A 113,173-nucleotide genomic window follows, 5' to 3' on the forward strand; every position below is an offset into this window, starting at 1 on the left:
CCCCCGGGGGGGGACGGGGGGCGGGGGAGGCTGGTGGCACCGTGGGGAGCCCCCCACCCAAAAGGGGAGGGGGACGCCCCCCGCTTTCGGCGGGCCCCCGCCGCCGTGTGCCGCGTCTACGGGGCGAGGGCGCGCAGCGGGTAGTGGTCCGAGAGGTTCGTATACGTGTACGACGTCCCCCAGCTCGTCACCGTCCAGGGCGCCGACTGCTCCGCGACGACCTCGTTCCGCCACCCGGCCGGCCGGGCGTTGCCGGCGCGGGCGAGGACGTAGTCCAGGTCCTCGCGCGGATCGTCGGGGTAGCGGTCGTGGGCGATGGAGTTCTCCTGCGTGTCGAAGGAGTACGGGTGCCCGGTGCGGGCGTCGACCCCGGCCAGGTCCGCGTCGGCGAGCATGGTCGTGTACTCGGCGCTCCGCGAGTCGACGTTCAGGTCGCCCGCGACCAGCACCTCCTCGTTCGCGGGGATGTTCTTGGCGTCCAGGAAGGCGTCGATGGTCCGGAACTGTCGGGCCCTCATCTGCGCGGCCTCGCACGCGGCGCACCCTGCGTCCGTGGACTGCGTGTGCGTGCCGACGACGTGCACCCTGGCGCCGCCGACGTCCAGCACCACGTACGCGAAGCCCTTGTCGGACCACCAGTCGGCGCCGCAGGCGTCCTGGTAGATGTACTGCTCCTTGCGCAGGATCGGCCACTTGCTCAGCACGGTGACCCCGCCGTCCTCGGGGGTGCTGGCGGAGTACGCCCCGCCGGTGGCGTCCCAGCCGTCCCGGCTCCGCCCCACCACCGGGGTCTGGTACGGGTATGAGGCCGCCGCGGCGCGCTTCAGCGCGTCCGACGCGGAGTTGTCGAACGCCTCCTGGAGGACCACCACGTCGTTGCCCCGGAAGAAGGACGCCTTCGGTATCTCCGCGGCCCGGTGGTCCTGTCCCCAGTTGGGGTACAGGTTCTTGCTCATGAGGAAGACGTTGTACGTCAGGACCCGCAGCGCCGGTGCCGGTTCGGCGGCGGCGGCCGGTGCCGGCCCGGCGATCGCCGCGGCGGGCAGGGCGAGGGCGAGCACGGCCGCGGCGAGGGCGCGGCGCGGTGCGAAGGGCGTCACCGGATCTCCCTGTCGACGAGGGGCTGAGTGGCGCCGCACATCAAACCATCCGGGATTACCCACAGGTAACACCCCGGCGCGCATCGGATGGCGCACGGCCGAGGAACAGGGGAGAGCGGCTGCCCCTGCCCGACGTGAACGTTCGGGCAGGGGAGGCGTCAGGCGGAGGTGGCGGGGTCCTCGTCGTCGCGCAGGTCGGGCTGGCATGCGCGGCACAGCTCGTGGTCTCCGTCGCGGGTGACGACGGTTCCCCAGCCCAGGCACTGCTCGCAGTCGCGGGCGAGGCTCAGGTCGGGAGGGGGAGGCAGAAGGGGCATGTGAGGGGCTCCGTGTGCCATACGGTGAGCGGCTCCTTGAAGTCGCGGGGGTGTCGCGAGGGCAGGGATGACAACGCTGTCCGAATGGCTTCCATTATGTCCTACTTTTCCCTTATGTCTGTGATGTGGGTCACAGTTGCGATGGCTATCCCAGCTGGCCCAGCCGGGCGTCCCGCCACAGGTCGACGCCGCCGTCGGTGGTGTACGTGTCGATCTCGGCCAGCTCCGAACGGGCGGTCGTCGCCGAAGTTGTGCCAGTAGCCCAGGGACAGGAGCGGGAGGTCCAGTCCGGAGCGGCCGGTGCGCCGGTAGCGCATGGTGCCGTCGTAGCGAGCGGGGTCCGCGACGTGCGTCATCGGGTTCTTCTCCGGGTGGTGCCGTAGGGGTGCCCCTGCGTGTGCGCACGGGCCCGTCCACCCTGCTTCCTTGTGCCGCGCAAGTCCAACCGCCGTCCCGGATGGGATTGCGTGGTTCCGTTTCTTGATCGGACACAGGGGCAGGCGGTGATCGACGAAGCGAGAGAAGGAGGCGCTCGTGAGCGGTGCGAGGTCCGGTGGGGAACGGCAGGCCGGGAGCAGGGCGCGGGTACCGGGGGCCGTGGCCCGGCTGCCGCATCAGGTCAGGGAGGAACTGGCCCGCAGGTTGCGCCGCAACCGGCGGGCCTTTCGCGCGGACGACGTCCAGGTCGTCGAGCCTCCGTTGCTCCGGCGCGCGGTCGGCGCCTCCGCGCTCGGCAACTGCATGGAGTGGTTCGACTTCGGCGTCTACAGCTACCTCGCCGCCACCATCGGCAAGGTGTTCTTCCCGGGCGCCTCTCCGGCCGCCCAGGTCATCTCCTCGTTCGCGACTTTCGCCGCCGCCTTCGTCGTGCGGCCCCTCGGCGGCCTGGTGTTCGGGCCGCTCGGCGACCGGATCGGCCGGCAGAAAGTGCTCGCCACCACCATGATCATGATGGCGGCGGGCACCTTCGCCATCGGCGTCATCCCGGGATACGCGACGATCGGCATCGCCGCGCCCGTGTTGCTCCTGCTGGCCCGCATGGTGCAGGGCTTCTCCACCGGCGGCGAGTACGGCGGGGCCACCACCTTCGTCGCCGAGTACTCCCCGGACCGCCGGCGCGGGTTCCTCTCCAGCTGGCTCGACTTCGGCACCTTCGTCGGCTACGCGCTCGGCTCGGCCCTGGTCACCGCGCTCAACCTGGCCCTGACGGACGACCAGATGCTCTCCTGGGGCTGGCGGGTCCCGTTCCTGATCGCCGGACCGCTCGGCGTGATCGGCCTCTACATGCGGCTGAAACTGGAGGAGTCCCCGGCGTTCCAGCAGCAACTGGACGACCACGAGAAGGCCCTGGCGCGGGAGTCGGCGGGCAGCGAGTTCAAGGACATCGTCCGCAACCACTGGCGGGCCCTGCTCGTCTGCACGGGCCTGGTGCTGCTCTACAACGTCACCAACTACATGGTCACCGGCTATCTGCCGACCTATCAGACCGAGACCCTTCACCGCTCCAGCGGCTCCGCGGACCTCCTCGTCCTCGTCGGCATGGTGTGGATCGTCGTCCTGATCACCTTCCTCGGCCGGCTCAGCGACCACGTGGGCCGGCGGCCGCTCTACGCCGTCGGCGCCGCGGCGCTGATCGTGCTCGCCGTACCCGCCTTCCTGCTGATCAAGGCGCACGGCACCTGGCCGCCGATCCTCGGCGTGCTGCTCCTGGCCACCCTGCTGGCCTGCTTCGCCGCGCCCAGCGCGGCCACCCTGCCCGCCCTGTTCCCGACCGCCGTCCGCTACGCGGCCATGGGGATCGGCTTCAACTTCGCCGTCGCCGCGTTCGGCGGCACCACTCCGCTGGTCACCGCCGCGCTGGTCGACCTGACCGGCGACGACCTCATGCCGGCCTACTACCTGATGCTGGCCGGCGTCATCGGGCTGCTCACCGTCAGGTTCCTGCCGGAGAGCGCCCAGGTGCCACTGAAAGGGTCGCAGCCGATGGTCGGTTCGCGTGAGGAGGCGCGCGAACTCATCGACACCTCGCAGGAGTTGTACGCCTTCACGCAGGAGCGCGAGAGGGCGCGACGCGGCTGAACCGGCCGTGGCCGGGGCGGGGCCGCAGGGTACTGTTCGATCCTACGAACTTCACGCGCGCCGGGTTACCGGCCCTCCGTTCCTTTGATAGGAAACTTTCCTACCAGTACCGGTGCGGGCCAACTCCCCACCCCCCACCAGCCTTTGGAGCCCCCTGTGGTGCACGCAGACCGTGACACAGCAGCCCTCTCCCGCCTCTCCCGCCGGACCGTCGTGGCAGCGCTGGGCGCCGTCGCCTCCGGTGCCCTCCTCGGCGCCTCCCGGGCCGGCGCAACCCAGGCCGCCGCGCCGGGCCTGGACGACCCCGCGAAGAAGGAGATCGCCATGAAGCTGGTGTCGAGCGCGGAGAACTCCTCGCTCGACTGGAAGGCGCAGTACAAGTACATCGAGGACATCGGCGACGGGCGCGGCTACACCGCGGGCCTCATCGGCTTCTGCTCCGGCACCGGCGACATGCTCGACCTCGTCCGGCTCTACACCGACCGCAAGCCCGGCAACGTCCTCGCCCCATACCTGCCCGCCCTGCGCAAGGTCAACGGCACCGACTCCCACAGCGGTCTGGACCCCGACTACCCCGAGGACTGGCGCAAGGCCGCCCAGGACACCGCCTTCCAGCAGGCCCAGAACGACGAACGCGACCGCGTCTACTTCGACCCCGCCGTCGCCCAGGGCAAGGCCGACGGACTGCGCGCCCTCGGCCAGTTCGTCTACTACGACGCCATCGTCATGCACGGCGACGGCGACGACCCGACCAGCTTCCGCAACATCCGCAAGCGGGCCCTGCGCTCCGCCGAGCCGCCGGCCCGGGGCGGGAACGAGGCGACGTACCTCAACGCCTTCCTGGACGCCCGGGTGTGGGCCATGAAGCAGGAGGAGGCGCACAGCGACACCAGCCGCGTCGACACCGAGCAGCGGGTCTTCCTGCGCAAGGGCAACCTCGACCTGAACACCCCGCTGGACTGGAAGGTGTACGGGGACAGCTACCACATCGGCTGAATCGCGGCCGTGTGGTGCGTCCCGGCCGGTGGGACGGTGGGGCGCACTCGCACGGCACGCCGCTGACGAGGAAAGATGGGCGGTGAGCGAACGACCCCACCGATGCGGAGGAACGCACTCATGCCGCACGAACGAGCCGGCCGGCCGGCCGGTCCCGAGGACCTTGTCGACGTGGCCCGGCTGGTCACGGCGTACTACACGCTGCATCCCGACCCCGCCGACCCGGGGCAGCGGGTGGCGTTCGGCACCTCGGGGCACCGCGGTTCGTCCCTGGCGAGCGCCTTCAACGAGGACCACATCGCCGCCACCAGCCAGGCCATCTGCGAGTACCGCGCCGCCCAGGGCACCGACGGGCCCCTCTTCCTCGGCGCCGACACGCACGCCCTGTCGGAGCCCGCGAAGGCCACCGCGCTGGAGGTGTTCGCCGCCAACGGCGTGACCGTGCTCATCGACAGCGCCGACGGCTACACACCCACGCCCGCCGTCTCGCACGCGATCCTCACCCACAACCGGGGCCGCACCGCCGGCCTCGCCGACGGCGTGGTCGTCACCCCGTCGCACAACCCGCCCGCCGACGGGGGCTTCAAGTACAACCCGCCGAGCGGGGGCCCGGCCGCCTCCGACGCCACCTCCTGGATCCAGGACCGCGCCAACCAGATCATCACGGGCGGCCTGAAGGACGTACGCCGGCTGCCGTACGAGCGCGCGCTCGCCGTCGACACCACCCAGCGCTACGACTTCCTCGGCACGTACGTCTCCGACCTACCCGGAGTCCTGGACCTGGACGCCGTCCGCGCGGCCGGCGTGCGCATCGGCGCCGACCCGCTCGGCGGCGCCTCCGTCGCCTACTGGGGGCGGATCGCCGAACAGCACGGCATCGACCTGACGGTGGTCAACCCGCACACCGACCCCGCCTGGCGGTTCATGACGCTGGACTGGGACGGCCGGATCCGCATGGACTGCTCCTCGCCGTACGCGATGGCCTCCCTCATCGAGCAGCGCGACCGCTTCGACATCGCCACCGGCAACGACGCCGACGCCGACCGGCACGGCATCGTCACGCCGGACGCGGGCCTGATGAACCCCAACCACTATCTCGCCGTCGCCATCTCCTACCTGTACCGGCACCGCGACCAGTGGCCGGCCGCGGCCGGCGTCGGCAAGACCCTCGTCTCCTCCACCATGATCGACCGGGTCGCCGCCGACCTCGGCCGTCAACTGGTCGAGGTGCCCGTCGGGTTCAAGTGGTTCGTGGACGGACTCGTCAGCGGCGCCCTCGGCTTCGGCGGCGAGGAGTCGGCCGGCGCGTCCTTCCTGCGCCGGGACGGCTCGGTGTGGACCACCGACAAGGACGGCATCATCCTCGCCCTGCTCGCCTCCGAGATCACGGCCGTCACCGGCAAGACCCCGTCGGAGCACTACGCCGGCCTGACCGCCCGCTTCGGCACCCCTGCCTACGCCCGCATCGACGCCCCCGCGACCCGCGAACAGAAGGCGCTGCTCGCCAAGTTGTCGCCGACGCAGGTCACCGCGGACATGCTGGCCGGGGAGGCGGTCACCGGTGTCCTCACCGAGGCGCCCGGCAACGGCGCCGCGATCGGCGGCATCAAGGTCACCACCGAGAACGCCTGGTTCGCCGCCCGGCCTTCGGGCACCGAGGACGTCTACAAGGTGTACGCCGAGTCCTTCCTCGGCGCCGACCACCTCGCCCGGGTGCAGGAGGAGGCCCAGGCCGTGGTGCTGGGCGCGCTCGGCGGCTGACCGGACCGCGGGGCGGCCTCCGTCACGAGGCCGCCCCGCGGCTCAGCCCCGTCCGCGCCCGTGCTCCAGCCGGGCCAGCACGGCGTGCGCCATGACCTCTTCTCCCTTGGCGTTGGGGTGTGCGGGGGCCGCGGGCGAGGCGGGCTGGAGCGGCTCGATCCAGCGGTCCGCGGGCGCCTTGCACATGTCGTGGCCGACCGTGGGGCCGTAGGTGTCCACGTATTCGGCCCGGTTCACCCCGGCGACCAGCCGCAGCATCAGGTTCAGCCGCTTCTCGGTGTCCCGCAGGTAGGGGAAGTCCTGCCGTGCGAAGGGGACCTGCGGGAAGCAGCCGCTGCCGTCGTCGGGCAGCAGGTCCGGGTAGCCGACGACGATCACCCGGGCGTGCGGTGCCCGGGCGTGCACCTCCCGCAGCACCCGGTCGACCTTCGGTGCGGTCCGCGCGACGGTGAGGGACAGCTGGTCATAGCCGGCGGCCCGGTAGAAGCGCTCGCAGGGGTTGCCCGCCGGGTCCTGGGCGGCGAGGCGGGCGCAGGTGCCGATGATCGAGCCGAAGCCGACGTCGTTGCCGCCGATCTGCAGCGTCACCAGGTCCGTGTGCCGGTCCAGCGCATCGAGCTGGGGCGGGTTGCCGCCCTGCGCCTGCCACATCTCGGCGGTCGTGGCGCCGCCGCAGCTGACGTCCGTGAATGTGGTCACCTGCCGTCGGGCGGCCACGAGCGAGGGGTAGTTGCGGTCCGAACGCGCGCACTCGGTGTCCACCTGGTGCGGGATGCCGGGGCCCGAGGTGTAGGAGTCGCCGAGCGCCACGTAGGCGGTCCGGTGGCCGGGTCCGGCGGGGTGTGCCGCGGCCGGTAGCGTGCCGGCGGCGACGAGCGCGCAGCCGCCCAGCGCCACTCCGAGCACGGCGGTCCGCCGCCGGCCTCCAGCCCTGCCCGCCGGACGCGTGTCGTTGGTCATGAATCCTCCCCCTGAGACCGCTGCATCGCGCGGTGACGGCACCGGAGAGCGGCCCTCGCGCGTTCGACCGGGCCTGTATACCGTCCGGTAGGTCTCGCCGACCAGAAGCGGGGTGCAAGGAGTTCAGGGGGAGGGCCGGGCAACAGCCCTGAGGGGGAGGGTGGTTCAGACGCCGGACGGCTGCTCCGCCGGCACGGCCGCCTGGAGCAGGGAGTCGTCCTCCGGGCGGGCCCCGGACAGGCGGTGCCGGGCGGCGATCAGGGCCATGTCGACGTCCTTGGTACCGGTCGCCACGCACAGCGTGTAGGAGATGTCCGCGAGCCGCTGCCGGGCCTGGGGTGTGCTCTCCTCCGCCCCGAGCAAGGTGAGGGCCTCGTACTGGGCGATGAGGTCCTGCAGTACTGCGGGGTGTGCCATGAGCATGCGCTCCGCCTCCTTGATGGGTCGCCGACGTACGAAGCTGCTGCGCGCCTACCCCCTGATCCGCCGAGCATGCCCGCGCCTCCGACGCCTCCCGTCCGCATGTCCCCGACGCCGCCGGCCCCGACCCGGCAGGGCCCGACACTCGCGGCGCGCCCGGTGGGTCGCCCCTCGGCCGGGTCTGGTCAACGTCTCGTCCGCGCCGATACCGACGCGCGCACCACCCAATTGCTGGTGGCGGGGTCGCTCGCACGGTCGGTCGGTGTGCCACCGACGAGCAGTTCGGCGACGTCGGTGACGGAGCCACGGGGCGTCGTCGGCGACCGGGACCGTCACGAGGATCTGGTAGCCCTCGCCGGGGGCCGACCTGTGTTGCTCCTGTCGCGTGACAGTCCGTCATGGCGCGGTTTGCGGCTGAGCGATGGGTGCGCAGTCCGGACAGCGTGCACGACGGGGTGCGTCGGCGGGCGGCCCCACACGGCTGCGCCAGGCGCATCACTCGATCGCCGCCATGGGCCATCCCTCCCCGCTGGCGGACCTCCTGACGGGTCGTCTGCTGGTGATCACCTCACGGCGCTCCCGCCGGTGGCCTCCCCGCTCCGGCGTCCTGCCGTATGAAAAGCTGCCAGGGACTGATCAGCGCAACGGGAGGCCCATCGGCATGGCGATCATCCACCACACCACCATCAAGCCGACCAAGGTCGAACTGCTCGCCGAGTGGCTGCCCACCCGGCCGTGGTACCGCGGTGGCGCGGCCCCGGTACTGGAGAAGTCCGGCGGCTTCCGGCTGGACGATCCGGAGGGCGAGGTCGGCATCGAGTTCATGGTGGCCACCGACACCGCCGGCCCCGAACGGACGGCCTACTTCGTGCCGCTCACCTACCGTGGGGCGCCGCTGGAAGGTGCCGAGCACGCCCTCGTCGGCACCATGGAGCACGGCGTGCTGGGCAAGCGCTGGGCCTACGACGGCTGTCACGACCCCGTGCTGGTCGCCGAGTTGCTGTCGCTGATCGAGGGCAGGGCGCAGGCGATGGCCCAGAGCGTGTCCGACACCCCCGACCACGAGGTCACCCGCTCGTACACCGGCGCCCCCTTCGACCTGGCCGGCTTCACCCCGGCACCGGCCGACGACCAGGACGGCACCCGCCTGCCCGCGCCCCACGGCACGACCCTGCAGGTGCACCGGGTGCTGGAGCCGGTCGTGGAGAACCCGCCGCAGCCTCCGCGGGGTGCGGTCGGCCATGTCGCGGGCGGCTGGCCGGGACCGGGCGACACGCGTCTGCGCGCCGTGTTCATGGCGCTCCGCGCCGGCTGATCGACCAGGCCCGGGCCGGGGACCGGCCGTAGCGGGGAGGGAAGGCGGGCCCGTGCACTCGGAGCGGGTTCGCCCACTTCCCCTTATCTCCTGGCATGGACTGGTCAAATCTGCCACTCTTTCGGCAGCCTCGCCCCTGACCCCATGCGGGCGTGGCCGCACCGCTCGGCACAACGATCGCGCAAGCCCCGTCCACGCCCGCCCCCGGCGCACCCCGGCCGGCCGGGCGGTCATCGAGCAGGCCGGACCCCGGCCGCCGCAAAGGAGTAGCGTGTGAGACCGACCCCCCACAAGGCCCTCGGCGCGGGTGCCGTCACCGTCGCCGCGCTGGCCGCCCTCTCCCTCCCCGGCGCACCCGCCGCCGCCCAGCCGGCCCCGTCCCCCGTGGCCGCCGCCTGCACCCCGGCCCAGGTGGTCGGCAACGGCGGCTTCGAGAGCGGGACATCACCGTGGACCGCATCCTCCTCCACCGTGGTCACCAGCCGCTCCGGGCAGACCGCCCACGGCGGCAGCTCCTACGCCTGGCTCGACGGCGTCGGCAGCACGCACACCGACACCCTCACCCAGAGCGTGACGATCCCGTCCGGCTGCGACACCGCAACCCTCAGCTTCTGGCTGCACATCGACACCGCCGAGACGACCTCGTCGATCGCCTACGACAAGCTCACGGCCAAGATCGGCAGTACGACGCTGGCCACCTGGTCGAACCTGAACAAGAACACGGGCTACGTCCAGAAGTCCTTCGACGTCTCGGCGTTCGCCGGCCAGACCGTGAACCTGTCCTTCACCGGAACCGAGGACTCGAGCCTCCAGACCAGCTTCGTCCTGGACGACGTCGCTCTCGACACCTCCGGCGGCAGCACCCCGCCCACCACGGACGCCACCCGCACCCCGGCCGCGCCCGCGTACACCGTGAACCTGAGCAGCGACACGAGCGGCACCGTCTGGACCGGGCACGAGAGCGTGACCTTCACCAACGCCTCCGCCACCGCGCTCGGCGAGGTCTATCTGCGGCTGTGGGACAACTACCACGGCAGCTGCGACGCGATGCCGATCAAGGTCGGCAACGTCACCGGCGGCACCGCCGGAGCCCTCTCCGTCGCCTGCACCGCCCTGAAGATCTACCTGCCGGCCCCGCTCGCCCAGGGCCAGAGCGCCACCATCGGCTTCGACCTCGGCATCACCGTGCCCAGCGGCGCCGACCGCTTCGGCCACGACGGCGCGTTCAGCTTCCTCGGCAACGCCCTGCCCGTCCTCGCCGTCCGCGACAGCGCGGGCTGGCACCTGGACCCGTACACCAACAACGGCGAGTCCTTCTACTCCCTGGCCGCCGACTTCAAGGTCACCCTCGACCATCCGAGCACCCTGCTCGTCCCGGCGACCGGCACCTCCACCGACACGCCCGGCTCCAGCGGCCGTACGGTCACCACGGCCACCGCCACCAAGGTCCGCGACTTCGCCTGGGCGGCCGGACCCTTCACCAAGATCTCCGGCACCTCGGCCGCCGGTGTCCCGGTGAACGTGTACTCCGTCTCGGGCATCAGCTCCTCCAGCGCCCAGTCGATGCTCAGCACCGCCAAGACCGCGGTCGACGCCCACGCCTCCCGGCTCGGCGCCTACCCGTACGGCGAACTGGACGCGGTCATCGACAACAACTACTGGTTCGGCGGCATGGAGTACCCCGGGTTCGTCCTGGACCTCGTCAGCACCACCGCGCTCACCCACGAGATCGGCCACCAGTGGTGGTACGGCATCGTCGGCGACGACGAGTACACGAGCCCCTGGCTGGACGAGTCGTTCACCGACTACGCCACCGACCTCGCCCTCGGCAAGACCGGCAGCAACTGCTGGAGCAGCGTCTCCTGGGCCTCCAGCGCCGAGAAGATCACCAACTCCATGGCGTACTGGGACGCGCACTCCTCCCGGTACTCCACCGTCGTCTACGGCTACGGCAAGTGCGCCCTGCACGACCTGCGGCGCGTCATCGGCGACACCGCCATGGCCAAGCTGCTGAAGGACTACGCGACCGCACACTGGTACGGCGTGTCCACCACGGCCGAGTTCAAGGCGGCGGCCCAGGCCGCCACGACCACGGACCTGACCTCCTTCTGGACCCAGCACCGCATCGAGGGCTGACAGGCACCCACATGGGCTAGAAACCGGCCGCGGATGGCTTCATCGGGCGGTACCCGGGGTGCGGGACGATCCGACCCCGGGTCAGATGGAAACCGTGCGACGCTCCATCTACACCTTCCGCGGCCGGTCCCGCCTGTGTCTCAGTGGCGCCCTTGCCGGCCTCCTGCTCCTACTCTCCAGCCCCCAGGCCGTATCCGAGCCGACCGGGGGCGTACCCGAGCGCGGCAGCGCCTACATGGGCATCGGTGTCCTCTCCCATGACGGCACCACCGGCGCCCTGCCCCCGGACGGCCGCACGTCCCAGATCGAGGGCGTGGACGTCTCCAGCCATCAGGGCGACGTCGACTGGCCGACGCTCTGGGACAGCGGCACCAGGTGGGCCTATATGAAGGCCACCGAGGGGACGTACTACACCAACCCCTACTTCACCCAGCAGTACGACGGCTCGTACGCCACCGGCATGATCCGCGGCGCCTACCACTTCGCCACCCCGGACACCGCCGGCGGCGCCGCCCAGGCCGACTACTTCGTGGACCACGGCGGCGGCTGGTCGAAGGACGAGAAGACCCTCCCCGGCGCCCTCGACATCGAGTGGAACCCGTACGGCGACGCCTGCTACGGCAAGTCCAAGAGCGGCATGGTCAGCTGGATCCGCGACTTCCTGAACCGCTACAAATCGCGCACCGGCCGGGACGCGGTCATCTACACGGCCACCAGCTGGTGGTCCGACTGCACCGGGGACTACGCCGGCTTCGGCGCGACCAACCCGCTGTGGATCGCGCGCTACGCCGCCACGGTGGGTCCGCTGCCGGCGGGCTGGTCGGCGTACACGATGTGGCAGTACACCTCCACCGGCAAGACGGTCGGTGACCACGACCGCTTCGACGGTTCCCAGGACCGGCTCGAGGACCTGGCCACCGGCTGACCGCCCGGGCGGTGTGCTCAGTCCACATCCACGTCGGCGAAGAGCGCGTGCATCGCGCCGAGCACCCGCAGGCACGCGTCGACGTCCGTCATGGTCAGCTCGCCGTCCACGCGGCGCAGCAGCTCGTGCTCGCGGGCCCGTACGGCGCCGATGGCCGCCCGGCCCGGGTCGGTGAGCCGGATCAGCGAGGACCGGCGGTGCGCGGGGTTCGGCGTGCTCTCCACCAGGCCCTGGCGCGCCGCGTCGTTCACCATGCGCTGGACGAACTGCCGGCTGAGCGCCAGCGTCCGGCCCATCTGGGGCACCGTCATGGCCCCCCGGGCGCACAGCAGATCGAGCACCGCGCGCACGCCGACCGACAGGCCCTCGATCGGCGCGGCCTCCTCCACCTTGCGCTGCACCCGCCGGTAGAGCGGCCCGACCAGGTCGAAGACCTCGGTGAGGCGTTCGGCCAGCTCGTCCGGTGAGGCTTCGGGGGTGGTGCGATCGTCGTTCATGGGACCAGGATGACACCTTGGTTGCCAACTCCGTCAAAAAATGACACCTTAGGTGTCATGACTCTCGACTTGGCATCCACGCCCGTCCGTTCGCTCCCGACCGACGACGGCTCCCTCGCCTACCGTGAGGCGGGCTCCGGTACGCCCCTCGTCTTCCTGCACGGCGGCTTCGCCGACCACCGCATGTGGGAGGAGCAGATCCGGGCCTTCGCCCCGAGCCACCGGGTCATCGCGTGGGACGCCCGCGGCCATGGCGCCTCCGACAACGCTTCCGGGCCCTTCCGGCAGGCCGACGACCTCGCCGCCCTGCTGCGGGGTCTCGACGCCGCCCCCGCCGTGCTCGTCGGCCTGTCGATGGGCGGGGGCATCGCCGTCGACTGCGCGCTGGAACACCCCGAACTGGTCCGCGCGCTCGTCGTCAGCGGGGTCGGCACCAGCGAACTCGCCTTCGAGGACCCGTGGGTGCTGGGGGTGGTGGCCGATCAGCAGCGGGCCCTGGCCGCCGGGGACCTGGCCGGCTGGGTCGACGCGTTCGTGCGGTTCGCCGCCGGCCCGCACCGCGAGGTGGCCGACCTCGACCCCGGCATCGTGCGCGGACTGCGGGAGATGGCTCTGGGCACCCTGGGCAAGCACACGCCGGACGAGCCGAACCACCTGGTGCCCGTCACACAGACCTGGGAGCGCGTGCCGGGCATCAAGGTCCCCCTGATCGCGATCAACGGCGCCCTGGACTCCGCGGACCACCTCGCCATGGCCGCCCGTCTCGCGGACCTCGTCCCGGGCGGCCGCACCGTCGGCGTCCCGGGCGCGGCCCACTACCCGAACATGGAGAACCCGGCCCGCTTCAACGCCGAACTCGCCTCCTTCCTGGAGCAGTTGCCGTAACCGCCGGCGCCGGCCTCCCTCAACTTCCCGCGGGCGGCCGCGCTGATCTCCTCCGACGTCGACTCCCGGTACGAGGGGAGCGGGAGTGGCGGCAGGAGCGAGGGGGGTGGGGACGGCCGGACCGAGCGGCCACCGTCCCCACCCGCCCGGCCGAGGCCGACCCTTGGACGTCGTTTCTCTCGGCTGAGGTTCGTGCTGTGGACCGGCCAGGTTGGTGTCAGTGCGGGGTGAGAGCCTCCGGGGCTGCCGACGAGACGGAACGAGGAGAGTCCGCGCCCTTCTGTGCATGGTCCGCGCAGCCGGCGCGAAGCTGGGTGGCGTCCTCGGCGGTCAGCTCCCTGGCGACGGCCTTGATGTTCTCCTGCACGATGGTCGGCAGGTCCGCTACCGGCGGATGGGCGGGATAGGCGCGCTCCATCCCGGTGATGATCGTTCTCTGTTCGTCGGGGGTGACCGTGCCGCCCTCGGGGGAGTCCGGGGCGACGGCCGACCGGACGAGGCCGCGGAACCGCTGGAGGTAGCGGCGCTGGTCGTCGATCAGCGCGCGGGCCGGACCCGGGGCCCCGTGCCCCGGGTACATCGTTGTGGCCCCGGGGAAGCGCCGGCGCAACTGAGCCAGGATCCGGAGCCAGCCGCAGCTGTGCCCCTCGATCAGCGCGGGCGTGACCTTCCTGGCCGCCAGGTCGCCGGAGAAGAGGTCGCCGGTGTCGGGGCGGTAGTACACGGTCGCGGTGTCGGACTCTCCCTCGGCGAAGCCGGCGGTCTCGAAGCGTTGACCGCCCACCTGCAACGGTGTGCCGTCCTCGAAGGTCCGGTCGGCGTACCTGAGTTCGGTTGGGAAGCGGGGGTTCGCCGAACGAGCCAGCGGGTAGAAGCCGCGCCTGTCCTCCCGCATGGCCTTGTCGGTCGCCCTGGACGCGTAGACGGACGCCTCGGGAAAGGCCTCGTGGAAGGCGCCCGCCCCACCCACATGGTCGGGATGGGAGTGGGTCAGCAGAATGGCTGCGACGGGTTCGCCGGTCTTCCTGATCTCCGCTATCGCCTTCCGGGCGTCGGCCGGCGTGCGCAAGGTGTCGATGAGGACCAGGCCTTCCGGTGCCTGGATCCAGTAGGTGTTGACGGAACCCGGGTTGGGTGAGGCGAACCGTCCAGGCCGTGCCGCCTTTCCGCCGAGCGCTTCGGAGGTGTCGTCGCTCGAACAGCCCACCACCGACGCGATCACGCATACGGTGGCGGAGGCCGCGGCCAGCAGGTGCCGCAATCGCTGGTTCATCGGGAGCCTTCGTGATGTCGGGGGTGCGAGGGAGCGGTGAAGGCCCCGCGGTGAGCGAGGGCCCAGAGGCGAAAGGGGCGGGGCGGACGACCGGTCACCTCCCCACGGTGGGGTGGACCGGCAGATCGACGGCCCGGCGCACCAGCGTGCGGACCGACTGCCCCGTCCGGGAGCGCCTGGACGACCTCGCCACCGACAAGGCCGGTAGCTCCGGTGGCACGAATCACCGCAGGGTCCTGCCGAAGTGAGCCGCCACCGTGTCCACCGCGAGCGTGACCTGCGGGTCCTGGTCGTAGAAGTCGAACTGGGTGCCTTCCGTCCACAGGATGTCCTTGGGGCCGGCCAGCCCAGCGTGGAAACGGCGGGCGCCGTCCGGGATGGCGGCATCCTCGCTGTGGACGAGCTGGGTGGGCTGGGTGATGCGCGGCGCCAAGGCGATGGAGTCGTAGGTGAGCCAGTCTTCCCACGCCATCACGGCGAACCGGTTGGGCCAGGCGGGGATGGAGCCGCGAGCGGGGTTGAGGTAGAAGTCGATGTCGTAAGGCATGGCAGCGTGTTCGTCGGTGGCGCTGACCACCGGGACGTAGTCGATCTCGCCGGTCCGCGCGAACCGGGCACGGGCCTCCCGGGCGATCTCGATCTTCTGGGCGACCGCGTCCGCGCCCCCGTAGGCGGCCTCGCAGATCGCGGCGTCGTGCAGCCAGGGTGCGACCAGGGCAAGGGAGCCGACGCGGTCGTCGCGGGCCGCGTTGTCGGCCATGTACATCGCGGCCGCACAGATCCCCAGGGCGCCCAGCCGGTCGGCGTCGATCGACGGGTGGGCGGCCAGGAACGTCACCGCATGGTGGATGTCGCGGACCTTGCGCGCCGGGTCCTCCACGTCGCGCGGTTCGCCTCCGGACTCGCCGAAGCCGGCGAAGTCGAACGACAGGGCGGCGTAGCCGCGGTCGGCCAGCCGTTCGGCGTACCGGTCGGCCATCAGCTCCTTGACGCTGGTCCAGGTGCCGGCCACCACGATCCCCGGCGCCGGGGCCCCGCTGTCGGGCAGGAACAGGTTGCCGGTCAGCGTGGTCCCACCGCTGGGGAAGGTGACCTTCTGCTGGGTCGTCACGAACAGTCCTCTCTAGGTGATCAGTTGGCGTAGGGGAGGTCGGCGCGGATGGCGTCACGGCCGGAAGGGCGGCCGACGTCGATCACCTCGGCCCGGGGTGAACGCGGCCACCAGGGCGTCGAGGTCCTCGGCGTTCACGGGGCGTACTCGGGCGGCGACGGGCTCCGGCACCTCGCCCTGCATGACCGGGCCGGCGCGGGACGGACTCGGTGCCGCCAGCATGCCGGGTCCGGAGTGATGCGGTTCGCGGGGCCCGGAGTGGTTCTCCGCGCAGGCCTACGCGGGGAGGGAAGCGGCCGGCAGGACGGCGCTGTGCCATCGGCTCATCCGGCCGCCTTCGCCGCCAGCGCCATCAGCTCCCTGTTGCCGTCGGCCCAGGCCACCGTCATCAAGACACCGCTGATCTTCCACTGCCCGTCGGTGCGGACCAGGTCGAATCGGTAGGTGCCGCCGAGCGTCCACAGCGGTGCCCCGAACGGGTCGGCCAGCCGATGGGTGGCCTGGAAAGACGCGGTGCACACGGCCGTGTCGCCCGCCAGCGTCACGAGGTGGTTGGTGATCAGGTGCTGGGTCGCGTCGAACCCGCCCAGCACCTGAGACCAGGCGTCCACGATCTGCCCCGGCGACAACACGGCCGGTTCACCGCCGTTCAGGCTCGTGTAGTCCAGACGCACTTCGTCGGTGAACACGGCCTTGAGCGCCTCCCACTCGCGCTGGTCGGCGTGCCACCCCATGCGCGTGCACACCTCGACCACGGCCTGGCGCTCCATGTGGCGAAGCAAGTCCGCCCCGAGGGCGGGACGGTCGGTCGTGCTCACTGAGCCTCCCCTGTCATAGCGTTGAGCTTGTCTTCGACGGCTTCCGCCTCAGGCCGCGGCGACCGGCGCGCCGCACCGGGTCCTCGCCCGCGCTGCGGCGCATCCGTGTCTGCGGGCGCCGACCGGGCCGCAGTCCAGTTCGCCGGCCCGAATGCCGGAGCTTGCGGAACCGCACGCCCCTGCACAGTCGACGCCCCGGCACCGTCACGCCTCGGTGGCCCGCCGTTCCGGTAGCGCGCCGTTGCGGTCGGCAGGAAGATTCTGAATGCGGCAACGCTCTGGGAGGAAACAGCGAAATCTTGTGCCGGGCACCGTAGATCGTTGTGGCCGCTATGGTGTTCGACGTGAGCGACATCGACCTTCGGCATCTGCGTTCGTTCCTGGTGGTGGCCCAGAAGCGGTCCATCACCGGCGCCGGGTCGGCGCTCCATCTGACACAACAGGCGGTGTCGACGCATGTGCGGCAGCTGGAACGCTCCCTGGGCGTAGACCTCTTGGTGCGCACCTCACGCGGCGTGCTGCTCACTGCCGCCGGAGAGGAGCTCGCCGCCGGCGGTGCGACCGTCATCGACGACGTCGCCCGCTTGGCAGCACGGGTCCGCGCCGTGGCCGGCGCCGAGACCGGCACCCTTCGTCTGGCCTGCTGTCCCGCCGCGACCACCTTGTTCGCCGTCGATGTGGCCGATGCCCTCGAGGCGGCGGTCCCCGGCCTGCAGGTGACATTGAACGGGGTGCGAGACCCCCGACAGGAGCTCGAGCTCCTCGTGGACGGGAGTGCGGACGCGGCCTTCATGTGGCTGCCGCTCGGTGACGTCGGGCTGCACACCGCGGTCGTCCGCACTGATCCCCGAGCCGTGGTGCTGTCCACTCGCCATCCGCTGGCCGACCGTCCCACCCTGACGCTCGCCGACCTTGCTGACGATCCGGTCGTACGTCCCGACGTCCTTGCGTCACCGGAAGCCGATCGGTTCTGGCTCGCGGACCCCCGACCGGACGGCCGACCCGCACCACGCGGCCCGGTGGTGCCCCAGGTAGAGGACTGCCTGCTGGAAGTCGGCCGCGGCCGCGGCATCTGGTTCGCCCCGCAACCGCTGCACGCACTGATGCCCGCCGGCAACGTGCGCTGGATCCAGGTCACGGACGCGAAGCCCTTCGACCTCGCAGTGGTGTGGAACGACGGCGCCCCGCAGTCTCTGATCACGCGCCTGATCGCCGAGGTCCGCACCGTCATGGAACGCGCTGGGCACCTGGAGGTCGCCTGAAGCCGCGACGCGGATCACCCCGGCTGGGGGCGCAGCCACGACCTCGGCTAGTACTGGCAGCGGTCGGCCGGCTTTGGACGCCGGCGCCCGCATCGCGCATCCGCCGGCGATGATGCCGCCGCCGGCCGACGCGGAGCTCCGCTGATGGGGTGTCGGCGAGGCGGCGTCACCGCGACCTCGACAGTAGCTACGTGATCAACCACTGAGGGTGGCTGCGCCGCCCTGCGCCTTCCGGTCTCGTACCGGGTTGCCCTCCGGCGCTCGGTCCGGGGATAGCCCGGTATCTCGCGGGTACTTGCGTGCGACACGGGTTTGGTGATGGGCGGGCGCAAGGATCGCCATGGAGGCAGGGGAGAGGTAATGAGGCTCCGTGAGTCGGCTGGCGTGCTGGCCTCTAGGTTTTCCACGGAGATATTGGCCGGCCGCTACCGCCTGGACGCTCGGATCGGTTCGGGCGGCGCCGCGGACGTCCACCGCGGGTTCGACCTGCGTTTGAGGCGAGCGGTGGCGGTGAAGGTGTTCCGGCCCGGTGTCGGCGTCGCAACGGAGGACGCCTTCCGGAGCGAGGTCGAGATCGTGGCGCGCCTGCACCATCCGGGGCTGGTCACCGCCTACGACGCCGGGTGGCACGACGGACGCGCCTACCTGGTCATGCAACTGATCGACGGCCCCACGCTGAGAGGCCGCATCGCCGAAGGCCCCCTGTCTCCCCAGGACACCGCAGCACTCGGCGCCGCCTTGGCCGAGGCGCTGGCTCACGCGCACGAGTCGGGGATCGTGCACCGTGACGTCAAGCCGTCCAACATCCTCCTCGAAAGCTCGGGTCGGTCGTACCTGACCGACTTCGGTATCTCCCAGCCGGTCGACGCCTCCACCCGCACCGCCACCGGCACACTCGTCGGCACCGCCGCCTACCTGGCCCCTGAGCAGGTGCTCGGCCAGCCCGTGGGCCGGCCCGCCGACATCTACGCCCTGGGTCTCGTCCTTCTCGAATGCCTCACAGGCAGGCTCGAATACGACGGCGGGCCCCTCGAAGCGGCGATCGCGCGGCTCCACCGCCAACCCATGGTGCCCAGCACCCTGCCGACGGAACTCGCCGTCCTGCTGCGGAACATGACGGCGCGCGACGAGCCGGCCCGCCCGACGGCACTCGAATGCGCCCGGACACTGGCCGCGCTCGCCGGCACGGCCCTCTCCGTGCCCACCCCGTCCACGGCCGAAGCCACGGGCATGGTCAGGAATCGGGAACGGACCCAGCAGGACACCCCCACGCACTTGAACCCGCTGGGCGCCCCGCGTCGAGCCGTTGCGAAGACCGCGCCCGCTCGCAGCCGTGTCCTGGTGGCCGGTGGAGCCGTCGCCCTGACCGCCGTCCTGGCCACCACTGCCGCCGTCGTCGACAGCCACCGACCGAACGACGTGAAAGCACCTCGGGCCGCCGGCCGAACCGCTGAAGAAGGCGCCCCGAAGGGCACCCCCGCAGCACGGAACGACACCTCCGCCACGCCCGCGGCTCCGCCGTCCTCCCCGCGCGAGGTCTCCGTCGGGCTGCGTCGCGCCGCCGCCCCCGGACAGAACCCCGCTCCCGCATCCGACGGCCCGACTCGACGACCCGCCGACTCGACCGGCGCCCCTGGCACCCCTGATCAGCCCCTGGCCGACAGGGGAGCGGAGGCCAGGACGAAGCCGCAGGGAGCGGGAGAACAGCGCGGCAAGGCAAAGAAGACCGACAAGACCCCGGAGAAGGGGCGCAGCGACTCCAGGAAGTAGGCGGCCACAACCAGACCAGGATTCGGGTTCGAACGGGGCCTGCGGCTGGGCACGCAGGTTCGCACCGGTACGGCTGAGGCCACCGCGAGCGATGACCCGGCCCGAACTCTACGTCGCCGTCTCGCCTTCGACGGTGATGTCCAGTCGATCGGCCGCGGTGGTGAGGGCTGCTCCGAGGGGGAGCGCGACGCCGGTGACAGCCGGCTGGTCGCCCCGGGTCGGGTTCCGGTCGATGACCAGCACCGGCTTGTCGGCCTGCGCCGCCTGGCGGACGAACCGCAGCCCGGACATCACCGTCGCACCGCCATCGTGCCCGACCGGATTCCGCCGGCCAGGCGCGGCACGGCCTCGGCGCTGGTCGGGCTGGGCCTGCCGGTGGGCGGTCTTCGGCCCCAACCTGGCGGCCGTGGCGACTCATTCGGGCACGGTGGGCGCGGCCGTGACGGCCGTGGAGAACGGCGTCCCGGCGATCGCCGTCAGCACGGGCGGGCTGGAGGTTCCCGTCCCCGACCGCATCCGACGACGGCCGAGGTCCGCGCGGGCCTCGGCATCGTCGGCGACCGGCACTTCAACCATCCCGCCCACCGCAACGCGTCGATCACCCTCATGGCGGCCGAGCGGCTGCCGCAGCCGGGTCCGTACGCCGCCGGCCTGCTGCGGACCCGGCGCAACGTCCTGCTGCGCGGGATCGACATCGACGCCTGCATCGGCACGACGGTCTTCCTCGACTGCGGTGCCGGCCCGGTGGAGCTGGAGGTGCGCAGCGCCGCCCGGCCCTGCGCCTGGATGGACACCACCCTCGGCCCCGGCGCCCAGCGCGCGCTGCGCGGCGGCGGGGGAGTGCGCTGCCGGCCGCTGACCGACGGCGTTCTCACCGTGGGCCCCGCCCTGTTCGGGGTGCGGCAACCTGGGGACACGGCGCACACCGAATGAGTACGACGACTCAGGTGCCGCCGCCGAAGATCGTGAAGGCTGAGGGCATGACAACGCCGACGCCCTCCCCGATGACGTATCCGTCGCCTCCCTACCCCGCCCGGCCGCCACGGCAGGGCCGAGCGCGGTGGCTGGTGGCCGGGCTCGTGGCGCTGCTGGTCCTGGTGGGCGCGGCGGCGGCCGTCTGGTGGACGCGCGGCGGGGACGACGGCCCGCTCGCGGGCCGGCCCCGGGTCACCGACACCCGCGCCGGACTCTCCTACGGCGTCCCGGACGGCTGGAAGCACGACAAGGCCAAGGACAAGCACCTGATCGGCGCGTTCTCCTCGCAGATCAGCAGCGTCCCGTCCGGCGAGTCCGCCGAGACCGGCGAGACCGGCGAGTCCGCCGAGGCCGGCGGCACCGTGCTTGCCGGCCGCGCGGGACAGACCGTGCCCGAGGCCGACCTGGACCGGGCGGCGGAGTCGGCCGCCCGCTCCAACGCCGAGTTCTTCTTCCCCGACCAACCGGCCACCCAGGAGGAGTCGCACGCCACCACCGTGGACGGCCAGCCGGCGCACACCGTCGTCCTGCGGATCAAGGGCGACGACGGCAGCGCGCGGCTTCGGATGACCGTGGTGACGATCCACGGCGAGCGCACCTCCTTCCTCCTCGGCCTCAGCACCGACGCGGCGGACCCGTCGGTCACCGAGGACGTCGACACGGTCGTCGCCGGCGCCACCGTCGACTGACCGCCGGCGCGCTCAGGTGCCGGAGGCGACCAGCTGGTCGGCCAGCCGGTGGGCCTGGGCGAGCAGGGCGCCGTAGGTGGCGACCTTGTCGGGGTCGTCGGTCGTGGAGCGGGCCAGGTCCCGGCGCAGCTCCGCGAGCGTGCCGCGCAGTTCCTCGACGGCCCCGCGCAGCTCGTCCTCACAGTCGTCGCCGAACCGGCTGTGGCTGTAGAGCCGCAGGGCGTGGGCGGTCTGGCACAGGAACTCCGAATACCGCCGGGCGAGTCCGGGGTGCGGCCGGGGCGCCGAGCGGTCCTCGGCGGCCGCCTCCAGCACCGTACGGGTCACTCCCGTGGTGTGCACGGCCGCGTAGTCCAGCACCACGACCGCGTCGTCGTACCCCTTGCCGGAGAGCGGCACGGCGCCGGTGCGGCGACGGCGCAGGTTGGCACGCAGGCTCTCCCGGCCCCACTCGACCGCGGAGCGGGCCTGGTCCACCAGCCGGTGCAGCCGCAGGGCCCGCGCGTGCCAGGCGCCGGCCTCCTCGGCGTCCCAGCGTCCGGCGGCCAGCCCGTCGGCCACGGCCCGCAGAATGTCGTGGGCCTCCTCGGTCGCGTCCCGCAGCACGGCACGGGTGTCGCGCAGATACAGCGGCGGCCGGATCAGCGCGTTGACGGCGATGCCGACCACCGCTCCGAACAGGGCCTCGGCGAGCCGGGCGGCGGAGGTGGCGACGGTGACGGACCCGCCGGTGAGGACGAACAGTGCGCCGGTCGCCGCGCAGATGCCCTGGCTGCCCAGGCGGCGCCACTGGCCGAGCAGCATCGCGAGCGGGAGCACGACCGCCATCGCGGCCACCGTGCTGTGCACACACAGCCCGACCGCCGTGGCCGCGACCGTGCCGGCCGCGATCGCCGCGAGCTGCTGGAGACCGTTCGCGATCGACCGGTACACGGTCGACTCCACCAGCACGACCGCCACCCATGGCGCCACGAACGCCACCGGCGCCCGCAGCCACCAGCCCGCCACCGCCCAGGCCACCCACGCGGCCAGCGCCGCCTTCACCGCCTGCACGGCCAGGTCCCGCTCCCGGCACGGCCCCGCCCAGGCGCGCCGCGCCGCCCGCGCCGCCGCCGACAGGTCACGCCGTACGCCCCACCAGGTCACTCGTATCCCACGCACGGCGCCCCGGGTGCCACCGCCGGCGCCACTCATGCCACCCGCCCGCCTCCCTCACCGCCCCCGCACCACGCACCCGGGCCCTGGAGGCGAGCCGGGAGGACGGAAAGTGCCGGATCGCCCAGGACGCACCGGGGGAGCCGTGGTCGAAATCGGGTTGGGCCGGGGCCGGGCGGGCGGGCAGACTTGCGCGGTGATCGTTGAGCTGTCCCCCGGCTATCTGAACTGGGACGACGTGGACCCCGCCCGGTATCCCTTCGACAGCGCGGCGGCGGCGCGGGTGGTGAGGTCCCTCGGGCCGGCCCGCCGCGTGCCGCGCCGCCCCGACGTTCCGCTGCTCGACCCGGTGATGACCGCCTGGAGCTCCGACGAGGCCACGTCGTGGGCCGACGCCATGTCGCAGGCCCTGGTCGAGCACTACGGCCGCTGGGCCGTGGGCTGGCGGTGGGCGCACGACGAAGGAGACTTCGACGGCGGGCCGGTCGGCAGCTGGTGCTGCCCCCGGGACTCGATCACCACCCCGGAGGAGACGCTCGACCGCGTCGTCGCGGCGCTGTGCGAGTGGCGCGGGTGGCTGGAGAGCCTGGCCGCGAGGTTCGACGCCTACCCGCTGGACCTGGCCGGCATCGAGGACCAGCGGATCCTGTGGGACCGCACCGCCCGCAACCTGATCCTCCAGGTCACCGACCGCACCGGCTGCGGCAGCGGCTGGCACGGGCACTGTCATCAGGTGCTCGCCTGGTTCCTCAGCAGCCGGGGCGTCGCCCCCGACGTCGCCGAGGAACTGGTCCGCCAGGCGATCGGCGGGCGGTTCGAGAGCTGGACCGGCCCGGACCCGGTGCTGGTCGACGACGTCGCGGCGCGGCTCGCACGGGCCGTGCGGCCGGACGGTGCCGCACGGCCCGCCAAGCCCCTGCCGGACCACCTCAGCCGCTGGCTCGCGGTGCGCGAGACCGTGCCCTGGCAGGAGGCCCCGGACGGCGGGGACGGACCGGTGACCCCGTCCCGCGACGGGGCGGCGGAGGACATCCGCGCCTTCGACGGCGCCCTGGACCCCGCCCGCGCCCAGGGCCTGCTCACCGCCCTGGAGCGACTGCGGGCCGACGCGGCGCACGGCGCCCGGCTCGACTTCGAGCTGATCCGGGGCTGGCAACAGCACGTCCTCGGCACACCCGAGCCGCCGCCGTTCCGCAGCCTGCCCGCCTTCGCCAAGGGCGGCCGGGAACGGTACGGCATCGGCCCGGACACCCGCGCCCGCCTCGACGCCTGCCTGGCCGAGAGCGCGCAGGATCCCGCCCGGCCCCTCCCGCTGACCGCCCGGGCCGCCCGTGCCTGTCTCGACATCTGCTTCTTCCATCCCTTCGACGACGGCAACGCCCGCTGCGCCCTCCTCGCCCTCGTCTTCGTCCTCGCCCGCGAGGGCGTCGCGCTCGACGGGGTCGGCCTGCTGCGTCGCGTCACGTTCCAGGCGGACGAGCCCCAGGACGCGCTGAGCCTCGCCCGGTACATCGGCATCCATCTCGACGAGACCCGCCGCAACGCCGCCGCCGACGGCCCCTGAGGCCCCTCTCCGCCCGGGCCCGAACGGCGCCGCCACGCGGCGTCACACCAGGCTCGGCACGTCCGGTCGGCATGCCGCAGCGACCAGACCCCCGCAACGCCGCCCGCCCGACGGTTCCCGAGGCTCCCTCCGTCCGGGTGCCGGGCCGTCACGCCAGGCTCGGCGGCGCCCAGTCGGCATGCCGCAGGATCGCCCGCGTCGTCACCCGGGACGGAGCGAGCCGCAGCCCCGTGTTGCGCAGGGCGACGGCCAGCGGGTGGGACAGCCCCTGGCCCATCCGGCCCGCCTGCCGGGCGGCGCGGGCGACCGCCTGGGCCCGGGGGCGGCGCTCGGCGTCGTACCGGGCCAGCGCCGTGCCGACCGTGGACTCCCCGGCGAGCGCGGCGGCCAGGACGGCGGCGTCCTCCAGGGCCTGGCAGGCGCCCTGGCCGAGATGCGGGGTCATGGCGTGTGCCGCGTCGCCCAGCAGCGCCACCCGTCCCGCCGTGAACGACGGCAGCGGCGTGACCAGTTCGTGGATGTCGTGGTGCAGCACCGCCTCGGGCCGGGTGGCGGCCAGCAGCGCGGAGACCGGCTCGTGCCAGTCGCCGAAGCGGTGGCGCAGCATGCCGAGCGGGTCGCTGTGGCGGGCCCCTGGCGGTGCGGTGAGCACCGCATGCCACTCGGCCCGGCCGTCGGCGAACGCGATGTGCCCGAACTCCGCCCCCTCGCCCCAGGTCAGCGCGAAGTCGGTGCCCGTCTCCAGCGGTCCCTCGGTGATGGCCCGCAGCACCGTCGACCCGGCGTACACCGGGCCGGGACGGTCCGGGAACAGCAGCCCGCGCAGCCGGCTGTGCACCCCGTCCGCCGCGACGACCAGGTCCGCGTCCAGGACGCCGTCCCCGACGGGCACGCGTACCCCGCCCGGAGCCGACAGGTCGAGCGCGTCCACGGTGACGCCGACGAGCAGGCACTCGGCGGGCAGTGCCGCGCGCAGCAGGCGGTGCAGCACCGCGCGCGGGATGCCGACGATGGGGGTGCCCAGCTGCCGTTCCAGCACGGCACCGTCCATCCGGGCCAGCCACCGGCCCGCGGGGGTGCGGGTGCCTCCGGTGTACTGCGGCCGCGCCGCCGCCCGGACCTCCGCGCCGACGCCCACGGCGTCCAGCGCGCGCAGCCCGTTGGCGTGCAGGGAGATGCCCGCGCCCGCGTCGGCCAGGACGGCGGCGCGCTCCACCACCCGCACCTCCCAGCCGATCCGGCGCAGCCCCAGAGCCGCCGCCAGCCCACCGATGCCGCCCCCGACCACCACCGCCGTACCCCGCATGCCGGCTCCCTCCGCCGTCGGTTTTCTACATCTGTAGAAGCAACCTAACAGCCGCCTTCTACGGCTGTAGAAGGCGGGGTGTAGAAAGAGGGGGTGGCCACAGACCGACGTACTCTCCTCGCCGACACGGCGATCGCCGTGCTCGCCGACGCCGGCATGCGGGGGCTGACGCATCGCGCCGTAGACCGGGCGGCGGGGCTGCCGCCCGGCACCACGTCCGCGTACTACCGCACCCGCCAGGCCCTGCTCACCGCGCTGGTCCGGCGTCTGGTGGCGCTCGACCAGGCGGAACTGGAAGAGATCGGTGCGCGGACGCCGGTGCCCCGGACCGCCGGCGAACTGGTGGCGGGCATCGCCGCGCTGGTCGGGCTACGGCTCACCGGGGAGGGCCGGCGGCGATCCCTGGCGCGCTACGCCTGCGCCGTCGAGAGCGCGCACCACCCCGAACTGCGCGAGATCCTCGTGCCGCGCGAGAACGAGGGGCGGCGGATCGTGCGCGAGTTCCTCGCCGCGCAGGGCGTGGCGGACCCGGAGGACCGTACGGTGACCCTGCTGACCTGCGTGGACGGGCTGGTCTTCGACCGCCTGGTGCACGGCGGCGCCGTCCGGCAGGAGGAGATCCACGGGCTCGTCGCCGCCGCGCTGCGCTGATCGGGCCGCCTGTCTGCCGGTCGGGTCGAGCGGTGTCACAGGGGTGCCGTGCGCAGAGCGCGCAGCACCGCCCAGACGACCGAGATCAGCGGGACCGCCACGACGGCGCCGATCACCCCCGCGACGATGCTGCCCGCGATGACCGACACGGCCACGACGAGCGGGTGCAGCCGGACCGCCCAGCTCATCACCAGCGGATGCAGGACATGTCCTTCCAGCTGGCCGATCACCACGATGAGTACGAGCACGGCCACGGCCGTGAGCGGCCCGCGCCCGGCGAGCGCGACCACCGTGGCGACCCCGAGCGCGACCGGCGAGCCGATCAGCGGCACGAACGCCGCGAAGAACTCCAGCAGGGCCAGCGGAAGCGCGAGCGGTACCCGCAGCACCAGCAGGGCGACACCGACCAGCACGGCGTTGGTGGCGGCCACGATGATGATGCCGCGCGTGTACCCGGCGAAGGTCTGCCAGGCCGCCCGCCCCGCCCGGTCCCAGGCCGGACGGGCACCGCTCGGCAGCAACTGGTCGCGTGCCCAGCCCCACAGGTGCTCGCCGGAGTGGATGAAGAACACCGAGGCGAACAGCGCGAGGACACCGCCCGTCACCAGCTCGACCACCCGGCCGAACTCGCTGACCGCACTGCTGAGCAGCGCCGACTGGTGCGCGGAGACATAGCGCGTCAACTGGTCCTGGAGGTCGGAGAGCTTGTCGGGACTGAGCCGGAACGGTGGTCGCCGCAGCCAGTCCTCGATACGGTGCACCCCGCCACGGAAGTCACCCACCAGCCGGGGCCACTCACCCGCCACCGCGCTGCCCACCAGCGCCAGCAGGGCCATCAGGAGCAGCAGGCTGCCCACCAGCGCCACGGCCACGCTCAGCGGCCTCGGCAGGATCCGGGTGAGCAGATCGGCCGGCGGGCGCAGCACGGACGTCACGACCAGCGCGAGGAACAGGGCCACGGCGATCAGCTGGAAGCTGCCGAGGACGCTGAAGACGCCGTAGACGACGACGCCGACGAGAATCAGCCGCCAGGCGTAGGCCGCCGCGACCCGCAGCCACGGCACCGTTCGCTCGGCGGGGTGCACCCGTGGCCCCGGGCGGCGCGGGGGCGGCGGCCGCACGGAGTACGCGGGCCGGCTGCCCAGGACCACCCCCGCGGTCCGGCGCCCACCGCCCCGCCGGACCACCCGCCGGCGCGCATCGCCCACCACCGCTCGCCTCCTTCGCGCCGCCCCGGCTGACGTCCGGTCACCTGCACAGCACCGTAAGCACAAGGCGGGAAAGGGGCGCGCCCGGCGCACCCGTGTGCGGGCCCCCGCAACCGTCCGCGCTCCACACCCGCCACACGCACAGCCCGGAGTTCCTCTGTACGACACCGGTGCGGGGGCCCGGCGGTGCGAGCGACCGCGGCGGACGACGGCCTGGGCGCCGGCCGGAAGGGCGGCGGCCACGGCGGGAAGAAGCCGTCGCGGCCGAGGGTCACGGTCGGGGATAAGCCGTCGTGGCCGGACGGGACCGAACGGGTGAGGACCGTGCCGTTAGACGGCGGGTTCCTCCACGGGACCGTGCTGCACATCCCCCACCCGCGGGTCCCGTCGTCGTCGGCGGCCCGCGCCCGCACCATGCGGTCACAGGACATTCGCGACCGGTGCGGGTCGAGGCGAGGGGGTGGGGCACTCGCGGAGTGTCGTCGGCAGGGAGGGGGAACCTCCAGTGATCACCGTCGCGATTCTGCTGCTCCCGGTCCTCGGCCTGTTGCTCTACGGGCTGGACCAGGCCGAGGACCGGTGGGTGCTGCGGACCTCGGCGACCCGGCGCCGTCGGCATCGCCGGCGGACGCGGACGGGTCGTCGCTGAGCGCCGCGGGTGTCTCGGCGCACCGGCGGTAGCGGATGATCGCCTTCCCGAGTTCGCGCCGCTCGGGCTCGGGGAGCGTGCCGCCCTGCGCGTAGGCCAGGATGTGCTCGGCGACCGTCCGCAGTTTGACGTTCGTGCGCTGGGAGACGTCCCGCAGCGCCCGCCAGGCCTCTTCCGGGGCGATCCGCCCGAGGACGACGACGGCGCCGATGGCCTGGTCGATCACGGCGTGCGAGGTCACGGCGCGCCGCAGCTGCTGGTTCTCGTCATGCAGCCGGTGGTACTCCGACGCCAGAGCGGTCGCCGAGAGCAGGACCAGCGGCTGCTGCCGGGAGAGGGCGAAGAAGGCCATGGAGCACCTTTTCGGGGTGGGGATCACGGCTACGGCTGCCCCGGTGGGCGCGTGCAGACGCATTGAACCAGGATCCCGGATCCCCGTCACGCCGGACGGCCCGCGCCGTGCGGCGCACCTCACCCCGAACGTGTGTCCCCCTTCGTCAGCCGGACGCCTCGGTGCCCTGGACCGCGCGGCCCACCGGCAGCAGCTCACGGATGTCCGCGGGCAGCGCCCCGGCCATCCGCTCCGTCAGCTCCGGGGCGAGGGCGGCGTCCAGCACCTCCAGCACGGCGGCCGCGTCCCGCAGCGCCGTGTCCTCGTCGGTGCCGGCCCGGACGGCGATGCGTCCGGCGAAGGTGGTCAGCCCGAACCGCTCGCTCGCCGTACCGGAGTCGTGCCCGACGGAGGCGTCGAGCGCCTCCCGCATGGCAGCCGCCATGTCCGGCGGCAGCTGGGCGGCCACATGCCGGGCCAGCCCGGACGGCAGCCGCTCCGACAGCGTGCTCACGACCGCGTGCGCGGCCCGCTCGGCCGTGCCCCGGTCGGGCAGCTGGGCCAGCGCCTGCACCTTTCCCATCATCTCGTCGTGCCGCATGAGACCCGTCCCTTCCGCACGAAGTGCCGAGGTACGCCCGTCCCGCGGGCGCTGGGGCACGAACCGGGTACCCCGGGCATGCTCCCGGTCACAGCCGCCGGGGCACCGGAGCCCGGTGGCGCGGTGCAGCGGAAGAGCACCGGGCCGCACACCCACGGTTCGCGGCCGCTCAGTTTTCGGTCGTCTGCTGGGTCCATGTCCAGGCGTACTGGAGCCAGTCCGCCACGGTCAGCGCGCCGAGGCCCCCGCACGTCAGGCGGGTGAGCCGGGGTGCCGCCGCGTAGGAGCACACCAGGGCGCCGGCGGTCCAGGCGCCGGCGCAGAACGGGCAGCACAGCAGATCGCCGACGGCCCGCCGCAGTCCGCTGCCCCGGGGCTCGTCCATGACCTCGCCGGCCTCGCCCACGTCCGCGCGGTGCGTGAACGGCGCCCGGAGAAAGCTGGTGACCTTGTCCCGGGTCAGCAGCCTCGACGTCTTGTACGTCGCCGTGCCCAGCAGCACCACGTCCCAGGGCGGCACCTCCGACGGCAGCCGTACGCCCCGGCGGCGGGCCAGCAACGCGAAGGTGCCGGCGCTCGCCGCGAACACGGAGGCGAGGACGGCGTAGCCGCCCAGCGGGACTTCGCCCTGATCGTCGTAGCGTGCGGCGTCCGTCGTCATGAGACCTCCCGATCTGCCCGGTACCTGTCCGGCACCCTGCCCCGGCCGCTGCCCGGGCGCGCAACGAGTTCCCCGGGCCGGATGGCCGACACGCGACCCTCCGTCCCGCACCGCCGTGCCGGATGCCGGGCGGAAGAGGTAGGGTATTCATCGGTTGATGAATTACTGCTCATGAGAAGGGCAGGACGGCCATGGAGAAGACCACCTGCTGTGTCGTGGGAGGCGGCCCCGCGGGCATGGTGCTCGCACTGCTGCTGGCCCGGGCCGGGATCGCGGTGACGGTCCTGGAGAAACACGCCGATTTCCTGCGCGACTTCCGCGGCGACACCGTCCACCCGTCCACCCTGGCCCTGCTGGACGACCTGGGCCTCGCCGAGCGCTTCGCCCGGCTGCCGCAGCGCCGGGTCCGCACCGTCCGGCTGCCCGTGGGCAAGGGCCGCTCGGCGGTCACGGTCGGGGACCTCTCGGTGCTGCCCGGCCCCTACAACTATGTGGCGATGGTGCCCCAGTGGGACCTGCTGGACCTGCTCGCCGACGAGGCCCGGCGCGAGCCGGCCTTCGAGCTGCGGATGAACACGGAGGCGACCTCCTTCCTGATCGAATCCGGGCGGGTGACCGGGGTGCGCTACCGCACCTCCGACGGCCGCACCGGCGAGCTGCGTGCCGTCCTCACCGTGGCTTGCGACGGCCGCGGCTCACTGGCCCGCTCGCTGCCGGAACTGGGACTGCACCGCTTCGCCTGCCCGATGGACGCCTGGTGGTTCCGGCTGCCGCGGCAGGCGAGCGACCCGTCCGGGCTCGTCGGCGGCGCCGGGGACGGCTTCCTCACCGCGATGATCGACCGCGGCGACTACTGGCAGTGCGCCGCGCTCATCCCCAAGGGCACCGACGCCGAGCGCCGCGCCGCCGGCCTGGACCGCTTCCTGGCCGCCTTCGGCGCCGCCGTCCCCTGGATCGCCGACCGGACGCACGCCCTGCGTTCCTGGGACGAGGTCAAGCTCCTCGACGTACACCTGGACCGCCTGCGCCGCTGGCACCGCCCCGGTCTGCTGTGCATCGGCGACGCCGCGCACGCCATGTCCCCGGTCTTCGGCATCGGGATCAACCTCGCCGTGCAGGACGCCGTGGCCGCCGCCCGCCATCTGGTCCAGCCGCTGCGGCACGGGGCCGTGAGCCTGCGCGACGTACGCGGGGTGCAGCGCCGCCGCCGTCCCACCACGGTCGCCACCCAGGCGCTCCAGCGGGCGGCGCACGCCCGCTTCATCGAACCGGTCCTCGGAGGCCGGCCGCCCCTGGGCAGCGACGAGCGGGCCCGGCGCCTCGCGGGCCTGGTCACCGGCTCGCCCTGGCTGCGCCGCCTGCCCGCGTACTTCATCGCCTACGGCGCCCGCCGGGAACGTCCACCCGCCGCGGCGCTCCGACAGCGGACGCCGGTCGGATGACCGGCCGCACGGCTCCACGTACGCCGAAGCCACCCGGCGTGTTCGAGGCACCGCCCGTGCCTGCCGGAGCTCCGCCGCCCGGGCGGTTGGCGGGCCGTACGCGTGAGGCCCCATGGAGTACCCCGACTCCGTGGGGGAGCACATGTGCGCACCCCTGACTACGCCGAATGGCGGGTGCCCCTGCCCGGCCCGTGGATGGCGGGCGCCCACGCTCGGCCCGTGGAAAAGGACGGCTGCCGGCGCCCTGTGCGAGTGCCCGCCCTAACACACCCTTCGATAGGCCACATCCGCCAGATACATCCGCCATTGCGCACGGGACAGCCCACCGCCGGCGCGCCGGCACACCGCGTCGGAGACGTGTCGCGGGTGAAGGTCGATGTGCTGGACCGGCACGTGGCCGCCCGCCGCGTACAGGCCGTTGCCGTCGGCGGTGAAGGCGAGGGCGAGGATGCCGTCGCCGGCCGTGGGGATGTCGGTGCCCAGTTGCTGGCGGGAGGTGACGTCCCACAACCGTACGGTGCCCTGTGAGCCGGCCGCGGCCAGCGTGCTGCCGTCGGGGGAGAAGGCCAGCGCGGTCGGCTGCTCCTGCGCTCCCGTGGCGCTTCTGAAGAAGCCGCCGGACAGCAGACCCAGCGAGGTGGCGCGCTCCGCGTCCCACAAGGTGATGCCCCCCTCGGTGTCCGCGAAGGCGACCCGGCTTCCGTCGGGGCTCAGGGCGCTGACGCAGGCGCAGTTCATCGTCGCCCGTGGCCGGTCGTGGCCGGCGGTCGGGACCAGCGCGCCGGAGGCGGTCAGCAGGACACTGCCGTCGGCGGAGACGGCGCTGATGTAGTCGACGACACCGTTCTCCGCACCCGAGCCGTGGCGGCGGACGGTTCTGAGCCTGCCGCCGTCGTCGGCGTTCCAGACGGTCACGGAGGCGCCGACGTCGCTGGTGGTCAGCAACTCCCGGCCGTCGGGGCTGAGAGCCAGCCCGGCGAGGAAGTCGTCGCCGCGGTAGGGCCTGATCTCGTTGAGCTTCCGGTTGCGGACGGTGTCCCACACCGTGACGCGCGTCGGTCCCTCCAGCGGGTCGGCCGGGCCCGAGCCGAAGGCGAGGCGACTGCCGTCGGCGCTCAGGGACAGCACCGGGGGGTCGCTCCCCACCGCGATACTGGTGGCCGGGGGCGGCCCGGCGGCGGAGATCCGGTACTTCAGCCGTCCCGTGCGCCCGTCGTAGATCCGCGGGTGGGAGCCCCCACGGGTACGGCTGTCCACGACGGCCAGCACGGAGCCGTCCGCGCTGAGGGCCGCCGCGGCCACGGCATGCTCGCCCCAGCGGGCCTTCAGCGCATTGCCGATGTCGAGGCTGTGGACGATGGTCCGTTCGTCCGGCTCGGCGGTGGTGTAGCGCAGGATGCGAGCGGCGGTGTCGAAGCGCAGGTCGTCCGGCTGGGTGCCGGTCAAGGGATGGCGCAGGACGGGTGCTTGGGGGTGGTCCAGCCGCCACAGCAGGATGTCGTTGCTGCCCAGCGTCGCCAGCAGCTTGCCGTCGGCGCTGAACTCGTAGCTGAGCGGCGAGACTTGTTCGAGCGATGTCAGCTGACGTCCGGTGCCGACCGTGATCCGCCGCACGGCGGTCGCGTCCACCATCGCCAGGGTGCGGCCGTCGGGCGAGAACCGCAGCCCGGACTCCGGCCGGCAGGCGGGCCGCTTTCGCCAGGCCGTGTCGATACGGCGCTTCGCCCGCATGTCCCAGACGTTGACCCCGTCCGGCGTGCACAGCGCCACCAGCCGGTTGTCCGGGCTGGTGTCGCCCCCGTCGGAGGAACCCACCGCGGGGGACGAGTGCGTGAAGAGGCGCTGCCCGCTGCCGGCGCCCCACACCTCCAGCCGGCCGCCGGTGACGAAGATCAAGGCGTGCCCGCTGGAGCTGAAGCCGTACCAGGACGCCGCGTCCGTGAACGGGAACGAGTCCGCCGGCCAGGCGCCGGGCCCCTCTCCGCCGCCCGGCGCAGGTTTCGGCGGGAGGGCGCGGACGGTGTCGGAAGGGCCCACGGCTCGGCCGTGGTACCGGGCGGCGCGGATGTCCCACAGACGCAGGCGCATGCTCTCGTCCTCCGCCGGGACGGCCAGATAGCGCCCGTCGGGGCTCACATCGCCGGAGGCCGTGGGCTCGTCTCCCGCACCGGGCAGGCGGAAACTGTCGATCACCCGGTGGGTGTGCAGGTCCCGGCGGACGATCCTGCCCTTGCCGGCGCTGATGAGGGTGCGCCCGTCCGGGCCGAGCCGGTCGAAATCCGCGCCGGCGGGCTGGGTGAACGTCGGCAGGTCGTGCTGCGCGAGCGCGCCGATGAGGGCCGACCACGTCTCCGGGGTCTGGCTGAGCCGCCAGGCGGCGACACTCAGCCGCAGCGCCGTCCTCGGGTCGGTGGTCCGCAGACCGGCGGCCGCGGTGGCCGCGCGGCGGGCGGTGGCGGCGAGGTGCTGGCGCTCGCTCGTACGGTGCTGCTGCCAGGCCACGACGCCGGCCACCAGGGCCAGCACCAGCAGCACGGACACCGAGCCGACCAGCCCCCGCAGACGTCGCCGTTCCCGGGAGCGCGTGGCGCAGCTGGCGTCCAGGAACTCCCGCTCCGCCGGAGTCAGTTCGCGTTTGCGGTCGGCGGCGGAGAAGGCCTCGGCGGCCTCGGCCAGCCGGGTACCCCGGTACAACGCGCCCGGGTCCCGGCCCAGTTCCCGCCATGTGCCGGCGGCCTCGGTGAGCCGGCGCAGGATCCGCAGCCGGTGCCGGTCGTCCTCGATCCAGCCCCGCAGCCGTGGCCACGCGGTGATGAGGGCCTCGTGGGCGAGATGGACGGTGCCTCCGTCGAGGGTGATCAGCCGGGCGCGGGCCAGGCGTTCGAGGACCGTGTCGACGGCGGCGGCCGAGTGCGGGTCGTCGGTGCCCAGTTCGGCGCGCTCCACGGGCCGACAGGTGTCGGCGGTGCCCTCGCCGGGCGCGATCAGGCGCAGCAGCACCCGCCGTACCAGGGACGCCTGGCTGTCGGAGAGGCCGGCGTACAGGTCCTCCGCCGTCTGGGCGATGGCGCCGCGTACGCCGCCGGCCGCCTCGTAGGCGCGCAGGGTCAGGGTGCGGCCGGAACGCCGCCGCCAGGTCTCCAGCAGCGCGTGCGAGAGCAGGGGCAGGCCGCCCGGCTCACCGGCCACCTCCTCCACCAGCTGGGCGGTCAGCGCCCGTTCGACGGTGAGGCCCTGTGCCATGGCCGGCTTGATCACCGCCTCACGCAGCTCCTCGCGGCCCATGGCCGGCACCGGCACCGCGGCGTCCCGTAACACGCCCGCCAGTTCGGGGTGTTCCAGACAGCGGCCGTAGAAGTCGGCCCGCACGCCCAGCACCACCCGCAGCCGGCTGCCCGGCTCGCGGGCCGCCAGCAGCAGGTCGATGAACCGGGCGCGCTCCTGCGGGTCCGGGCAGAGGGTGAACACCTCCTCGAACTGGTCGACCAGGACCAGCGTGTCACCGGCCTCCCCGGCGGGCCGCAGCTTGTCGGCGTGGGTGCGCACGGGGTGCGCGCCGGGGGTGAGGATCCGGAGGGCGGCGGGGCGTACCCCGGTGCCGGCCGGCCGGCGCAGCCGGGGGATCAACCCGGCCCGCAGCAAGGAGGACTTGCCGCTGCCCGACGGCCCCAGCACCACCGCGCACCGGTGCCGGCGCACCAGCTCCGTCAGATCGTCCACGAGCTGGTCCCGGCCGAAGAAGACCGACGCGTCACCGGGCTCGAACCGGGCCAGCCCCCGGTACGGCGACTCCCGCGCGTCCTCGTCCTCGCGGGGGAGGGCGGCCAACTCGTCGGCCACGGCCTGCCGGCGCTTCTCCCACTCGGCCCGGTCCCCGCCGCACGCCGTGACGTACGCGAGGGTCACCTCACGCGTCGGCAACCGCTCACCCGCGGCCGCCTGGGAGAGCGCCGCCGCCGAAAACGGCGTGCGTTGCGCCATCGCGCGGTACGTCGGCCCGCCGGCCTGCGCGCGCAGGGCCCGTAACTCGACCGCGAACCGCTGGACCGGCCCCGCCTCCGGATCGAGCGGGTTCTCCGGACGCCCCATCCCCTGTCCCCCCTTGACCGCACCGGCGCGCCCACCCGCGCCGCGCCCTCACGTTAGAACCCGGCCCGCGCGCCTGCCAGGCGGCGCGTGGAGTCCGGCTCATTGATTACGTGCACGAACGAGGGCTGTTAACCAACTCCGCGGCCGCTGAACTCGGTGTGCAGCGGCACCGCCACGGCACGCCGCACAGCGCCGGCCGGCCGCATCCGGACCGTCCGGCGATCCATCCCCACATCCGATTCGCAAGCGAAGGAGCGCTCATGACCGAGCCCGTAGAGATGCCGCCCTATCCGGTGGGCGGCGCGGGGATCTTCGACGTCGACCCCGACCAGGCCGGCGTCAGCCAGAACCCCGACGACGCGGTGACCGGAGACATCCAGGCCCTTCCCGAAGACGTGGAGTTCTGACATGGGCAACGCTCAAGGCATGCTCGCCGCCGCCCGCAAGCTGCTCGGCACCACCGAGCACCCGCCCGGGTCCAACCGCAACCTGATCACCAAGTGGTACGGCTTCACCGGCCCGTGGTGCGACATGGCCGTCAGCTACGCGGCCGCCCACTCCGACAACCTGTCCGCGGTCGGCGGCAAGTTCGCCCTCACCACCGCCCACGCCCGCGCCTTCCAGAAGAAGGGCCGCTGGCACTACGGCGTCGGCGGGATCCGCCCCGGCGACATCGTGTTCTTCGACTGGTCCGGCTCCCGGTCCATCGGCGCCATCGATCACGTCGGCATAGTCGAGGCGGTGCACTCCAACCGCACCATCACCACCTTGGAGGGCAACACCTCCGACGCCTTCCGCCGCAGGCGGCGCACCTCCGCCTGCATCGTGGGCTACGGCCGCCCCGCCTACACGGGTGGCAGCGCGCCGATGCCGTCCGGCGACGGCATCCTGCGTCTGGGGTCGAAGGGGCAGGCCGTCAAGACCCTCCAGAAGAATGTGAACACCGTGCAGAAGGCCGGGCTCACCGTGGACGGCGAGTTCGGACCGGCCACCCAGAAGGCGGTCAGGACCTTCCAGGCCGACCACCATCTGCACGTGGACGGCGAGTACGGTCCGCAGTCGGCGGCGATGATGAAGGCCGCCCTGGCCGGCCGGAAGCAGCCGATCCGGCCGAAGGCCGTCGTGGCCGCCGCCGGAGTGCTGGAGGTCGACGGCGTGTTCGGACCGGCGACCTGCGCGGCGCTCCAGCGCACCCTCAACGGCCGTGACCAGGCGGGGCTGGAAGTGGACGGGGCCTTCGGGCCGCTCACCGTCACCGCGCTGCAGCGGTACCTGAAGGTGACCGGGGACGGCATCGTCGGTCCCCAGACGGTCGCCGCCCTGCGCAGCCGCCTGGGCGCGACGGCCGACGGCGAGTGGGACGCGCAGACCACCTGCGCGCTCCAGAAGGCCCTCAACGCGGGCACCTTCTGACCCACCGATACCCGGACCGGAAGACCGTCACGGGGGGCGGGCCTTCCGGTCCGGGACCGGACACCGGCCCGGTCCCTCTTCCCGGACCACCCGGTGCCGCGCCGCGCCCCGCCCCGCCCCACGCCGTGCCGCGCCCCGGCCCGACCCACCTCGGCCGGGCGCGGCACGGGCCCACCGGGTACCCCGCGGGGACCCGGTCCATCCGTCGTCCCACAGCAGACCAGGAGAACGGCACATGGACACACCTCAGCCCGCATCCGGTGCGCCCGCGTCGGGGGCGTACAAGGTGGCGATCACCGAGCAGCGCACCAGACAGATCCTCCTCTTCGACCGGACCGCCCAATGGACCGACGCCAACGTCCGGTGGAGCTTCAGCACGGGCAACGCCCCCGGCTGGGACCACCCCTTCGAGATCCGCTTCCGCGACACCCGGCGCTACGGCATGCTCGCGCTGATGACCTTCGGCAGCCCCGGCGAGGGCCGGGCCGCGATCGTCGACGTGACCGCCAAGGCGCATCTGACCCGGGCGGATCTGCTGTGGTCGGCGCGCATCACCAGCTATCCGCACTGCATAGAGCGGGTGCCCGGGGCCGGCACGGTCGTGGTCGCCGGCTCACGGGACCGGCTGCACGTCTTCGGCCCCTCCAGCAGCGACCCGGCCACCCTGAAGGAGGTGCAGACCCTCGAGTTCACCAAGGCGCACGCCGTCCTGTGGGACGACCAGAACGAGCTGCTGTGGGTGACCGGCGGGACCGTCGTGCGCAGCTACCGCGTCACCGGATCGATGCGCGACTCCCGGCTGGTCAAGCACGGGCCGGACATCATCATCGCCGGCAACGGACACGACCTGCAGCCCGACTACAGCCGTCCCGGCACGTTGCTGGTCGCCGACAGCCACCACGTCTACGCCCTGAACAAGGCGACCCGCACCCTCACCACCGTGGCGTCGCTGCCGTACCCGAAGTCCTACGTACGCCACGCCGACGGCCAGACCATGTGGACCACCGACCCCAACGCGGAGGACTCCGTGTGGGGCGGCCCCACCGTGCACTTCTCCGAGGGCGGCGACCGCACCCGCCCCGGCGCCCAGATCTACAAGGCCCGCCTGTACACCACCCGGTTCCACTGAAACACGGCAGGCCCGCGCCCCGGCTGCCGCTCAGCGGCTGCGCAGGCCGGTGGTGGTGGCGGCACACGGCCGGGCCGTCTTCACACGACACGGAGCACTCCCGAGGAGGCCGGGGCGATGGCCGATCACCATCGCCCCGGCCTGCTCCCACGTCCTCTGTTCCCCCGCACGTGAGCAGACGGTGAAGAAATCGGCACGGTTAATTCTTGATCTTTCCTTGGCGATTCAACCAGCGTGTGGGGCTGCACGTTTGCGGTCGGGTTGCCTCGGATGTGCGGGAATCCTGTGGAGATCGATCATCGGTGAGGTGTCAGGGGCACGTCAGGGGATTGATCTGCTCGCGACAAGTCGGCACGCTCCAGAGCACGCGCAGCGCTGCCGTTCGAACGCAAATCCCCCCACTCCACGAGGAGACCCCTCTTGACGGCGCATCACAAACGCATAGGCAAGGCCAAGACCGTCACCGCGATCGCGGCCACCGCAACCGTCATCGGTACCGCCCTGTACGTGTCCCCCGTCGCCCAGGCGGGACAGCCGGCGGAAGGCACGGTCTACGGTCTGCACGCCGAAGGAGCCGTGGCCGGAAGCTACATCGTCCTCCTGGACGAGAAGGCGTCCTCGGCCGAGAAGAAGGAGCTGGCCACCGAGTACGGCGGCACGCTCAGCCGGACCTTCGGCTCGGCGGTCAACGGCTTCTCCGCCGACAGCCTCACCGAGACGGAGGCCAAGCGCCTCGCCGCGGACCCGGCGGTCGCCACGGTCGTCCAGAACAAGAAGTTCCACATCGACGCCAGCCAGGACAAGCCGCCTTCCTGGGGCCTGGACCGCATCGACCAGAACGACACCGCGGGCGACGGCAAGTACACCTACCCGGACAAGGCCGGGGAAGGGGTGACCGCGTACGTCATCGACACCGGCGTGCGCATCAGCCACAAGGACTTCGAAGGCCGCGCCGCCTACGGGTTCGACGCCGTCGACAAGGACGACAAGGCCGACGACGGCAACGGCCACGGCACCCATGTGGCCGGGACCATCGCGGGTGCCGCCCACGGTGTGGCCAAGAAGGCCAAGATCGTCGCGGTCAGAGTCCTGGACGACAACGGCTCCGGAACCACCGAGCAGGTCGTCGCCGGCATCGACTGGGTGACCAAGAACCACCAGGGTCCCTCGGTGGCCAACATGAGCCTCGGCGGCGGCGCCGACCCCGCTCTCGACGAGGCGGTCAAGAAGGCCATCGCCTCGGGTGTCACGTTCGCGGTCGCCGCCGGCAACGAGTCGGCCGACGCCGGGCAGAGCTCACCGGCCCGCGTCCCGGAGGCCCTCACGGTCGCGTCCAGCACCAAGGACGACGGCCAGTCGGACTTCTCCAACTTCGGCAAGCTCGTGGACATCTACGCGCCGGGTTCGGACATCACCTCCGACTGGAACGACAGCGACCAGGGGACGAAGACGATCTCCGGCACCTCCATGGCCACCCCCCACGTCACCGGAGCAGCCGCCGTCTACCTCGCCGGACACCCGGACGCCACCCCCGCTCAGGTCGCCTCCGCGCTGACCGGCGGTGCCACCAGTGACAAGATCAGCAACCCGAGCAGCGGAACGCCCAACAAGCTGCTGAAGGTCACCGAGTAGGTCCTTCGAGGATCAGCGAAGCCCGGCGGTGCCCCCGTGAGTACGGGGGGCACCGCCGGGCCCGTTCGTCAGCCGCTGTGCACGCCGACCTCGTACAGCGAATACCCCCACTGAGTGCCGCGCTGCGTTCCGGTGACGCGGACGTAGCGCGCCGGTGTGCCGGCGAACCGTGCCGTGTCGAGGCCGCCGTCGCCCGTGGTCGTGGACCAGACCGTCCGCCAGTTCGCGCCGTCCGTCGAGAGCTGGATGCCGTACGACTTCCCGTACGCGCGCTCCCAGTCGAGCGTGACCCGCCCGACCCGGTGGGTCGAGCCCAGGTCGATCCGCAGCCACTGGTCGTCGCTCCAGCCGCTGGCCCAGCGGGTGTCCCGGGTGCCGTCGACGGCGCGGCCGGCCGCGTAGCTGACGAACGGGTTCCACTCCGTCGAACCGGCCGTGGCGGACGCCCCCTCGGCAAGGTTGACTCCCGCCTGGTGCCGCTCGGTCGCTCCCCAGGTGTCGAGGTAGGACTCGGCGCCCCGGAAGAGGTCGTTCACCACGCCCTGGCCTCCGACGAGCCTGATGTCCTCGATCCAGTCCGGGACGAGGCCGTAGTGCGCGGCTCCGTCGGTGTTCAGGTCCCAGGTGCGCTCACCGGTGGTCAGCCGGTCGATGACGGAGCCTCCGTCGACGCTGCGGAAGGGGTAGGTGACTTTGTTCGGCGCGTCGGCGCCCCGGGGTCCCGGCCAGCCGCCGACACCGTTCATGTCCGTGCCGTAGCCGTAGCCGACGTCGTACTTGTCGCGCAGCGCCTTGGTGCGGTTCGCCTCGGCCACGAACCCTTCCGAGCCGTGCATGTACTGGGCGATGAAACCGCCGAGGCCGTAGACCCGGTCGGTCCAGTTCAGGTCCATCCAGCTGTGCGAGGAGAGCACACCGGGGTAGGAGCCGGCCTCGAAGATGTCGAGCGCGCGGCCGGCGGCCTTGACGCTCATGTGGTCGATCTCCAGCATCATCTTGCGCTTCATCATGCCCCGCACGGCGTACTCACCGAGGTCGGTGAGCCCACGGACGTTGCACTGCGCGTCCGAGTCGTACGACGGGACACGCACGCCCGCCGGGAGCTTCGCCTCGGCCCCGGGCGCCGCGGCCGAGCCGATGGGGTTGTCGGCTTGCGGGCCCGTGCACTTCTCCGTCTTCCAGAAGGTGCCGGTCGACAGGAACTGGCCGACGTTGATGGCCGTTCCGAGCCCGCCCGAGTCGAAGCGCACCCCGCACAGCGCGTTGTCGAACTTGTGGCAGAGGAACATGCTGCGCACGCCCAGCGCGTACAGCTCGTCCAGGCCGGCGTCGATGTCCTTCCTGTCGCACTGCGGGATGTCCAGGACCTGCTTGCAGCCGAAGGGTTCGGAGGTCTCCACGCCCAGGACGACCGCCAGCTTGCCCTGCCGGACGACCTCGCGGGCCTGTGCGCTGTCGGTGACGATCCGGAACCAGCCCTTGCCCGTGCCGCCGTACATCCTGTCGATGTAGGCCTGGAGGTCGTACGTCAGCTTCGCCTGCAGCCGGATGGACGTCATCTCGTCGCAGCTGCGGTCCTTGAAGAAGTACACCGAGCAGATCACGCCGTTGGTGACGAGGTCGTTGACGAGCACCCGCTGGCCGCCGCGCCAGGCCCGTTCCACCCAGGCGTAGTAGTTCTGCTGGTGGGTCAGCGAGTCGTGGGCGGGCCAGTCCTTGAACGTCGGCCAGCCGACCGGGTCGTGCCTGCCGTCACCGCCCTTGGTGATGAAGTCGAAGACGGCGAGCGAGCCGTCGGGATAGTGCTCGGGGCAGTCCTTGAGCGCGTCCGCGATACCGGCCTCGGAGAAGACCTTGCCGCAGATGAGGCGCCCGCCGAAGGCCTCGTTCGAGAACAGGTGGTCGTGGGCGTCGACGAACCCGCGCACCTCGCCCTCGGCATCGGTGCCCGTGAACGGCTCGCCGGTGACGTTGATCCGGGAGTCCGGCGCCGGCCGTGAGCTCGGCACCCACCACTCGTCTCCGGCCGCCGCACTCGGGGTGGGACCGAGCGCGACGGCCAGGACGAGGAGGAGCAGCGACACCACGGTGACGTCTTTGCGTCGGCGGTACGGGCGGCTGGTCATGGCCACGGCCCACGTCCCTCGGTCGGCGGGATGCGCGACCACCGACGGGACGGTCAGGGCCCGAAGACACGCGCGCATCCGATTTGTCATGTCTACGTAAAGTGCGCGCCATGAGGATCGCCAGTGCCGCCTCCCGAGTCAAGACTCCGGTGCCCGGGATCACCGCAGATGTGCTGCCGGGCCCGCCCGAGGACTCCGCGCGCGGAGTAATAAGCTGGACGGACGTGAGAACCGTACGTCGAGGACCGTGCCGGACAGCGGCTCGAGGGTGAGGGAGCGACCGATGACATCGGAGAACGAGCGGGCCGTACTGGCGGGCGGTTGTTTCTGGGGCATGCAGGACCTGATCCGCAGGCAGCCGGGCGTGGTGTCCACCCGCGTCGGGTACAGCGGCGGTGACACGCCGAACGCCACCTACCGCAACCACGGCGACCACGCCGAGGCCATCGAGATCCTCTTCGACCCCAGGGCCACCAGCTACCGCGACATCCTGGAGTTCTTCTTCCAGATCCACGACCCGACCACGAAGGACCGCCAGGGCAACGACATCGGGCGCAGCTACCGGTCCGCCATCTTCTACACCGACGAGGAACAGCACCGCGTCGCCCTGGACACCATCGCGGACGTCGAGGCGAGCGGCCTGTGGCCGGGCAAGGTGGTCACCGAGGTCGAGCCCGTGGGCGACTTCTGGGAGGCCGAACCGGAGCACCAGGACTATCTGGAACGCTATCCGGACGGCTACACCTGCCACTTCCCGCGACCGAACTGGAAGCTGCCGCGCCGGGCCTCGTCCCCGACGAGCTGACGCGCCGACCGGGCTGCTCCTCTTCGGTTCCGTCCGCTGTTCACGCCCTGCGCCGCCGCCTGATCGGCTCTCCCACGCGGTGCAGGTGCGTCAGGGCCTCGCGGTAGGACCGGATCAGTCCGGTCTCGTGGTACGGCACCCCGATCTCGGCACAGTACTGCCGCACGATCACCTGGGCCCGGCGCAGATGGACCGTGGGCATGCTCGGGAACAGGTGGTGCTCGATCTGGTAGTTGAGCCCGCCCAGCAGCACGTCGGTGAGCCGCCCGCCGCGCACGTTGCGCGAGGTCAGGACCTGGCGCCGCAGGAAGTCGAGCTGCTGGTCACCGGTGAGCGTCGGCATGCCCTTGTGGTTCGGGGCGAAGGTGCAGCCCAGGTAGACGCCGAACAGGCACTGGTTCACCGCGAGGAACGCCACGGCCTTGCCCGGGGAGAGCACCAGGAACAGGGCGGCGAGCAGAGCGGCGATGTGCAGCAGGACCAGAGCGCCCTCCAGCAGCCGGTTCTTCATGAACGGTGCGCGCAGCGCCCGCAGACCGGCGACGTGCAGGTTGAAGCCCTCCAGCGTCAGCAACGGGAAGAACAGCAGTGCCTGGTGGCCACCGAGGAGGCGAGCCAGGCCCCGGCTGGCGCGGGCCTGTTCGGCGGACCACACCAGGATGTCCGGGGCGACATCGGGGTCGAGTTCCTCGTGGTTGGGGTGGGCGTGGTGGCGGGTGTGCTTGTTCATCCACCACCCGTAGCTCATGCCGATACCGAGATTGCCGAACAGCCGTCCCGCGATCTCACTGTGCCGGCGGCGCCGGAACACCTGCCGGTGCGCCAGATCGTGCGCCACCAGAGCGACCTGCCCGAACACCAGGGCCAGCACGGCGGCCACGGCCAGTTGCCACCAGGTGTCGCCGAGCGCGAAGAAGGCCCCCCACGCGGCAGCGTACGACCCGAGCACGAGACCGAGCCGCACCGTGTAGTAGCCGGGGCGCCGCTTCAGCAGGCCGGCCTCGGCGATCCGCCGGGACAGTCCGGCGAAGTCGCTGCCGGCACCGGGACCCGACGTGCCCGCACCGGCGGCGCAGCGGCGGGTTGCCAGGGGAACATCGGGAGAGAGCGTCATGCCGGAATTCTGCTGACCGCCGTACGCCACGCAGAAGCCTGCCGGCCACCGTAGGCACACGATGCCTGCCCCCACCCCCCGTCGGGGGGCTACCCCCAGGAAGCCCTGGTCCGAGGCCTCCGGTGCGGACCGCGTCACCCCCGGTTCCGTACGCCCGCCGGTGCGCCCCGAGCCCCGAACCTGGCAGCATCGCCCACCGGCGCGGCCCCGACGTCCCCGCCGGCCACCGTCCGGTCCGCGAGATCGTTCAACGGACTCGCCGCTGTCCACGACGGCGTAGGGCCTCTCTCCCGGATGCTGCCGGGCTCCCGGGAGGCACGGTCGATCGGGGCCGGCCTCATCCGGACGAAGGCCCCAGCCCCCGGGCGGGCATGGGGCAGGTCACCCCGTCAGCGGCTTGCTCGCCCGGGGAAGGCGGCCTCAGGGTGTGGTGCATGTGGCGTGGCGGGCCTTCCGTGGCACAGCTGCCGCCTTGGCCCGTCCCGCGAGGGAGTCCCCGTGCCCGCTGCCTATGTCACCGATCTCCTCAAGGCCTTCCACCACCACACCGACCGGCCGGCCATCGGCTCCCGGCGCCGCCTGCTGACCTTCGGGCAGGCGCTGGACGAGGTGTGGCGGCTGGCCGGGGCGCTGCGCGAGCTGGGCGTCGAGCGCGCGACCGGATTGGCGTACGTCGGCGGCAACCGTCCCGAGACACTGCTGGTCCGTCTGGCCGCGCACCTGCTCGGGGCGCGGCTGACCCAGGTGGTGATCGAGCCGGCCACCCACCACCTGGCGCACATCCTGGCCGACTGCCGGCCGGCGCTGGTGGTGGCCGGCGCCCCCGTCCCCGACACGGGAGCCCGCCGTATCGCCCTCGACGACCTGCTGCGGTCGGCCGCCGGCCTGCCGGCTGAACCGGTGCCGGTGGCCGCACGGGAGGAGGACATCGCCCGGGTCACCTACACGAGCGGCACGACCGGCCCGCCGAAGGGCGTGGCGTCCACCTTCGCCGCCCTGCGGGTGCGCGCCGGCTGGACCCGCCGTCACGAGGGCGTCCAGCCGGTGTTCCTCTCGGTGACCTCCCTGGCCCAGCGGGCCGGCGGGCGGTGCCTGGAGCACCTGCTCGCCGGGGGAAGGGTGGAGATCCTCGACCCGTTCGACCCGCCGGAGGTCGCCGCGGTCTGCGCCCGCCTGGCCCCGGTGACCACCTATCTGCTGCCGTCGCTGCTGTACCGGCTGCTCGACCACCCCGCCACCGCCGGAGGGATCCCCGGGCTGGTGTCGGTGTCCTACGGCAGCTCCCGGATCCTGCCCGGGCGGCTCCGCGAAGCCCTGCGCGTGTACGGCGTGGATTTCCGTCAGGGCTACGGGACGAACGAGGCGGCGGTGATCTCCCGGTTGTCGCCCGCCGACCACGCCGCCGCCCTGTGCGGGAAGCCGCACCTGCTGGCCTCCGCCGGGCAGCCGGTGCGCGGCGTCGAGCTGTCCCTCCGCGACGAGGGTGGCCGGGAGCTGCCTGCCGGCCGGTGCGGTGAGGTGTGGGTGCGCTCGCCGGCGATGATGGCCGGCTACTGGCACCGTCCCGACCTGGACGCGGAGACGCTGCGGGACGGCCGGCTGCGCACCGGGGACATCGGACGCTTGGACGAGGACGGGTACCTGTATCTGGTCGACCGGGTCACAGACACGATCTTCGTGGCGGGCGACAACATCTACTGCGGGCCCGTCGAGGCCGCTCTGGCCCGGCATCCGGCCGTAGCCCAGGCGGCGGTGGTCGGCCGCGAGAGTGCCGTCACCGGCGAGGAGATCCACGCCTTCCTCACGCCCGCGGCGGGGCACGAGCCCGGCGACCGGACCGCCGCCGAGGCGTGCCGGCTCGTGGTCGACGCCCTGTCGGAGGCCCACCGGCCCGCCGCGGTGCACTGGGTGGACCACATCCCACTGACCCCCTCCGGCAAGCCGGACAAGCAACGGCTGCGGGACAGGGCAGCGGCCTGGGGTACGAGCCCCGGCAGCTGACCTGCGGCAGGGCGGCCACGACGCAGCCGAGTGGCTGCTCTCGCCGTCCCCCACCTGGTCAGGCGGCAGGCGAGGAGCCCCGTCGGGCGTCCTGCGTGCGTTGCCGCGGCTCGGCTCAGCCGCTCGCGGGCGTGCAGGGGGGCAAGCGCCTCGTACGCGCGGCCCGAAGGCCCCGGAGGCCGGATTCTCGCCGCCTGCCGTACCCGGGCGAGGCACCGCGTCTCGGTCCGGGGACCTGACCGGCGTGGGTCAGGTCACATATGACCTGTTTCGCACCCCCTCCCGGCCGTGCCCGGCGCCGGGCTACCGTTGCGTCGAGCTCCTGTATCCCTTCGCACCTCGGACGGCCCGGCTGTGCTCACTGACCTGTCTCCCCTGATCGCCGCGACGGCTCGCTGGCTGACGGTGGCCTACCCGCCGTGCGGCGGCGCGCTGGCCTCCGCGCTGTGCGAGGCGCAGGCCCGGCAGGCGGTGACGGTCGCCGCCTGGCTGCGGTACCCCACCGAGATCGACGCGGGCCTGGTCACCATGGCCGGTCCCGGGGGCACGGCCCGCCTCGACTGGATCACCGGCGCGGAACAGGCCGGCGACCACCCGGCCGAGGAGTGGGCCTGGCGCACCTGGGTGGACGAGGTCGTGGCCAGCTGGGCCGCCGCCCTGCTGACCGACGCCGAGCTGGCCGCACTGGCCGTCGCGGCACTCGCCGGGAGCGAGCACTCCGCGGACATGCCGGTCGAGTTCCGCCGGCTGCTCACCCCCGACGACGGCGACCGCCGTGCCGCGGCCCTGCTCCGCCACCCCGACCTGCTGGCCCCGGTGGCCGAACTGCACCACGCCCAGCTTCTCGACCGCCTCCCGCCGGGGCGGACCCTCGCGGCCTGAGCCTGTGCGGCCGAGCGGCCCCCCCCGGTGGCCACGGCCCCCGGCGCGCCGGGGGCCGTGGCCACCGGGCAAGCCACCCCTCGGTGTCGTACGCCCCCGCCCGGGTCCCGCCGGCCTGATGCGCGAGCCGTTCGCCGGAACCCCTGGCGGCTCGGGTGACGGGCCGGGGCGGCGCGTCCGACACGGGGAAAGGCTCGGCCATGACCTTCAAGAACCCCGTCCACCGCGGTGGCCCGCGCCGCGGGCGGTTCGAGCAGTTCGCCGAGTACGCCTCGAACTTCACCAGCTCACCGCTGTTCTTCCTGTTCTGCCTGCTGCTCGTCGGCTTCTTCGCCGCCGCCCACGCCGCCCATCTGCGGTCGGAACTGCTGCTGCTCGCCGGTGAGTCCATGACCGCGGTCGCCCTGCTGCTCCTCGCCCTGCTGAAGAACGCCGAGATGCGCGCCGAGCACGCCATCCAGCGCAAGCTCGACGCGATCGCCGCGGCCCTGCTGGAGACGCACGAGGGCGACCGGAGTCAGGCGTTCGAGGATCTGCGGAATGCGATCCGGATGGAGGAAGAGACCTGACCGAGGCCGGCGAAACGCCGCAGCGGTTCTTCACGGCACCCCGGCGAACGACGACCATGCCATGTCATGAACATCCTGCTCGTCGCCAGCGCGTTCAACAGTCTCTCCCAGCGCCTGTACGCCGAACTGTCCGACCACGGACACCAGGTCGACGTCGTGCTCGCCGCGCACGGCCCCGACCCGGTCCGGGCGGCCGTGCACGACCTGCGGCCGGACCTGATCGTCGCGCCGATGCTCAGGACGGCCCTGCCCGAGGACGTGTGGCAGCAGCACACCTGCCTGATCGTGCACCCCGGCCCGCCGGGCGACCGCGGCCCGTCCTCACTGGACTGGGCCATCGCGGGCCGGGCGGCGCACTGGGGCGTGACCGTGCTCCAGGCCGAGGCGGCGATGGACGCGGGCGCGATCTGGGCGGCCGAGCCGTTCCCGGTGCCGCCCGTCGGCAAGAGCGACCTCTACCGCAACGAGGCTTCCGACGCCGCCGTCACCGCCGTCCTCACGGCCGTACGCCGTTACGCCGAAGGCTCCCACAAGCCCCTCGCGCAGACCGACGAGTCGGTCACCGTCGCCTGGCGCGACTTCTTCCGGCAGGAGCGGCGCCGGATCGACTGGGAACGGGACGACACCGAGACGGTCCTGCGCAAGCTCCGTGGCGCGGACTCGCAGCCGGGCGTCCTGGACGAAATCCTCGGCCACGAGGTCTTCCTGCACGGCGGCCACCCCGAGGACCGGCTCCGCGGCCGCCCCGGCGCCCTGCTGGCCCAGCGCGCGGGCGCCGTCTGCCGGGCCACCCGGGACGGCGCCGTGTGGATCCCCGAACTGCGGCCCCGCAAGAACTCCGGCGACCCGGCGCCGTTCCGCCGGCCGGCCGCGTCGGTGGTGGCCGCGTACCAGCCCGGCCTCGTGCTCCCGGACGTTCCCGCCCCGCTGGACCTCCCCGCCGGCCGGCGTACCTGGACCGACATCCGCTACCGGCAGCGCGGCGACGTCGGCTTCCTCGGTTTCTCCTTCCCGGGCGGCGCGATGAGCACCGACCAGTGCCGGAGACTGCTCGCCGCCTACGAGCACGCGCTCACCCGCCCCACCCGCGTCCTCGTCCTCGGCGGGACGCGCGACTTCTTCTCCAACGGCATCCATCTCAACGTCATCGAAGCGGCCCCCGACCCGGCCCAGGAGTCCTGGACCAACCTCAACGCCATGGACGACCTCGTGGAGGCCGTGCTGCGCACCACCGACCGGCTCGTGGTGGCCGCGCTCGCCGGCAACGCCGCGGCCGGCGGCGCCATGCTCGCCCTCGCCGCCGACCAGGTGTGGTGCCGCGCGGGCGTCGTCCTCAACCCGCACTACCGGCGCATGGGCCTGTACGGCTCCGAGTTCTGGACGTACAGCCTGCCGCGCCGCGTCGGCCCGGACCTGGCCCACCGGCTGACGACCGAGGCACTGCCGGTCAGCGCCGCGTCCGCCGAGCGGCTCGGCCTCGTGGACCGGCTCGTGCAGGCGGCGCCGGGGGACTTCCCGGCCGTGGTGGAGCGGCTCGCGGCCGCACTCGCCGCCGACCCGGATCTGGAGGGGAGGCTCGCGGCCAAGGCGGCGGCCCGCGCCGCGGACGAGCGGGACCGGCCCCTCGCCCACCACCGCGAGGCCGAACTGGCCCGCATGCGCGCCATCTTCTTCGACCCCGAGGCCCCCTACCACGCCCTGCGCTCGGCCTTCGTCCGCAAGACCCCCACCGGCTCACCCCGGCCCCTCGCCGCACCCGCCGGAGACCCCCGGTGACGCCCCCGCTGCTGGTGGCGGGCGTCGGCAACATCTTCCTCGGCGACGACGCCTTCGGCCCCGAGGTGATCCGCGCCCTCGAGCACCGCCCGCTGCCGCCCGGGGTACGCGTCCACGACTACGGCATCCGAGGCCTGGACCTCGCCTACGACCTGCTGGCCGGCTACGCCACCGCGGTCCTGGTCGACGCCGCCCCGCGCGGCCATCGCCCCGGCACGCTCTCCCTGCTCGAAGCCGAACCCCCCGACGGCGCCGCCCCGCCCGAGGCCCACGGCATGGACCCGGCGAAGGTGCTCGCGCTGGCCACGCACCTGGGCGACGAGCCGCTGCCCCGGATCCTCGTCCTGGCCTGCGAGCCCGCCGAGCTGCCGGCCGGAGACGAGGACCTGCCGCCGGGGCTCAGCACACCGGTCCGGGAAGCCGTCGACCGGGCCGTGGACGCCTTGCACACGCTCGTCCCCGCCCTGCTGGCCGATCCGGCCGCGGCGGCGCCGCCGTTGGGCCGCCCGGTGGAATCCGGACACCCGCGCGCGGCTGCGCTGCCCGGCCCGGGGAGCGGGGCGGCCCAAGATCGGTGAAACCCCCGGGCCGTGCGGGACGCGGCCCGGGACCGCCGCCGACTCCGAGGAGCTGCGCCCATGTGCCGGTCCGACGTCCAGCAGGCCGTCCTGGCGAAGAACGACGGCCTGGCCGCGAGCCTGCGCGCCGACCTCGCCGGGCAGGGCGTGACCCTGGTCAACCTGCTGTCCAGCCCGGGCAGCGGCAAGACCGAACTCCTCGCCCGGGTGCTGGCCCGCGCGGTGCAGCAGGGCGTGCCGGCGGCCGCGCTCACCGCCGACCTGGCGACCGAGAACGACGCCGTCCGGCTGGCCCGGTCCGGCGCACCGGTCCAGCAACTGCTCACCGACGGGCTGTGCCACCTGGAGGCCCGCCAGGTCCGCGCCAAGCTGACGGACTGGCTGCCGCCGGACACCTCCGTGCTCTTCGTGGAGAACGTCGGCAACCTGGTCTGCCCGGCCGCGTACGACCTCGGGGAGACCCTGCGCATCGTGCTGATGGCCGTCACCGAGGGCGAGGACAAGCCGCTGAAGTACCCGACCGCGTTCGGCTCCGCCCATCTGGTCGTCATCACCAAGACCGACCTGGCCGGACCGGCCGGCTTCGACGAGAGTCTGTTCCACGAGAACGTGCACCGGGTCAACCCGGGCGTGGAGATCGTACGGTCCTGTGCCCGCACCGGCGCCGGCGTCGGCACCCTGCTCGACCGCGCGCTCGCCGCCCGCGACGGTGCACCGCCGCACCGCCCGCCGCTCGCCCCGCACCCGCATCACCACCACCCCGCGTCCGCCCCCGTCGCGTGACCGCGCCCGCCACCGGCCTGGTCCGCCGCCGGATCACCGTGCGCGGCACGGTGCAGGGGGTCGGCTTCCGGCCGTACGTGCACCGGCTGGCCGGCGCCTTCGCGCTCACCGGGTTCGTCGGCAACACGGCGGACGGCGTGGTCATCGAGGTCGAGGGTCCGCCGGTCGACGTCGACCGGTTCGTCGGCCGGCTGACCGAGCAGCCGCCCCCGCTGGCGACGGTGACCGGTGTCGGCTGCGAGGACATCCCCGCGACCGGTGCCGCCGAGCCCTTCGGCATCCGCTCCACCGCGCGGTCCCCGGGCCGCACCCACCTGCCGCCCGACACCGCGACCTGCGCCGACTGCCTGCGCGAACTCGCCGACCCCGGCGACCGCCGGCACCGCCATCCCTTCGTCACCTGCACCCACTGCGGCCCCCGCTTCACCATCGCCACCGGCATGCCGTACGACCGGGCGGCCACCACCATGGCCGGCTTCCCGATGTGCCCCGCCTGCGCGCGCGAGTACGGCGACCCGGCCGACCGGCGCTTCCACGCCCAGCCCGTCGCCTGCCCCGACTGCGGCCCGCGCCTCGCCCTGGTCCCGGCCGCGGGACTGGGCGTCCGCCCGGCCCGGGACGCGGACGCCCTGGCGGCGGCACGGGCACTCCTCGCCGCCGGGCGGATCGTCGCCGTCAAGGGCGTCGGCGGCTACCACCTGGCCTGCGACGCGACCGACGCCCGGGCCGTCGCCGGACTGCGCCGCCGCAAGGAGCGCGGCGGCAAGGCGTTCGCCGTGATGTGCGCCGACCTCGGCACGGCGGAGCGCGTCGCGGTGCTCTCCGCCGCCGAGCGGGCCGCGCTCACCAGCGCCCGGCGGCCCATCGTCCTGCTGCGCCGGCGGGGCCCCGCGGACGGCCTCCGCCTCGCCCCCGAGGTCTGCCCGGGCAGCCCGCACGTCGGCGTGCTGCTGCCCTACACCCCCGTGCACACCCTGCTGTTCGGGCTGCCCGGCGATCCCCCCGGCCCCCGGGTGCTGGTCATGACCAGCGGCAACCGCTCCGGCGAGCCCATCGTCACCGACGACCCCGAGGCGCTGACCAGGCTGGCCGGACTCGCCGACGCCTGGCTCACCCACGACCGGCCCATCGCCTCGCCGTGCGACGACTCCCTCCTGCGCGTCCGCCCCGACGGCACCGAACAGGTCCTGCGGCGCTCCCGCGGCTACGTCCCCCGCCCCCTGCGCCTGCCGCTGCCGGTCCGTCCCACGCTCGCCGCCGGGGGAGACCTGAAGAACACCCTCTGCCTGGGGGAGGGCGACCACGCCTGGTTCGGACCGCACATCGGTGACATGGGCGACCTGGCCACCCTCGAAGCCGCCGAACGGGCCGAACGGCACCTCACCCGCCTCACCGGCGTCACCCCCCGCCGGGTGGCGGCCGACCGCCACCCCGGCTACCACTCGACGCGCCGGGCGCACACCCGGGCCGCCCGACTCGGCCTGCCCGGGCCGGTGCTGGTCCAGCACCACCACGCCCACATCGCCGCCGCGATGGCCGAACACGGCCTCGACGGCAGCACACCCGTGATCGGCGTCGCCTTCGACGGCACCGGATACGGCGACGACGGCACGGTGTGGGGCGGCGAGATCCTGCTCGCCGACTACGCCGGCTACCAGCGCCTCGCCCGCCTCACCCCCGCCCCCCTCCCCGGCGGCGACGCCGGCGTGGCCAACCCCTGCCGGCTGGCACTGGCCCGGCTGTGGGCGGCGGGACTGCCCTGGGAGCCGGGCCTGCCCAGCGTCGAGGCGTGCACGGTGACCGAACTCGCCGTCCTGAGGAAGCAGTTGACGCGCCAGCTGGCCTGCGTGCCGACCTCCAGCATGGGCCGGCTCTTCGACGCGGTGGCGTCCCTGGTGGGCGTGTGCCAGCGCGCCGGGTACGAGGCGCAGGCGGCGCTGGAGCTGGAGGCGGCGGCGACAGCGGCGAGGGACGCGGACGCGGGTGCTTACCCCTTCGGCCTGACCGCACTCCCCGGGAGCCGGGGCGGAGCCGCGCGTCGTCGGCCCCCCGGCCGGCACGGTCGCGTGGGCGGGTGGGAGATGAACCCGGCAGCCACTCTCCGCGCCCTGCTCGACGACCGGGCCCGCCACACCCCCGTACCGGTCATGGCCGCCCGCTTCCACCGGGGCGTGGCCCGCGCGGTGGCGCAGGTCTGCTGCCGGACCCGAGCGGAGACCGGCCTGACCACCGTCGCCCTCACCGGCGGCGTCTTCGCCAACGCCCTGCTGGAGGAGGAGGCCGCCGCGCTGCTCGCCGGGGCCGGCTTCACCGTCCTCCGGCACGGCGAAGTCCCCCCGAACGACGGCGGTTTGGCGCTCGGCCAGCTGATGGTCGCGGGAACAGCAGCCCACCACGAGACGGAGTGACCCATGTGTCTGGCAGTGCCCGGCAAGGTCGTGTCCATCGACCACCGTGCCGACCCGCTCACCGGCCTGATCGACTTCGGCGGCGTCCGTAAACAGGCGTGCCTGGAGTACCTGCCCGACATCCGGGTGGGGGAGTACGTCATCGTCCACGTCGGCTTCGCGCTCCAGCGCCTGGACGAGGAGTCGGCGCGCGCGTCCCTGGAGCTGTTCGGCCAGCTCGGGCTGCTTGAAGAGGAGTTCGGCGACGCCTGGGAGCAGGCGGCGCGGCAGGAGAGCGGGAGTGAGGCCCGGTGAAGTACATCGACGAGTTCAACGACCCGGATCTGGCGCGCCGGCTGCTGGACGAGATCCGGGCCACGGCCACCCGGCCCTGGGCCCTGATGGAGGTCTGCGGCGGCCAGACCCACTCCATCATCCGCCACGGCATCGACCAACTCCTGCCCGAAAACGTGGAGTTGATCCACGGCCCGGGCTGCCCGGTGTGCGTGACACCCCTCGACGTCATCGACAAGGCCCTGGCGATCGCCGCACGCCCCGAGGTGATCTTCTGTTCCTTCGGGGACATGCTGCGCGTGCCCGGCACCGACCGGGACCTGTTCCGGGTCAAGGGCGAGGGCGGTGACGTCCGGGTCGTCTACTCGCCGCTGGACGCGCTGGACCTCGCCCGCAGGAACCCCGACCGGCAGGTCGTGTTCTTCGCCATCGGCTTCGAGACGACCGCCCCCGCCAATGCCATGGCCGTCCACCAGGCCCGCCGCCTGGGCCTGGCCAACTTCAGCCTGCTGGTGTCCCACGTCCGCGTCCCCCCGGCGATCGAGGCCATCATGACGGCCCCCGACTGCCGGGTACGCGGCTTCCTCGCCGCCGGGCACGTGTGCAGCGTCATGGGCACCGCCGAGTACCCCGACCTCGCCGAGCGGCACCGCGTCCCGCTCGTCGTCACCGGCTTCGAGCCGCTGGACATCCTCGAAGGCATCCGCCGCGCCGTGCACCAGCTGGAGCGCGGCGAGCACCGGGTGGAGAACGCCTACACCCGCGCCGTGCGCGAGCAGGGCAACCCGGCCGCGGTCCGCATGATCGAGGAGGTCTTCGAGGTCACCGACCGCAACTGGCGGGGCATCGGCCGCATCCCGGACAGCGGCTGGCGGCTGACCGACGCCTTCCGCGCCTACGACGCCGAACACCGCTTCGACGTCACCGGCATCCGCACCGAGGAACCCGCCGAGTGCCGCGCCGGCGAGGTCCTGCAAGGGCTGATCAAACCCACCGAGTGCGCCGCCTTCGGCACGAGCTGCACCCCGCGCACCCCGCTCGGCGCCACCATGGTCTCCAGCGAGGGCGCCTGCGCGGCCTACTACCTGTACCGCCGGATGAACACCCCGGCATCCGAGGGATCGCGCATCCCGCAGGAGGAGATGAACCCCGTTGGCTGACCTCGTCACCACCGATGCGACCCCGGTCGACCCCGCGAACTGGACCTGCCCCGCACCCCTGCGCGACCAGCCGGTCGTCGTCATGGGCCACGGCGGAGGCGGCGCCCTGTCGGCGGAGCTGGTCGAGCAGGTCTTCGCGCCCGCCTACGGCAACCCCATCCTGGCCGCCCTCACCGACTCCGCCGTCCTCGACCTCGGCGGCGCCCGGGTGGCCTTCTCCACCGACTCCCACGTCGTACGCCCGCTGTTCTTCCCCGGCGGGAGCCTCGGCGACCTCGCCGTCAACGGCACCGTCAACGACCTCGCGATGAGCGGCGCCCGGCCCACCCACCTCGCCACGGCTTTCGTCCTGGAGGAGGGCGTGGAACTGGCCGTCGTCGCACGGATCGCCCGCGCCATCGGAGCGGCGGCCGAGGCGGCGGGCGTCACCATCGCCACCGGCGACACCAAGGTCGTCGAGTCCGGGCACGGCGACGGCGTCTACGTCACCACCTCCGGCATCGGCCTCGTCCCCGCCGGTGTCGACATCCGCCCCCAGCGCGCCCGGCCGGGTGATGCCGTCATCGTCAGCGGCCCCATCGGCCTGCACGGGGTGGCCGTCATGAGCGTGCGCGAGGGCCTGGAGTTCGGCGTCGAGATCACCTCCGACACCGCGCCCCTCGCGGACCTGGTGGCGGCCATGCTGGCGGTCACCCCGGACCTCCACGTGCTGCGCGACCCCACCCGGGGCGGCCTCGGCGCGTCCCTGAACGAGATCGCCCGCGCCTCCGGCACCGGCGTCCGGCTGCGCGAGCGGGCCCTGCCCATTCCCGAGGAGGTCGCGAACGCCTGCGGCTTCCTGGGCCTGGACCCGCTGTACGTCGCCAACGAGGGCCGGCTCGTGGCCTTCGTCCCCCCGGAGCACGCCGAGGCCGTCCTGGCGGCCATGCGCGCACACCCGCAGGGCGCGGGCGCCGTCCTCATCGGCGAGTGCGTCGCCGACCACCCGGGGATGGTCGTCGTCGCCACCGGCCTCGGCGGCACCCGGGTGCTGGACCTGCCGCTGGGCGAGCAGTTGCCCCGCATCTGCTGAGCCGCCCCCCCGGCCCCGCCGTCAGGCCGGGGCCGGGGCCGGCTCGACCCCCGTGATCTCCAGCTCCCGTCCGCTGCGCAGCTCCTGCGAGGGCCGGTCGCAGCGCGGGCACCAGAAGAACGGGGGCATGCCGACCGCGAACTCCTCGGCACACCCGCCGCACCAGGCCCGCGCGGTCACCTGCTCCACGACGAGCCGGGCCGCGGCGAGCGCCGTGCCGTCGCGGGCCACCTCGAAGGCGAAGTGCAGCGCGTCCGGGACGACACCGGCCAGCTCACCGACCCGGACGGTCACCGACGACACGCCGTCGGCGCCGTCCGCGCGGGCGATCTCCTCCGCCTGCTCCACGATCGCGGTCGCGATCGACAGCTCGTGCACGGCCGGTTCAGTGCGGCCGCTTGGCGCCGGAGCGCAGGTTGATCATGCGCCAGATGCGCACCTCACGCCGGATGCCCGGGATCTCCCGGACGAGCATCGTGAGCGCCAGGCCACCCACTACGGCGGCCTCGGCGATCAGCACGCGCCGTGCCGTCCTCCCGGCCCGCATCCGGGCCGTTCTGTCGGCTCGTAGCCGCGCCGCCGTGGCCGCGGCCTTCGCTCCTGCTCGGTACAGCTTCATCCCGGTGCCCTTCCGCTTCCTCATCCCGGTCACCCCGGCGAGATGTTCGGCATGGTCTTCATGATGGCGTCGTGCCGCTTCCAGTGGATCCCGGTGGAACGGCGCGCGTCGGACGTGCCGTCCTTGTGGTGTCCGGTCTGGCGCTTGCCCGGGCCCCTGTTGCCCTGGTGCAGGCCGGGCACGTGGGAGGGCGTGTCGGGTTTCACCTGGGGGCGGCCCACTCGGATGGTGCCCATCGTTGTTCTCCTCTCAGGTCCTCAGCAGCGCTCGGTCAGCTCCGCGAAGAACCGCTCGACGGCCGGCCACACCCGGCCACCTCCGGCGAGGCCCCGCCACTCCCGGCGGACCAGCGCGACCATGCGGAAGCAGTCGTCCACCGGCACGATCCAGTGGTGGTCCAGGCCGCGCACGGTGTTCACCAACAGAGCCTCCACCTCGGGTGCCATGGTCGCCAGCGGTGGACACGCGGCGCACATCTCGGCCCAGCGGGCCGCGTCGACCTGCCAGCGCATCGCCCCGGCCGGGCTGGGCCCCTGCGCCGTGACCGTGCCGTCGGCACGCGGCACGAAGAAGACCAGCCCCACCGGCACCCCGAGCGGCCCGGTGTCCACCGGGTTCAGGCGTACCCGCCGGTGCGGCACCGGCAGATACCGCCCGCCGCCCGCGCCGTCCCCGGGGAACAGCACCGTGCACGCGCCGCAGGCGCACAACAGCTCCTCGCGCTCGGTGGCGTACAGATGGCGGTGTTCCTCGGGCACGGGTTCCGCGCACAGGTCGCACCGCTCGCGGCCGTCCCGGTCGGCGGCGGAGCGGATGACCCGGGCCAGCGCCCCGCCCGCGCTCACCGCCCCTCCCGCACCAGCAGGGAATCCAGCGGTACGAAGGCCGGCGGGGTCGGCGTGGGCAGCTGTTCGACCGCGGTCAGCTCCGGTGCGGCGGCCAGCACCGCCTCCCGCACCGCGTCCGCGATCGAGGGCCCGCCGCCGCAGCCGGCCCCGCAACCGCCCGCCTCGCTCACCCGCACCCGGGCCACCTGCCCCTCGACACCGACCAGCTCCACATCGCCTCCCCGGTCGCGCACCGCCGGGCGGAGCCGGTCGACCGCGCGCTCGGCCCGCCGTTGCGCCGGCTCGGGGTGGAGCTGGTGCAGTACCAGCAGATGCCCCAGCAGCTCGTCCTCGGGCAGCCGGGCGGCCAGCGGTTGCCCGGCCAGGTCCAGCATCCGGGCCAGCGCCTCGCCGTAGACCTCGGTGAGCACCCGTACCGCCTCGACGGCCGTGGCGCCCATCGGTCCGGGAGCGGTCTCCAGGCGGGCCAGCAGTTCGTCGAGCCGCGCCAGCCGTCCCTCCACGTCCGGGTCGGTGAGCCGCCCGGTGTCAGCCATGGTTCGCCCCGTACGTGGGCGTGTGCACCGTCGTCAGCGTCTTGCCCTTGCCCATGTACATGTGCACCCCGCACGGCAGACAGGGGTCGAAGCTGCGCACGGTACGCATGATGTCGACGCCCTTGAAGTCGTCGGGCCCGTTCTCCTCGAAGATCGGCTGCCCCTGGACGGCGTCCTCGTACGGGCCCGGGGTGCCGTAGATGTCGCGGGGGCTGGCGTTCCACGGGGTGGGCGGGTACGGGTGGTAGTTGGCGATCTTCTTGTCCCGGATCACCAGGTGGTGCGAGAGGACGCCGCGCACCGCCTCGTGGAAGCCGCAGCCGATCGCCTCGTCCGGCACCTCGAAGTCCTCGAAGACCTTCGTCTCACCGGCCCGCAGCATCCCCATCGCCTCCTCCAGGAACTGGAGGGCCATGGCGGCGGCGTAGGCGACGAAGTACGGCCGGGCACGGTCCCGTTCGAGGGTGTTGCTCCATTTCGGGATGTGCCACTCCAGGGTCGTCTCCGGCAACGACTCGCCCTTGGGCAGGGAGATGCGCACGCTGCCACCGGTGGCTTTGACGTACGGGGTGTCGACCAGGCCGCTCAGCGCGGTCGACCACAGTCGGGCCAGTGGCCCGCCGCCGGTGTCCAGGGCGAGGTGCTGGTCGGTCTCCGGGTGGTACCAGCGCGGGCTCATCACCCAGCTGTAGTTGCCGTCGAAGTCCCGCTTCTGCGGCACCGGGACGGTCGTCTGGTTCCACGGGTGGCGCATGTCGACGGGGTTGCCGAGCGGGTCGTGGGTGACGAACGGCTCCTCGTTCACCCAGTCCTCGTAGTAGGAGCTGCCCAGCATGATGCGCAGACCGAGGTTGATGTCGATCAGGTCGTTGGTGACCAGCTTGCCGTCCACCACGATGCCGGGGGTGACGTACATCGCCCGGCCCCACTCGTTCATCGTCGCGTACCGGTAGTCGACGACGTCCGGGTTCTGGAAGGCGCCCCAGCAGCCCAGCAGGATGCGGCGCTTGCCGACCTCCTCGTAGCCGGGCAGCGCCTCGTAGAAGAAGTCGAAGACGTCGTCGTTCATCGCCACCGCCTTCTTGATGAAGTCGATGACGCGCATCAGGCGGCTGAGGTAGTCGGTGAAGGTGTTCGGCTGCGGCATCGTGCCGACACCGCCCGGGTAGAGCGTGGAGGGGTGCACGTGCCGCCCCTCCATCAGGCAGAACATCTCCCGGGTGACCCGGCTGACCTTCAGCGCCTCCTTGTAGACCTCCCCCTCGAAGGGGTTGAAGGCCTGCATGATGTCGCCGATGGTCCGGTAGCCGTGGATGTGGCCGCGGGGCGCGTCCGTGCGCTGGGCGCGCGCGAGGACCCCGGGGTTGGTGGCCTTGACCATCGCCTCGCAGAAGTCCACGAACACCAGGTTGTCCTGGAAGAGCGTGTGGTCGAACATGTACTCGGCGGCCTCGCCGAGGTTGGTGATGTGCTCGGCCAGCTTCGGCGGCTTGACGCCGTAGGCCATCTGCTGGGCGTAGTTCGAGCACGTGGTGTGGTTGTCGCCGCAGATGCCGCAGATCCGCGACGTGATGAACCCGGCGTCGCGCGGGTCCTTGCCCTTCATGAAGACCGAATAGCCGCGGAAGAGCGAGGAGGTGCTGCGGCACTCCACCACTTCCTGGTTGGCGAAGTCGATCTTCGTGTAGATGCCGAGGTTGCCGATGATCCGGGTGATCGGGTCCCAGGACATGTCCACGATCTGCGCGGGCTTGCGCCCCGAGACCCGGCTCGCGCCCTCGGTGGTCGTCATGTCGTTTCCTGCCCCTCGTTCGTTGTACGCACGGGTCGCCGGGGTGCCGCTCAGGCACGCCAGTACGGGTCGTAACCGGTGGTCAGTTCCGGGCCGTTGTGGTGCCACTTGGGTTCGCGGTTGACCGCGACGCTGGTCAGTCCGCGCAGCCTGCGGATGACGGCGCCGTACGGCTTGATCAGCATCGACGACAGGGTGCCGCCGGTCGGCTCGTCCATGAACGGCATGAACGCGTCCGGGAACCCGGGCATGGTGCAGCCGATGCAGATGCCGCCGACGTTCGGGCAGCCGCCGATTCCGGCCATCCAGCCCCGCTTGGGCACGTTGCAGTTGACCACGGGCCCCCAGCAGCCCGACTTCACCAGGCACTTGGGCGAGTTGTAGTCCTTGGCGAAGTCGGCCTGCTCGTAGTACGCGGCCCGGTCGCAGCCCTCGTGCACGGTCTTGCCGAACAGCCACTGCGGACGCAGCATGTGGTCCAGCGGGGGTGGCGGCGCGGATCCGGCCGCGTGGTAGAGCACCCACACCAGGGTCTCCATGAAGTTCTCCGGCTGGATCGGGCAGCCGGGCACGTTCACCACCGGCAGGGCGCCCTGCGACTTGAAGTCCCAGCCGAGGTAGTCGGCGAGGCCCATGCAGCCGGTCGGGTTGCCGGCCATCGCATGGATGCCGCCGTACGCCGCACACGTCCCGGCGGCCACCACCGCCCAGGCCTTCGGCGCGAGCTGGTCGATCCACCAGTTCAGGGTCTGCGGCTCCCCGGTGACCGGGTCGTTGCCGAACGACGTCCAGTAGCCGTCTCCCTCGATGATGTTCTGGTTCGGGATGGAGCCCTCGATGACGAGGATGAACGGCGACAACTCGCCGCGCGCGGCCGCCCGGTAGGGGGCGAGGAAGTCCTCGCCGCCCAGGCTCGGGGAGAGGACCTTGTTGACCAGGTTCACCTTCGGCAGACCCGGGATGAGGCCGAGCACCAGGTCCTCGATGGAGGGCTGCCCGGCGGCGGTGAGCGAGACGGTGTCCCCGTCGCAGCTCATGCCTTCCGAGATCCAGAGGATGTGGATCTCGTCGAAACCCTTTCCGCGCGCCTCGGACCGGCCGGGCTCACGGCTCACTTCGGTGGTGCTGCTCTGGGTGGTCACGTCGTCGGCCTCCGCTGCAGTCGGTCTCGGAGTCGGTCGTAGGCGGCGGCCAGCGGGGCCGCGAGGGTCAGGGCGGGGGGCTTGGCGGGGGCGTTCGGGTGCGGACGGGTCGGTGCGCCCTGCTTGGACCGGGCGATCGACCGGCCCAGCTCGTCCAGGTCCTGCTGGGAGACTGCCTCGCGCAGCCGGGTCATCATGACGCTCTCCTCCTCGTGGATGTGCTCCTCCACCTCCCGGCGCAGCTGGTCCACCAGCTCGTCGGCGCGCGGGTCGCCCTCACCGAGCCGGTCGAGGTCGCGGAGCGTCTTCTTGACCGCCATGTGGTCGCTCAGATGCTCGTCCACCTCCCGGTCACCGTCCGGGAGCGCCTTCCTGGCCAGCGGATAGAGGAGCATCTCCTCCAGCGCCGCGTGCTTGGACAGCTCGCGGACCAGCAGCTCGGCCACGCCGCGCCGCTGCCGGTCGGAGGCCGCCGCGTCGTAGTCGCGGAACAGCTGCTCGACCATGCGGTGGTCGTGCGCCAGCACCTCAAGGGCATCCATCGAACCGTCCCTCCTCCGGCCGGTCGGCCGGACGCGCGGGCCGCGGGGACTGCGGCCGGGGTGGTTGGGCCGGGCCCGGCGGGTCGGCCGGGCCGATCGGTGCGACCTCGTCGGGCCGGAAGTAGTGGAACCGGCCGTACCAGCCGTGCAGTTCGGCGGCGGGATCGTCGTCGAGGGTGACGGCCAGGTGGACGCTGCCGTCCACGTCGTGGAAGACCGCGGCCACCTGCGCCGTCCGCCCGTCCAGGAACATGTCCTGGGCGTCGGCGCCCCGGCCGTGCGGGCACAGCCGTACCCGGCTGCCGCCGCCGACGGCCACCCCGCCCACGAGCACGGTGTCCGTCGCCGGGGACAGGCCGTCGTCGCCGCCCTCCTGCCACCAGGCGGGCCGCCCGGCGGCCGGAGCCGGCACGGGGCTCAGGGAACGGATGGCGCCGTGCAGCCGGGCGAACACCTCCCGGGGCATGGTCTCCACCCGGTCGAGGATCTGCGCGGCCCGCGGATCGGTGGCCCGGGCCTCGGCCTTCTCCTCGTCGGTCAGCAGCATCGTGCGCAGCGTGAGGATCTCGTCGATCTCCGCCGCGTCGTGCAGATCGCCCGGGCTCTCCGGCGCCACCTGCGGATGATCCGGCAGGATGATCGGCGCGGAGAGCAGCAGGGAGCCGGTCAGCCCGTCCGTGCTCCGGGACTCAGGCGGCGCACCGCCGAGCACGGGAAACGTGAAGGCGTTGCGGCAGGCGCGCGCGTGCTCCGTGAGAGCGGCGGGCGGATCGATGAGCGAGACGAACTCCGCCTCGTCCGCGGTGAGCAGGGTGTGGGTGGCCAGCAGCGCCTGCCCCAGCACGGCACCGCGCGGCGCCCGTGGGTCCGGTGCCTCACCGGCGTTCTCGGTGCGCACCCGCAGCCGGTACAGCTGCGGCGCCAGCGGCTCGGCGACGACCGTCGTCACGGCGCGCACCTCACGGCGCCGCCGCACCGTCCGCCCCGCCCCCGCCGGCAGCGCCTCGTACTCCGCTCCGGCCGGCGCCCCCACGGCAGCGGTCCGGCCGCCCCGCAGCAGCTCCGCGAGCGGCAGTACCAGCTCGGTCTCGCGCGGCACCGCCTCCTCGAAGGAGAGATGGGCGACCCCGTCGGCCGTCCGCAGCGACTCGACCGGGCGATGCGCCCCGTCCTCGTCGGCCGCCTCCACCTGCTTGTGCTGGAGCTGGAGACAGCGCACGCGCACCCGTACGACGGCGTCGGCGTGCCGGACCCGCAGCAGGCACTCGGTCTGCTGGTACCAGGAGTCGGCGGAGCCGGAGATCCCGGGCACGACCGGCCCGTCCCGCTCCGCCCAGTTCCGGGGCAGCAGCACCCCGAACTGCCAGCGCACCCGGTTCTTCGCCGAGGACCGGCGATAAGGATAGAGCAGATACCCCTCGTACAGCACGGCGTCCGCCACGGCGCTCAGCTGCGCACAGCCTGCCCCGACTCCGTCTGCCATGCCGTCTCCTCGTCACCGTGGGTCGTGGTTCACTTCCCCACGGTCACATCCGGCGCGGCCGCCCGCCTCTCCGGCGCACCGTCATTGGCCCGGACAGGGGAGGGGCGGGATCGTCCCAGCCGGTGGCGGGCCGGTTCCCGAGGAGTGGCGGACGAGGTCCTGTGCCGCCGGCGTCGGGTCGTCCCCGTCCCCCCGCCGGCCGGCCGGGCCGGGGTGGCACGGCATCCGTCATGGCGTATCCGGCGGTTCGGGCAGCCGCTCCAGGGCCACCAGTGCGGCGTCGTCGTCGAGGTCGCCGTGCGCATGGCGGACGAGGTCCCGGCGCAGGCAGGCCACCAGCGCCTCCAGCGGCCGGCCGGCGTGGGCCTCGACGTGGTCGGTCAGATCGAGGAACCGGCCGCGCCGGTCGCGGGCCTCGATGAACCCGTCCGTGTACAGCAGCAGACGGTCGCCCGGGGCGAACGGCACGGTCTGGGCGGTCGGCGCCACTTCGAGCAGGTCGCCGAGGCCGAGCGGGGCGCCGGGCCGGTCGGGGAGCAGGCCGTGCACCCGGCCCGCGTGGACGTGGAACGGCTCGGGGTGTCCGCAGTGCACGAGGCGGGCCACCGGCTCGTGGGGCGGGAACTCCACGAGGAGCGCGGTCGCGAACCGCTCCGCGTACAGCGTCCCGGACGTCCGGTCGTCCGGCGGGCCGTCGTCCAGGATGCCGCCCACGGAGGCGATCTGCCGCCGGGCACGCTCGTCCAGCCGCTCGGCGACACGCGTCAACGACGGCTCCTGGTGGGCCAGTTCGCGGAACGCGCCGAGCAGGGCCGCGGAGGCGCCGACGGCCGGCAGCCCCTTGCCCCGGACGTCACCGATGAGGATCCGGATGCCGTACGGGGTCGGGAGCGCCTCGTAGAAGTCGCCGCCGATCCGCGCCTCCGACTCGGCCGGCAGATACACGCCCCGCAGGGCCAGCGAGCCGATCCGGTGCGGGAGCGGATGCATCAGGGCCCGCTGGGCGGTCTCCGCGACGGTGCGGACCTGCCGCAGCTGGCGCTCCCGGCGGCCGCGCAGGGAACAGGCGGCGAGCGAGGTCAGTCCGACCACGAACAGGCTGAACAGCACGACGTCCGAGTCCGGGTGCCCGCCCTGCCCCGCGTCCGCCTGGAGCAGGACGGTCACGACCAGCGCGGCGCAGGCGAGGGACGCCGTGGCCCACAGCGGGAGCAGCACCGAGGCCAGGACGGGCACGGCGGCCATCACCGGGGAGACGTGCAGCCAGTCGGGGGTGAGCAGATCCGTGAGCGCGACGACCGTCATCAGCAGCACGGGGGCCGCAGCCGGAAGCGCGCGGGAGCCGGCGAGGCGGTCGCGGAGGGTCGGGGCCGGCCGGCGGGCGTCGGCGGCCGTGCGGGTGGGGTGGGCGTCGGCGGTCGTGCCGAGGGTGTGCTCGGCATCGGTGTGGTGGAAGCTCATCGTCGCAGGGAGGGCCGTATCGGGCTGAGTACCCGGTGGGTGCGGACGGGCGGGGCGGGCGCCGGTGCGGACAGGCGCGACAGGGCAGAGTCCAGGTGACGGAGCAGGCGGCCGCCCTCGGGAACGGCGGCCGGGGTGTCCGTGACCGCGGTGCGGGCCGGCGGGCCGTCGGTGGCCGGGCCGCCGGAAGCCGGGGGACGACAGCCGGCGGTGCCGAGCCGGGACAGGGCCTGCCGCGCGGCGGGCAGGGCCGGGTGTGGCCGGCCACCCCGGCAGGAGTAGACGCACAGCGCGGTCGTCCGCAGCAGCCGTGCGTACGGCTGGGCGAAGGCGGCGCCGGGACGGGAGGCGTCGGGGGCCTCGGGGTGCGTGTCGAGGAGCCGGCCCGTGGCGGCCAGGTCGTGCGCGACGTCGGTGAGGGTCCGCAGCACCCGGCGGTCCAGATGCCAGCGGCGGCGCCGGGCCGTCGGCCGCGGGTTCCACCGCACGCTCTCGTGCGCCTCGTCCACGGCTGTGCCGGCACGCTCCAGCGCCGTGTCGAGATCCTGCTTCCAGGTGGGTCCGAGCACGTCCCGGGGCCGGGTGTGCCGGTCGACCGCGTCGGCCAGGCCGTCCAGATCCCGGGCGACCCGCGCGCGCAGCTCCTCCAGCGCCCGTTCGGCGGACCGGACGCGTACGGGGGGAAACAGCAGGGCGCTGCAGGCCAGGCCGAAGGCGATGCCGAGCACGATCTCCGCCAGGTGGGAGGCCAGCTCATCGGGGTGGCGGCCGCGCACCAGGGCGAACGTGACCAGCGCGGTCGTCGGCACATGCACCCCGTGGTGCCCGAGGAATCCGCGCCGGGCCAGCAGCACCGAGGCGAACACGACGAGGACCAGGCCCGCCATGCCGGGCCGGGCGTACAGCGCGCCGGGTACGGCGACGAGGACGCCGAGCAGGCACCCCGCGCCGTACCGCAGGGCGGCGGAGACCGTGCGCACCACCGTCGTCTCGACGATGAGCAGCGCCGCGACAGCGCCCGCGTACGGGTCGGGTGTGTGCAGCAGCAACGCACAGGTCTGCCATGTCAGCCCGGCGGCCACGGTCGCGCGCGCGGCCTCGGCGCCGTTGGTGCGTCCGATCGACGCCAGGACCCCGGACCACCGTGCGCCGCGCATGCCGTCTTTCGCCTCCCGTTCCTCGTCGCGTTCCGCGGGCCGCTCGGTGGGGCCCGGCACGGTCGCCCAGGATAAACGGACAAATGGGGCATGAGGCAAATAAGGATTGTGTAGGTACGGACGGCCGTTCGGGCATCTATCGGGTCCGCGCCCGCGCCCGTACACTGCGGATCCGCAGACATGCGGGCGCAGTTGAACGGGGGGAGCCGCCATGTCCGAAGGTCCGTACGGTCCGAGCCAGGGGTTCGCGGGGCCTGTGCCCCCGCCCATGCCGCCGGGGCCGCCACCCGTGCCGTCCAGCCCGCCCGCGCCGCCGGACGCCTGGCGGGCCGCCGCGGTCGCCCTGCTGAACCTGAGCGGTCTCGGACTCGGCTACGCGCTGCTGCGCCGCTGGGTCCTGATGGCCGCCTGCTGGGTCGCGACCGGCCTGTTCCTGCTCTTCGCGCTGCCCGCGGACGCCGACGGCGTCCCCGGGGCGGCGGTCGCCGGCTACGCCGTACTGCTGCTGGCGGCGGCCGCCCACGGCGGGCTCGCCGGACTGCGCACCCGCCTCACCCGGCCGGGCGGCGCGCCCCTCGCCCTGCTGCTGGGCCTCCTGCTGCTCGCCGTGCCGGCCGGCGGCGTCCTCTGGTACGAGGACGCCCACGACGAGGCCGTGGAACAGGCGCTCCTCGGCCGCCTGCAGCGGGCCGACGACCTGGTCGCACGGAACGGCCGGCAGTCGTTCGCGTCCGCGAAGTCGGACTACCGGACGGCGCTGGAGGTCTACCGCGACATCGCCGTGCACCACGCCGGCTCCCGCGCGGCCGACCGGGTCCCCGCCAGCCTGCGGACCTACTACACGACGGTCGCCGCGGCCTACGGCCACCGGGAGTACTGCGATGCCGTGGAGCCGCTGACGTACCTGCGCACCGTGCCCGACACGCTGCCCGAGGAGCCGCTGGGCTCGCTGGCCCGCTGGCCCGACGACCGGCTCGCGACCGCCCTGTACGAGTGCGGCGCACAGCACCTCGCGACCGGCGACGTGGACTGGGTGACCCGCTTCGGCGATCTGCTGGACACCTTCCCGCGGTCCGGGGCGGCGGCCAAGGTGGTGCCCGCCGTCGACGCGGCGGTGAAGAAGGCGGAGAAGGCCGTCGACGGGGACGAACCCTGCGCGGCCGTCGAGCGGTTGCGCAGCCTCGGCACCCGGATCGGCGACCTGTCCACGTCGTCGGGCGACACGGACGGCGCCCTGGGCAAGGCCGCGAGCCGGGCCGGCCGGAGCGGCGACACGGGCGAGTACGCCTGCGGCGTCGACCAGTACAAGGACGGCGACTTCGACGCGGCGCAGAAGACCATGGAACAGTTCGCCGCCGACCACAAGCACGACCGGAACCGGGCGCGCGCCCAGAAGATCGCCATAGCCGCCGAGGTCGCCCAGACCCTGCCCGCCGCCGGCAGGAAGCTGCCGACCACGGCCTCCGGCGGCAGCATCTCCGTCACCGTCAAGAACGACAGCCCGGACGACATCACCGTCCTCTACACCGGCCCCGTGACCGGCAGCTTCACTCTCAAGGGCTGCGGCGGCTGCAAGGCGTACTCGCTCTCCGACACGCTGTTCTCCGGCTTCAAGCCGTGCAACGACAGCGGCAAGCACTACCCGCAGCGCACCATCAGCCTTCCGGTCGGTACCACGTACTTCGTGCACGAGCCGAACGGCACCAGCACCGCGACCCCGGCCTCGGACACCGCCAAGCTCAGGTCCGGCTACATCTACACGGAGTGCGCCTACTCGACGCGGAGCCTGGGGTCCGGGTACTGACCGGTCCGGGCTCCGGCCGGCGGCCGGGCGGGCCGGTCGGTGTCCCGGTGCCCGCTCAGCGCTGCCGGCCGGACCGGCGCCGTACCACCACGATCGCGCCGGCGCCGACGAGCACGGCTCCGGTCGCGGCGGCCGCGACGGGCAGCACCGCACCCGAGCCGGTGCTCGCCATCTCGCCGTCCGAGGAGCCCGAGGATCCCGACGACGAGGACGACGCGGAACCGCCGGTCGTGCCGGCCGTCGACGTCGAGCCGGACGTGCCGCTCGTCGACGAGCCGCCGGCCGTCGAACCGGAACCGCCGGTGCTTGCCGTGCCGCCGGTGGAGGACGTCGAGCCGCCCCCGTCCGAGTCGCCGCCGCCGGCCGAACCACCGCCCGTCACATCGAGGGTGAGAGCGGCGGTGTCGTTCGCCTTGTCGTGGTCGAACGGGCGGGGCTCGCCGGCGAGCGCCACGGAACCCTCGGCCCCGGACGCCGCCTTGTCGATCCGCACCTTGAACGCGTAGCTCTCGCCGCCGCCTTCGTTCACCCAGCGCTGGGCGGTCCCGCAGTCGTAGCTGCCCGCGCCGGTCTTCTTGCAGAAGCCGTCGGCCTTGGTCACCGACGTGCCGGCCGGGAACGTGATCAGTACGCGGGTCGCCGGCGTGTCCAGCTTCCGGAGCACCCAGGCGGGCCCGGCGTTGGTGAACTTCACCTGCAGGTCGACCGTTTCGCCGACGCGGCCCCGCAACCGGGCGCCGGTCACCTGGAAATCGGCTGTGTTGTCGACCGTGACCGTGGTGTCGGCCGCGTCCCAGCCGTCGTGCCGGGCCGATCCGGGGGCGGCCGGCGTCGCGTCGGGCCGCTCGACCAGCTTCACCGCGGGACCGGTGCCCTGCACCGGCTCCGAAGCACCCTCCGTCGGGGCCGGGTCGTGCGCGTCGACCGACACCCGCAGCTCGTCGTGGAGCGCGTGGTCGAGGGCCTTCAGGGTCACCGGCCGCTCGGGGGCGTACACCACACCGGGCTTGACCGGCTGGTCGAACTCGCAGACCAGGTGGGAGGTGCTCGGCGCCTCGTCGAACGAGGCGACCTCGTAGCGCCGGCAGTTGGACGGCATCTCACCGTGGCTGAGCCCGCGCGTGACCGAGTACGCCATCCAGACCTTGTCGAGCGCCGAGGTGCCCGTGTTGGTGAAGGTGGCCGGCACCGTGAACTCGCCGCCCGGCTCGACCCCGTCGACCGGCGCGATGGTGCCCAGCACCAGGCCGGCCCCGGCTTCGTCGGCAAAGGCGGGGGCGGCACCCAGCGCGATCAGGGCGACGGCGCCGATCGCGCCGGCGGTCTGCCGGAGTGCACGGGAACCTGGGGTGGTGAACGGCATGGAATCCTCTGGATGACGTGGCTGTGACGGACGAACGAACCGCACCGGAACGTGCGTTCCGCACTGAAGACTCCTGCCGGGGCGGAAGGGTTGCACGTGAAAGCCTCCCCGATTCTTCCGGGGAGGCTTTGCTGTCCGACCAGTTGTTCTCCGGCCGCTCGCCCTCCGGCCGCTCGCCCTCCGGCCGCTCGCCCTCCGGCCGCTCGCCCTCCGGCCGCTCGCCCTCCGGCCGCTCGCCCTCCGGCCGCTCGCCCTGCGGGCCACGGCCCCGCTCCGTCTTCGGGCCCCGGCTCCGCGACTCCGGATCCCGCTGAAGGGTCTCGTCGGCGACGGTGTCCGCGTCCCGGTCGGAGGTCCCCGAGCGCTCGGCCTCCTTGCGCAGCCGCGTCCGGCGGGCCTCGTACCTCTTGCCGCCGGGTCCGGGCACGACGATCACCTCCTGCGCCCGGGTCCCCCGCGCCCGCGGCAGGCGGGACGCGGGGGAGAGGCGGCCCGCATCGGGGTACTCGCGCGGCAACCCGAGGCGACACCCGGAGGTGTGATCGTGAGCGACGACGACCGCATCGGCGACCCCTGGGGTGCCCGGACCCCCTACGACCGCGGGACCCCCTGGCCGGCCCGGACCGACCTGCACCTCGCGCCCGGCCTCACCGAGGCGGACGTGGAGCGCTGGGTGCAGTCCGCCTCGCTGCTGCACTCCAACGGCGACGCCATGGACATCGCCGTACGCAACGGACGCATCGTCGGTGTCCGCGGGCGCGCCACCGACCGGGTCAACCACGGCCGGCTCGGACCCAAGGACCTGTACGGCTGGCAGGCGAACAACTCCCCGGACCGGCTGACCAGGCCGCTCGTCAGGGAGAACGGTCGGCTGGTGCCCTGCGACTGGGACACGGCCATGGACCGGATCGTGGCCCGCACCCGGCACCTGCTGGACGAGCGCGGCCCCGGCTCCCTCGGCTTCTACACCACCGGCCAGCTCTTCCTGGAGGAGTACTACACCCTCGCCGTGCTCGCCCGGGCCGGTATCGGCACCAACCACCTCGACGGCAACACCCGGCTGTGCACGTCGACCGCGGCCGAGGCGCTGAAGGAGAGCTTCGGCTGCGACGGGCAGCCCGGCTCGTACGAGGACCTCGACCACTGTGACGCCCTCGCCCTGTTCGGCCACAACATGGCCGAGACCCAGACGGTGCTGTGGGCGCGTGTCCTGGACCGGCTCGCCGGCGGCGACCCGCCCGCGCTGGTGTGCGTCGACCCGCGCACCACACCCGTGGCGCGGAAGGCAACCGTCCACCTCGCCCCGCGCCCCGGCACCAACCTGGCCCTCCTCAACGCCCTCCTCCGCGAGATCATCCGCGCCGGACACGTCGACCGTGCCTACGTCGAGGCACACACGGTCGGCTTCGAGGAACTGGCGGCCATGGTCGAGCCGTGCACACCCCGCTGGGCCTCCCACATCTGCGACGTCCCGGCACCCGGCATCGAGCGGGCGGCGGAGATCCTCGGCGGCGCCGAGCGGCTCACCTCCACCGTCCTCCAGGGCTTCTACCAGTCCCACCAGGCGACCGCGGCCGCCGTCCAGGTCAACAACCTGCACCTGCTCCGGGGCATGCTCGGCCGCCCCGGCTGCGGCCTGCTCCAGATGAACGGCCAGCCCAGTGCGGAGAACACCCGCGAGTGCGGCGCCGACGGCGACCTGCCCGGCTTCCGGAACTGGCAGAACGACCGGCACGTGACCGAGCTGGCCGAGCTGTGGAACGTCCCGCCGGAGCGCATCCCGCACTACGCGCCGCCGACCCACGCGCTGCAGATGTTCCGGTACGCCGAGCAGGGCGCGATCCGGATGCTGTGGATCACCGGTACCAACCCGGCCGTGTCCCTCCCCGAACTCGACCGGATCCGCTCGATCCTCAGCCAGGACCGGCTCTTCGTCGTCGTGCAGGACCTGTTCCCGACGGAGACCGCCCAGCTCGCCGACGTCGTGCTGCCCGCAGCGACCTGGGGCGAGAAGACCGGCACCCTCACCAACGCCGACCGGACCGTACACCTGTCCGACAAGGCCGTCGAACCGCCCGGCGAGGCCCGCGCCGACCTGGACATCTTCCTGGACTTCGCGGCCCGCATGGGCTTCCGCGACCAGTCCGGCGGCCCGCTGATCAGCTGGCACGACCCCGAGTCGGCCTTCGCGGCCTGGCAGCGGTGCAGCGCCGGCCGCCCCTGCGACTACACCGGGCTGAGCTACGACCTGCTGCGCGCCGGCACCGGCATCCAGTGGCCCTGCACCGCCGACGCCCCCGACGGCACCGCCCGGCTGTACACCGACGGCTTCTCCTTCGCCCACCCCGACGACTGCGAGAGCTACGGCAAGGACCTGGTCACGGGAGCGATCAACGAACCCGTCGAGTACCGGTCCCTCAACCCGGACGGCAAGGCGGTCCTCAAGGCGGCCGCGTACCTGCCCCCGCACGAGGACACCTCGTCCGACTTCCCTCTCCAGCTGATCACGGGCCGTACCGTCCACCACTTCCACACCCGCACCAAGACAGGCCGCGCACCCGAACTGAACGCCGCCGCCCCCGAGGTCTGGGCCGAACTCTCCGGCTTCGAGGCCGCCGCCCTGGACCTGCACGCCGGCGACCTGGTCGAGGTCGGCACCCCGCGCGGCGCGGTACGGGCCCGGCTGCGGATCACCCCGATGCGGGACGGGGTGGTGTTCCTGCCCTTCCACTACGGCTACTGGGACACCCCAGCCGGTCACCGCCCGGCCGGCGACGGCCCCGGCCGGGCCGCCAACGAGGGCACGATCACCGACTGGGACCCCGTGTCCAAACAGCCCCTGTTCAAGACCTGCGCGGCTCGCGTCACGCTCGTCGAGCGCGGCACACCGGCCGCGCGGCACCGCACCGGAACGCCAGTGGGGAGCGCCCGATGAACGCCCTCGTCCTCACCCTGCGCACGCTGCACCACGACGAACGGGAGCTGGAGAAGGCCCTCACAGCCACGGCCGAGCGGCACCGCACCGAGCACGAGATCCACCATGTGGCCACCGACCTGGCCCGCTGGTCGCACGAGCACAGCGCCCGTCTCGCAGACGCCGGACACCACTACGGACTCGACCTGTCAGGGCCGCCCGACGACCCGACCCCGGGCCCCCTCGCCACCCTGCGGGCCAAGGCGGCGGAAGCGATCGGCCGCCGTCCGGAACCGGGGATGCTGCTCCTGCACGACCTGCTCGACCTGCACCTGGCCGCCACCCGCAACTCCGTGCACTGGGAGATGCTCGCCCAGGCCGCGCAGGCCGCCCGCGACCCCCGGCTGCTCGCGCTGGCGAGCGACTGCCATCCGCAGACCCTGCGCCAGATCCGCTGGACCAACACCATGATCAAACAGCTCTCGCCGCAGGTGCTGACCGGCGTCTGAGCGCCGGGCCCGAGACTTGTCACCGCCGGCGCCCTTCGTGTCGCCTGTTGCCGTCGGCGCCCCTCGCGCTTCGCGGTCGGAGCGCGTCGCTCAGAGCCCTCGCCGAGGGCGGCGATCGCGCCGGGCCCCTGACCGGCGGCCGTCACGCCGGGCCCGTGAGCCCCGTCCGGAACAGTCGGTCGGGGCACAGGGTCCGGCCGCCGAAGACGTGCTGCTTGACGGTGGCGTCAGGCTCAGCGGGTGTCAGCGCAGCGGCCAGGGCATGTCAGCCGGCAGCGTTGTCGACCCGCATCCGTACCTGTTCCTCCAGCCTCCGCAGGCTACCGTCCAGGGCGTCGCGCACCGCCTGCTCACCCGGGTCGTGACCCTCGTCGAAGAAGGACAGGTGCACGGTCACCTCACTGGCGCCGCTGCCGATGCCCGCCACCTGGAGCCAGCCGGTGTAGCTGCCCTGCTCGCGGGTGCCCCATTCCAGGCGCATCTGGTCCGGCTCGGCTCGCAGCAGGGCGGGCATGTCCTGGCCGGAGCGGTCCTCGTGCACGGTCACGGCGGGCGGGTCCTCGACGTCCACGTGCAGGGCCTCCGGGAGCCAGGCGTCGAGCTGGGCGACGTTGGCCGCCTGGTCGAAGACGTGCTCGGGCTGTGCGGGCATCGTGCGGGAACGTTCGTACTCGGCCATCGTGGTACCGCCCCTCCGGTTGGAAGTCGTACCCCGACCGCGTGCCCCTTCCGCGCCGGCCGAAAAGCCCCGGGCACTCCTTGCCGGCCGGGGATTTCCGGCCGGGCGCCCCTCAACCGCGGAAGGCCGGATATTCCGGCAGCGGGGCGGCCTGCCAGGTGTGGGCCGGCCCCCGCAGGAGCAGTTCCATGGTCCGGGCGAACGCCGGGAACCCGGTCAGCGCGCTCGCCGTCTCCCAGCGGTGCCGCAGCAGCCGGCGCACCGTGGGAACCGGGCGCCGGGTCCGGTGCATCGGCCGGTCCTCGTCGGCGCGGCCCAGCAGGTGCACGGTGGCGTGGACCGTCCAGACCGCGGTCGCCCGGCGCATCCCGGCCTGCCACACCGCCTCCTCGGTCAGCTCCGGGTAGGCGGCCACGACCTCGGTGCGATATGTCCGTTCGGCCTCCTCGGCCAGGTCCGCCGGCAGCCGGAAGACGCACCAGCAGGTGGAGAAGGGCATCCGGCAGTAGGCGGCCGTCAGGAAGACCGACTGGAAGGTCGCCGCCTCGAAGTCGATCAGGCGCAGCCCGTCGGGGGTCAGCAGGTTGTTGTCGGGGCAGGTGTCCCCGGGAGTGAACGCCGGAAACCGGTCACCGCCCGCCGTGCCGATCCGCGCCAGCTCGTCGGTCAGGCCCGACGGGACGGCGATGCCGGCCCGTTCGAGCAGCGGCGGCAGGTCGGACGCGTTCCGCTCGGTCCACGGGTCGTCTGCCCAGGACGGCGCGTCCTGGCCGAAGCGGGCCGTCAGCCGCGCGAAATCGGCACGCCTGTCGACCGACTCGGCAGCCAGGCGGCCGAGCGCCCGAGCCCAGTCCGTCAGCCCCTCCCGCGCCGCCTTCGGATCATCGCCGAGCAGCACGTCGGCCAGCGTCGGCGCTTCGCCCAGGTCCTCCATCACCAGCAGAAGCGCCTTGGGATCCACGCCCAGCAGCGCCGGCCCCGCCATCCGGAGGGAGAGCGCGGCGGCCTCGGAGGCGAAACAACGCAGCGCCACCGGCTCCCGGCCGTACGCCTTCACGATCACACGGCCGCCGGCCGTGGTCCGGCAGCGCAGGACCGTGCTGCGGCTGCTCCCGCCCAGGTCGACCGGGTCGGACAGCTCGGTCCCGAGCAGACCGCCCGCCCCACGCAAGATCAGCTCCATCCGGACATCCTGCCACCGTCGTCTCCGGCCGCTTCGGCCTTCGGGCCGGCGGCGGCGCGGCACGGACGGACGCCGCCGGGTCCGCCGGGGCCACGGGACCGCGTGGCCCGCGGCGGACGGCCGGCGGCGTCCTGCCGACGGGTGGCCTTCGGTGTCACAGGCCCAGCGCGATCGCCATGCGGGTCATTTCCGCCGTGTTGGTGATGTTGAGCTTGGCCCGGATGCGGCGCAGGTAGGCGTCCACCGTGTGCGTCGACAGCCCCATGTGGCGGGCCGTCTGGAGGTAGGTCCGGCCGGCGGCGATGTGCCGGAGCGTCTCCCGCTCGCGCGGAGCCAGCGCGGGGGCGGGGGCTTCGGTGGGCGACGGGGCGAGAGTGGCGCTCATGGTGATTCCTCCGGCGGAACGGCTGGGGGAGTGTCCGTTTAGGGCGATTTGCCCTTGTTCCACCAGGTTGCTCGCCGGACTTCACGGGCCTGTCCGCCGACTGTCACGGGCGTGTCACAGGGCCCGGAGTCTGTTTGAACCGCCGGGAGGATCCGGCTCGCCGGCCGGCCGGCCCCCGCACGCCATGGCCGTGCGTCCCGTCCACTCCACGGACCCTCTCACGCCGTGGCCGCGCGCGCCGTCCGCTCCACCAGGGACACGCCGTCGCTCATGGACGCGCTGCCGTTCGACAGCACCGCGACGAGATATCGGTGGCCCTTGACGGTGACCTGGCCGATGCTGTTGACGTCCCACAGGTCCGTGGTGGTGCGCTGGAGCCAGCCGTTCTTCAGTGCCCGCCCGGAGCCGGGCCCGCCGATCGCCGAGACGCCCCAGGTCTGCTCGGGTACGACCTGGCGCATCAGGGTGCGGACATAGGCGCGGGACTCCGCGGACAGCCCGCCGTTACCCGTACGCGCCGTGCCGCCGGTGTCGAACACGGCCCGCAGCAGCCGTATCTGATCACTCGCGGTCGTCCGGGTCAGCCCCCACTTGGCGCCGGGTCCGCCCGTCGTCGAGGTGAGCCCCAGGCGCTTGTTGGCCGCCGCCAGTCCCGAGGCCCGGCCGATCTGCCGCCACAGGGCGTTGGCCGCCGCGTTGTCGCTGCGCCGGATCATCGGCTCGGCGCGCTCCCGCTCCCGTGCCGTGAGATGCCGCCCGGCGTCCTGTGCCTGAAGCAACAGCGTCGCGAGGATGTCGACCTTGACGATGCTGGCGGTGTCGTACGCCCTGTCGTCGCCGTGGAGCACGGGCGTGCGGCCGGTGCCGTCCAGGTCGAGCACGGCCGCCGTGGCGTGCGCCCGAGTGTCCCCGGCCGGCGCGGTGGCGGCGGCCGCCGGGGCCGGGTGCAGGAGGCCGGCGCAGAGGAGGGCTGCTGCCGAGGCCACCATGGCCCCGGCCTTGCTTCGTGCGGTACGGGAGGCGTGGGACGACATGAGTCACGAACGTAGACACAAAGTGCGCCCGATGACGTGGCGGCCGTCACCTCCGACGGCGATTCGCCCGGATTGTGAGAAGAGCCACCGGTGGGGCGCATTGTTCCGCCCGGGTCGCCGTCACGGCGGCGTGTACGCGCGGCCGGGCCGCCCGCCTCGCTTATCGTCGGCCAGACACCGACATCCGGAGTGATTATGAAAAAAACGGATGAATTGGTTCGTGTAGTGGAGGGCCTGGCGGTCGTACCCGTCGGTCCACCGCTGCGCCGCATTCGGCCCTGGCCGCTCGGCACCGCCCTCGCACTCGCCGCCGGAGCAGCGGCCCTGCTCCTCCTGACCGGCATCCAGTGGCTGAACCAGCCGGCCGTCCAGGCCTGGCGCACGGTCTGCCTGGCCATCACCGTCCAGGCGCTGCCCTTCCTGCTCCTCGGCACCGCCCTGTCCGGCGCCATCAACGCCTTCGTGCCGGCCGACCTGTTCACCAAGGTGCTGCCCAGGCGGCCGGCTCTCGCCGTACCGGTCGCCGGCGTCGCGGGCGCGGTCCTGCCCGGCTGCGAGTGCGCCTCCGTCCCCGTCGCGAGCAGCCTGATCCGCCGGGGCGTGACCCCGGCCGCCGCCTTCGCCTTCCTGCTCTCCGCCCCGGCGATCAACCCCGTCGTGCTCACGGCCACCGCCGTCGCCTTCCCGGGCAACCCCGCGATGGTCGCCGCCCGGCTGCTCGCCTCCCTCGGTACGGCGGCCGTGATGGGCTGGCTGTGGCTCTGGCTCGGCAAGGAGGAGTGGCTGCGCCCCCTCCTGCGCCACCGGCACACCGGCCACCAGCACGGCCACAGCCGCTGGAGCGAGTTCCGGCTCGGCTTCCAGCACGACTTCCTGCACGCCGGCGGCTTCCTCGTCCTCGGCGCCATGGCCGCCGCCACGTTCAACGTCGCCGTACCGGGCTCCGTGCTCGACACCTTCTCCGGCTCGCCCTGGCTGTCGGTGCTCTTCCTGGCGGCCCTCGCGGTGCTGCTGGCCGTCTGCTCGGAGGCCGACGCGTTCGTGGCGGCCTCGCTCACCGGTTTCCCGCCCACCGCCCGGCTCGCGTTCCTGGTGGTCGGCCCGATGGTCGACCTGAAGCTGATCGCCCTTCAGGCGGGCACCTTCGGGCGCGCCTTCGCCTGGCGGTTCTCCTCGGCGACCACCGTCGTGGCGGTCGCCGCGAGCGTCCTGATCGGAGGCGCGCTGCTGTGAAACGACCGGTCCAGACCCTCCTGCTGACGCTGACCGGCACGGGCCTGCTGCACGCGGCACTCCTCAGCGACACCTATCTGCGCTACGTCAAGGCCGGACTGCGCCCACCGCTGATCGCGTCCGGGGTGGTCCTGCTGCTGCTCGGCCTGGCGGGAGCGGTCACCCGCGACGGGCGACGTCCGGAGGCGCACGACACCGGCCGGCAGCACGAGCAGGGACCCGACCAAGCGCACGACCAGGGCGACGACCAGGAGCACGACCAAAGGCCCGCTCAAGAGCGCGGCGCCCACGATCACGACCACGCTCAAGACCACGGCGCCCACGGCCACGACCACACCGGCACCCCGCGCATCGCCTGGCTGCTGTTCCTCCCGGCGCTCAGCCTGCTCTTCTTCGCCCCGCCGGCGCTCGGCGCGTACACCGCGGCCCGTGCGAACAACAAGCCCGTCGCCGCGCAGAAAGGGTTCGCCCCGCTGCCCGCGACCTCGCCGCTGCCGCTGACCCTCACCGACTTCACCAAACGCGTCCAGCAGGACCACAGCCGGGCCATCAAGGACCGCACCGTCCGGCTGACCGGCTTCGTCACCCCGGCCGGCGACGACGACGGCTGGTACCTGACCCGCATCATCTTCTCCTGCTGCGCGGCGGACTCACAGACGGTCAAGGTGCGCGTCCACGGCACCGAGGCGCCGCCGGCGAACACCTGGCTGGCGGTGACCGGCACCTGGCACCCGCGGGGCACCCTCGGCACACGGACCGCGGAGGCGGGGCTCGACGTCAGGGACGCCAGGCCCATCGCGCAGCCGGTGAACGCCTACACCGACGACCTCCCGCTGACGCCTTCCTGACCCGACCGGACGACCGGCCCGGACAGGTGCAGGATGGAGTCATGACGCTCGCTCGGAGGCCGGGGGCGGCAGACCGCAGGGGGCCCGCCCCGGTTCCGGCCGCGGGTGCGCGTAAGGAGGCGGTGACGATGACACGGACACCTCCCACGACGGTCATCCGGGTGCGACTGTGGCGGTGGCGGCGCAACCCGCTCAGGCGGCACAGCGATGTCGTCGAGGCCTGGATCGTCCTCGCAACCTGGCTCCTCGCCCTGATCGGCGGCGTCCTCGCGGGCCTGCTGGCGGCCCAGACCTCAGCGGCGGCCTTCGAGGCACGGCTGACCCACCTGCACACCGTCTCCGCCGTCCTCACCGACGACTCGGCACGGACCCCGCCCGTCGGCACCGGTTACGACGACGGGCGGGTGTGGGCCGCCGTGCGCTGGACGGACGCCGACGGCTCGGTGCACACCGACCGGGCCAAGGTCTTTCCCGGTGCCCCCGCCGGAACCCGGGTGACGGTGTGGGCGAACCAGGACGACCGGGTCGTCCCCACCCCCGTCAGCGGAGCGTCGGCCGACGTCCAGGCGGCCCTCACCGGCGCGCTCGTCGCCCCGACGGCCGGTGCGGCGGTCTGGGGCGCGGGATGGGTGGTCCGCAAGCGGCTCATCCAGCGGCGCATGGCCGAGTGGGACGAGGAGTGGAAGCAGATCGGACCCCGGTGGGGGAACTTCAGCGGAGGCCGTGGCTGACCGCGGGCCGCGAGCGGAACGAGGTCGTCGGTACCGCGGGTCGTACCCCGCGTCCTACCGCGGCCGGTGGAGCCGCCCCGCCCGGCGCGCAGGGCGCCGCCCCGCCGGTGCCACTGCCGCCGCGCCCGCGCCCGGACTGGCGGCCGAAGCGCGTGGGGGCTTGAGGCCGCCCCGTCGGGATACCCGGCCGATATGGCGAAACTGCACGTACCACGGCGACACCACCGGCAGGCCGCCGATGACACCCCGTCGCCGCAGATTCCGACCCCGGACGAGGCGGGACCGGCCGAGGATGTGGAGCGGCGGGCGCCCGACACCCCCGCGAAGCTGCCCAGGCAGGCCTGGACCGCGGTGCTGAAAGGCTCACTGCGCGAATTCAAGGACGACGAGCTGTCCGACCGGGCCGCGGCACTCACCTACTACGCCGTCCTGTCCCTGTTCCCGGCTCTGCTGGTGCTGGTCTCCCTGCTGGCCGTCGCCGGCCGGTCGGCCACGGACAAGGTGCTGGCCAACCTCCGCAACCTCGCTCCCGGCCCCGCCCGGGACATCGTCACCCGGGCCGTGGAGCAGCTCCAGAACGGTTCCGGCGCCGGCTCGCTCGTGGCCCTGATCGGCATCGTGCTGGCCGTGTGGTCGGCGTCCGGCTATGTGGCCGCCTTCATCCGCGCCGCCAACGCCGTCTACGACATGCCCGAGGGCCGCCCGGTGTGGAAGATCCTCCCGGTGCGCGTCGGCGTCACGGTGGTCCTGATGATCCTCGCCGTGGCCAGCGCGCTCATCGTGGTCTTCACCGGCGGCCTGGCCCGCCGTGCCGGACAGGCGCTCGGCGTCGGCGACACGGCGCTGACCGTATGGTCGATCGCGAAGTGGCCGGTGCTCGTCCTGCTCGTCACCATCATGATCGCGATCCTGTACTGGGCGACCCCCAACGCCAAGGTGAAGGGCTTCACCTGGATCACCCCCGGCAGCCTCCTCGCCCTGCTGATCTGGATGGCCGCCTCCGCGGGATTCGCGTTCTACGTCGCCAACTTCGCCTCCTACAACAAGACCTACGGCACCATGGCCGGCGTCATCGTCTTCCTGATCTGGCTGTGGATCACCAACCTGGCGATCCTGCTGGGCCTGGAGTTCGACGCGGAGACCGCACGGCAGCGCGCCATCGCCGGCGGCCATCCGCCCCAGGCCGAGCCCTACACCCGGCCGCGCGACACCCGGACGTGGGACGAGGAGGACGTGCGCCGTCTCGACGAGCCCTGACGCGCACGCCCCCGGCCCCCGTCAGGCCGCGTATCCGCCGTCGACCGAGAACTCCGCGCCCGTCACATACGCAGTCTCCGGCCCGGCCAGGAACGTCACCGTGGACGCCACCTCCTCGGCCGTCCCGAAGCGCCCGAGGGCGGTCATGGCCGCCTGGCCGGACGCGTACGGGCCGTCCGCCGGATTCATGTCCGTGTCGGTCGGGCCCGGGTGCACGACGTTCGCCGTGACACCGCGCCCGGCCAGCTCCCGGGCCAGCGCCTTCGTCAGTCCGACGACGGCCGACTTGGTCATCGCGTACAGAGTGGCCCCGGGCCCGGGCACGCGTGCGGCGATACAGCTGCCGATGGTGATGATCCGCCCGCCGGGCCCCATGAGCGCGGCGGCGGACTGGGCGGCCAGGAACACACCGCGCACGTTCACGGCGAGGACCCGGTCCACGTCCGCGAGGGACAGGCTCTCCAGCGGCTGCATCAGCCCGACGGCCGCGTTGTTCACCAGCACGTCCAGCCCGCCCAGCGCCTCCGCCGCGCGCCGCACCGCGTCCGCCGCCTCCACCGGTTCCGCGGAGTCGGCACGCAGGGCCACCGCCCGCCGTCCCAGCGCCTCGATGTCCCGTACGACCTCCTCGGCCGCGTCCTTGCCGTGCACATAGGTCACGGCCACATCCGCGCCCGCGTGGGCCAGCCGCCGTGCCGTCGCCGCTCCGATGCCCCGGCTGCCGCCGGTGACCAGTGCCGTCCTGCCGTTCAGGTCTCCTCGTGAAGTCATGACCCCATCCCATCCGACGGCCGTGGGGAACACCGGCGGGGAACGGACATCGACTTCGGCGGCGTGCGGCGGGACGAGGGGGGTCAGCCTTGCCGCGCCCCGCGCGGACTGATCAGGCCGCTCTCGTAGGCGAGGATCGTGGCCTGGACCCGGTCGCGCAGCCCGAGTTTGGACAGCAGGGCGTTGACGTGACTCTTGACCGTGCCCGTGGTGACGCCGAGTTCGGCGCCGATCTCGGCGTTGCTCAGCCCGGAGGCGATCTTCAGCAGCACCTCCCGCTCCCGCAGGGTGAGCTGGTCGAGGACCCCGGTGGCCACGGGCGGGGGCGGGGCACTCCGGGCGAAGGTGTCGATGAGCCGGCGGGTCACGGCGGGCGCCAGGATGCCGTCGCCGCCCGCGACGACCCGGATCGCGGACAGCAGTTCCTCGGGCTGGGCGTCCTTCAGCAGGAACCCGGACGCCCCGGCGCGCAACGCCTCGTACACGTACTCGTCCAGGTCGAACGTAGTGAGCACCAGCACCCGCGGACCGTCGGCCGGCGCGGTGATCAGCCGGGTCGCGGTGAGCCCGTCCATGCCCGGCATCCGGATGTCCATCAGGACGACGTCGGCCGCCCGCGCGGCGGCGAGCGACACCGCGGACGCCCCGTCACCGGCCTCGGCCACCACGGTGAGATCGGGCTCGGCGTCCACGATGGCGGCGAATCCGGCCCGGACCACGGCCTGGTCGTCGACGACGATCACACGAACGGCGACGGGGACACCTCCTGGACGGGGGCCGGAACGGCTCCGGCCGGCAACGACACGCGTAGCGTACCGGCTGGTTCGCACGCGATCCGCCCCTCACCGGCGGTGACCTGCACCCGCAGCCGTTCGGCGACCGGGCCCGCGACAGCGAGCCGTACGCCCGTCACCGTGATCCGCACGGTGCCGCGGCGCCGCCGCAGCGTCACCCGCGCCGGCCCCAGATCGCCCGCGCCGAGCGCCGCTTCGACGATCCGGTACACCGAGACCTGCACGGACGGCGGCAGACCCCGGGCGGCCTGCGGCAGGCCCCGCAGCCGTACGTCGCGGCCCCGGGACCGCAGCGTGTGGCACAGCGCGTCGAGGTCGGCGGCGGTCGGCGACGGAGCGAGCCGGCCTCCGGGCCCCTCATCGCCCTCCTCGGCGTCGCCCAGGCTGTGCAGCATCTCCCGCATCGCGGCCAGCGCCGCCCTGGCCGTGCCGGCCACCTCCGCCAACTCGCCCCGCCGGGCGGCACCGACGAGTGCTTCCGTGTGTGCCAGGACGGCGTCGCGCAATGTCGCCGCCAGCCGCTGCCGTTCGGCCTCCGCGGCCCGGCCCGCCTGCCACACCGAGCTGGCGAACGCGAACTCGTCGTACGCCACGGCACGCAGCCGGCGGCGCCGTACGAGGAGACCGGCGCCCCACACGGCGGCGAACACCGGGGCGAGCAGGACCGACAGGAAGAACGTCAGCAGGACGCCGTCCGCCGCGCCCGACGGCTCCCCCGCCACCGAACCGTCCGCGCACGACGTGGCCGTCGCGACGGCGGCGGCCCCGAGCGTCGCCGCCACCAGCGCGGGCCAGGTGCGCGCGGCTCCCTGGCCGAACGCGGCCACCGCGTACAGGGCCAGCGTCTCCACCAGCGTCCCGCCGACGAGGAGTTCTGCCACCTGCGACGGCAGAGGCACCGCCACGACGGCCACCGGGCCCAGCCAGGCCGTCGCCAGGACGGCGAGGAGGACGGCCCGCGGGGCGCGCCGGCGCCACAGCAGCGGCAGCGCGTGCAGCACCAGCACCCCGCAGACGAGCAGCAGCGCCGGCAGCGCCGCCCGCCGGTCGGGGGCCGGCCAGTCCTCCGCGAGCGCCAGCGCGAAGGCCCCGGGCAGGATCGTCGCGGCCAGTGCCAGGGCGGGGTCGGCGAGCCGCTGCTCGCGCAGGACGTCACGCCGCCAGCCGTCCTCGTACGGCCGCCGCGGCTCGCCGTCCGGCAGCGTCGCACGGACCCGCCAGCCGCCCTCCCGGGTGGGTCCGGCGGTCAGTTCACCACCGGCCGAGGCGGCCCGTTCCCGCATCCCGGTGACTCCGCGCCCCGCGCCGAGATTCCCGGCAGCGGACGGAGCCCCGGTGCGCGGTGGCGCGTTCTCCACGGTCAGTTCGAGCAGGCCGTCCGCCCGCCGGACGTCCACCCGGGTGGCGGCGCCGGGCGCGTACCGCAACGCGTTGGTGAGGGCTTCGCGGACGATGCCGTGGATCGCCTCGGCGGCCGGTCCGGCCAGGTCGTCCGGGATCCGCGCGGTGACCGGACGGCCAAGCCGGCCGAACCCGGCGACCAGTTCCTCGATCCGTCCGCTCATCGGCCGGTGGTCCGGGCGGTCGGCGGTCCGCAGGACTCCCACGAGCCGCTGGAGCGCCGTCAGGGTCTCGGTGCCGGTGCGCTCGGCGAACGCCAGCGCCTCGGCGGCCAGATCGGGCCGGCTGCCTCGGAGCCTGCGCGCGGCGTCGACGGTCACCACGACCGAGGTGAGGTGATGGGCACTCACATCGTGCAGTTCCCGGGCCAGTCGACGGCGCTCGTGGTCGCCCGCGAGCCGGCGGGCCTGCTCCGCCCCGGCCAGCCGCCGCGCCGCGCTCAGCCGGCCGGCCAGCCACTGCCGCCGCGCCTCGCCGAGCCCCGCGCACAGCACGTAGGCGCCCAGGGAGATCGCCATCTCGGACAGCAGCGCGGCTCCCAGTCCCTCGTGCACGGCGGCCTTCACCCACTCGACGCCCACGACGGCGGCCCCGGCCCGCACCGTGACGGGCACGGGGCAGCGGACGGCGACGGAGTACAGGGTGATCAGCAGGCCGAGGCCGAGGTAACCGTCCGGCCAGGCGAGTCCGCCGAGGAGCACGGCGCCCAAGGTGCCGGCCAACGCGCGCAGGGGCGCGGTGCGGCGGCGCCCCAGCGCGACCGTCTCCACGGTCAGCGCGCACAGCACGCAGAGGAGGGCCGGCAACCCGGGGGGGCCGTCCGGGCCCACGCCGGGCCACAGCAGGGCGCCTTGCCCGGCCGCCAGCAGCAGGGGCAGCAGCCAGTTTCGTGTCGTCTCCATGTCGCCGACGAGCGTAGAGGCCGGCCCGTGCGGGAGGCACCGGACCTGAGGCGGAGGCCGGTCTCCAACCAGGGATAGAGACACCGGTTCCCCGACCAGGGATTCGAGGCACCGGTTCCCAACCAGGGATAGAGACACCGGTCATGCCGCAGGCCGATGGCGCGCGCGGGTGCCCTCGGGCAGGCTGACGGCATGACACAGCCACAGCTCGCCGAGCCGCTTCCGTACCACCGCCTGGCCCGCCTCGCACCGCTGTACCGGTGGTGGCGCCCCCTGCTCGGGACCCTCGTCGTGGCCGTGGCGTACATGATCACCCTGATCGTCCTCATGATCTTCTTCACGGCCCTGGCCGCGAGCCTGGGATACCCGGAAGACGCGGACGGCTGGCCGGAGTTCGGCCCCGTCTCGGGCACGGCCATGGAGTTGCTCACCCTCGCGGCCGGGATACCCGTCGTGCTGCTGACCGCGCGCTGGATCGGCGGGCGCCCGGCCGGCTCGCTCTCCTCCGTCACCGGGCGGCTGAGACGGCGCTGGCTGCTGCTGTGTGTGCTGACCGCTCTGCCGATCGTCGCCCTGGCCATGGGAGGCATGCTCCTGCTGCCCGCGGACGGCGAGCCGGAGAGCCAGTGGGTGGGCTGGGCGGCCTTCGGGCGGGCCCTCGCCATGCTGCTCGTGCTGGTGCCGTTGCAGGCGGCCGCCGAGGAGTACGTCTTCCGGGGCTGGCTCACACAGACCGCCGGGGCGTTCCTGCGTTCGCCGTGGGCCGCGCTCCTGCCCCAGGCCGTCCTGTTCGCGGCCGCCCACGGCTGGGGCACGGCCTGGGGATTCGCCGACCTGGTGGTGTTCGGGGCGGCCGCCGGCTGGCTGACCTGGCGCACCGGCGGGCTGGAGGCGTCCATCGCCCTGCACACCGTCAACAACCTCTTCGCCTTCGGCGTCTCCGCCGCCGTCGTCGGCGGGCTCGACAGCGACGAGACGGCGGCGGACGCCGACTGGCAGGTGGTCGCACTCGACGTGCTGAGCATCGTGCTGTACACGGCGGCCGTGGCGTGGTGGCTGCGCCGCCGCCGACTGGACCGCACGGCCCCGGCTCCGGCACCCCGGCCGGCCTTCCCCACGACCTATCCGTACGCCCACGGTGTCCCTGCGCCGGCACAGTGGACAGGCCACCCGGCGGCCCCGGGGGCGCCCGTGCCTCCGCAGTGGTCGGGGCACCCGGCCCCCGGTGCACCCGTGCCTCCGCAGTGGGCGGGCCGCCCCGCACCCGGCGCACCCGTGCCGCCACCGTGGGCGGGTCGGCCGGAGTCGGCCCGGGCCGTGCCTTCCCCGTTGCCCGACCAGCCCGGACCGGCCACAGCCGTATCCCCGCCGTGGGCTGCTCGACTGACGCCGGGCACGGCCCTTCCGCCCGAGTCCCCGGGCGCCGGAGGCGACAGCGCGGACCGCGCGTGAACCGCTGACGCGGTACGGCCACCGGACCCACCGCGCACAGTGTTCCGGGTGCCCCCTGCCCTAGGGTGCACCTTGAGCATGGTTCGTATCGCACCACAGGGACAGGGAAGTCGACGTCATGACCGACAAGCTCACCGTGAGCGTTCTGGGCACCGGCATCATGGGCGCCGCGATGGCCCGCAACCTCCTGCGGGCCGGACACACCGTCCGTGCCTGGAACCGCACCCGCGCCAAGGCCGAACCGCTCGCCGCCGACGGCGCGCAGGTCGCCGGCACGCCCGCCGAGGCCGTCGAGGGCGCCGACGTCGTCCTGACCATGCTCTACGACGGCCCGGCCGCCCTGGACGGCATGCGCGAGGCCGCCCCCGCGCTGCGCTCCGGCGCCGCCTGGGTGCAGTCCACCACCGCCGGCATCGAGGCCGTCGCCGGCCTGGCCGCCTTCGCCCGCGAGCACGGCCTCGTCTTCTTCGACGCGCCGGTGCTGGGCACCCGACAGCCCGCCGAGTCCGGCAGGCTCGTCGTCCTCGCCGCCGGGCCGGTCGAGCACCGCGGCGCCGTGGCCCCGGTGTTCGACGCGATCGGCTCGCGTACCGTGTGGACCGGCGAGGACGGCGCGGCCGGCACCGCGACCCGCCTGAAGCTGGTCGCCAACAGCTGGGTCATCGCGGCCACCGCCGCGACGGGAGAGGTCCTGGCCCTGGCACAGGCGCTCGGCGTGGACCCGCAGAGCTTCTTCGACGTGATCGCGGGCGGCCCGCTGGACATGGGATACCTGCGCGCCAAGTCCGGGCTCATCCTCGACGGCCAGCTGACGCCGGCCCAGTTCGCGGTGGCCACGGCCGTCAAGGACGCCCGGCTCATCGTCCGGGCCGGCGAAGAGCACGGCGTACGCCTGGACGTGGCCGCCGCGAGTGCCCAGCGCCTGGAGCGCGCCGCCGCCCAGGGCCACGCCGACGAGGACATGGCCGCCGCCTACTTCGCCAGCTTCGACCCCACGAGCCGGCCGTCCGCCTGAGGGAGCGGGCGTACGGGTCCCGTCGGTCGAGCGAGCAGGGCGGCGCGCCGGACGCCACCGCCACCGCAACCACCACCGCCACCACGACGGCCACCCCCGGCACTCCGCGGGTCCGGCAGCGCACCCCGGCGTGGGCGATGCCGTACGGGGCGCTCGGCAGCGCGGCCCACAACACCGCGGTCGCGAGCCCCTGGCCGCCGCTGGGGCGCCGGGCCGTGCGGCAGGAGACGAGGCGGGGTGCGTGCCAGGCCCTGTCTGCCCGATCACGAGCGGAGCCAGATGAGGATGGCCGCGGCGGTGACGGTTCCGAGGAAGACGTACGCTCTTTTGTCGTAGCGCGTTGCGACGGCTCTGAACTGCTTGAGCTTGTCCACGGCCCGTTCCACCGTGTTCCGCGCGGCATGGCGTTCGGTGTCGAAGCCCGGTGGCCGCCCGCCGCGTGAGCCTCGCCGCTCACGGGCAGCGATGGTGTCGCGCTTCTCCGGGATGGCATGGCTGGCTGATTCCCCTGCGTCGCAGACAGGCGCGGATCTTGCTGTTGCTGTAGGCACGGTCGGCGCTGACGCTGTCCGGCAACCGCCGTGGCCGGCCCGAACCCACGCGCGGGACCCGGATCTTGTCCATGACGGGGATGAACTGGGTGCAGTCGGCCCGCTGCCCCGGGGTGACGAGCAAGGCCAGCGGACGGCACAGCCCATCCGAGGCCAGCTGCACCTTCGTGGTCAGCCCGCCGCCCGAGCGGCCCAGGGCCTCGCCGGGCGCGCCACCGCCTCCCGGCGGTTGCGGCGCATGTGCGCGCGCACGTGAACTGGTCTTTGCGCAGCCCCCTTCGCCCCAGCCGGCAGGGCCGGTGGCGGCTTCCTCGGAGCACTGGCCGCATGCTGATGGGCGCGGATCGAGGTGGAGTCGACGTTGATGTCCCAGTCGATGTCGCTCACCGCATCGGCGACGGCCTGGAGGTGGCGAAGCAGGCGTTCCCAGGTGCCATCGGCCGACCAACGCAAGTGGCGCTTGTGGACGGTCTTCCACGGGCCAAAAAGTTCCGGGAGCTCTCGCCACTGCACCCCGGTGCCGAGCCGGTGGATGATCCCGTTGATCACTTGGCGGTGGTCCCGCCACCGGCCGCATCGGTTGTTGCCCACCGGCAGCAGTGACTCCAGCACGGCCCACTCAGCGTCGGTCAGATCACCCCGGCTCATCATGAGCGGAACAACGAGCGACCTGACGCCAGCGGCACGGTCAGACCGACGCGTGACCGGTTGTTTCCGGACGTCCACCGTGCTGGAACCACTCCGGCGCCAGGATCGACATCACCGTCGCGTCCACCCGCTCGCCCTCCCAGAGCAGCGCGTCACGCAGTACGCCCTCGGCGACGAACCCCACCTTCTCGTAAGCGCGGCGGGCTCGCGGATTGGACGCATAGACCTCCAGCGAGATGCGGTGCAGCCCCAGCTTCTCGAAGCCGTACCCGACGATCAGACGGGTCGCCTCCGTCCCCAGGCCGGATCCGTAGGTGCCGGGCACCAGGCAGATGCGGAAGCTGCAACTTTCGTTGCCTGGGTCCCACTCGTTGAGGACCGCCTCGCCGACGACGTTCCCCGTCGCCAGCTCGACCACGGCAAGGTCCAGCCGTTCATCTTGCTCCCGACGACTGTCGTACCAGGTACGTATTCGCCCCTCATCGGGCACACCGCCGTCATGACTGCCGGTCAGCCGTGATGCCTCTGGGTCCAGGAACATCGGCATCAACGCAGGCACGTCATCCACCGTGACTGGCCGGAGCAGCACCTGTTCCCCTCGTAGCGACGGCTTGCTGAGGAAATCCGGGCGTGAAGCATCTCGAACGTGATCAACCATGGCCGCATTGTGTCCGGCCGAACCGCCCAACGTCCTCCTGATATTCACCACAGGACCCCGTGACCGGGGAGACAGGGCCTAGTCGGCCGTCCGCAGCAGCAGCTTGCCCGTCGAGGTGCGCCCGCCCATCAGCCGGTGCGCGTCGGCCGCCTCCGACAGCGGGAACTCCGCGGTGACCGGCAGCTTCACGGTGCCGTCGGTGACCGTGCGGAAGGCGCGGTCGGCGAGCGCGCGCACCGCCTCGGGCGCCGACTGCGCGAGGTTGAGGATGGAGAAGGCGGCGACGGAACAGCCCCGCGTGGACAGTTCGGCCTGCCCGACGTGCCACGGCTCGGCACCGCTCGCGTTTCCGAAGGACACCAGGCGTCCGAAGACGGCCAGCTCGTCGAGACCACGGCGCAGGGTGTCGCCGCCGACCGGGTCGAGCAGCAGGTCGACGCCCCGGCCGCCGGTGGCCCGGCGGACGTCGGCGGCGAAGCCGTCCGCGCTGAACACCTCGTCGTAACCGTGCTGGAGGGCGTACCCGGCCTTGTCCAGCGACGAGACCACGCCGTACACGGCACCGGCGCCCGCCGCCCGGGCCAGCTGCCCGACCGCCGTGCCGACACCGCCGGCCGCGCCGTGCACCAGGACGGTCTCTCCCGCGCGCAGCCGCCCGACCTCGTGGAGCAGGGCGTGCGCGGTCGGCAGGACGGTGGGCAGCGCGGCCGCGGTGCGCAGGTCCAGGCCCTCCGGAAGCGGGAAGACGGTGGCGCTGTCCGCGACCACGACCTCCGCGTAGGCGCCGCTGCCGACCAGCGCGACGACGTCCTGCCCCGGTCGCAGCCCCTGGACGCCGTGGCCGACGGCCCGGACCCGTCCGGAGACCTCCAGGCCGGGCCGGAAGGGCAAAGAGGTCACCCGGTACCCCTCGGCGCGCGCCTTGAGGTCGGCGAAGTTCACGCCCGCATAGGCGGCGTCGATGGTCACCTGCCCCGGTCCCGGCTCGGGGACTTCGGCCGCTACGACCTGGAGCACCTCGGGATCGCCGTACTCGTGAAACTCGACCGCACGCATGAGCGGACCTGCCCTTCTGAACAGTGATCACGGGTGTTCAATGAAAAGCGAACACTGAGACTGTAAGATGTCCATCGAACACTCGGCAAGCAGTCGGGAAGCTTCAGGGTTCCCGGCGAGCGTGGGCAGGGGGAGGACAAGGGCATGCCGAAGCAGACCGAGAGCGGCAGTCATCGCGCGGCGCCGGTGCACACGGATCCCGCGGACGTGTCGCTGCTGACCGCGCTGTCCGCGATCGCCGACCCCGTGCGCATCCAGTTGATCCGCGACCTGGCGAGCTCCGCCGACTGGACGCGCAGCTGCGGCAGTTTCGACGTGCCGGTGGGCAAAGCGGCGCTCAGTCATCACTTCGCGGTCCTGCGGGGCGCCGGGCTGGTCGAGCAGCGGGACGAAGGCCCCCGGCGGGTCAACCGGCTGCGCCGCCGGGAGTTCGACGCACGCTTCCCCGGACTGCTCGCGCTGCTCCTCCGTCCCGACGAGGGCATCGGCTGACCACGCCCCTCCGCCCCGCCGGTGGCCCCTGGAGTCAGTGGCCGGCCGCCCGGTCGCCGTGCCGGGTCACGGGCGTGGGTGAGGGGCGGTCAGGCTCAGCCGGCGGTACCGGCATCCGCCGCCGTGGTCTCCGCCGGTTCCCCCGGCACGGTGTAGAAGACGGACGAGCCCTGCTTGGTGCGCTGGGCGCCGTTCCTGGCCACGAGGTTCTCCAGGGTGGTGCGGACGACCTTGGTCTGGATCCCGCGCTCGGGATACGCCCGGCCCAGCGCCTCGGTGACCTCAGCGGCGGACCGCGGCTCGCTCTGCTCGGCCAGGTGCCGGCGGACGAGTTCGACCAGCGTGGGCTGAGCCGGCCGGGAAGCCGCCTGTTTCGCCGCCGACTTCTTCGCCGCCGGCTTCTTCACTGTCTTGCCCCGCGCGCCGCCGCTCTTCTTCCGCGGGGACGGCACGACCGCGCCCGCCGCCGACGCGGAGGCGCCGAGCGCCTGCTGCATGTTCAGCAGGATGGCGTGGTCGTGCTGGAGTGTGGCCAACTGCTCTTGCAGCGCGGCGATTTCGGACGTGATGCGTTCCTGCTCCTTGAGGTTGTGTTCGAGGTCGTGAGTCACCTGGCTGACGTACTGTGAGGTCAACTCGGTGGTGGGTCCGGCGGTTTCCGGCATCTTTCCTCCGCTCCTGACGGGCGACACCTGGATGATACGGGTGAGTCAACCCGTTTTCACCGCTCTGTGGGGTTTCACAGGCAGGCCGTCACGGTGTCCGCCCGCCCTGACCACGGGTGCCGGCGCCACCGGCGCGGTAGCGTGGCGATCACGGGGGGACTGGGAACCGCGGCCGGCGTCGGCGCCGGATGCCGATGCGATGGCCGAGTTGCGGGCCGTGGTGCTGCGGGCGGACCTGGAGCGGCTCGGACGGTACGACGAGCGGTGGGTGCGGCGGCTGCGGGACGGGTTCGACCGGCGCACACCTGGGGTCCTTCGGGCATCCCGGAGTGTCAGGGCTGGGCCAGGGCGCCGACCTCGGCGGGGCTCAGCGTCCGGCCGTAGACCCGGAAGTCGTCCACGGCGCCCTTCAGATACGGGTCCGGGTACTGGGACCTGCCGATGTAGGCGGCCCTGATGTGGTTGCCGAAGGAGCGGGGCTCGACGGTGACGGCCGTGTTCCGGCCCGCCTCGCGGCCGTCCACGTACAGCACGGCGGTGCCGGAGCCATAGGTCACGGCCACGTGGACCCACCGGTCCGCGGGCAGCGGTTCGGCGTCGATGCGCTCTTCCGCGCCCCCGCCGCTCGCGGTGATGGCATAGCGCAGCGTGCCCGCGTCGCTGAGCGGGGTCAGGAACATGTTGGCGCTGACCCCGGTGCCGAAGTCGAAGACGCGGCTCCAAGCGGCCGGTTGCCCGGTCAGCTTCACCCAGGCCGCCACCGAGTAGGCGGACGCGCCCGCCGGCAGATCCTCGGCGAGGACGACATGACCGTCGGCGCCGTCCAGCGCCGCGGCCCCGCCCGTGTGCCCCTGCGCCCAGGAGGCACCGCCGGCGAGCGTGGCCGTCTTCCCGTTGCCGGTGGCATCCGCTGCCGTCGTCCCGCTGCTCTCGTCGAACCGGTGCCAGGCCGCGAACTCCGGGGGCGGGGAAGGGGGTTGCCCGGTCAGCCAGTAGACGTCGTAGTACTGGTGGTGGACGCGGGCGACGGGCAGCAGGGTGACCGGCTTCCCCACGGCACCGGCTAACGACCGCCGGACCGCCTGCCGCACTCCGGCCTGACGTCGTTCTACCCGGCCTGCCGCCCACAGGGGGTGGCCGGATGACGGCCCGCCCGCTCCGGATCCCTCGGTGACCGCTCCCGGCCCGCAATCACCCGAGGACGAGCGGGAGTCGGCGGGCCAGTGGGCCCAGTTCGGCCTTCTCGGCCTCGGTCGGGGCACGTCGCCCCGTGCCCACCCGCAGCGCGTGCTGGTCGGACCACGACGCGGGGAAGGCCGCCTGGGCGATCTCCTCCAGCATCGCGCGCGACCGGGCGAGGCCGTCGGCGGGCGGCAGTTCCCTGTCCGGAAGGTGCGCGATCAGGTCCAGGTGGTGCAGTGTCCACTCCAGGACGTACGCGCCGAGGTAGTCGGCCACGGTGAGGACCTGGTCCTGGGTACGGACCCGCAGGGCCGGGTCGGCCAGCTCCGCCGCGCGCCCGGCGGCGGAACCGACGTCGTCGAGGTGGAACTTCAGCAGCCGCGGCTCCTCGTACGCGGCGGCCAGCCGGACGGTCAGCGCGTCCAGCGGGTCCTCGCCGGTCGGCGGTGTGCGAGCGACGTTCCAGTAGGTCACCGCGTCCCGCGTCGGCTCCGCCTCGGCGGGCGTCACGAGTGTGATCAGCACGTCCTGGGCATCGATGACGAGATGGCACACCAGATCCCGGACGAGCCAGCCGCTGCACCCGGAGGGCCGAGTGAAGTCCTCGTCGGGGAGTTCGGCGACGGCCGTACGCAACGCGGTCCACGAGCGTGAGAAGAGATCCACGGCCGCAAGCTAACAGCGCGCGGCCGGTCGTTCGAGTGAATTCTCCCGCCCGGCGGGGGGGCGTACCCGTCGACACCGGCCTCTCCGGGAGGCGGAACGAGCACAGCCGGTCAGCCACGTCTGGCTCCGGCATGACTCCGGTACCGACGAACGGCGTTCACGATGATGAACACCGCTCACGTGGGTGTACATCGGCGCGACCCGTGTGCAAAGCTCAGCCAACTTCTCTTCTGTGCGGTGGAGTTGGAGGTCGAGCATGAGCGTTTCCCGGCGTACGCTGCTGACCACGGCGGCCGGTGCGGCAGCCGTAGGCGCCTCCGCGGTTCCGGCGGCGGGTGTCCCGGACCGGCAGGAGGCAGCAGCCATCCTGCGGACGCTCCGTGCGGCGGCGGACTACGCCGTGGAGAAGGTCCGTAGCGTCGCGCCGGGTGTGGCGGGCTTCCCGGTCGGGACGAAGTTCGAGAAGTGGACCTACTCGCGCACCGGCGACTGGGTGGGCGGCTTCTGGCCCGGCACCCTGTGGATGGCCTGGCTCCACAGTGAGGACGGCGCCTTCCGTGACTGGGCGGTCGAGTCGGCCCGGAACCTCGCCCCTCGCCAGTACGACACGAGCACCCACGACCTCGGGTTCCTCTTCTACCCCTCCTGGGTCACCGCCTGGCACCTGACCGGCGATGACGTCTGGCGGACGGGTGCGATACGGGCGGCGGACTCCCTGATCCAGCGGTACAACCCGCGCGGCAGGTTCATCCGGGCATGGGGCGCGCTGGGCGACCCTATCCACGCGGGCCGGGTCATCATGGACACGATGATGAACCTCGACCTGCTGGCGTTCGCGAGCCGGCAGACCGGCGACGACACGTACCTGAACATCGCCGTGGAACACGCCAGGACCGCGCAGCGCGTCTTCCCCCGCCCCGACGGATCCACCCCGCACGTCTACGATTTCGACCCGGACACCGGCGCGCCGGTCGGCCCCCACACGGTGCAGGGCTACAGCCCGACCTCGTGCTGGTCACGCGGCCAGGCGTGGGGGATCTACGGCTTCACCACGATGTACCGGCGGACCGGCGACGAGGAATTCCGGGACACCGCGCGGAAACTCGCCGACTACGCCATCGGGGCGCTCAGTCCGGACCACGTCCCGGTCTGGGACTACCGCGCGCCCCAGCAGCCGTACGACATCAAGGACGCCTCCGCCGGAGCCGTCATGGCCTGCGGTCTGCTCGACCTGCACGCGGCGACCGGCAGGCACACCTACCGAGAGGTGGCGCTGCGTGTGCTCACCGCGCTGGCGGACACCTGCCTGACGCGGAACTCGGCCCGCGCCGAGGCCGTGGTGGCCCGGTGCACCCGCAACCGCCCGGCCGAGGACGGGATCGAGATCTCGCTGCCCTACGCCGACTACTACCTGCTCGAAGGCATTCTGCGGGTCCTCCGGCCCCGGGATGTCGACCGGGCGATCGATCTGTCGCAGCGCGGGTGAAGCGTCCTCGGCGCGTGCGTCCGGGCCCGGCCCCGCGGTCACCGCGGCGCCGGGCCTTGCGCATCCACGGAGCAGAGGAGCAGGGGTGGGGGAGCAGGGGGCATCTCGGCCAATCTTCCATCACCTGACGTGATTTCGTCGGTGACGAAGACCTCGCCCCACCGGAACGGGCACATGGTGCCGCGATCTCTGAACTAAGCTGTCGCTTACTGCTCTTTCCGCTCGCCGAGCTGTATTTCTTGGAATGGAGGCGGCGCCGCATGAGCCGATTCGCCCACGTGGCCTTCACCGAAAACGTCCGAAGCGTCCAGGAGGAACGAGGCAGCGCCCTGTACATGCAGCGGCTGCTCGCCGGAAACACCGGGCACGCCGATCGCCTGGGGCCCGACGAGGCCGAATTCATCGGCGCCCGCGACGGGTTCTACCTCGGAACTGTGAGTGAGACCGGCTGGCCGTACATCCAGTTCCGGGGCGGACCGCCGGGATTCGTGCATGTCCTGGACGAGGAGACGCTCGCCTTCCTCGATGTGCGCGGCAATCGCCAGTACATTACGGCCGGAAACATTCGTGGCAATGACCGGGTCTCCATGTTCTTCATGGATTACGCACACCGAACGCGGCTGAAAGTGTTCGGTCGGGCCGAAATCAGGGACCCCGGTGAATTCACGGGCGTGCGGGACCGGTCGGGGGGCGTGCGCACCGAGGGGCACGAGGAGTGGCTGCTGGTCGTGCGGGTCGAGGGCCTGGCCTGGAACTGCCCCCAGCACATCACTCCGCGGTTCACACCGGCCGAAATCGAGGGCGCGCTGGAGAAGGTGTACGCGCACATCGGGCAACTCGAGCAGGAGAACCGCGAGTTGCGGGCGCGGCTCGGGGTACGGGACTGAGCCGCACTCCGAGGTGGCAGCCTCATCGCTCACCCCTGCGCGGGTCGGCCGTCTCCCTCCAGTCGGCCGTCGCCGGCCTGCACCCGGCCGCGGCCCCACCGTCTGCCGGCGCGCGTCGCGGCTTGACAGTGCTCCCGCGGAAGGGCATGTTCGACACGGGTTCATGACACCGGTTCATGTGGTGTCATCGGCCGGGTCGGTCGATTCCGTCGAGCGCCCGCAGCTCAGAGAGCGAGAAGCCATGCGCGCTGTCGTAGTCCGAGAGTTCGGTGGTCCCGAGCGCCTGGAGCTCCAGGACGTGCCGGATCCGACGCCGGGGACGGGAGAAGTGGTCATCGCGCTGGAGGCGGCGTCGATCAACCGCGCCGATGTGCTGGCTCGCTCCGGCATGTACCACCGGGCCGGCCGGCCGCCGCTGCGCCTCGGCCTGGAAGGGGCCGGAAGGGTGGTGACGGTCGCCGACGACGTGACGGACCTCGTCGTGGGACAGCGCGTGGTGGCGACCGGAGCGGTCAACGCGCCCGGCTTCTACGCCGAACAGGCCGCCGTGGCCGCCGACCAGGTCGTGCCCATCCCCGACGGCGTCTCCTTCGCCTCCGCCGCGGCCCTGCCGATCGCCTCGCTGTCGGCCTGGTACACCCTGCGCCGCCTGGCGGAGCTGCGGTCCGGGGAGACCGTGCTCATCCACGCCGCGGCCAGCGGGGTCGGCAGCGCCGCCGTTCAGATCGCGGCGGACCTCGGTGCGACGGTGATCGCCACGGCCGGGTCCCAGGGCAAGCGCGACTGGGTCGCAGAACTCGGAGCCGACCACGTCCTCGACTCACGGACCCTCTCCGGCGAGGAGCGGGTGGCACAGATCCTCCGGCTCACCGACGGCCGCGGCGTCCAAGTCGCTCTGGATCTCATCGGCGGGGACGCCTTCGCAGAGAGCCTGCGCAGCATCGCCCCCGCCGGCCGGGTCGTCTCCATGGCCAATGTGGCGCTTCAGCCCAGCACCATCGACACCCGGGACTTCTACCCGAAGAACGTGCGCATCCACGGCTTCCAGCTCACCGGCCTGATCGAGAGCGGCTACGACCCGCGTCCCGACCTCACCGAGCTGCTCGCCCGGGTCGACCAGGGCCGCCTGAAGGTGCCCATCGACGCGGTCTACGACCTCGGCGAAGCGGGCAAGGCCCACGCCCACCTGGAACAGCGCACCAACCGAGGGAAGATCGTGATGACAGTACAGCGCGACTGACCGACGCCCTCGCTGTCCTGGGGCGGCCCGGCACCTTTGCGGGTGTCAAGGGCTATCGTTGACGGCATGGGCGGCGCACTCGAATCCGTTGCGGCAGAAACCGATCCCCGGATGGCCTTTCCGTTCGTAGGCGGTCGTCTCTGTCTGAACTTCGTGGCCACGCTCGGCCTGCGGTACACGGACCGCCTCGAACGGCTCCCGGACACCGCCGCCCTTGCCGGCTGGCTCGTGGAGGCCGGGCTCACCGGAGCCGTGGACGGGGTCGCCGTCACCGCCGACGAACTGGCGGCGGCTCGCGGCCTGCGCGAGGCGCTCTACCGCCTCATCGACCGTGCGCGGCGAGAGGAACCCGTGCAGCCGTCCGATGTCGCCCGCGTCAACGAGACGGCATCGAGGCCCGCACTGGCTCCAAAGCTCACCGCCGACGGCGCAGCCCTGAAGGTCCGTTGGGCGGCGGACGACCTCGTCTCCGCCGCCTTGTCGTCCGTGGCCCGCGACGGGGTGCTCCTCGTGGGCAGCCCCCTCCTGGAGCGAGTCAAGGAGTGCGAACACGCCACCTGCTCCCTGCTCTTCCTCGACGAATCCCAGTCCCGGCGCCGGCGGTGGTGTTCGATGGAGCGCTGCGGCAACCTGGTGAAAGTCGCCGGATACCGCTCGCGCAGGCACCGCGCGCCCTAGGGAGCTTCGTTTGGATCAGCCCGGGCCCGCGACGCCCGGCACGGCACCTCGCCGCGTTGTCGGACCACCCGAGTACGCCCAGTACGCGGGTGATCCTCCGCCTTGCGATGCACCGCACCATGCGCCGCGGCCTGATCCGACCTGATCCAAACGAAACCCCCTAGGGCAGCGCAGGCTCAGGATCCTGCACCACCCGGCCACCGCGGCACCGCGGCCGCAGCCGCCGAGGTTCAGTACCTGACCGCACCAGCGGGAGGCCGGAATGCCGGACACCCTCCGCTGCGAAATGACCCGGCGCACCTGCGGCGCCGCCGGATTCGTCCCCGACATCCCCGTACGCAGCGGCGACTTCTCCGTGCTGACGTCCCTGGTGGCCGCACGCGCGGGCGCGGCACTGGCTCCCCGAACGGCCGTCCCGGAAGACGCCGCAGGCATGAGGCTGCACCCGCTGGCCGCACCGGCCGGCAGAACCCCCTTCACGGCCGGCCGCTCCGGCACCGCCCGCAGACCCGGCATCCACCTCCTGAACTCCCTCCTGAAGGACGCGGCGGCCCGTTTCCCCGGACGTACCCGAGGGCCGGGTTGCCCACTGCCCCCGCCCGCGCTGGTCAGGCGCGGTTTCCCCCGGGTGGAGGCGGGAGGCGACGGGAAACCCGTCGACTGTGGTGGGTCGCGGCCGGAACGCTGATGGTGTCAACACGACCTGCGACGCCGCGGGAGAACTGCAATACGGCGGTGCGACCGCGAGCCTGTGCACGGGTTACCAGGCGCCGGCTGCGGCACCCCCATCGCCGAGGGCACGGGCGTCTACGCCGACCTGACGCCGATCAACTCCATCACTCTCAACCGGCCGTAAGGCAGCTCCGCCGTCGGCGACAAGTCCACACCCCTCGACCGGCCGTGACCCCACCAAGGCCGGGCGAGGGACCATACGGGGGCAGCTTCCGGAACCGCAACCGCGGTTCCGGAAGCTGGTTTTCGGTCACTCCGTACGCATGGCTGGGCCACCTGTCCCACCCCGGCAGTAACCTGGGCTCCCGCCGTCTCACGGCCTGGGCACACTTGCCATGGGGGACCGCCTTGGGGGAGCCGCGACAGGGTGCCGACACCGGCAACCGGAATGACAACGACGGGGAACGGCCGGTGCCGACCACACCGTCCTTCCCCGCACAGCTACGACGACTGAGGCAGCAACGCGGTCTGTCGCTCGCCGACCTGGCCAGACAGACCCACTACAGCAAGGGATATCTGAGCAAGATCGAGACCGGTGCGAAGCCGGCCACCGTCGACGTGGCCCGCCGCTGCGACCAGATCCTGCGCGCCGACGGCGAGTTGCTGCGCCTGGTGACAGCCCCGCGCCCGGCGGAACCCGGCGAGGGCAACGATGTCACCGGCGCCGCCTGTCCCTACCCGGGCCTGTCGGCCTTCACCGCGCAGGACGCCGACCGCTTCTTCGGCCGGGAACGGGCCACCGCCGGGCTCGTGGAGCGCGTCTTCGGCAGAGTCGGCAACGGGCCGCTGCTGCTCGTCGCCCCCTCCGGCGCGGGCAAGTCCTCTCTGCTCAACGCCGGTCTGATGGCCGCCCTGCGGCGGCCCGGCGGCTTTCCGATGGCCGGCGCCGACCGCTGGCCGATCGTCACCCTCACCCCGACCGCCCGCCCGCTGGACGAGCTGCTGGAACGCGTCGCCAAGACCCTGGGCGGCGATCTGGACCTCACCGCCGCCCAGCTCGTCGAGCGCCCCGAAGCCCTCCTGACGGCCGTCCGGACCCGCGCGGACACGACCCCGGCCGGGCGGCGGCCGCCACCGCCGTCCCGGCTCGTCCTGCTCGTCGACCAGTTCGAGGAGCTGTTCACCCTCTGCTCCGACGAGACCGAACGGCGCCGGTTCGCCCGCGTGCTGTGCGCGCTGGCCGCACCGGCACCGTCGCCCTCCCACGACGCCGCGGTGGTCGTCCTCGGCGTCCGCGCCGACTTCTCCGGCCGATGTCTCGACCTGCCGGAACTCGCCCCCGTGTTCGCCGACGGCCTGTACGTGCTGCCCCCGATGACCACGGCGGAGCTGTCCGAGTCCATCACCCGCCCGGCCGAACTCGCCGGGGCCATCCTCGAACCCGGGCTCGTTCCGCTGCTGTTGCGGGACGCCGGGCTGACCGGCGAGCCCGGCGCGCAGGGCGTGCCCTCCGGCGCGCTGCCCCTCGTCTCCCACGCACTGCTGGCGACCTGGCGCCACCGCGAGGCGGGCACACTGACCGTCGCCGGGTACGAGAGCACCGGCGGCATCCAGGGCGCGGTGGCACGCACCGCCGAGGACGCCTTCGCCCGACTGTATCCCGCCGAGCAGCAGACCATCCGGCGCATCCTGGCCCGGCTCGTCCAGGTCTCCGAGGGCGCCGGCGCCACCCGGCGCCGGGTCGGCCGTACCGACCTCATGACGCAGCTGGCCGACGCCGAGGGCGCCGACACCGCGCTCGACGTCTTCGTCCGCGCCCGGCTCATCACCGTCGACAGCGACGGCGTCGAGATCACGCACGAGGCGCTGCTGCACAGCTGGCCCCGGCTGCGGAACTGGATCAGCGCCGACCGGGCCGGCCTGCTTCTGCGCCAGCAACTCGCCCACGCCGCGGCCGCATGGGAACGCGAGGGCCGCGACCCGTCCGCTCTCTACCGCGGCACACGTCTGGACACCGTACGGTCCTGGGCCGGGGAAACGGACGGCCTCGGCCCGCTCGGCCCCGTCGAGGAGGCGTTCCTGCGGGCCAGCCAGGCGGAGGAGGAGGACCGGCAGCGCCTGGCACGGCGTCAGGTACGGCTGCGGCAGGCGATGGTGGCCACCCTCGTCGTCCTGCTCGGCTGTGCCCTGGCTGCCGGCGGCCTCGCCTACCGGCAGCGCACCGACGCACTCGCCGAGGAACGCCTCGCCCGCTCCCAGGCCCTCGCCGTGCGGTCCACCCTGCTGGCCGGGGGTCACCCCGAGGCGTCCATGCTGCTCGCCGCGGAGGCGTACCGCACGGAACCGACCGCCACGGCCCGCGGGGCCCTGCTGAGCACCCAGGCAGAACCCTTCGCGGCGCGGCTCGGCGGACACCGCGGACCGGTCAACGCGGTCGCCTTCGCCCCCGGCGGCCGCCTGCTGGCGACCGCCGGCTCGGACGGCACGGTCCGGCTGCGGTGGCCGACCGGCCACCGGACGGCCGAGACCCTCACCGTTCCCGGGCGGATCCGCGCCATCGCCTTCAGCCCCGACGGCCGTACCCTCGCCGTCACGTCGACCGCCGGGCCGGTACGGCTGTGGACCCCGGGCGGCTCCGCCCCCGCCACCCTCCTGCCGGCGACGGACACCCGCGCGGCCCGCGCGGTCGCCTTCGCCCCCCGCGGCCACACACTCGCCGTCGCCGCAGCCGACGGAACCGTCCAGCTCTGGAACACGGCCGGCACCCCCCGCCGGGCGGCCCGCCTCACCGGCCACTCCGGCCAGGTCGACGCGCTCGCCTTCGCTCCGGACGGCGCGACGCTCGCCTCGGCCGGCGCGGACCGGACCGTACGGCTGTGGGACCCCGGCCGGGCCGTACAGGTGGCCGTCCTGCGCGGCCACACCGACGAGGTGCTCGCCCTGGCCTTCGCCCCCGACGGCCGCGGCCTGGCCAGCGGGGGAGTGGACCGGACGGTACGGCTGTGGGACGTCGCCAGCCGCCGCACCAGGGCCACGCTCACGGGGCACAGCGACGACGTCAACGCCGTGGCCTACACCCCCGACGGCACCACCGTGGTCAGCGCCAGCGGAGACAGCACGACCAGGCTCTGGGACGTCCGCGGCGGACGGCTCGTCACCACCCTCACCGGACACACCGACTACGTGATGTCCGTGGCGGTCGACCCCACCGGCACGCTGCTCGCCACCGGCGGATTCGACCAGTCCGTCGTCCTGTGGGACCTGAACGCGCGGATACTGGCCGCACGCCCGTTCACGGAGGTCTCCGCCGTCACCTACCGCCCGGACGGCCGGCTGCTGGCCACCGCCGACGCCGACCACACGGTGCGCCTGTGGGACCCGGCCCGGCGCGGCACGCCCACGACCCTGACGGGACAGCGCGGAAGCGTCACCACCGTGGCGTTCGCACCGGACGGCCGGGCCCTCGCCTCCGCCGGCTCCGACGGCACCGTCGTGCTGTGGGACCTGGTGTCCCGCCGCCCGCGCAGCGTGCCGAACGGTCACCGCGGAGCCGTCTTCGCGGTCGCCTTCGCACCGGACGGCCGCACCCTGGCCTCCGCCGGCTCCGACGGCACCCTGCGCCTGTGGGACATCAAGGGCCGCCGCACGCTCGCCGTCCTCACCGGCCACACCGACTACGTCAACGACGTCGCCTTCGACCCCGACGGGAACACGCTCGCCAGCGCCGGTGACGATCTGACGGTGCGTCTGTGGGATGCGCGCACCCACCGTCCGCTGGCCACGCTGACCGGACACACCGGAGCGGTCCGGGGCGTCGCCTTCAGTCCCGACGGGCGCACACTCGCCAGTTGCGGCAACGACGGCACCGTACGCCTGTGGGACGTGGCACGGCACCGGCTGCTCGGCTCGCTGACCGGCCACACCGGCTCGGTGCGCGGTCTGGCGTTCTCGCCGGACGGACGGCTGCTCGCCAGCAGCGGCAACGACCGTACGGTACGGCTGTGGGACGTGCCCGGACGGCGGCTGTGGGCCACCCTCAGCGGGCACACCAACGCGGTGTGGGGCGTCGCCTTCGCGCCCGACGGGCGGACGGTGGCGAGCAGCAGCAACGACGGCACCGTCCGCCTGTGGAACCTGGACGCCCGCACCCGGCTGGCGGAGATCTGCCGCCTGGACCGCGACATGGACCCGGCGACCCGCCGCGCCCTGCTCCCCGGCGAGGCCGTCCCCGGCGCCTCCGCCTGCCCCGAGCCCTGACCAACCGCCCTGCCCGGCAGGGGTTTCCCGGATGTTTCCCCGTTGCCCGTGGAAGGAGGTCCGCGCGGCAACCGGGACCGGCCCGCCCCGGCCGGGCAGGCTGTGGAGCGCACCACCTCCCTCCCCACCGAACGACCAGATCAGGAAACGGGGGTCCCGGTATGCTCCGGCGAACCGGCGCCATCGGCACGCTCATCACCCTGCTGACAGCACTCCTCCTCACGACGCCGGCGATCGCCGCCGACCCGCCCTCCCGGTCGGCCACGGCGGCCGACGGCGGCTGCGCCGTCCTCGCCCCGGGCGCGTCCGAGGCGGCCGAACGGGCCGTCGACGCCGCCTGCGCGCAGGTCGCGGCCGGCGTCTGGTACACCTGGGGTGGCGGCCACGGCGCCCGGCCCGGCCCCACCTACGGCAAGGTGGACCCGACCGACCCGGCGAGCGAACACGACCCCGAACGCCGCGGCTTCGACTGCTCCGGCCTGGTCCGCTACGCCTACGCGCAGGCCGCCGGCGCCGACATCCTCAACGGGGACGCGAGCGCCCAGTACTACACCCACCGCGCCGCCGACCGATTCACCGCGGCAGACGGCCTCACCCCACTGCGCCCCGGCGACCTGCTCGCCTACGGAACCTCGGCGGACCTGCACCACATCGCCCTCTACCTCGGCGCGGGCAAGATGGTGGAGGCCCGGCAGTCCGGCACCAGGCTGATGGTCAGCGACGTCCGCCTCGGCGGCGACTACTTCGGAGCCGTGCGCGTCAACACCGGAACCGTCGAAGGTCCCCTCTTCCGCACCTGGGGCACCGGCGTCTGGACCAAGGCGCAGCCCTCCACCCGGGCCGCCCGCGTCTACGCCTTCCCGGGCCCGACGACCATCCGCGTCGCATGCCAGAAGCACGCCGAGGTCGTCACGGCCGAGGGCTACACCAACGACGCATGGTCCTACCTTCCCGACTACCACGCCTGGGTCACCAACATCTACATCCAGGGCCCGGCCTGGCTGGACGGCGTACCGGCCTGCGGGCCCTGAACGATCCGCCTCTCCGGAGCGGCAGTCGCTCCACGACGACCTCACGCACCTTGCGGAGCCGTGGGTGAACTCGTCAGGATCACCAGCTGCCGGGTCGCCCGGGTCATCGCGACATAGCGGTCCACCGCTCCTTCGACGCCCTCGCCGAACTCCTCCGGGTCGACCAGGACGACCAGGTCGAACTCGAGCCCCTTCGACAGCTCCGGGCTCAACGACCGGACACGGGGCCTCTCCTGGAACGCGGGACCACCGATGACGCAGGCCGTCCCCTCGTCGTGCGCGGCGAGCCAGCCGTCGAGAACCGACTCCAGACCGGCAGCGGATCCGTGGACGACGGGGACGCCGTTGCTGCGGATGGAGGTCGGCACGTTGGCGTCCGGGAGCACGGCCCGGATGACCGGCTCGGCCTCCGTCATGATCTCTTCCGGGGTACGGTAGTTGACGGTCAGCGAGGCCGGCTCGATCCGGTCGAACCCGACCCGCTCGAGCCGGTCCCGCCACGACTCCGTGAACCCGTGCCGGGCCTGGGCGCGATCCCCGACGATGGTGAAACTCCGGGACGGGCACCGCAGCAGCAGCATCTGCCACTCCGCGTCGGTCAGTTCCTGAGCCTCGTCCACGATGACGTGCGCGAACGGGCCGGCGAGCAGGTCCGGATCGACGGTGGGCACCTCCGTCTCGTCCACCAGACTGACCTGGGCGTCCGCGCCGCGGAGCATCCTCACCAGGCCCTCGCCGTCGTCACCGTCGGCACCCGAGTCGGCCACGGCATCGATCAGGTTGTCGACCACGCGTGCCATGCGCTCGCGCTGGGCGGCGATGGCGGCCGCGTGCCGCCGCTTGCGCCGTGCCTCCTCCGGGTCGCCGAGCCGCTGCCGTGCCGCGTCCAGGATCGGCAGGTCGGACACCGTCCACGCCTGGACATCCGCGCGCTGGAGCAGCCGAACCTCGTCCCGGCTGAGCCAGGGGGCGCACAACCGCAGATAGGCGGGCACCGACCACAGGTCCCCGACGAGGTCGGCCGCCTCCAGCAGCGGCCACGCCCGGTCGAAGGCCGTGCGCAGCTCCCTGTTGCGCGTCAGCGATCTGCGCAGCAGCTCGGGCGGGGCGTCGCCGTCGTACTTGTCCTCCAGGATCGTGAGCAGTTCCTCCCAGACCTGTTCCCGCGCCTCGTTGTGCGCAGTACCGGGCTCCGCCGCTTCGAACGCCACCGCCCAGTCGTCGGCGCTCAGCCGGAGGTCGGACCAGTGGGTCGTGACCGTCATCCCCTCGGTGGGCGGCTCCTCGTAGAACCTGACGGCCTTCTCGATCGCCTTCACCATGTCCGCGGACGACTTCAGGCGGGCCACGTCCGGGTCGGCCTCGGCCGGCGCTCCGGCTCCCTCGGCGACGAGGTCCCGCAGGATGCAGGTCTGCACGCCCTCCTCCCCGAGGCTGGGCAGCACATCGGCGACGTAGTCCAGGTACGGCCGGTGCGGACCGACGAACAGCACGCCGCCCCGGCGGTGCCCGAGCCGGGGGTCGGAGTGGAGGAGGTAGGCGGCGCGGTGCAGGGCGACCACGGTCTTCCCCGTGCCCGGACCGCCGTCCACGACGAGAGCGCCGCGGGATCCCGCCCGGATGATGGCGTCCTGGTCGGCCTGGATGGTGCCGAGGACGTCACGCATCCGCGGCGACCGGTTGCCGCCCAGGCTGGCGATGAAGGCGGACTGGTCGTCGAGCGCCGCGTGCCCGGCCAGCCCGTCCGGGGTGAACACCTCGTCCCAGTAGTCGCCGATCCGGCCGCCGGTCCAGCGATACCTGCGCCGGCTCGCCAGACCCATCGGGTTGGCGTGGGTGGCGCCGAAGAACGGTTCGGCGGCGGGGGAGCGCCAGTCGACCAGCAGCCGGCGACCCGTGCTGTCCGTGAGGCCGAGCCGTCCGATGTACACGGGCTCGGAGCCGTCCGCGCCGACCATGCGGCCGAGGCACACGTCCAGGCCGTAACGCCGCAGCTGGCGCAGGCGGGCGGTCAGCCGGTGGATCTCCGCGTCCCGGTCCATCGCCTGCCTCCCCAGCCCACCGGGCGCCCTGCGCTCGGCATCGAGGCGGTCGGAGACCTCGGCGATCGACTGCTCGAGGCACTCGGCGATCGCCGCGAAGTGCTGCTCGTCGTCGGCGATCAGGGCCGGGTCGGCCTTGGGGGACAGGCGGTCGGGAAGGCCGAAGACGCTGGTGGTGAGGGGGTTCAGGATGATCAGCTCCGATGTGAGGTCGCTTGTGACCAGTGTGCGTGAGAAGGCGTCCGGACGGCGTGCGGGGTCTGGCGGCCAGGGCGGGTGACGCGCCGCCGGACGTGGGCCGCACGGCCGCTGCCGGCTCGGGGCGCCGGTTCCGTGCGGGGTGTCGTGTTCCGTGGATCGGCTCGGCACTCCCGGCTGGTTCAGGCGGACACCACCGGCCTGTCCCGGCCGATCGTGTCGATCAGCCGCTGCGCGGCCACCGACGCCCCGTCGGCGCGCATCATGCCGGCAACGGATTGTGCCCGTCGGCGGGTCTCGGGGGTCAGGGCCGTGTCGAGCGCGGCCGACAGGGATGCGAAGGTCGGAGTCGGGCCGTCGTGTGCCGCGCCGATGCCGAGGTCGGCCACCCGGCCGGCCCAGTACGGCTGGTCCACGATCTGGGGGACCACCACCTGAGGCGCGCCGGCGCGGGCGGCCGTCGTCGTGGTGCCCGCGCCGCCGTGGTGTACGACGGCGGCGACCCGGCCGAACAGCGCCTGCTGGTTGACCTCGCCGACGGCGAAACAGTCGTCCCGATCGTCGATCAGACCCAGGTCCGCCCAGCCGCGCCCGACGAGCACGCGGCGGCCCCGCGCACGGACCGCCTCGATCGCCTCCCGGGCGACGTCACCCGAGCCGCGCAGGGACATGCTGCCGAAGCCCACGTACACCGGTGGTTCGCCGGCGTCCAGGAACGCCTCCACCTCGGTCGGCAGCGGGCGTCCGTCCGGCAGGATCCAGGCGCCCGTCTGCACGACGTCGCGACCCGTCAGCTCCTTCCCCGGCGCCAGGACCGGGTCCGCCGCCAGCCACGGGGCGTCGGTGAGGACGTGGTCGCGGACGTTGTCCACCGGCGGCAGGCCGATCGACGCCCGGTGGGTGTTGAGCGCCTCGCCGTACAGCGCGTTCACCTTCTCGGCGTCCAGGTCCCACAGCACCCGGTTGTCGGTCACACCCGGCGGGAACGGCGGGCCCGGCCGCGGCCCCGGAGGATAGTTCGGCGACGGCAGCACCCACGGCTGGAAGAACGCGCACACGTAGTGGATGCCCAGCTTCTCGGCCACCGAGCGCACGCCGGCCGGCATCAACCCGCTCGCCACCACCGCGTCACACCCCTCGGCCGCCGCGGCGACCGTGCCGAAGTGCTCGGCCACCAACTCGGCCGCGACCGCGGGCGCGCTCTTCGCCGGCGGCGCGGCCCCGGTCACCAGCGCACGCACCGACCGGCCGAACGGCACATGCGGCACACCGGCACCGGTCAGCAGCTCCGCGAACTCCTCGTCCGGCGGCGCGCACACTCGAACCTCCGCACCGCGTTCCCGCAACGCCACCGCGAGTCCCGCCATCGGTTCGACGTCCCCGCGCGACCCATACCCCATCAACAGCACACGCACTTCGTGAATCACCTGTTTCCGCAGCTTCTGGCCTGAGGTCGACGATTCTGCGGGACGAAGGGGGCCTTGCCGCAAGCCCCCCAGTGCGCTATAAGTTAAGAGTGGCAAGGAGTGGCTGACCTCCTTGCCTTTGTCTTTTCAGGTCTCCCGCAGCGGCGCATACACCGAGGAATCCAGTCCGAACGTCCAGGCGACCCCCTCCCGCGCCGTACGCGTCGTCGGCGGCACCCGCAGCCAGTAGGTGCGGTACGAACCGTCCGGCTCCGGTGTGGAGTTGAGCACCTCCACCATCACCACCGGCTCGTCCCCGTCGAGGTCGATCCGCCACAGCGTGCCGGTCTCGTCCGTGTGCACCGGGCGTGCCCCCGAGTCGGCGAGATAGCGGTCGTAGCCGTAGAACTCCAGCATCACCCGGCGCAGTTCGGCGTTCCCCTCGGAGCGGATGCGCTCCGGTGTGAGCGTGCGCAGCTCCTCGACGAAGGACGCCTGTACCGGCATGCCCCGCCAGGCGTGGAGGGCGAACCCGTCGGGGAAGGCGAGGGCCGGGCCGTCGCCGCGGTCGAGCCGGCCCGCCTCGTCCCGGTGCAGCGCGGACGGCCGCTCGCAGACGACGGCCACCTTCTCGAAGGGCCACCACCAGCCCGCACTCCGGCACACCTCGGCGAGCCCGTCGAGGAGACCCTCCTCGTGCCCGGGGAACGCGGCGAGCCAGGGCGCGTCGTGCTGTCCCAGGACCGCGTCGAGCAGCACCAGCCGGACCTCCGCGTCTCCGGCCAGCTCGTCCAGCACGCCCGCGCGGATCCGGTCGACCAGCGCCTGGGTGAGATTCCACAGCCGCCCTCCGGTGGCCGCCCACCGCGCCGCCCACCCCTCGGCCCCCAACTCCGCGTGCAGCCGTCGCCGTGCCTCCGCCCACGGAGCACTGCGCACCGCCTCGCGCACGCTCGGCCCCTTGTCCTCCAGGGCCCGCACCAGCATGACCCCCTCGCGCGGCGAACCCGCCCACACCACGCGCTCCGGCTCGGGCAGCCCCGCCCGGCGGTAGGCCAGCCGGACGCCGGCCTCCGCCCTGACCCGGTCGGCCGGCGCCGTCGAGGCGGCCCACGCGCGCCACTCCTGGACCACGTCCCGCTCCATCTCCCCGCGCGCCACCGCCGGCGCCTCCAGCCGCGTCATCGTCCGCTCCCTCACTCTCAGTCCGCCACGATCCGCACGGAGCCGGGCACGTACTCCCGCTGTCGGATCACCCGGTACCACCCCGCGGGCAGCGCGATCGCCGCGTGCTCCTCGTGCACGACCCGCCCGCCCTTGGGCAGATGCAGCAGCATCGGCCCGAACGGACCGGGTTCGCGCACCAGATCGCCGGGTCCCACGACGGCGTGGGCGTGCCCGGTGACCTCGCCCAGGGCCAGCACCAGCCGGCCCCGTCCGTCGCGCGGCTCCCGTGGCGCGCCCGCCACATGAGCCGGAACCGCTTCGTCGGCCACGGGCACGAGCAGGACGTCTCCCTGCCGGTACATGCTTGCTCCCCTCGCAGCGGTGCACGCCGCACCGCTCTCCTCGCAACCGACAGTAGGGGCCGCCACTGACAACGCCTCGAACCCAGCCCCGCCGCCAGGCGTTGTCAGTGCCTGTTGGTAGAACTGCGGACATCACAGCCCGCACTCGTCCCAGCTCCGGGAGCAGCCCATGACCATCGGTGAGCACCAGAACGCCTTCCACGGGCTGCCCGTGTACACGTTCCCCGGTCCGGACGCGAAGAAGGACCTGCCCGAGCCGGACGCCGTCGCCTGGCGCGTCACCACCGACGTCTACGACGCAGCCGAGGAGTGGGAGGCCGCGTTCGCCCGCTTCCTGGACGCGGTCGACACCACGCGCGTGCGCGCGCTGGTCGTCGGTGCCTGGCGCGAGGCGTACGACACCGATCCGTCCGCCGTCATCGAGGCCCTGCTGGCCGCCCGGGACCGTCTCCCGGCCCTGCGCGCGGTGTTCCTGGGCGACATGGACTCGGAGGAGTGCGAGATCTCCTGGATCAACCAGACGGACGTCACTCCGCTCCTGGCCGGCTTCCCCGAGCTGGCCGAGTTCGGCGTGCGCGGCGGAACGGGCCTGCGGTTCCCCGCCCTGCGCCACACCGGGCTCCGCACGCTGACCATGGAGGCCGGCGGGCTGCCCGCCGAGGTCGTGCGCGGCGTCGGCGCGAGCGACCTGCCCGCACTGGAGCACCTCGACCTGTGGCTGGGCACGCCCGACTACGGCGGCGACAGCGAGGCCGCCGACCTGGAGCCCATACTCTCCGGAGCCAGGCTGCCCAGCCTGCGTCATCTCGCGCTGCGCAACAGCGAGATCCAGGACGCCGTCGCCGCGGCCGTCGCGTCCGCCCCGGTGGTGGCCCGCCTGGAGGTGCTGGACCTCTCCATGGGCGTCCTCACCGACGAGGGCGCGGCGGCCCTCCTCGGCGGCCAGCCCCTCACGCACCTGAAGAAGCTCGACCTGCACTACCACTACGTCAGCGAGCCCCTCCTGGACCGCATCCGGCAGACCCTGGAGCCCGCGGACGTCGAGCTGGACCTCGACCGCGACGACGCCGACGAGGACCAGGACGACGACGGCACGGTGTGGCGTTACGTGTCCGTGGGTGAGTGAGTGACCCCGCAGCCCCCGCAGCCCCCGCACCACGCAGACTCCCGCGCACGGCCGACCGGCACCGTGCGGTTCGCCGTGGTCGGCAACCCGGAGAACCGCCGCGTGGCGCTCTTCGACCAGGCGGTGCGCGCCGCCGGCCTGCCGGCGCCGCGCGTCCTCGCCTGGGCGGACGTGCTGCGCGAGGGGGCCGACTTCGGCGCCGGCGAACTCGTCCGGCTCGACTCCCCGGGCGAGAACGCGGACGTCGACCGGCTGCTGCGCGGCGCCGGGGACCCGACCCGGGTGGAGGGCTCGGCCCGCTGGTACGCCACGTTGATGTCCGCGCTGCACGGCCTGCGCGGCGGCATCCGGCTGGACGACCCGGACGACCTCGCCGTCCTGTTCGACAAGCGCCGCTGCCACGCCGTGCTGGCCGCCGCGGGCGTGCCCGTCCCGGCCTCGCCCACCTCCGGCGCCGACGCGCCGCCGGTGCGCGGCTGGGACGACGTACGCGCCGGGATGCGGGAGCACCGGATGCCGCGGCTGTTCGTGAAGCTCGCGCACGGCTCGTCCGCGTCCGGCGTGCTCGCCGTCGAGTCGGCGGGCGGGGGCCGGATCCGCGCCACCACCTCCGTCGAACTCGCCCCGGACGGGAGCCTGTTCAACTCCCTCCGGATCCACCGCTACGACGACGAACGGCAGATCGCGGCCATCGTCGACACCTTGGCCCCCGACGGCCTGCACCTGGAACGCTGGCTGCCCAAGGCGTCCCAGCGGGGCCGTGCCGCCGACCTGCGGGTCGTCGTGGTGGCCGGCAGGGCCACCCACGCCGTCGTACGCACCAGCGCCTCCCCGCTGACCAACCTCCACCTCGGGGGCCGGCGCGGCGACCTCGACGCCGTCCGCGCCGCCGTGGAGACGGCGGGCGCCCGCTGGGCGGACGTCCTCGGCGTGTGCGAACAGGCAGCGGCCTGTTTCCCGCGCACCCTCTGCGTCGGCGTGGATCTGCTGCCGGCCGTCGGCTGGCACCGGGTGGCCGTCGGCGAGGTCAACGCCTTCGGGGACCTGCTGCCCCGGCTCACCGGCCTGCCCGGCAGCGGTGCCGAGGGCCTCGACACCTACGCGGCACAGGTCGCCGCGGCCGTCGCCCGGCACGCGCCCCCGCACCACCCGCACGAGAACAGAACGGGAACCGCTCATGCGATCGCCTGACCCGACGCCTCCGCACCTGCCCCCGGGCCCGACCGGGCAACCGGACATGAACCGGATCGTCGGGAGCCACGACATCCTGCTCGTCACCCTCGACACCCTGCGCCACGACGTGGCGGCCGAGCTGGCGGCGGCGGGTCGCATCCCGCACCTGGCGCGCCACCTGCCCGGCGGCCGCTGGGAGGAGCGGCACGCCCCGGGCAGCTTCACCTACGCCTCCCACCAGGCCATCTTCGCCGGCTTCCTGCCGACACCGGCGGTCCCCGGCCCGCACCCGCGGCTGTTCGCCGCGCGCTTCGCGGGCAGTGAGACCACCGCCGACGGCACCTACGTGTACGACACCCCCGACCTGGTCTCCGGCCTCGCCGAGGCCGGCTATCACACGGTGTGCATCGGGGGAGTGGGCTTCTTCAACAAGCAGGGTCCGCTCGGCTCGGTCCTGCCCGGGCTGTTCCACGAGTCCCACTGGGAGCCGGAGTTCGGCGTCACCTCCCCCACGTCCTTCGAGGCGCAGGTGACGCGCGCCGAGCAGGTCGTCCGTCGGCTCCCCGCCGACCAGCGCCTCTTCCTCTTCGTCAACGTGTCGGCCCTGCACCAGCCGAACTGGTTCCACCTGCCCGGCGCGACCCGCGAGGCCGGCGACACCCGCGCCACGCACGCCGCCGCACTGGAATACGTGGACCGGCACATCGGCCGCCTGTTCGCCGCCGCGAGCAGCCGGCGCCGCTGCTTCGCCATCGTCTGCTCCGACCACGGCACCGCCTACGGCGACGGCGGGTACACCGGACACCGCCTCGGCCATGCATCCGTGTGGACCGTGCCCTACGCGCACTTCTTCCTCGACCAGGACCAGGACCAGGACCAGGACCCGGACCAGGACCCGGACCCGGACCAGGACCAGGACCGGCAGATCACGCCCGCCGAGGTCGCCCGATGACCCTCGCACCCCAGCCCACCGACGCCGGCCCCTACCAGAGCTACGTCTACGCCTACCCACACAAGACGGCCTACCGCCGCCTGCCCGACCGGCCCCTGATCCGGACCCTGTGGGCGCGGGAGCCCAAGGACGCGCTCTCCCTCTACCTGCACGTGCCTTTCTGCGAGGTCCGCTGCGGCTTCTGCAACCTGTTCACCCGGATCGGTGCCCCCGACGGCCTGACCACCGCCTACCTCGACGCCCTGGAACGCCAGGCGACGACGGTCCGCGAGGCCCTCGGCGACACGGCCGGCGTCCGGTTCTCGACGGCCGCGTTCGGCGGCGGCACCCCCACCTTCCTCACCGCCGCCGAACTCCACCGCCTGTGCGACATAGCCGAGCACCGGATGGGAGCCGACCTGCGCGCCGTCCCGCTCTCCGTCGAGGCGTCGCCCGCCACGGCCACCGCCGACCGCCTCGCGGTCCTGGCCGAACGGGGCGCCACCCGGCTCAGCCTCGGCGTCCAGAGCTTCGTCGACTCCGAGGCCCGCGCCGCCGTACGCCCCCAGCGCCGCGCGGACGTGGAGGCGGCCCTCGCCCGCGTGCGGGACGCGGCCCTGCCGGTGCTGAACATCGACCTGATCTACGGCATCGACGGCCAGACGGACGCCAGCTGGCTCCACTCGCTGGACGCCGCCCTGGCCTGGCACCCCGAGGAGCTCTACCTCTACCCCCTCTACGTCCGCCCCCTCACCGGCCTCGACCGCCGCCGCACCGGCGCCGATCCCGCCTGGGACGAGCAACGGCTGCGCCTGTACCGCCTGGGCCGCGACCACCTCCTCGCGCACGGCTACGTGCAGACCTCGATGCGCATGTTCCGCCGCGCCGACGCCCCGCCACAGGGCGCGGACGACTACGCCTGCCAGACCGACGGCATGATCGGCCTCGGCTGCGGCGCCCGCTCCTATACGTCTGATCTGCACTACTCGTTCGACTACGCAGTCGACATGCACCAGATCCGCGCCATCATCGACGACTACGTGTCCCGCCCCGCCGCCGACTTCGCCCACGCCGAGTACGGCCGCCGCATGACACCGGACGAGGCACGCCGCCGCCATCTCCTCCAGTCCCTCCTCCAGGCGGAGGGCCTGGCCGTCGCCGACTACCGGACCCGTTTCGGCAGCGACCCCGCCGACGACTTCGGACCCGAGCTGAGCCGCTTCGCCGACCGCGGCTGGCTCGAGCGGGACGGCGGTGCTCAGCGGCTGCGCCTGACGGCGGAGGGCCTGGCACACTCCGACGCGATAGGGCCGGAGCTGTTCTCCCCGGCCGTACGGGCCGCGATGGCCGCGTACGAACGCAAGTAGGGCCGCCCGCATGGACCTGACGCTCCTCTACCGCGGCCCGCTCGCCTCCTGCGACTACGACTGCCCGTACTGCCCCTTCGCCAAGCGGCGCGACAGCACGGCCCGACTGCGCGCCGACCGCGCGGCCCTGGAACGCTTCACCGGGTGGGCCACCGCCCAGACCGGCGACCGCCTCTCGGTCCTGTTCACCCCGTGGGGCGAGGGCCTGGTCCGCTCCTGGTACCGGCGGGCCCTGGTGGACCTGTCCCACCTGCCGCACGTGCGCCGCGTCGCCATCCAGACCAACCTCAGCTGCCGCACGGACTGGCTGGCCGACGCCGACCCCGACACCGTCGCCCTGTGGTGTACCTACCATCCGGGCCAGACCCCGTACGACCGCTTCCTCGCCAAGTGCCGCGATCTCGCCGAGCGAGGCATCCGGCACAGCGTCGGCGTCGTCGGCCTGCCCGCCCACCTCGACCACGCCCGCCGGCTGCGCGCCGACCTGCCCGACCACGTCTACCTCTGGATCAACGCCGCCGAGGGCCACACCTACGACGACGCGGACGCCGCCGCCTGGACGCAGCTGGACCCGCTGTTCCCGTACAGCCGCCATCCGCATGCCAGCGCCGGACTGCCCTGCCGCACCGGCGAGTCGGTCGTCTCGGTCGACGGCGAGGGCACCGTCCGCCGCTGCCACTTCGTACGCACCGAGCTGGGCAACCTCTACGACGGCTCGTACCGGGCCGCGCTCCGCCCGCGCCCCTGCCCCCTGGCCGTGTGCGACTGCCACATCGGCTATGTCCACCTCGAGACGCTGCCGTTGTACGACGTCTTCGCGGGCGGGGTCCTGGAACGCATCCCGGCGGGGCACGGGGGAGCGACACGTTTGTCCGGACGGTGACGGGCAACGCGAACCCCATGACCGAACCGAACAGCGACACGAGTCGGAAGACCGCAACGGAGCAGGAAACCGCCTCCAAGGCCCGGCGTGCGGCGGACAAGGCGACGGCACCGGCCGGCCGCGCGGCGAAAAAGGCCGTGGCGGCCTCCGACGACGCGGTGTCGGCCGCGAAGACGGGGACCGAGCGGGCGGCCGCGGCGGCGAACACGGCCGCCCACACGGCGGCACGGGGCGTCGAGTCGGGCCGCCGGGCACTGATCACGGCCTCGGGCCAGGTCGCCGCCACGGCCAAGACGGCCTGGGTGGCGCTCGCCCACCGCAAGCTGGTCGCCGCCGGCATGGGCGCCGGCCTCACGGCCCTGACGGCGGCGTCGTACGCACTGGGCCGCCGCGCCGAGCGCCGGACGAGGGGACCTCTGACCCGCCTCACCCGCGGGCGTCTATGACGCGCACCCCGAGCCGGAGTTGAGCCGCGGTCTCACATGTCCGGTGGCTTGCGCGTACCGGAGTCCGAGTGGAGCGATCGGGCCCAAGTCGGGCTGCCGGTCAGACCGCACGGCCGGCCTCCAGCACGGTGCCGGTGTCGACGGCGCGCCCGGCCTGGTGACGGACGCCTTCCAAGGCCACATCGCCGGGCGCGCCGTCGCCGGCCTCGTGAAGTGGGCGGGGTCGGGGCAGCCGAGCGGCACGATGATGCCGCCCCGGTGTCAGAGGGTGGTGCCCAGCGCCATGAGGGTTGATTCCTTGCCTGCGCGGGCGGATTCGGAGTCGGTGAACGCCGGGCAGATTTTGCTCGCGAGCCGGTGACGAGCTCGATTTCGGCCGGCTCTCGCCCGACGAGGCTCTCACCGCGGACGTGGACATCGTGGCCCCGCCGCCCTCGGCTCCGTCCCGATCCGGCAGAATGCGGGGGGAGTTGCGCTGCCGCGCCGTGGCGAGCGAGTCGGCTCGCCGCCGTCTGCGCGCCGCCCGCGAACCCGCCTCGCTCACCTACGGACGTGGCAACCGTGGGTGCGCGGACGACAACTGGAGGATCATGAGCCCCGACACGGGTAGTGCCATCGACCACTACGACCGGATGCTGGCCGACCACTACACCTGGATGCTGGGCGGCGACATCCAGCAAGTCGCGGACAAGCAGGCGGCGTTGCTCAGCGGCCTCGGCCTGACCGGAGCGGAGAGCGGCGGCACGGCCATCGACCTGGGCTGCGGCTCCGGTGCGCAGACGCTGGCGCTGATCCGCCTGGGCTTCTCCCCGGTGATCGCGGTGGACACCAGCCGCCCCCTGCTGGACGAACTCCTCACGCACGTCCCGGACGGCGGGACGGTCCGGCCGGTGGAGGGTGACCTGCGCACCGTACTGCCCGAGGCGGCCGAGCCGGGCACGGCGACGGCCGTCGTCTGCATGGGCGACACACTGTGCCACCTGCCGTCCAAGGCGGACGTGCCGGTGCTGCTCGGTCACATCAGCCGGGTCCTCGTCCCGGGCGGCCATCTCGTCCTCGGCTACCGGGACCTGACGACACAACTGCACGGTACGGACCGATTCCTTCCGGTGCGCAGCAGCGACGACCGGCTGCTCACCTGCTTCCTCGAATACCGCGACGAGGACACGGTGATCGTCCACGACCTGCTCCACACCCGGGCCGGCGGCGCCTGGCACCAGCAGGTCGGCAGCTACCCCAAGCTACGGATCGCGTCCTCCTGGCTGGCCGCACAGTGCCGGGCGGCGGGCCTGGACATCCGCCGCGACACCGCCGACGCCAGAGGCATGCGCATCCTGCACGCCGTCAAGGCCTGACGCGGGACAGGGCTGCTGGAGAAGAA

Annotated in this window: 99 protein-coding genes and 5 pseudogenes; 55 read left to right on the top strand and 49 right to left on the bottom strand. The window is 73.2% G+C overall.

Features of this window, described 5'->3' with window-relative positions; translation table 11 throughout:
- Nucleotides 1-116 precede the first annotated feature (116 nt).
- From sph to ACZ7DL_RS18645, 3 genes and pseudogenes are all read right to left on the bottom strand, one after another.
- A complete protein-coding gene (gene sph, locus ACZ7DL_RS18635) occupies nucleotides 117-1,100 on the bottom strand; it encodes a sphingomyelin phosphodiesterase (RefSeq protein WP_470775243.1) in 984 nt (327 codons plus the stop codon).
- Nucleotides 1,101-1,258: 158 nt separating this feature from the next.
- Complete coding sequence (locus tag ACZ7DL_RS18640; protein ID WP_470775244.1) at nucleotides 1,259-1,417, bottom strand: hypothetical protein; 159 nt, start codon at nucleotides 1,415-1,417, stop codon at nucleotides 1,259-1,261.
- Between the two features lie 212 nt (nucleotides 1,418-1,629).
- A pseudogene (locus ACZ7DL_RS18645) lies at nucleotides 1,630-1,773 on the bottom strand (aldo/keto reductase); the annotation flags it as partial.
- Between the two features lie 241 nt (nucleotides 1,774-2,014).
- Between ACZ7DL_RS18645 and proP the strand changes: the two are divergent.
- The 3 genes from proP (at nucleotide 2,015) to pgm (ending at nucleotide 6,253) form a co-directional block, all read left to right on the top strand.
- Complete coding sequence (gene proP, locus ACZ7DL_RS18650) at nucleotides 2,015-3,496, top strand: glycine betaine/L-proline transporter ProP (protein ID WP_470775394.1); 1,482 nt, start codon at nucleotides 2,015-2,017, stop codon at nucleotides 3,494-3,496.
- A gap of 156 nt (nucleotides 3,497-3,652) precedes the next feature.
- Complete coding sequence (locus ACZ7DL_RS18655; RefSeq protein ID WP_470775245.1) at nucleotides 3,653-4,492, top strand: chitosanase; 840 nt, start codon at nucleotides 3,653-3,655, stop codon at nucleotides 4,490-4,492.
- Between the two features lie 120 nt (nucleotides 4,493-4,612).
- Nucleotides 4,613-6,253 (top strand): phosphoglucomutase (alpha-D-glucose-1,6-bisphosphate-dependent), encoded by a 1,641-nt coding sequence (gene pgm / locus ACZ7DL_RS18660; protein ID WP_470775246.1) that lies wholly within the window; start codon nucleotides 4,613-4,615, stop codon nucleotides 6,251-6,253.
- A 42-nt stretch (nucleotides 6,254-6,295) separates the two neighbouring features.
- Here pgm and ACZ7DL_RS18665 read toward each other — a convergent pair whose 3' ends face one another.
- Nucleotides 6,296-7,213 (bottom strand): SGNH/GDSL hydrolase family protein, encoded by a 918-nt coding sequence (locus tag ACZ7DL_RS18665; protein WP_470775247.1) that lies wholly within the window; start codon nucleotides 7,211-7,213, stop codon nucleotides 6,296-6,298.
- A 165-nt stretch (nucleotides 7,214-7,378) separates the two neighbouring features.
- The gene (locus tag ACZ7DL_RS18670; protein ID WP_470775248.1) at nucleotides 7,379-7,636 is read right to left on the bottom strand and encodes a DUF5133 domain-containing protein; all 258 of its coding nucleotides are present in this window, start codon (nucleotides 7,634-7,636) and stop codon (nucleotides 7,379-7,381) included.
- Between the two features lie 658 nt (nucleotides 7,637-8,294).
- On the opposite strand from ACZ7DL_RS18670, the gene ACZ7DL_RS18675 reads away from it, so the two are divergent.
- The 3 genes from ACZ7DL_RS18675 to ACZ7DL_RS18685 all read left to right on the top strand — a co-directional run bounded on the left by ACZ7DL_RS18675 (nucleotide 8,295) and on the right by ACZ7DL_RS18685 (nucleotide 12,009).
- Nucleotides 8,295-8,948, top strand: a complete 654-nt coding sequence (locus ACZ7DL_RS18675; protein ID WP_470775249.1) for a maltokinase N-terminal cap-like domain-containing protein — start codon at nucleotides 8,295-8,297, stop codon at nucleotides 8,946-8,948.
- A 273-nt stretch (nucleotides 8,949-9,221) separates the two neighbouring features.
- Nucleotides 9,222-11,084, top strand: a complete 1,863-nt coding sequence (locus ACZ7DL_RS18680; protein WP_470775250.1) for a M1 family metallopeptidase — start codon at nucleotides 9,222-9,224, stop codon at nucleotides 11,082-11,084.
- An 85-nt stretch (nucleotides 11,085-11,169) separates the two neighbouring features.
- A complete protein-coding gene (locus ACZ7DL_RS18685; RefSeq protein WP_470775251.1) occupies nucleotides 11,170-12,009 on the top strand; it encodes a lysozyme in 840 nt (279 codons plus the stop codon).
- A gap of 17 nt (nucleotides 12,010-12,026) precedes the next feature.
- Here the strand turns inward: ACZ7DL_RS18685 and ACZ7DL_RS18690 are convergent, their stop codons facing one another.
- Nucleotides 12,027-12,506, bottom strand: a complete 480-nt coding sequence (locus tag ACZ7DL_RS18690) for a MarR family winged helix-turn-helix transcriptional regulator (RefSeq protein ID WP_470775252.1) — start codon at nucleotides 12,504-12,506, stop codon at nucleotides 12,027-12,029.
- Between the two features lie 57 nt (nucleotides 12,507-12,563).
- On the opposite strand from ACZ7DL_RS18690, the gene ACZ7DL_RS18695 reads away from it, so the two are divergent.
- Nucleotides 12,564-13,391, top strand: a complete 828-nt coding sequence (locus tag ACZ7DL_RS18695) for an alpha/beta fold hydrolase (RefSeq protein ID WP_470775253.1) — start codon at nucleotides 12,564-12,566, stop codon at nucleotides 13,389-13,391.
- Nucleotides 13,392-13,608: 217 nt separating this feature from the next.
- On the opposite strand, the gene ACZ7DL_RS18700 is transcribed toward ACZ7DL_RS18695, so the two are convergent.
- From ACZ7DL_RS18700 to ACZ7DL_RS18710, 3 genes are all read right to left on the bottom strand, one after another.
- A complete protein-coding gene (locus ACZ7DL_RS18700; RefSeq protein ID WP_470775254.1) occupies nucleotides 13,609-14,664 on the bottom strand; it encodes an MBL fold metallo-hydrolase in 1,056 nt (351 codons plus the stop codon).
- A 223-nt stretch (nucleotides 14,665-14,887) separates the two neighbouring features.
- Nucleotides 14,888-15,775 (bottom strand): alpha/beta hydrolase, encoded by an 888-nt coding sequence (locus ACZ7DL_RS18705; RefSeq protein WP_470775255.1) that lies wholly within the window; start codon nucleotides 15,773-15,775, stop codon nucleotides 14,888-14,890.
- Nucleotides 15,776-16,098: 323 nt separating this feature from the next.
- Nucleotides 16,099-16,593 (bottom strand): nuclear transport factor 2 family protein, encoded by a 495-nt coding sequence (locus tag ACZ7DL_RS18710; RefSeq protein ID WP_470775256.1) that lies wholly within the window; start codon nucleotides 16,591-16,593, stop codon nucleotides 16,099-16,101.
- Between the two features lie 332 nt (nucleotides 16,594-16,925).
- Between ACZ7DL_RS18710 and ACZ7DL_RS18715 the strand changes: the two genes are divergently transcribed.
- Both ACZ7DL_RS18715 and ACZ7DL_RS18720 read left to right on the top strand, forming a co-directional pair.
- Nucleotides 16,926-17,855, top strand: a complete 930-nt coding sequence (locus ACZ7DL_RS18715; RefSeq protein ID WP_470775257.1) for a LysR family transcriptional regulator — start codon at nucleotides 16,926-16,928, stop codon at nucleotides 17,853-17,855.
- 414 nt (nucleotides 17,856-18,269) lie between these two features.
- The gene (locus ACZ7DL_RS18720) at nucleotides 18,270-19,625 is read left to right on the top strand and encodes a serine/threonine-protein kinase (protein WP_470775258.1); all 1,356 of its coding nucleotides are present in this window, start codon (nucleotides 18,270-18,272) and stop codon (nucleotides 19,623-19,625) included.
- Between the two features lie 108 nt (nucleotides 19,626-19,733).
- Here the strand turns inward: ACZ7DL_RS18720 and ACZ7DL_RS18725 are convergent.
- Nucleotides 19,734-19,922: pseudogene (locus ACZ7DL_RS18725) on the bottom strand (NAD-dependent protein deacetylase 1); the annotation flags it as partial.
- On the opposite strand from ACZ7DL_RS18725, the pseudogene ACZ7DL_RS18730 reads away from it, so the two are divergent.
- Nucleotides 19,858-20,067 (top strand): annotated as a pseudogene (locus ACZ7DL_RS18730) (hypothetical protein); the annotation flags it as partial. The pseudogenes ACZ7DL_RS18725 and ACZ7DL_RS18730 sit on opposite strands and share 65 nt — an antisense overlap.
- Here the strand turns inward: ACZ7DL_RS18730 and ACZ7DL_RS18735 are convergent.
- Nucleotides 20,040-20,201, bottom strand: coding sequence for a hypothetical protein (locus ACZ7DL_RS18735; protein ID WP_470775259.1), 162 nt, complete (start codon nucleotides 20,199-20,201; stop codon nucleotides 20,040-20,042). The pseudogene ACZ7DL_RS18730 and the gene ACZ7DL_RS18735 sit on opposite strands and share 28 nt — an antisense overlap.
- A 30-nt stretch (nucleotides 20,202-20,231) precedes the next feature.
- Here ACZ7DL_RS18735 and ACZ7DL_RS18740 point away from each other — a divergent pair, with 30 nt between their 5' ends.
- Together ACZ7DL_RS18740 and ACZ7DL_RS18745 are read left to right on the top strand one after the other, a co-directional pair.
- The gene (locus ACZ7DL_RS18740) at nucleotides 20,232-20,558 is read left to right on the top strand and encodes a molybdenum cofactor biosysynthesis protein (protein ID WP_470775260.1); all 327 of its coding nucleotides are present in this window, start codon (nucleotides 20,232-20,234) and stop codon (nucleotides 20,556-20,558) included.
- Nucleotides 20,555-21,289: a DUF8017 domain-containing protein gene (locus ACZ7DL_RS18745; RefSeq protein ID WP_470775261.1), complete on the top strand. Its 735-nt coding sequence runs from the start codon at nucleotides 20,555-20,557 to the stop codon at nucleotides 21,287-21,289. Before ACZ7DL_RS18740 ends, ACZ7DL_RS18745 begins: the two co-directional genes overlap by 4 nt.
- A gap of 12 nt (nucleotides 21,290-21,301) precedes the next feature.
- On the opposite strand, the gene ACZ7DL_RS18750 is transcribed toward ACZ7DL_RS18745, so the two are convergent.
- A complete protein-coding gene (locus ACZ7DL_RS18750; RefSeq protein ID WP_470775262.1) occupies nucleotides 21,302-22,450 on the bottom strand; it encodes an FUSC family protein in 1,149 nt (382 codons plus the stop codon).
- Between the two features lie 190 nt (nucleotides 22,451-22,640).
- Here ACZ7DL_RS18750 and ACZ7DL_RS18755 point away from each other — a divergent pair, with 190 nt between their 5' ends.
- Nucleotides 22,641-24,008, top strand: coding sequence for a Fic family protein (locus tag ACZ7DL_RS18755; protein ID WP_470775263.1), 1,368 nt, complete (start codon nucleotides 22,641-22,643; stop codon nucleotides 24,006-24,008).
- Between the two features lie 148 nt (nucleotides 24,009-24,156).
- Here ACZ7DL_RS18755 and ACZ7DL_RS18760 read toward each other — a convergent pair whose 3' ends face one another.
- The gene (locus ACZ7DL_RS18760) at nucleotides 24,157-25,314 is read right to left on the bottom strand and encodes an FAD-dependent monooxygenase (protein WP_470775264.1); all 1,158 of its coding nucleotides are present in this window, start codon (nucleotides 25,312-25,314) and stop codon (nucleotides 24,157-24,159) included.
- A gap of 93 nt (nucleotides 25,315-25,407) precedes the next feature.
- Between ACZ7DL_RS18760 and ACZ7DL_RS18765 the strand changes: the two genes are divergently transcribed.
- Nucleotides 25,408-25,965 (top strand): TetR/AcrR family transcriptional regulator, encoded by a 558-nt coding sequence (locus ACZ7DL_RS18765; protein WP_470775265.1) that lies wholly within the window; start codon nucleotides 25,408-25,410, stop codon nucleotides 25,963-25,965.
- 35 nt (nucleotides 25,966-26,000) lie between these two features.
- Here the strand turns inward: ACZ7DL_RS18765 and ACZ7DL_RS18770 are convergent, their stop codons facing one another.
- The 4 genes from ACZ7DL_RS18770 to ACZ7DL_RS18785 form a co-directional block, all read right to left on the bottom strand.
- A complete protein-coding gene (locus ACZ7DL_RS18770) occupies nucleotides 26,001-27,176 on the bottom strand; it encodes an AI-2E family transporter (RefSeq protein ID WP_470775266.1) in 1,176 nt (391 codons plus the stop codon).
- Between the two features lie 506 nt (nucleotides 27,177-27,682).
- Nucleotides 27,683-28,174 (bottom strand): ANTAR domain-containing protein, encoded by a 492-nt coding sequence (locus ACZ7DL_RS18775; RefSeq protein ID WP_470775267.1) that lies wholly within the window; start codon nucleotides 28,172-28,174, stop codon nucleotides 27,683-27,685.
- 145 nt (nucleotides 28,175-28,319) lie between these two features.
- Nucleotides 28,320-28,754 (bottom strand): DUF2267 domain-containing protein, encoded by a 435-nt coding sequence (locus ACZ7DL_RS18780; protein ID WP_470775268.1) that lies wholly within the window; start codon nucleotides 28,752-28,754, stop codon nucleotides 28,320-28,322.
- Nucleotides 28,755-28,923: 169 nt separating this feature from the next.
- Nucleotides 28,924-29,415 (bottom strand): DUF1360 domain-containing protein, encoded by a 492-nt coding sequence (locus ACZ7DL_RS18785; protein ID WP_470775269.1) that lies wholly within the window; start codon nucleotides 29,413-29,415, stop codon nucleotides 28,924-28,926.
- Between the two features lie 191 nt (nucleotides 29,416-29,606).
- Between ACZ7DL_RS18785 and ACZ7DL_RS18790 the strand changes: the two genes are divergently transcribed.
- Nucleotides 29,607-30,857, top strand: a complete 1,251-nt coding sequence (locus ACZ7DL_RS18790; protein WP_470775270.1) for an FAD-dependent oxidoreductase — start codon at nucleotides 29,607-29,609, stop codon at nucleotides 30,855-30,857.
- 261 nt (nucleotides 30,858-31,118) lie between these two features.
- Here the strand turns inward: ACZ7DL_RS18790 and ACZ7DL_RS18795 are convergent, their stop codons facing one another.
- Entirely contained in the window at nucleotides 31,119-34,946 is a 3,828-nt protein-coding gene (locus tag ACZ7DL_RS18795; RefSeq protein ID WP_470775271.1) for an nSTAND1 domain-containing NTPase, read from the bottom strand.
- A 260-nt stretch (nucleotides 34,947-35,206) separates the two neighbouring features.
- Here ACZ7DL_RS18795 and ACZ7DL_RS18800 point away from each other — a divergent pair, with 260 nt between their 5' ends.
- From ACZ7DL_RS18800 to ACZ7DL_RS18815, 4 genes are all read left to right on the top strand, one after another.
- Nucleotides 35,207-35,353: a hypothetical protein gene (locus ACZ7DL_RS18800; RefSeq protein WP_470775272.1), complete on the top strand. Its 147-nt coding sequence runs from the start codon at nucleotides 35,207-35,209 to the stop codon at nucleotides 35,351-35,353.
- Nucleotide 35,354: 1 nt separating this feature from the next.
- Nucleotides 35,355-36,359, top strand: coding sequence for a peptidoglycan-binding protein (locus ACZ7DL_RS18805; RefSeq protein WP_470775273.1), 1,005 nt, complete (start codon nucleotides 35,355-35,357; stop codon nucleotides 36,357-36,359).
- Between the two features lie 235 nt (nucleotides 36,360-36,594).
- Nucleotides 36,595-37,488, top strand: a complete 894-nt coding sequence (locus ACZ7DL_RS18810) for a DUF6528 family protein (RefSeq protein ID WP_470775274.1) — start codon at nucleotides 36,595-36,597, stop codon at nucleotides 37,486-37,488.
- 420 nt (nucleotides 37,489-37,908) lie between these two features.
- Complete coding sequence (locus ACZ7DL_RS18815) at nucleotides 37,909-39,120, top strand: S8 family peptidase (protein ID WP_470775275.1); 1,212 nt, start codon at nucleotides 37,909-37,911, stop codon at nucleotides 39,118-39,120.
- A gap of 68 nt (nucleotides 39,121-39,188) precedes the next feature.
- Here the strand turns inward: ACZ7DL_RS18815 and ACZ7DL_RS18820 are convergent, their stop codons facing one another.
- Nucleotides 39,189-41,246, bottom strand: coding sequence for a galactose-binding domain-containing protein (locus ACZ7DL_RS18820; RefSeq protein ID WP_470775395.1), 2,058 nt, complete (start codon nucleotides 41,244-41,246; stop codon nucleotides 39,189-39,191).
- A 283-nt stretch (nucleotides 41,247-41,529) separates the two neighbouring features.
- Here ACZ7DL_RS18820 and msrA point away from each other — a divergent pair, with 283 nt between their 5' ends.
- Entirely contained in the window at nucleotides 41,530-42,051 is a 522-nt protein-coding gene (gene msrA, locus ACZ7DL_RS18825; RefSeq protein WP_470775276.1) for a peptide-methionine (S)-S-oxide reductase MsrA, read from the top strand.
- 40 nt (nucleotides 42,052-42,091) lie between these two features.
- Here the strand turns inward: msrA and ACZ7DL_RS18830 are convergent, their stop codons facing one another.
- Nucleotides 42,092-43,165 carry a fatty acid desaturase family protein gene (locus ACZ7DL_RS18830; protein WP_470775277.1) on the bottom strand — a complete coding sequence of 358 codons (1,074 nt, stop codon included), beginning with the start codon at nucleotides 43,163-43,165 and terminating at the stop codon, nucleotides 42,092-42,094.
- 498 nt (nucleotides 43,166-43,663) lie between these two features.
- On the opposite strand from ACZ7DL_RS18830, the gene ACZ7DL_RS18835 reads away from it, so the two are divergent.
- The 10 genes from ACZ7DL_RS18835 to hypE all read left to right on the top strand — a co-directional run bounded on the left by ACZ7DL_RS18835 (nucleotide 43,664) and on the right by hypE (nucleotide 54,667).
- Entirely contained in the window at nucleotides 43,664-45,166 is a 1,503-nt protein-coding gene (locus ACZ7DL_RS18835) for a class I adenylate-forming enzyme family protein (protein ID WP_470775278.1), read from the top strand.
- 354 nt (nucleotides 45,167-45,520) lie between these two features.
- The gene (locus ACZ7DL_RS18840; RefSeq protein WP_470775279.1) at nucleotides 45,521-46,048 is read left to right on the top strand and encodes a hypothetical protein; all 528 of its coding nucleotides are present in this window, start codon (nucleotides 45,521-45,523) and stop codon (nucleotides 46,046-46,048) included.
- A 200-nt stretch (nucleotides 46,049-46,248) separates the two neighbouring features.
- Nucleotides 46,249-46,617 carry a hypothetical protein gene (locus tag ACZ7DL_RS18845; RefSeq protein WP_470775280.1) on the top strand — a complete coding sequence of 123 codons (369 nt, stop codon included), beginning with the start codon at nucleotides 46,249-46,251 and terminating at the stop codon, nucleotides 46,615-46,617.
- A 66-nt stretch (nucleotides 46,618-46,683) separates the two neighbouring features.
- Nucleotides 46,684-48,393, top strand: coding sequence for a hydrogenase maturation protein (locus tag ACZ7DL_RS18850; protein WP_470775281.1), 1,710 nt, complete (start codon nucleotides 46,684-46,686; stop codon nucleotides 48,391-48,393).
- Nucleotides 48,390-48,971: a hydrogenase maturation protease gene (locus ACZ7DL_RS18855; protein ID WP_470775282.1), complete on the top strand. Its 582-nt coding sequence runs from the start codon at nucleotides 48,390-48,392 to the stop codon at nucleotides 48,969-48,971. Before ACZ7DL_RS18850 ends, ACZ7DL_RS18855 begins: the two co-directional genes overlap by 4 nt.
- Before the next feature lie 60 nt (nucleotides 48,972-49,031).
- Nucleotides 49,032-49,754, top strand: coding sequence for a hydrogenase nickel incorporation protein HypB (gene hypB / locus ACZ7DL_RS18860; protein WP_470775283.1), 723 nt, complete (start codon nucleotides 49,032-49,034; stop codon nucleotides 49,752-49,754).
- Nucleotides 49,751-52,162 (top strand): carbamoyltransferase HypF, encoded by a 2,412-nt coding sequence (gene hypF / locus ACZ7DL_RS18865; RefSeq protein WP_470775284.1) that lies wholly within the window; start codon nucleotides 49,751-49,753, stop codon nucleotides 52,160-52,162. The genes hypB and hypF overlap by 4 nt, the downstream gene beginning before the upstream one ends.
- Before the next feature lie 3 nt (nucleotides 52,163-52,165).
- Nucleotides 52,166-52,456 carry a HypC/HybG/HupF family hydrogenase formation chaperone gene (locus ACZ7DL_RS18870; RefSeq protein WP_358638775.1) on the top strand — a complete coding sequence of 97 codons (291 nt, stop codon included), beginning with the start codon at nucleotides 52,166-52,168 and terminating at the stop codon, nucleotides 52,454-52,456.
- Nucleotides 52,453-53,595 carry a hydrogenase formation protein HypD gene (hypD, locus tag ACZ7DL_RS18875; protein WP_470775285.1) on the top strand — a complete coding sequence of 381 codons (1,143 nt, stop codon included), beginning with the start codon at nucleotides 52,453-52,455 and terminating at the stop codon, nucleotides 53,593-53,595. The genes ACZ7DL_RS18870 and hypD overlap by 4 nt, the downstream gene beginning before the upstream one ends.
- On the top strand, nucleotides 53,588-54,667 hold the full coding sequence (gene hypE / locus ACZ7DL_RS18880) for a hydrogenase expression/formation protein HypE (protein WP_470775286.1): 1,080 nt from the start codon (nucleotides 53,588-53,590) through the stop codon (nucleotides 54,665-54,667). Before hypD ends, hypE begins: the two co-directional genes overlap by 8 nt.
- Before the next feature lie 21 nt (nucleotides 54,668-54,688).
- Here the strand turns inward: hypE and hypA are convergent, their stop codons facing one another.
- The 11 genes from hypA to ACZ7DL_RS18935 form a co-directional block, all read right to left on the bottom strand.
- Entirely contained in the window at nucleotides 54,689-55,045 is a 357-nt protein-coding gene (hypA, locus tag ACZ7DL_RS18885; RefSeq protein WP_470775287.1) for a hydrogenase maturation nickel metallochaperone HypA, read from the bottom strand.
- 7 nt (nucleotides 55,046-55,052) lie between these two features.
- Nucleotides 55,053-55,310 carry a hypothetical protein gene (locus ACZ7DL_RS18890; protein ID WP_470775288.1) on the bottom strand — a complete coding sequence of 86 codons (258 nt, stop codon included), beginning with the start codon at nucleotides 55,308-55,310 and terminating at the stop codon, nucleotides 55,053-55,055.
- A 5-nt stretch (nucleotides 55,311-55,315) separates the two neighbouring features.
- Nucleotides 55,316-55,522, bottom strand: a complete 207-nt coding sequence (locus tag ACZ7DL_RS18895) for a hypothetical protein (protein WP_470775289.1) — start codon at nucleotides 55,520-55,522, stop codon at nucleotides 55,316-55,318.
- A 21-nt stretch (nucleotides 55,523-55,543) separates the two neighbouring features.
- Nucleotides 55,544-56,131: a DUF5947 family protein gene (locus tag ACZ7DL_RS18900; RefSeq protein WP_470775290.1), complete on the bottom strand. Its 588-nt coding sequence runs from the start codon at nucleotides 56,129-56,131 to the stop codon at nucleotides 55,544-55,546.
- On the bottom strand, nucleotides 56,128-56,670 hold the full coding sequence (locus ACZ7DL_RS18905; RefSeq protein ID WP_470775291.1) for a NifU family protein: 543 nt from the start codon (nucleotides 56,668-56,670) through the stop codon (nucleotides 56,128-56,130). The genes ACZ7DL_RS18900 and ACZ7DL_RS18905 overlap by 4 nt, the downstream gene beginning before the upstream one ends.
- On the bottom strand, nucleotides 56,663-58,462 hold the full coding sequence (locus ACZ7DL_RS18910; protein WP_470775292.1) for a nickel-dependent hydrogenase large subunit: 1,800 nt from the start codon (nucleotides 58,460-58,462) through the stop codon (nucleotides 56,663-56,665). The genes ACZ7DL_RS18905 and ACZ7DL_RS18910 overlap by 8 nt, the downstream gene beginning before the upstream one ends.
- A gap of 50 nt (nucleotides 58,463-58,512) precedes the next feature.
- Nucleotides 58,513-59,604, bottom strand: a complete 1,092-nt coding sequence (locus ACZ7DL_RS18915) for an NADH-quinone oxidoreductase subunit B family protein (RefSeq protein ID WP_470775293.1) — start codon at nucleotides 59,602-59,604, stop codon at nucleotides 58,513-58,515.
- Nucleotides 59,601-60,146, bottom strand: a complete 546-nt coding sequence (locus ACZ7DL_RS18920) for a hemerythrin domain-containing protein (RefSeq protein WP_470775294.1) — start codon at nucleotides 60,144-60,146, stop codon at nucleotides 59,601-59,603. Before ACZ7DL_RS18920 ends, ACZ7DL_RS18915 begins: the two co-directional genes overlap by 4 nt.
- The gene (locus tag ACZ7DL_RS18925; protein ID WP_470775295.1) at nucleotides 60,133-61,629 is read right to left on the bottom strand and encodes a hypothetical protein; all 1,497 of its coding nucleotides are present in this window, start codon (nucleotides 61,627-61,629) and stop codon (nucleotides 60,133-60,135) included. The genes ACZ7DL_RS18920 and ACZ7DL_RS18925 overlap by 14 nt, the downstream gene beginning before the upstream one ends.
- 228 nt (nucleotides 61,630-61,857) lie before the next feature.
- Entirely contained in the window at nucleotides 61,858-63,090 is a 1,233-nt protein-coding gene (locus ACZ7DL_RS18930; protein WP_470775296.1) for a PP2C family protein-serine/threonine phosphatase, read from the bottom strand.
- Entirely contained in the window at nucleotides 63,087-64,307 is a 1,221-nt protein-coding gene (locus ACZ7DL_RS18935) for an FUSC family protein (protein ID WP_470775297.1), read from the bottom strand. Before ACZ7DL_RS18935 ends, ACZ7DL_RS18930 begins: the two co-directional genes overlap by 4 nt.
- A gap of 151 nt (nucleotides 64,308-64,458) precedes the next feature.
- Between ACZ7DL_RS18935 and ACZ7DL_RS18940 the strand changes: the two genes are divergently transcribed.
- A complete protein-coding gene (locus tag ACZ7DL_RS18940; protein WP_470775298.1) occupies nucleotides 64,459-66,051 on the top strand; it encodes a hypothetical protein in 1,593 nt (530 codons plus the stop codon).
- Nucleotides 66,052-66,106: 55 nt separating this feature from the next.
- Here the strand turns inward: ACZ7DL_RS18940 and ACZ7DL_RS18945 are convergent, their stop codons facing one another.
- Entirely contained in the window at nucleotides 66,107-67,414 is a 1,308-nt protein-coding gene (locus ACZ7DL_RS18945) for a hypothetical protein (RefSeq protein WP_470775299.1), read from the bottom strand.
- A 541-nt stretch (nucleotides 67,415-67,955) separates the two neighbouring features.
- Here ACZ7DL_RS18945 and ACZ7DL_RS18950 point away from each other — a divergent pair.
- A complete protein-coding gene (locus tag ACZ7DL_RS18950) occupies nucleotides 67,956-70,349 on the top strand; it encodes a molybdopterin oxidoreductase family protein (RefSeq protein ID WP_470775396.1) in 2,394 nt (797 codons plus the stop codon).
- Entirely contained in the window at nucleotides 70,346-70,837 is a 492-nt protein-coding gene (locus ACZ7DL_RS18955) for a hypothetical protein (protein WP_470775300.1), read from the top strand. The genes ACZ7DL_RS18950 and ACZ7DL_RS18955 overlap by 4 nt, the downstream gene beginning before the upstream one ends.
- 265 nt (nucleotides 70,838-71,102) lie before the next feature.
- Here the strand turns inward: ACZ7DL_RS18955 and ACZ7DL_RS18960 are convergent, their stop codons facing one another.
- From ACZ7DL_RS18960 to ACZ7DL_RS18975, 4 genes are all read right to left on the bottom strand, one after another.
- The gene (locus tag ACZ7DL_RS18960) at nucleotides 71,103-71,516 is read right to left on the bottom strand and encodes an SRPBCC family protein (protein ID WP_470775301.1); all 414 of its coding nucleotides are present in this window, start codon (nucleotides 71,514-71,516) and stop codon (nucleotides 71,103-71,105) included.
- A gap of 112 nt (nucleotides 71,517-71,628) precedes the next feature.
- Nucleotides 71,629-72,699, bottom strand: coding sequence for a hypothetical protein (locus tag ACZ7DL_RS18965; protein WP_470775302.1), 1,071 nt, complete (start codon nucleotides 72,697-72,699; stop codon nucleotides 71,629-71,631).
- A 154-nt stretch (nucleotides 72,700-72,853) separates the two neighbouring features.
- Entirely contained in the window at nucleotides 72,854-73,084 is a 231-nt protein-coding gene (locus tag ACZ7DL_RS18970; RefSeq protein WP_470775303.1) for a response regulator transcription factor, read from the bottom strand.
- A gap of 218 nt (nucleotides 73,085-73,302) precedes the next feature.
- Nucleotides 73,303-74,118 (bottom strand): serine hydrolase, encoded by an 816-nt coding sequence (locus ACZ7DL_RS18975; protein ID WP_470775304.1) that lies wholly within the window; start codon nucleotides 74,116-74,118, stop codon nucleotides 73,303-73,305.
- A 195-nt stretch (nucleotides 74,119-74,313) separates the two neighbouring features.
- Here ACZ7DL_RS18975 and ACZ7DL_RS18980 point away from each other — a divergent pair, with 195 nt between their 5' ends.
- From ACZ7DL_RS18980 to ACZ7DL_RS18995, 4 genes are all read left to right on the top strand, one after another.
- Nucleotides 74,314-75,351: a permease gene (locus ACZ7DL_RS18980; protein ID WP_470775305.1), complete on the top strand. Its 1,038-nt coding sequence runs from the start codon at nucleotides 74,314-74,316 to the stop codon at nucleotides 75,349-75,351.
- Nucleotides 75,348-76,199, top strand: coding sequence for a TIGR03943 family putative permease subunit (locus tag ACZ7DL_RS18985; RefSeq protein ID WP_470775306.1), 852 nt, complete (start codon nucleotides 75,348-75,350; stop codon nucleotides 76,197-76,199). Before ACZ7DL_RS18980 ends, ACZ7DL_RS18985 begins: the two co-directional genes overlap by 4 nt.
- A gap of 128 nt (nucleotides 76,200-76,327) precedes the next feature.
- Nucleotides 76,328-76,930 (top strand): Rv1733c family protein, encoded by a 603-nt coding sequence (locus ACZ7DL_RS18990; protein ID WP_470775307.1) that lies wholly within the window; start codon nucleotides 76,328-76,330, stop codon nucleotides 76,928-76,930.
- 192 nt (nucleotides 76,931-77,122) lie between these two features.
- A complete protein-coding gene (locus ACZ7DL_RS18995) occupies nucleotides 77,123-78,187 on the top strand; it encodes a YihY/virulence factor BrkB family protein (RefSeq protein ID WP_470775308.1) in 1,065 nt (354 codons plus the stop codon).
- Between the two features lie 21 nt (nucleotides 78,188-78,208).
- Here the strand turns inward: ACZ7DL_RS18995 and ACZ7DL_RS19000 are convergent, their stop codons facing one another.
- From ACZ7DL_RS19000 to ACZ7DL_RS19010, 3 genes are all read right to left on the bottom strand, one after another.
- Complete coding sequence (locus ACZ7DL_RS19000; RefSeq protein WP_470775309.1) at nucleotides 78,209-78,958, bottom strand: 3-oxoacyl-ACP reductase family protein; 750 nt, start codon at nucleotides 78,956-78,958, stop codon at nucleotides 78,209-78,211.
- An 83-nt stretch (nucleotides 78,959-79,041) separates the two neighbouring features.
- Nucleotides 79,042-79,701 carry a response regulator gene (locus ACZ7DL_RS19005; protein ID WP_470775310.1) on the bottom strand — a complete coding sequence of 220 codons (660 nt, stop codon included), beginning with the start codon at nucleotides 79,699-79,701 and terminating at the stop codon, nucleotides 79,042-79,044.
- Nucleotides 79,698-82,055: a histidine kinase gene (locus tag ACZ7DL_RS19010; protein ID WP_470775311.1), complete on the bottom strand. Its 2,358-nt coding sequence runs from the start codon at nucleotides 82,053-82,055 to the stop codon at nucleotides 79,698-79,700. The genes ACZ7DL_RS19005 and ACZ7DL_RS19010 overlap by 4 nt, the downstream gene beginning before the upstream one ends.
- A 192-nt stretch (nucleotides 82,056-82,247) precedes the next feature.
- Here ACZ7DL_RS19010 and ACZ7DL_RS19015 point away from each other — a divergent pair, with 192 nt between their 5' ends.
- On the top strand, nucleotides 82,248-83,507 hold the full coding sequence (locus ACZ7DL_RS19015) for a lysostaphin resistance A-like protein (RefSeq protein ID WP_470775312.1): 1,260 nt from the start codon (nucleotides 82,248-82,250) through the stop codon (nucleotides 83,505-83,507).
- Nucleotides 83,508-83,625: 118 nt separating this feature from the next.
- Entirely contained in the window at nucleotides 83,626-84,522 is an 897-nt protein-coding gene (locus ACZ7DL_RS19020; protein WP_470775313.1) for an NAD(P)-dependent oxidoreductase, read from the top strand.
- A 263-nt stretch (nucleotides 84,523-84,785) separates the two neighbouring features.
- On the opposite strand, the pseudogene ACZ7DL_RS19025 reads toward ACZ7DL_RS19020, so the two are convergent.
- From ACZ7DL_RS19025 to ACZ7DL_RS19035, 3 genes and pseudogenes are all read right to left on the bottom strand, one after another.
- A pseudogene (locus ACZ7DL_RS19025) lies at nucleotides 84,786-85,724 on the bottom strand (IS5 family transposase).
- A 37-nt stretch (nucleotides 85,725-85,761) separates the two neighbouring features.
- Nucleotides 85,762-86,379 (bottom strand): GNAT family N-acetyltransferase, encoded by a 618-nt coding sequence (locus tag ACZ7DL_RS19030; RefSeq protein ID WP_470775314.1) that lies wholly within the window; start codon nucleotides 86,377-86,379, stop codon nucleotides 85,762-85,764.
- Between the two features lie 78 nt (nucleotides 86,380-86,457).
- Nucleotides 86,458-87,435: a quinone oxidoreductase family protein gene (locus ACZ7DL_RS19035; RefSeq protein ID WP_470775315.1), complete on the bottom strand. Its 978-nt coding sequence runs from the start codon at nucleotides 87,433-87,435 to the stop codon at nucleotides 86,458-86,460.
- Nucleotides 87,436-87,579: 144 nt separating this feature from the next.
- On the opposite strand from ACZ7DL_RS19035, the gene ACZ7DL_RS19040 reads away from it, so the two are divergent.
- Nucleotides 87,580-87,927, top strand: coding sequence for an ArsR/SmtB family transcription factor (locus ACZ7DL_RS19040; protein WP_470775316.1), 348 nt, complete (start codon nucleotides 87,580-87,582; stop codon nucleotides 87,925-87,927).
- A gap of 95 nt (nucleotides 87,928-88,022) precedes the next feature.
- Here the strand turns inward: ACZ7DL_RS19040 and ACZ7DL_RS19045 are convergent, their stop codons facing one another.
- Nucleotides 88,023-88,592 carry a hypothetical protein gene (locus tag ACZ7DL_RS19045; protein WP_470775317.1) on the bottom strand — a complete coding sequence of 190 codons (570 nt, stop codon included), beginning with the start codon at nucleotides 88,590-88,592 and terminating at the stop codon, nucleotides 88,023-88,025.
- 199 nt (nucleotides 88,593-88,791) lie between these two features.
- Here ACZ7DL_RS19045 and ACZ7DL_RS19050 point away from each other — a divergent pair.
- Nucleotides 88,792-88,901, top strand: a pseudogene (locus ACZ7DL_RS19050) (GNAT family N-acetyltransferase); the annotation flags it as partial.
- Nucleotides 88,902-88,924: 23 nt separating this feature from the next.
- Here ACZ7DL_RS19050 and ACZ7DL_RS19055 read toward each other — a convergent pair.
- A complete protein-coding gene (locus ACZ7DL_RS19055; RefSeq protein ID WP_470775318.1) occupies nucleotides 88,925-89,647 on the bottom strand; it encodes a LamG domain-containing protein in 723 nt (240 codons plus the stop codon).
- Nucleotides 89,648-89,783: 136 nt separating this feature from the next.
- Complete coding sequence (locus tag ACZ7DL_RS19060) at nucleotides 89,784-90,440, bottom strand: maleylpyruvate isomerase N-terminal domain-containing protein (RefSeq protein ID WP_470775319.1); 657 nt, start codon at nucleotides 90,438-90,440, stop codon at nucleotides 89,784-89,786.
- A gap of 256 nt (nucleotides 90,441-90,696) precedes the next feature.
- Between ACZ7DL_RS19060 and ACZ7DL_RS19065 the strand changes: the two genes are divergently transcribed.
- The 7 genes from ACZ7DL_RS19065 (at nucleotide 90,697) to ACZ7DL_RS19095 (ending at nucleotide 100,691) form a co-directional block, all read left to right on the top strand.
- Nucleotides 90,697-91,926, top strand: a complete 1,230-nt coding sequence (locus ACZ7DL_RS19065; protein ID WP_470775320.1) for a glycoside hydrolase family 88 protein — start codon at nucleotides 90,697-90,699, stop codon at nucleotides 91,924-91,926.
- Between the two features lie 278 nt (nucleotides 91,927-92,204).
- Nucleotides 92,205-92,813 carry a pyridoxamine 5'-phosphate oxidase family protein gene (locus ACZ7DL_RS19070; protein ID WP_470775321.1) on the top strand — a complete coding sequence of 203 codons (609 nt, stop codon included), beginning with the start codon at nucleotides 92,205-92,207 and terminating at the stop codon, nucleotides 92,811-92,813.
- Between the two features lie 241 nt (nucleotides 92,814-93,054).
- The gene (locus tag ACZ7DL_RS19075; protein ID WP_470775322.1) at nucleotides 93,055-94,053 is read left to right on the top strand and encodes a quinone oxidoreductase family protein; all 999 of its coding nucleotides are present in this window, start codon (nucleotides 93,055-93,057) and stop codon (nucleotides 94,051-94,053) included.
- A gap of 111 nt (nucleotides 94,054-94,164) precedes the next feature.
- A complete protein-coding gene (locus ACZ7DL_RS19080; protein ID WP_470775323.1) occupies nucleotides 94,165-94,731 on the top strand; it encodes a CGNR zinc finger domain-containing protein in 567 nt (188 codons plus the stop codon).
- Between the two features lie 262 nt (nucleotides 94,732-94,993).
- Nucleotides 94,994-95,419 (top strand): LysR substrate-binding domain-containing protein, encoded by a 426-nt coding sequence (locus tag ACZ7DL_RS19085; protein WP_470775324.1) that lies wholly within the window; start codon nucleotides 94,994-94,996, stop codon nucleotides 95,417-95,419.
- A gap of 392 nt (nucleotides 95,420-95,811) precedes the next feature.
- Nucleotides 95,812-99,660, top strand: coding sequence for an nSTAND1 domain-containing NTPase (locus tag ACZ7DL_RS19090; RefSeq protein ID WP_470775325.1), 3,849 nt, complete (start codon nucleotides 95,812-95,814; stop codon nucleotides 99,658-99,660).
- 161 nt (nucleotides 99,661-99,821) lie between these two features.
- Entirely contained in the window at nucleotides 99,822-100,691 is an 870-nt protein-coding gene (locus tag ACZ7DL_RS19095; RefSeq protein ID WP_470775326.1) for a C40 family peptidase, read from the top strand.
- A gap of 41 nt (nucleotides 100,692-100,732) precedes the next feature.
- On the opposite strand, the gene helR is transcribed toward ACZ7DL_RS19095, so the two are convergent.
- The 4 genes from helR to ACZ7DL_RS19115 all read right to left on the bottom strand — a co-directional run bounded on the left by helR (nucleotide 100,733) and on the right by ACZ7DL_RS19115 (nucleotide 105,866).
- The gene (gene helR, locus ACZ7DL_RS19100) at nucleotides 100,733-102,922 is read right to left on the bottom strand and encodes an RNA polymerase recycling motor ATPase HelR (protein ID WP_470775397.1); all 2,190 of its coding nucleotides are present in this window, start codon (nucleotides 102,920-102,922) and stop codon (nucleotides 100,733-100,735) included.
- Between the two features lie 191 nt (nucleotides 102,923-103,113).
- The gene (locus tag ACZ7DL_RS19105; protein ID WP_470775327.1) at nucleotides 103,114-104,346 is read right to left on the bottom strand and encodes a glycosyltransferase; all 1,233 of its coding nucleotides are present in this window, start codon (nucleotides 104,344-104,346) and stop codon (nucleotides 103,114-103,116) included.
- Between the two features lie 138 nt (nucleotides 104,347-104,484).
- Nucleotides 104,485-105,522: a DUF6745 domain-containing protein gene (locus tag ACZ7DL_RS19110; protein WP_470775328.1), complete on the bottom strand. Its 1,038-nt coding sequence runs from the start codon at nucleotides 105,520-105,522 to the stop codon at nucleotides 104,485-104,487.
- Nucleotides 105,523-105,539: 17 nt separating this feature from the next.
- Nucleotides 105,540-105,866 (bottom strand): hypothetical protein, encoded by a 327-nt coding sequence (locus tag ACZ7DL_RS19115; RefSeq protein WP_470775329.1) that lies wholly within the window; start codon nucleotides 105,864-105,866, stop codon nucleotides 105,540-105,542.
- Between the two features lie 169 nt (nucleotides 105,867-106,035).
- Between ACZ7DL_RS19115 and ACZ7DL_RS19120 the strand changes: the two genes are divergently transcribed.
- From ACZ7DL_RS19120 to ACZ7DL_RS19150, 7 genes are all read left to right on the top strand, one after another.
- Entirely contained in the window at nucleotides 106,036-106,992 is a 957-nt protein-coding gene (locus tag ACZ7DL_RS19120; RefSeq protein WP_470775330.1) for an STM4015 family protein, read from the top strand.
- Nucleotides 106,993-108,183, top strand: coding sequence for an STM4014 family protein (locus ACZ7DL_RS19125; RefSeq protein ID WP_470775331.1), 1,191 nt, complete (start codon nucleotides 106,993-106,995; stop codon nucleotides 108,181-108,183).
- Nucleotides 108,184-108,229: 46 nt separating this feature from the next.
- Nucleotides 108,230-109,117 carry an STM4013/SEN3800 family hydrolase gene (locus tag ACZ7DL_RS19130; protein ID WP_470775332.1) on the top strand — a complete coding sequence of 296 codons (888 nt, stop codon included), beginning with the start codon at nucleotides 108,230-108,232 and terminating at the stop codon, nucleotides 109,115-109,117.
- Entirely contained in the window at nucleotides 109,114-110,463 is a 1,350-nt protein-coding gene (locus tag ACZ7DL_RS19135) for an STM4012 family radical SAM protein (protein ID WP_470775333.1), read from the top strand. The genes ACZ7DL_RS19130 and ACZ7DL_RS19135 overlap by 4 nt, the downstream gene beginning before the upstream one ends.
- 10 nt (nucleotides 110,464-110,473) lie before the next feature.
- Nucleotides 110,474-111,346 (top strand): STM4011 family radical SAM protein, encoded by an 873-nt coding sequence (locus ACZ7DL_RS19140; RefSeq protein WP_470775334.1) that lies wholly within the window; start codon nucleotides 110,474-110,476, stop codon nucleotides 111,344-111,346.
- A 17-nt stretch (nucleotides 111,347-111,363) separates the two neighbouring features.
- The gene (locus tag ACZ7DL_RS19145; protein ID WP_470775335.1) at nucleotides 111,364-111,792 is read left to right on the top strand and encodes a hypothetical protein; all 429 of its coding nucleotides are present in this window, start codon (nucleotides 111,364-111,366) and stop codon (nucleotides 111,790-111,792) included.
- Between the two features lie 590 nt (nucleotides 111,793-112,382).
- Nucleotides 112,383-113,147, top strand: a complete 765-nt coding sequence (locus ACZ7DL_RS19150) for a class I SAM-dependent methyltransferase (protein WP_470775336.1) — start codon at nucleotides 112,383-112,385, stop codon at nucleotides 113,145-113,147.
- Nucleotides 113,148-113,173: the final 26 nt, after the last annotated feature.

Source organism: Streptomyces sp. NPDC036984 (genome assembly GCF_055607665.1).

Coding starts and splice junctions, on each gene's coding strand:
- ACZ7DL_RS19135 (WP_470775333.1), top strand. CDS start 109,114: ATGACCCTCGCACCCCAGCCCACCGACGCCGGCCCCTACCAGAGCTAC.
- ACZ7DL_RS18665 (WP_470775247.1), bottom strand. CDS start 7,213: ATGACCAACGACACGCGTCCGGCGGGCAGGGCTGGAGGCCGGCGGCGG.
- ACZ7DL_RS18890 (WP_470775288.1), bottom strand. CDS start 55,310: ATGAGGAAGCGGAAGGGCACCGGGATGAAGCTGTACCGAGCAGGAGCG.
- ACZ7DL_RS18870 (WP_358638775.1), top strand. CDS start 52,166: ATGTGTCTGGCAGTGCCCGGCAAGGTCGTGTCCATCGACCACCGTGCC.
- ACZ7DL_RS18800 (WP_470775272.1), top strand. CDS start 35,207: ATGACCGAGCCCGTAGAGATGCCGCCCTATCCGGTGGGCGGCGCGGGG.
- ACZ7DL_RS18845 (WP_470775280.1), top strand. CDS start 46,249: ATGACCTTCAAGAACCCCGTCCACCGCGGTGGCCCGCGCCGCGGGCGG.
- ACZ7DL_RS18910 (WP_470775292.1), bottom strand. CDS start 58,462: ATGACGACCACCGAGGGCGCGAGCCGGGTCTCGGGGCGCAAGCCCGCG.
- msrA (WP_470775276.1), top strand. CDS start 41,530: ATGACATCGGAGAACGAGCGGGCCGTACTGGCGGGCGGTTGTTTCTGG.
- ACZ7DL_RS18975 (WP_470775304.1), bottom strand. CDS start 74,118: ATGTCGTCCCACGCCTCCCGTACCGCACGAAGCAAGGCCGGGGCCATG.
- ACZ7DL_RS18745 (WP_470775261.1), top strand. CDS start 20,555: ATGAGTACGACGACTCAGGTGCCGCCGCCGAAGATCGTGAAGGCTGAG.
- ACZ7DL_RS19095 (WP_470775326.1), top strand. CDS start 99,822: ATGCTCCGGCGAACCGGCGCCATCGGCACGCTCATCACCCTGCTGACA.
- ACZ7DL_RS18850 (WP_470775281.1), top strand. CDS start 46,684: ATGAACATCCTGCTCGTCGCCAGCGCGTTCAACAGTCTCTCCCAGCGC.
- ACZ7DL_RS18995 (WP_470775308.1), top strand. CDS start 77,123: ATGGCGAAACTGCACGTACCACGGCGACACCACCGGCAGGCCGCCGAT.
- ACZ7DL_RS18795 (WP_470775271.1), bottom strand. CDS start 34,946: ATGGGGCGTCCGGAGAACCCGCTCGATCCGGAGGCGGGGCCGGTCCAG.
- ACZ7DL_RS18965 (WP_470775302.1), bottom strand. CDS start 72,699: ATGGAGCTGATCTTGCGTGGGGCGGGCGGTCTGCTCGGGACCGAGCTG.
- ACZ7DL_RS19035 (WP_470775315.1), bottom strand. CDS start 87,435: ATGCGTGCGGTCGAGTTTCACGAGTACGGCGATCCCGAGGTGCTCCAG.
- ACZ7DL_RS18780 (WP_470775268.1), bottom strand. CDS start 28,754: ATGCGGCACGACGAGATGATGGGAAAGGTGCAGGCGCTGGCCCAGCTG.
- ACZ7DL_RS19045 (WP_470775317.1), bottom strand. CDS start 88,592: ATGCCGGAAACCGCCGGACCCACCACCGAGTTGACCTCACAGTACGTC.
- ACZ7DL_RS18925 (WP_470775295.1), bottom strand. CDS start 61,629: ATGGCAGACGGAGTCGGGGCAGGCTGTGCGCAGCTGAGCGCCGTGGCG.
- ACZ7DL_RS18990 (WP_470775307.1), top strand. CDS start 76,328: ATGACACGGACACCTCCCACGACGGTCATCCGGGTGCGACTGTGGCGG.
- ACZ7DL_RS18930 (WP_470775296.1), bottom strand. CDS start 63,090: ATGAGCTTCCACCACACCGATGCCGAGCACACCCTCGGCACGACCGCC.
- ACZ7DL_RS18685 (WP_470775251.1), top strand. CDS start 11,170: ATGGAAACCGTGCGACGCTCCATCTACACCTTCCGCGGCCGGTCCCGC.
- ACZ7DL_RS18640 (WP_470775244.1), bottom strand. CDS start 1,417: ATGCCCCTTCTGCCTCCCCCTCCCGACCTGAGCCTCGCCCGCGACTGC.
- ACZ7DL_RS19085 (WP_470775324.1), top strand. CDS start 94,994: ATGCCGGACACCCTCCGCTGCGAAATGACCCGGCGCACCTGCGGCGCC.
- ACZ7DL_RS19145 (WP_470775335.1), top strand. CDS start 111,364: ATGACCGAACCGAACAGCGACACGAGTCGGAAGACCGCAACGGAGCAG.
- ACZ7DL_RS18735 (WP_470775259.1), bottom strand. CDS start 20,201: ATGGTTGAAGTGCCGGTCGCCGACGATGCCGAGGCCCGCGCGGACCTC.
- ACZ7DL_RS18905 (WP_470775291.1), bottom strand. CDS start 56,670: ATGGCTGACACCGGGCGGCTCACCGACCCGGACGTGGAGGGACGGCTG.
- ACZ7DL_RS19140 (WP_470775334.1), top strand. CDS start 110,474: ATGGACCTGACGCTCCTCTACCGCGGCCCGCTCGCCTCCTGCGACTAC.
- ACZ7DL_RS18675 (WP_470775249.1), top strand. CDS start 8,295: ATGGCGATCATCCACCACACCACCATCAAGCCGACCAAGGTCGAACTG.
- ACZ7DL_RS18700 (WP_470775254.1), bottom strand. CDS start 14,664: ATGAACCAGCGATTGCGGCACCTGCTGGCCGCGGCCTCCGCCACCGTA.
- ACZ7DL_RS18970 (WP_470775303.1), bottom strand. CDS start 73,084: ATGAGCGCCACTCTCGCCCCGTCGCCCACCGAAGCCCCCGCCCCCGCG.
- ACZ7DL_RS19075 (WP_470775322.1), top strand. CDS start 93,055: ATGCGCGCTGTCGTAGTCCGAGAGTTCGGTGGTCCCGAGCGCCTGGAG.
- ACZ7DL_RS19000 (WP_470775309.1), bottom strand. CDS start 78,958: ATGACTTCACGAGGAGACCTGAACGGCAGGACGGCACTGGTCACCGGC.
- ACZ7DL_RS18830 (WP_470775277.1), bottom strand. CDS start 43,165: ATGACGCTCTCTCCCGATGTTCCCCTGGCAACCCGCCGCTGCGCCGCC.
- ACZ7DL_RS18980 (WP_470775305.1), top strand. CDS start 74,314: ATGAAAAAAACGGATGAATTGGTTCGTGTAGTGGAGGGCCTGGCGGTC.
- pgm (WP_470775246.1), top strand. CDS start 4,613: ATGCCGCACGAACGAGCCGGCCGGCCGGCCGGTCCCGAGGACCTTGTC.
- ACZ7DL_RS18960 (WP_470775301.1), bottom strand. CDS start 71,516: ATGGCCGAGTACGAACGTTCCCGCACGATGCCCGCACAGCCCGAGCAC.
- ACZ7DL_RS18715 (WP_470775257.1), top strand. CDS start 16,926: ATGGTGTTCGACGTGAGCGACATCGACCTTCGGCATCTGCGTTCGTTC.
- ACZ7DL_RS19020 (WP_470775313.1), top strand. CDS start 83,626: ATGACCGACAAGCTCACCGTGAGCGTTCTGGGCACCGGCATCATGGGC.
- ACZ7DL_RS19010 (WP_470775311.1), bottom strand. CDS start 82,055: ATGGAGACGACACGAAACTGGCTGCTGCCCCTGCTGCTGGCGGCCGGG.
- ACZ7DL_RS19030 (WP_470775314.1), bottom strand. CDS start 86,379: ATGGTTGATCACGTTCGAGATGCTTCACGCCCGGATTTCCTCAGCAAG.
- ACZ7DL_RS18760 (WP_470775264.1), bottom strand. CDS start 25,314: ATGCGGGGTACGGCGGTGGTGGTCGGGGGCGGCATCGGTGGGCTGGCG.
- ACZ7DL_RS18820 (WP_470775395.1), bottom strand. CDS start 41,246: ATGACCAGCCGCCCGTACCGCCGACGCAAAGACGTCACCGTGGTGTCG.
- ACZ7DL_RS18805 (WP_470775273.1), top strand. CDS start 35,355: ATGGGCAACGCTCAAGGCATGCTCGCCGCCGCCCGCAAGCTGCTCGGC.
- hypB (WP_470775283.1), top strand. CDS start 49,032: ATGTGCCGGTCCGACGTCCAGCAGGCCGTCCTGGCGAAGAACGACGGC.
- ACZ7DL_RS18810 (WP_470775274.1), top strand. CDS start 36,595: ATGGACACACCTCAGCCCGCATCCGGTGCGCCCGCGTCGGGGGCGTAC.
- ACZ7DL_RS18740 (WP_470775260.1), top strand. CDS start 20,232: ATGGCGGCCGAGCGGCTGCCGCAGCCGGGTCCGTACGCCGCCGGCCTG.
- ACZ7DL_RS19120 (WP_470775330.1), top strand. CDS start 106,036: ATGACCATCGGTGAGCACCAGAACGCCTTCCACGGGCTGCCCGTGTAC.
- ACZ7DL_RS18940 (WP_470775298.1), top strand. CDS start 64,459: ATGTCCGAAGGTCCGTACGGTCCGAGCCAGGGGTTCGCGGGGCCTGTG.
- ACZ7DL_RS19080 (WP_470775323.1), top strand. CDS start 94,165: ATGGCCTTTCCGTTCGTAGGCGGTCGTCTCTGTCTGAACTTCGTGGCC.
- ACZ7DL_RS18920 (WP_470775294.1), bottom strand. CDS start 60,146: ATGGATGCCCTTGAGGTGCTGGCGCACGACCACCGCATGGTCGAGCAG.
- ACZ7DL_RS19115 (WP_470775329.1), bottom strand. CDS start 105,866: ATGTACCGGCAGGGAGACGTCCTGCTCGTGCCCGTGGCCGACGAAGCG.
- ACZ7DL_RS19130 (WP_470775332.1), top strand. CDS start 108,230: ATGAACCGGATCGTCGGGAGCCACGACATCCTGCTCGTCACCCTCGAC.
- ACZ7DL_RS19040 (WP_470775316.1), top strand. CDS start 87,580: ATGCCGAAGCAGACCGAGAGCGGCAGTCATCGCGCGGCGCCGGTGCAC.
- ACZ7DL_RS18695 (WP_470775253.1), top strand. CDS start 12,564: ATGACTCTCGACTTGGCATCCACGCCCGTCCGTTCGCTCCCGACCGAC.
- ACZ7DL_RS19110 (WP_470775328.1), bottom strand. CDS start 105,522: ATGACGCGGCTGGAGGCGCCGGCGGTGGCGCGCGGGGAGATGGAGCGG.
- ACZ7DL_RS18895 (WP_470775289.1), bottom strand. CDS start 55,522: ATGGGCACCATCCGAGTGGGCCGCCCCCAGGTGAAACCCGACACGCCC.
- ACZ7DL_RS19150 (WP_470775336.1), top strand. CDS start 112,383: ATGAGCCCCGACACGGGTAGTGCCATCGACCACTACGACCGGATGCTG.
- ACZ7DL_RS18690 (WP_470775252.1), bottom strand. CDS start 12,506: ATGAACGACGATCGCACCACCCCCGAAGCCTCACCGGACGAGCTGGCC.
- ACZ7DL_RS18670 (WP_470775248.1), bottom strand. CDS start 7,636: ATGCTCATGGCACACCCCGCAGTACTGCAGGACCTCATCGCCCAGTAC.
- ACZ7DL_RS18785 (WP_470775269.1), bottom strand. CDS start 29,415: ATGACGACGGACGCCGCACGCTACGACGATCAGGGCGAAGTCCCGCTG.
- ACZ7DL_RS18790 (WP_470775270.1), top strand. CDS start 29,607: ATGGAGAAGACCACCTGCTGTGTCGTGGGAGGCGGCCCCGCGGGCATG.
- ACZ7DL_RS18955 (WP_470775300.1), top strand. CDS start 70,346: ATGAACGCCCTCGTCCTCACCCTGCGCACGCTGCACCACGACGAACGG.
- ACZ7DL_RS19065 (WP_470775320.1), top strand. CDS start 90,697: ATGAGCGTTTCCCGGCGTACGCTGCTGACCACGGCGGCCGGTGCGGCA.
- ACZ7DL_RS19015 (WP_470775312.1), top strand. CDS start 82,248: ATGACACAGCCACAGCTCGCCGAGCCGCTTCCGTACCACCGCCTGGCC.
- ACZ7DL_RS18775 (WP_470775267.1), bottom strand. CDS start 28,174: ATGGCCTTCTTCGCCCTCTCCCGGCAGCAGCCGCTGGTCCTGCTCTCG.
- ACZ7DL_RS18945 (WP_470775299.1), bottom strand. CDS start 67,414: ATGCCGTTCACCACCCCAGGTTCCCGTGCACTCCGGCAGACCGCCGGC.